The organism is Pseudomonas fluorescens (assembly GCF_018614655.1).
Classification (GTDB): Bacteria; Pseudomonadota; Gammaproteobacteria; order Pseudomonadales; family Pseudomonadaceae; genus Aquipseudomonas; species Aquipseudomonas fluorescens_BX.
Window position 1 is genome coordinate 1 of record NZ_JAGGOG010000026.1, and the last position, 115,343, is coordinate 115,343.

Sequence of the window (115,343 nt, forward strand, 5' to 3'; positions counted from 1 at the left end):
CCATTTGAAAGCGGCTATCCGCCAATTTATCGAGGCTCATAACGAGCATTCAGCCAAACCGTTCAAATGGAACAAAACAGCTGAGTCCATCATCAGTTCGGTGCATAAAGCAAAGCTGAGTGCGACCAAAAATAAATTAATGGATTAACCGCTCAGGACACTAGCACCAATTCGCGCTTGCCCTGCAGCCATTGGCGCTGAGCCTTGTCCAGTTGGCTCTCCAGTTGGACGGAACCTGCGCGGCTCAGTAGCGTGTAATGTTTTGGAGGGGTTTGAGCGGCAGGTACAGTAGTGCTTAAGCACAAACCGGCACTCAATATAATTAGATAGTCCTTTAAACGCCTGGGCATCCGATCTCTCACACTAGCGCATTGCGTTTTGCCAGCTCGATAAGCTCTACCAAGGACTTGGCTTTCAGTTTTTGCATAAGTCGTTTCTTGTAAGTGCTGACAGTCTTGTTGCTGAGGAACATACCTTTGGCAATTTCCTTGTTTGTTCGACCTTGTGCAAAAAGTTGCAAAACCATGAGTTCGCGATCATTCACAGCCTTGAAAAGTTCCAGCTCTTCATTGTTGCCGGCTTCTGCGCCGTTGCCATTCAGTGCCTGGCTTGGGAAGTAGTTGTAACCGGACAGGACGGCCCTGATGGCACTGAGCAGTTCACTTAAGTCGCCCTCCTTGCAAACATAGCCGTCTGCACCTGACCGCATGCAGCGTGTGGCGAAGAGTGCCGGGCATTGAGCTGTCAAGACTAGCGTCTTTATTGGGGTAGTCATCGAGTTGAATCGGCATAGAACTTCAAGGCCGTCCAGTTTTGGAATACTGATGTCGAGAATTATCAGGTCCGGCAGGCACTCCCTGACCATTTGAATTGCATCGCAACCATTATCTGTTTCTCCAACTACTTTATAACCTTCATGTTCTAACAACATTCGCAGTGCAAGTCGGATAACAGGGTGGTCGTCGATAATAAAAACTGAGTTCATGATCAAATCCCATACGAGCGTAAATAAAGCGGGCACATTAGCTCACATGGCGATGGAGGAGGATGAACTGAATGTGGAACAAGCATGAAACAGGAAAATTCCTACATAAAAACAAGCATGGGACTACCTGTTGTTGGGGCTTTGTTGGTTGGGGTGTAAGAAAACTGCGCTCACAAGTTTGAAATATGCGTGACAGTGTCTGGGTGGCTTGGCTCTACTGATTTTTCGTAATGTTTAGGTGTTTAATATCCTACGTAGTTAAGTAATGTGTCCGCTTCCAGTTGTAATGGTCTCAGACCCGCAGTGGGACGAATTCCCCTTGCAAGGTTTTGATTGGCCTATCAGCACTTGCAACGACTCATTATTGAGCGGTTTTGCCAGGTAGCCCAGTAACGGGAAATCACGTTGCAGAGCCTGGACTTTCAGGTTTTCCAGTTCGTTGGCAGGCAGGCCGCTTAATAATATGGCGGCCTTTATGAAGCCTCTACGGTGGCCTATTTCTATCAGCTCAATCCCTGGCAGATCCGGCAAACATTGGTCGCAGAGCAGAATGTCGAATGGCGTTTCGGCTTGAGCCATCAACCTGAGAGCCTGTTCGGCGTTTTCAGCGGGCGTCAATTGGTAATAGCCGGCGGTTTTCAGCAAACATTGGGTGGCCAAAAGTTGAAAGGGATGGTCCTCCACCAGCAGGATGCGTAGTTGTTTGAGCATAGGTTCGTCCATGTCAATGGCATAGGCCCTGAAGTTGCTCAACCAAGGGGGCCTTCACAGCTTATGAATCAGAAGTTGATTGGCCCGTCAGAGACTGGGCGTAGGAGTGGATCGATAGGGTGGATAAGAGCGCGCGTGATTATTCATCGGGCGTTTGCAGAAGTTCGATCAGGTTGCTCTGTTCTCTTCGTAGGGCGATTCTTTGAACGATTGAAAACCCTGGTTGGAAAGCAGCGAGCCAGGGTTTTCGTTTAGTGCAATGGGTTACTGAGGACTGGAGCGTCCAGTCATTTCTCGCGCCATCTCCGTGGCATAGCTATCGGTCATGCCGGCGATGAAGTCGATCATCCGCAGAAATGACGTGTGCAGCGGCCACGCTGGATCGGGTGCGTTGTTACCCAGCAAGTCCAGGATGCGCCGGTTCTTGAAGGAGGGGGTGCGACCACCGTGCTGTTCCAAGGCGGCGCCGCAGAAAGCATTCAAGAGAATTTCGAGGGTGGTGTAGGCACCGATCTCATGCAGGGTCTTGCGTTTGTCCTGAAAGATCTTCTTGCGAGCCATGTCCTTGGCGTTCAAGACGCAACGTTTGGCAGGGCCGTGCATATGTTCGACCAAGTCGCCCGGCAAGGTGCCGGCCAAGAGCGCGTCCTGTTGTTCAACGAACGCTCGCGCTGCTGCGTTGGTCAGGTGCTCGATGGCCTTGCCTCGCAGAATGGCCAGCTTGCGGCGTCGTGAGTCCAGCGGGCCCAGTTGCCGATAGGTTTCCGGCAAATCGTCGCCGACGAGATCCAGTAACAGTGATTCGACTTCAGCGTACTCCAGCAGGTCCATTTCCAGGCCGTCTTCGAGGTCAATCAACGCGTAGCAGATGTCGTCGGCGGCCTCCATCAGGTAAACCAGAGGATGCCGCGCCCAGCGTTGTTCTTCCAGTTGTGGCAGGCCGAGTTTATGGGCGATCTGCTCAAGGATCGGCAGCTCGCTCTGGTAACAGCCGAACTTGTGTTTTTTGTAGCCCAGGGAGTCGGCGTGGCGCGCGGTCCAGGGGTATTTCAGGTACGTGCCCAGGGTGGCGAAGGTAAGGCGTGTACCGCCGTCGAACTGGTGGTACTCGAGCTGCGTCAGGACCCGGAATCCTTGGGCGTTGCCTTCGAAATTGAGGAAGTCATTGCGCTCGGCGCTGCTCATGTCATCCAGCCAGCCACGACCTGCGGCCTGTTGGAACCAGTGGCGAATGGCATCTTCACCGGAGTGGCCGAATGGCGGGTTGCCGATGTCATGGGCCAGGCAGGCCGATTGCACCACCATGCCCAGATCGCTCGGATCGCACCAGTCAGGCAGGGCGCTGCGTAGGGTTTCGCCTACACGCATGCCCAGAGAGCGGCCGACACAGCTGACTTCCAGGGAGTGGGTCAGCCGCGTGTGGATATGGTCGTTGCTGGAGACCGGGTGTACCTGGGTCTTGCGGCCCAGTCGGCGAAACGCACCGGAGAAGATGATGCGGTCATGGTCTTTGTGAAAAGGGCTGCGGCCCAGTTCTTCCGGGCTGTGCAGGGGTTTTCCAAGGCGTTCGCGTGTAAGCAGGGTGGGCCAATCCAAGGCGGGTACTCTCCGTGCGGTGAATGACGTGCCCCAGCTTCCCGGTTCAGCCTTGTGGGTGCAAGAAAAACTACACACTCAAATGCGTGCGCAAGCTATTGAGCTTTAGCTGTTTGGTATCAGGCGGCCAGGCAGTCTTGGAGTAAAAAGGTCCGGCCCCTTGAGACATAAGCATCTACACAATTGCTTGGGGACCTGATTTTCTGTAGCCGCTGCCGAGGCACGAGGCTGCGATGCGGTCCGCAGGACCGCCTTGGGGCCGCTTCGCAGCCCATCGCAGCCTAGCGGCTACAGGGGTTTCGCAGGACTCAAAAGATGTGTAGATACCTATGCCCATCGCAGCCTTGTGCCTTAACCCTTGCGCGCAGCGCCTTGCATCGCCAGCTTGATCAGCGGTATCAGACCGGCACCGAGCCGCACGAGGCGAGTCAGGGTCCCGATGCTGCCACCCTTGGCGCCTTTACCGGTGAGAAAGCCCAGCAGTGTCACCACACCCACGCCCCACAGCGGCGCATGTTTGATGCCGAAGCCGTCTTGCCAGCTTTGGCCCATGTTGCGGACCTTTTGCAGAGGCGCCATCAGTTGCTGGGATTCGTGCCGAATTTCCTGGCGGTGCATCTCCATGCGCAGGCGGATCAGTGCCTTGCGCATTTCCCGCCGGGACGCGGTTTGCGGAATTTCAGTCAGGCTCATGGCAACAGGCGCTCCCGGTCGTTGGCCAGCTCTTCGAGGGTGGCGTGGAAAGGCGTGGACTCATCGAAGATGGCTGCCTTCAAGCGCAAGCCGCAGAACGCCGCTGCCAGCACATAGAAGACACACAGGCTGATGATCCCGGTCAGGCGATAGGTGTCCCAGACCAGAATCATCACCAGTGCCGACAAGCCCACCAGCAACAGCAAGGCAAACACCAGCGCCAGGCCTGCGAACAGCAGGAGACTGACCGTACGGGCTTTCTGTTCCTGCAACTCGATGCCGAACAGCTCGACATGACTGTGGAGCAAACCCAGAACAGCAGCGCCCAGGCGCCGCGAAGTAGAACTTGGGCCCGTGGACGAGCCGGATTCGCCGATAGACATGATTAGCGCCTTGTGGCCAGCAGGCCGATCAGAAAGCCCACGCCGGCAGCAATGCCGACGGACTGCCAAGGGTTGGCCTGCACATAGTCTTCGGTCGCCGTGACCGCCGCTTTGCCGCGTTCGCGCAGTGAGTCTTCGGTCAGTTGCAGGGTTTCACGGGCCTTGAGCAGGCTCTCATGGATTTTTGAGCGCAATTCATCAGCCTGGTCACCGGCCAGTACGGCCGTGTCGTCCAACAGTTTTTCGGTATCGCTGACCAGGGTTTGAAAGTCCTCCATCAGTATTTCTTGAGCAGTCTTTGCCGTTTTGCTGGCCATGGGTATCTCCGTGAGTGGCTGTCTGATGTTTTCGAGTCACCGGCATCGGTGAAGGTTCACTGCAATTGTCTGGTACAGCTTTTGCTTTGCCTTGGTGCGCAAGCCCTTGGGTTTGCGCTGAATTTGGGCGGTAAGGCCTTGAGTCTCCAAAAACCTTACCTTAAATAACTAAAACTCGCGGAAAAACCCTGCCGGGAATTGCCTTCTTCATTGAACGCTGCGCTAAAGCGGTTCACGCCCTCTACAGAAGGCCTGGAGTTTCAGTGCCAATTTAGTGCGCGAATGAAGAGCATGAACTGCTTTGGTGCTTTTTCCCGAATATGCAGGCCTGCCAACCTTCATGGAAAATTTGCAAAGTGCAGTGGACACGCTGGTCCACAGCTCCAACACCCTGTTTATTCTGATGGGTGCGGTCATGGTCCTGGCCATGCATGCCGGCTTCGCGTTTCTTGAAGTCGGCACCGTACGGCAGAAGAACCAAGTCAACGCCCTGTCGAAAATCCTCAGTGATTTCGCCATCTCGACCCTGGCCTATTTCTTTATAGGCTATTGGATCTCCTATGGGGTCAGCTTCATGCAACCGGCGGCGGTCATCAGCGCGGATCACGGTTACGGTCTGGTGAAGTTCTTTTTCCTGCTGACTTTCGCGGCCGCCATCCCGGCGATTATTTCCGGCGGCATTGCAGAGCGTGCACGTTTTGCGCCGCAACTGTGTGCCACCGCGTTGATCGTGGCGTTCATCTATCCGTTTTTCGAAGGCATGGTGTGGAACGGCAACTACGGCTTGCAAGCCTGGCTGCTCGCCACCTTCGGCGCCAGCTTCCATGACTTTGCAGGCTCTGTGGTGGTGCATGCCATGGGCGGCTGGCTGGCGTTGGCGGCGGTGTTGCTGCTGGGGCCGCGCCAGGGTCGTTATCGGGAAGGGCGCCTGGTAGCGTTTGCGCCGTCGAGCATTCCTTTCCTGGCGCTGGGCTCATGGATCCTGATTGTCGGCTGGTTCGGCTTTAACGTCATGAGTGCGCAAACCTTGTCTGGGGTGAGCGGCCTGGTGGCGGTCAACTCGCTGATGGCCATGGTTGGCGGCACGGTGGCGGCGCTGGTGATCGGGCGCAATGACCCGGGTTTTCTGCACAATGGCCCGTTGGCCGGGCTGGTGGCGATTTGCGCGGGCTCCGATCTGATGCACCCGGTCGGTGCGCTGGTCACCGGCGCAGTGGCGGGCGGCCTGTTTGTCTGGTGTTTCATCGCGGCTCAGGATCGCTGGAAAATCGATGACGTGCTGGGTGTCTGGCCACTTCATGGCCTGTGCGGTGTATGGGGCGGAATTGCCTGCGGGATATTCGGCCAGACGGCTTTGGGCGGGCTGGGTGGCGTCAGTTTGATCAGCCAATTGATCGGTACTGCATTGGGTGTGGTCGTGGCCCTGGCGGGCGGGTTTCTGGTGTATGGGGTGATCAAGCGCGTGTATGGCCTGCGCTTGAGTCAGGAGGAGGAGTATTACGGCGCGGACTTGTCGATCCACAAGATTGGGGCCGTCAGTCAGGATTGATTGGCGCCGCTGGCTCGACGATGTTTTGGCTGCGGCCTAGAATGGATGCCTATTCCTTTTAGGGTTCGTTTGCCATGCCTCCTGAATGCCAGTTGTTCGGCACCCTGGGCTGCCATCTCTGTGAACTTGCGGAAGCTGAAGTCATGCCGTTGGTCGAACATGGGTTGCTGGTGGAGCTGGTGGATATTGCCGATTCCGAGGCCCTGTTCGAAGCCTACGGCCTGCGTATTCCGGTGCTGCGCCGGGTGGATACGGGCGAAGAGCTGGACTGGCCTTTCGATACCGATCAGGTCGTAGCCTTCCTGCTCTAGTACTAATCCAATGGCAGGTTCCCGATTATTCAGTTACTGTATGTTTGTACAGCGATTGAATGAGAGGGAACGCCCATGGTGAATGTCGAACAACTGAAAAGCAGCGTCAATCGCATGTCCGCCGACGTCGTGCGCGATGCGGTGAACGAGCTGCGCCTCGATGGTCTGGTCACGGAAGGCAAGACGCCCTTTAACAAAGTGCATTTCAATACCTGCTTTGCCGAGATCGAAGCATTGTTCCAGCGCGCCGGTTATCACAAGCAACTGGATGTTGTGGGGTATCAGGGGTTGCTTTATGCCTTGTATGACCCGGGCCGCTGGGAGGCGGTGGACGTACTGCGTTGGCTCAAGGAATTTACCGATGCCGCCAGTGCGTCGCCGGTGTTGCGGGCGCAATTGGCCAAGGCTTGAGATCTCTTCTAGGCCTGATCCAACGACATGCGGGATAATGCCCGCTTGTATTTTCAGGCTTTGAGCATGCCCATGTCCGCATCCGGTTTTTCCGCTTCCCAGCATCAAGCCAGCACCTTGTATTTGCCCCCCGGCACTTGGGCGACGGTACTGGACTGCCTGTGCGAGCACTTTCGCGCCATCAGCCGTGAGCAATGGCTGGACCGCATTGCCCGGGGTCGCGTGCTTGATGTAAACGGTGCGCCCATCCGCCTGGGCCTGGCCTACAAGGAAGGCCTGTGCATCTACTATTTTCGCGAAGTGCCGAACGAGAAACCGATCCCGGTCCAGGAAACGATCCTGTATGCCGATGAGCATCTGGTGGTGGCGGACAAGCCGCATTTTCTGCCGGTGACCCCGGCCGGCGAGTATGTCGAGCAGACCTTGTTGCGACGGTTGATCCGTCGCCTGGACAACCCGTCGCTGGTACCGCTGCACCGTATCGATCGCCACACGGCGGGGCTGGTACTGTTTTCGGCGAATCCGCAAAGCCGCTCGGCGTATCAGCAGCTGTTTCCGACCCGCCAGATCGACAAGTTCTATGAAGCCATCGCGCCAGCGTTGCCGGGACTGACCTTTCCGTTAGTGCACAAAAGCCGGCTGGTCGATGGTGAGCCGTTTTTTCGCATGCAGGAAGGCCCTGGCGCGAGCAACACCGAAACGGCGGTCGAGGTGCGAGAGAAAAATGGCGATTTGTGGCGTTACGGGCTGTTCCCGGTCACCGGCAAGAAGCATCAGTTGCGGGTTCATATGACGGCGCTGGGGGCCAGTATCTGCAATGATCCTTTCTACCCTGATGTCATCAAGGATGCCGAGGATGACTATGCCAATCCCCTCAAGTTATTGGCCCAGGGCGTGCGTTTTATTGACCCGGTAAGCGGGCTGGAGCGCACCTTCAAGAGCGAGATTTCCCTCGATTGGTAACCCCCCGAAAACAACAAGGCCCGCACATGGCGGGCCTTGTTTGCAAGCGTAAGGCTTACAGGTCTTTAACGGTGCGAACCTGGTCCTTGTTGATGCGGGTCTGCTTGCCGTCAAGTTGTTCGAACTCGTAGAAGCCCGAAGTCTTGTCGAATGTAGGGGTGTCGACGGCCTGGATTTCGCGACCGTCATTCAGGGTGATCACTGTTGGCGAGGCGCAACCGGCAAGGGTAGCGAGGCCCAGTGCAAGCATGAGAGCGGCGATGGTCCGTTGAGTCATGAGTTTGTCTCCAGGAAAATACTTTTTTGAGTGCTGACCTTGTGACGTCTATAACGCCCGCAAAGTTCCTTGTTCAAGGTTCATTCTGACACGCTGGGCGGGCGGTGCAACAACTCTGGCGTATTGAGATTGGCCAGGCGCGGGTCGTTGGCGGGGCAGTCCAATGCCTTTGCCCCCAGCGCGAGCATGATCTGACGTGGGCTGCGTTCGCCAGCCTGCCAGGCACGCTCGATGTCGTCGCGCAAACCGGTGGGGATGACGCAGAGCAAGGGTTCCCAGAAATCACCCTGGCGCACCATCACTGGTTGTTGCGGATGACGCTGTGCCGCGGCCCGCAGATCGGCCAGCAGTTGCTCATCGATTTGCGGCACATCGCACGGCAAGACGAGCAGATGCGTATGACGAGCGACTGCCAATCCGGCCCGGATGCCGGCCAAGGGGCCCGGGAAGTCGGGGCTATCATCCCCCATCAATTGATCGGCGTAAGGCGCGTACTGTGGCTGATTGCGGTTGCACGAGATAATCAGGTCATCGGTCAGGGGGCGCACGAGGTGATGCAGATGGGCAATCAGCGGCTGTCCGTGCCAGTCGAGCAGACCCTTGTCCTGGCCTCCCATGCGCTGCCCACGACCGCCGGCCAGCAGCAGGATCGAACAGGGCAGGGGGGAAGAATTCAGTGGCATGACGGCTCCGCAGCGGCAGTGAAATAGGGGCCTGTGATATAACATCAGGCTGTTTCTACGACAACTGGACCGAGCCATGAAAGCCAAGGCTGATGCGCCTTTCGTACCCCTGAATATCGCTGTATTGACCGTCAGCGACACCCGCACCCTGGAAACCGATACCTCGGGCCAGGTCTTCGTTGACCGTCTGGTTGCCGCCGGCCACCTGCTGGCTGAGCGGATGCTGCTTAAAGATGATCTGTACAAAATTCGTGCGCAAGTGGCCCATTGGATTGCCGAAGACGTGGTGCAAGTGGTGTTGATCACCGGCGGCACCGGCTTCACCGGTCGAGACAGTACGCCGGAAGCCGTCAGTTGCTTGTTGGACAAGCAGGTCGACGGCTTTGGCGAGCTGTTCCGGCAAATATCCGTGGCCGATATTGGCACCTCCACCGTGCAATCCCGTGCCCTGGCCGGCTTGGCCAATGGCACCCTGGTGTGCTGCCTGCCAGGTTCCACCAACGCGGTGCGCACTGGCTGGGACGGGATCCTCGCCGAGCAACTGGATAGCCGCCATCGCCCCTGCAACTTTGTCCCGCACCTGAAGCAGGCTGCCCCTTGTGAATCCCGTGGATAAGCCGGGCAAGGCGGGCGTGTTGATGCCCGTGGAGCAAGCGCTCGAGCGCCTATTGACGATGGCCAATGGGGCGCCGATCCGCGAGCAGGAGAGCCTGCCGCTGGCCGAGTGCGACGGTCGGGTCCTGGCGCAGGCGCTGGTTTCGACCCTTGATTTACCGCCTTGGCCCAACAGCGCCATGGACGGTTACGCCCTGCGCGTGGCGGACTGGAGTGGCGAGCCTCTGGTGGTGAGCCAGCGCATTTTCGCCGGCCAGGCACCGCAGCCGTTGGCGCCCGGAACCTGTGCGCGGATCTTCACCGGCGCCCCGGTGCCCGAAGGTGCCGACTGCGTGGAAATGCAAGAAAACGCCGAGGTGCAGGCCGATCAGCGGGTGAGCTTTACCGAAACCCTGCAGATGGGGCAGAACATCCGTCCGCAGGGCCAGGAAACCACCGTCGGCGATCAGGTGCTGTCGACCGGAACGCGTCTGGGACCAATCGAGCTGGGGCTTGCGGCCTCTTTGGGGCGTGAGCGCCTGGAGGTCGTGCGACGCCCTCGGGTGGCCGTCCTGTCCACCGGTGATGAGTTGATCGAGCCGGGCTTGCCGCTGGGCCCAGGGCAGATTTACAACAGTAACCGCCGGGTGTTGTGCAGTTGGCTGGCGCGCCTGGGCTGTGAAGTGGTTGATGCCGGTATCTTGCCGGATGACCTGGAGCAAACCCGCGCACGCCTGGGCGCGTTGGGATCGGTAGACCTGATTCTCTCCACCGGCGGCGTGTCGGTCGGCGAGGCGGACTTTCTGGGTATCGCGTTGCGCGAAGAGGGTGAACTGGCGCTGTGGAAGCTGGCCATCAAGCCCGGCAAGCCGCTGACCTTTGGCCATTTTCGTGGTGTGCCGGTAATCGGTTTGCCAGGTAATCCGGCCTCCACGCTGGTGACGTTCGCCCTGCTGGCACGTCCCTACCTGTTGCGTCGTCTGGGAGTCGAAGACGTGCAGCCCTTGAGTGTCGAGGTGCCGGTGGGGTTCACCTGGGCCGTGGCGGGCAACCGTCGCGAATACTTGCGCGGACGCCTGGAGCGGGGTCGCGCTGTGATCTACCGCAATCAGAGTTCCGGGGTGTTGCGCAGTGCAGCCTGGGCCGAAGGCCTGGTGGAGGTGCTTGAAGGCACGACGTTGTCGGAAGGGGATCGTGTCAACTTCATTCCGTTGAGTGAGGTGTTGAACTAATTCTTCAACCCGATGGCTTTTTTCCGATCGTTCAGGGTCCACATCCCTCAGGACCCTTTGAATGATAGGAGCTTCATCCCATGAGCAAGCCCAAGGCGCTGCTGATCCTGCACGGCAAGCAAGCCCTCAACGAGCAGGTGCGCTCGGCGGTGCAAAGCAAACGCGAACAAGGTTGGAAGCTGGACGTGCGCGTCACGTGGGAGGGCGGCGATGCCCGGCGCCTGGTCGACGAGGCATTGGCGGCCGGCTACACCCGACTCATCGCCGGCGGCGGTGACGGTACGCTGCGGGATGTCGCCGAAGCGATGGCCCAGGCCAAGACCGATGCCAGCCTGGTGCTGATGCCTCTGGGCACCGCCAATGATTTTGCCCGGGCGGCGGGTGTGCCGCTGGAGCCCGATCATGCCCTGGATTTACTCGAGGTGCCGGCCCGTGCCATTGACCTGGGCGAGGTGGGTGGGCAGATATTCCTCAACATGGCCACCGGTGGTTTTGGCAGCCAGGTCACCGCCAATACCTCCGAAGACCTGAAGAAGATTCTTGGCGGCGCCGCCTACCTGTTTACCGGACTCTCGCGCTTCAGCGAATTGCATGCCGCCTACGGCGAATTGCAGGGGCCGGACTTTCATTGGCGCGGCGAGTTGCTGGCTTTGGGGATCGGCAACGGTCGTCAGGCTGGCGGCGGGCATGTGTTGTGTCCTGGTGCCCTGGCCGACGATGGTTTGCTGGATATCAGCATTCTGCCGGCGCCTCAGGAGGTGGTCGGCGCCCTGCGGGATTTGATGGCCGATGGCTGGGGCCTGGACAACCTGTTTGTCCGCGCGCGCTTGCCCTGGGTGGAAATCAAGGTCGCCGAAGGGCTGTACATCAACCTTGATGGCGAGCCGATCAAGGGTGACGACCTGCGGTTCTCGGCGCTGCCCCGGGCCCTGAAGGTCCACCTGCCGCTGGATTCACCGCTGTTGGTCAGTCGTCCAGGCTGATGATCTGCTCGCGCACGGCAAACAGCACCAGGCCGGCCACGTCGAAAATCTGCAGGCGTTTCATGATTTGCGAGCGGTGGGCTTCCACGGTCTTGATACTCAGGCCCAGGCCGTTGGCGATTTCCCGGGTGGACTTGCCGCGCACGATCAGGCGCAGTATTTCCAACTGACGCGCCGTCAGGTTATGGCTTTGGCGCGCAGGGGAGGTGAGGCCGTGGTTACGGATCAGTGCCTGGTTGATGACGGTGTGGGCGATGGCCGGGCTCAGGTAACGCTCGTTATTACGCAAGGCCAGCAGCGCATGCTCCAGCTCATTGGCGGTGGTGTCCTTGAGCAGGTAGCCATGGGCGCCAGACTCCAGGGCCCGCATGATCAAATCCGGATCCGTGTGCATCGATAGAATCAGCACTTTGCTTTTGGGGTAGGCGCGTTTGAGCTGCTGCAAGGCGTCGAGCCCACCGGTGTGCTTCATCGACAGGTCCAGCAGCACGATGTCGGGTTGCAGGGCATCGAATTGTGCCAGCACCTGATCGCCATCGTTGGCTTCACCGATCACCGCGTAGCCAGGAATATCCAGGATCAGCGCACGTACGCCAGCCCTGATCAATGCGTGGTCATCCACCAGGAGTAAGTTACAGGTCACTCTAGAACCTTATGGGAACTGGCCCGTTCGAGGGCGCGGGGCGCCCATGGGAAAAGAGCCTCGATCCGTGTCCCTTTGCCTGGCTGGCTGTTGATGGACAACGTGCCTCCCAGTTGATCGATTCGCTCGGACATGCCGGCCATTCCCCGTTGCCCTTCCAGGCCAGGGTTGATGGCGGGCGAGAACCCCAGGCCGTCATCGCAGATAGTGAGCGACAGGCCCTGCGGCAGGCGTTGCAGGCGTACCAGCAGGTTGCGCGCCTGGGCATGGCGCAGCATGTTGGTGACCGCCTCCTGAGTGATACGAAAGGCCGCCACGGCCATTTCTTCCGGAATGCCGGTCAGACGCTGCTGGCATTCCAGGCTCCAATTTACCTGGGTGTTTTCCAGGGTTTTGAGCAGGTGAGCCCTCAGACTGGCTTCCAGACCCAGGCTGGCCAGTTGCCGAGGATTGAGAATGGCTGACACATCCCGCACCTTGGCCAGGGTTTCGTTCAAGGTGCTGCACAGCACCGAACACTGGTCTTGCAGCTCTTCCGGCAGGCGGCGTTTGAGCCATTCACTTTGCAGCTTGGCGGCCGTCAACAGTTGGCCGATATCGTCATGCAGTTCGCGGCTCAAACGATGGCGCTCGTTTTCCTGGACCTGCAACAGGCGGTCCGCCAACTCCTGGGGCTGAAACTTGATGGACTTGCGGGCTCGCCAGTGTTGCAGGGCAGTCGCGACAAGGGTGGCCAGGTTCAGTATCAGCAGCGATAGGGGCAGTTGGGCCGAATGCACATAGACCCACAGGCTGGCCAGGGCTGTGCAAAGGCACAGGGCGTGGGTCAGCCAGCATCCGTTGCGACGGGACACGGACCTTGCGATGAGTGACTTGAAGTTGGCGTACATAGCGAATGGAGCCAATGAATGTTCGCTGCGGGTAGACCGGTCACGGCGACTGACTGGACTCTGTCTGGAAAGCGTGGCCGGGCAATGATCCGGGTTCAACCCAGGGTCAAGGTGCTTTTTCACGTTGTCGGGCATCATGAAGACGGGTCACTTCGAGCACGGCATGGTATCACCACAATGACCGTTGGTCGCCTGGCGTGGTTCTCGGTGAGGGGTGTCAATCAAGGTATATCCTGAACATTAGCCCCACTGTTCCAAGAATGGGAAGTTGTATTATTAGAATTGTTTTGTGTTGTTATTACCATTGCTGGCCTATTGATCTCGCCAACAAACCGGCATGCGGATTAGTTGCCCTTGTCGTTTTCAGGCAAGGTATTGATTGAATACGACACCCTCACAGATTGAGCGCGTAGAAGATCAAGACGCGTGCGGCAGTTGTTGTTGCGCCTTATAACTCGCGCCTTTTTGCGGGATCTGTTGGCTTGCCGTCGCGATCAAGGCTGCTTGCTCGCTGTCATCGAGGCCGAGTTGACCGGTTTTTGCGTCGATTAACTCCAGTTGCCAGGCCAGTAACGTCAGGCACTCCTGCAGTGCAGACAGTGCCTGATCATGCAGTTGCAAAGGACTGGCAGCATTGCTGATCAGGTCCTGGATACGTCTTGAAAACACGCTGATGGGCTGCAGGGCCATGGCCTCTGCCTTCTGGCTGAGCTTGGCCAGGTTGCTTTTCATGCAGTCGATGGCATCGTTGTCGTTACGAATCAAATGCAGGTGGCTCAAGCATTCTTCAGACTTGGCCAGCAGCATTTCAGCCTCGAGGAGAAACTCGGGAAGTGCAAGTTGCCACTCTTTACCGTCGTTCATCATGCAAGTCTCCACAACATGCGGTCAGGTGATGAGATAGCGCACTGGGTGAATAGCTTAAAGCTACCGCTGAAATGTGACTTGAATCTGTAGTTCGTTTCTGTTTTTTCGGTAGGACGTTTATTTTTAAGAGGGCGGCAGCGGTCCATATCCCCACTTTCCGGGGGCATATACACCACGTCGGTTGCCAAGGCATAAGTGCCTGGAAGGCTCGTGGCCCGTGGGCTTGCAGTAGCAAACAAAAGCCTGACTCCATTCATGCAATGAGAATGGCGTCACATTAATGGCTATTAGATATCGCGAATATCAGGTTAGGCCTGATTGCGGCTAGGGGAATCCCTTACGCAGGGGAACCTCACGGCGATTTCAAGGTCGCGCGGTGGGGGTGGAATGCAAAGTCAGCAGACGGGCTCAGTAAAGCATGATGTCAGTGTGACATCAATGGAATTACGTGGCATTTTACCAAGGGTCAAGGTCCGGCTTTTACCGCCGATAACCTGCTTCAAGTCACCCGCAAAATCCATCAGCGCATCCTCAGGAGTCTTTAATGGCCGGCATTCTCGACACGGTAGATCAACGCACACAATTGGTGGGTGAGAATCGCCTGGAGATCCTCATGTTTCGCCTGGCCGGGCGGCAATTGTTCGCGATTAACGTGTTCAAGGTGCAGGAAGTGCTGCAGATGCCCAAGCTGACCCTGATGCCCCAACGTCATCCGTTTGTCTGCGGAGTGGTCAACCTGCGTGGCCAGACCTTGCCGGTGATTGACCTGTCCCGGGCCATCGGTATGCGCGCACTGGTGCCGGGCCCCAACAGCACCATCATCGTCACCGAGTACAACCGCTCGGTGCAGGCGTTCCTGGTGGGTGGCGTGGACCGTATCGTCAACATGAACTGGGAGGCGATCCTGCCGCCGCCGGCCAGCGCTGGGCGCCAGCACTACCTCACGGCCATCAGCAAGGTCGATGAGCAACTGGTGGAAATCATCGACGTAGAAAAAGTGCTGGCCGAGATCGTGCCTTACAACGCCAAGGTTTCCCGTGAAAAACTCGACGACCCGGTGCTGGAGCGCGCCCGCGGCCGTGAGGTGCTGTTGGTGGATGACTCCAACGTGGCACTGTCGCAGTTGCGCGATACCTTGTCGCAATTGGGGGTGAAGATGCACATCGCCAGCGACGGTCTCAAGGCGTTGAACATGCTCAAGGGCTGGGCCGACAGCGGCCAGGTGATGACCGACAAATTGCTGATGATCTTCACCGATGCTGAAATGCCCGAGATGGACGGCTACCGCCTGACCACCGAGATTCGCAACGACCCGCGCCTGCGTGGTCTGTACGTAGTGCTGCACACGTCGCTGTCGGGCAGCTTCAACGATTCGATGGTGAAGAAGGTCGGTTGCGACAACTTCCTCTCCAAATTCCAGCCAGACAAATTGGTCGACGTGGTGCGCCAGCGTCTGATGCTGGATGAAGTGCCGGCCTGACTTTGATTCCTGGGCGGCCCTCGTATAGGGTGACGTTTTTGCCCATCAGGAAAGCAGGCTCATGCTGCGTCTCAGCGCGTTGTATCGGTACCCATTGAAGTCCGGCAAGGGTGAAGCCTTGCAGCAGATCGGCCTGGATAAACTCGGGCTCGATGGGGATCGACGCTGGATGCTGGTGGATGAGCCCAGCGGACGCTTCCTGACCCAGCGGGCGTTTGCGCAGATGAGCCAGTTATCAGCGACCTGGAACAACGCCGGTGGCCTGACCTTGAGCGCGGCCGGTCACCCGACCCTGGACGTGCCGCTGCCCGGCAGTGATGCCGAGTTGCGCGGTGTGACCATCTGGCGCGACACCCTGCGGGTTCCGGACGCTGGTGACGAGGCCGCTGCCTGGGTCAGCGAATTCATCGGCAAACCCACGCGCCTGGTACAGGTCCCTGTAGCGCGTGCGCGTACCACGGCGTCCGGCTACGGCAAGGATGATGACAAGGTGGCCTTTGCCGATGGATTCCCGCTGTTGCTGATCGGCCAGGCGTCCCTGGACGACTTGTCCCAGCGCATCGGCCGGCCGATGGAAATGCTGCGCTTTCGGCCCAACCTGGTGATTGAAGGCAGTGAAGCCTTTGCCGAAGACGGATGGAAGCGCGTGCGAATCGGCGATGTGGAGTTGCGCGTGGTCAAGTCCTGTTCGCGCTGCATCCTCACCACCATCGACCCACAAACTGGCGAGCGCAGCGCCGACCGTCAGCCGTTGACGGCCCTTGAGGCTTATCGCAAGGAGCCGGATGGCGTGATGTTCGGCCAGAACCTGGTCAACGATGGCGTGGGTCGCCTGGAAGTCGGCATGCCGGTGACGATTCTGGAATAACCGGCCCTGAACGAAAAATGCCCGTCTTGTGAGAGACGGGCATTTTTTTTGACGTTGAAAAGCTTAGCCGCGGTATTCGCACAGGTAAGCGGTGTCTACGGCGACCTTCAGCTGGAACTTGCTGTTGGCCGGCACATTGAACTGGCTGCCGGCGGCGAAGGTTTCCCAGTTGCTGCTGTCCGGCAGCTTGACGGTCAGCGCGCCGGACACCACGTGCATGATTTCTCGCTGGGCAGTGCCGAATTCGTATTCACCCGGGGCCATGACGCCGATGGTCGCCGGACCTTCTGCGGTGCCGAAAGCGATCGACTTGACGGTGCCGTCGAAGTACTCGTTGACTTTAAACATGGGCGAATCCTCGAAAAAGGGTCAAGAAAGGTCGGCCAGTATGCCTTCTACACGGGCAAAATCAACGGCAGCAGGCGTGCTGTATTGCGCGCATCTTCCAGTGCCCGGTGTTGTTGGCCGTTGAACTGCATACCGGCCAATTGCAGCGCACCATTGAGCCCCAATGGTTTGTCCAGGCGCCGGGCCTTGGCGAAGCGCTGCTTGAGGTTCACATGGGGTGTCTGGCCGAGGAGGCTGGTCAAGCCGTGGCGCTGCCATTCCAGCTCCAATTGCTGACGATCATAGTCGCCCCAACTGGCCCAGCCCTCCAGGCGTGCCTGATGTTGGCCCAGCCAACGCTCAAACAGCGGCCAGACCTCGGTCAGCGGCAAGGCGCTGTCGATACTGGCCTGGTTGATATGGGTCAGTTGGCGGCAGAAGGGCGTCAATAACGGCCGGCGCAACGGCCGCACGAAACGCTGGAAGTGATCCAGTTCGCGACCTTGACGGTTGACCAGGCTCACGCCGATTTCGATGATTTCCATCTCCATCACGGGCCAGCCGCCTTCATCCGTTGTGGCTTCAAGATCAATAATCAGCCAATGAGGCATCGCAGGTTCCCGTACTCTTCCCGTCCTGATGGGGATAGAGCGTAGCCAAGCCTGGTAGTTCCGCCTAGCGCTTACTCTATCTCCAGTAAAACCTGACGGTTGCGCACTTGGTCCCCGGCAATCACCTGAACCCGCTTGATCACGCCGTCGATGCCGGCCTTGAGTGGGTGCTCCATTTTCATCGCTTCCAACACCAGCAACAGTTGGCCCTTGCTCACCCTATCGCCTTCGCTGACCCGTACCTCGACGATGGCGCCATCCATCGGCGCCTTCACCGTGCCGTTGCTGGCTTCGGTCTGGCGGGTGGCAGCCGCCTGGGTGTGATTGGCGATACACAGCCCGCTACTGGTGGTGGACAGCCACAGCTGCGTACCCTCCAGGTGATAGGCGACGCGGCGGCGGATGCCGTTGACGACTACCGTGGCCCAGCGCCCGTCGGTGCCCAAGAGGTGTATCTCGACAGCCTGCTGGTCGACCTCCACTTGCAGGCAGTTGTCCGCCAGCAGGCTGACGCTGATTGCCTTGAGTTCATCCTGCACCGCCAGGCGATAGGTCCACGGCACGTTGGCGTTAGTGCGCCAGCCTGGAAGGCCGCTGCGATGAGCGTTGGCGCTGTGCTGATAAAACAGCGCGGCGGCCAGGCCCAGTTCTTCGGGTGTTGGCGCATGGCGGGTGATGTCGCTGAAGTGTTCACCGATAAACCCGGTGCTGAAGTTACCCGCGACAAATTCAGGATGTTTGAGCAGATCCGCCAGCAGCCCTTGATTGCTGCAAACTCCCAGCAGCACACAATCCTCCACGGCCCGTAGCAGTTTGCGTCGCGCCTCTTCGCGGGTGGCGCCGTGGGCGATGATCTTGCCCAGCATGGGGTCGTAGAACGGACTGATCCGTTGCCCTTCACACAAGCCATGGTCGATGCGCACACCGGCGGCCGGTTCCCAGCGCACGACGTCACCGGTTTGTGGCAGGAAGCCCTGGGCCGGGTCTTCGGCGTAGAGCCGTACTTCCATGGCGTGACCGCTGAGGGTCACGTCTTCCTGGCACAAGGGCAGGGGAAGGCCGGCGGCGATTTGCAGTTGCCAGTCCACCAGGTCCAGGCCGGTGATCAGTTCGGTCACCGGATGTTCGACTTGCAAGCGGGTGTTCATTTCCAGGAAGTAGAACTGGCCGTTGCGGTCCAGCAGGAACTCCACGGTACCGGCGCCGACGTAATTCACTGCGCGGCCCGCCTTCAGCGCGGCTTCGCCCATGGCCTGGCGCAGCTCGGCGGTCATGACCGGGCAGGGCGCTTCCTCGATGACTTTCTGGTGGCGACGCTGGATCGAGCAGTCGCGTTCTCCCAGGTAGATCAGGTTGCCGTGGGTATCGCCGAACAGTTGCACCTCGACGTGACGCGGTTCGATCAATGCCTGTTCCAGAATCAGCTCGGCGCTGCCAAAGGCATTCAAGGCTTCGGAGCGGGCGGTGCGCAGGTGTTCGAGCAAGGTATCGGGGCTGTGGACCAGACGCATGCCCCGGCCGCCGCCGCCCGCGCTGGCTTTGATCATCAGCGGGTAGCCGATGCGTTCGGCCTCCCGTTGCAGGGTCTGGTCGTCTTGGTCGGGGCCTTGGTAGCCGGCGATGCAAGGTACGCCGGCGTTGAGCATGGCGATTTTTGACAGGCGCTTGCTGCCCATCAGTTCGATGGCTTCGGGGCTTGGGCCGATGAAGGTCAGGCCCGCGGCTTGGCACGCCTCGGCGAATTCGGCGTTTTCCGAGAGGAAGCCGTAGCCGGGGTGGATCGCGTTGGCGCCTGTGCGCTTTGCGGCTTCGAGGATGGCCGGGATGTTGAGGTAGGACTGTTGGACCGGGGCGGGGCCGATGTGGATGGCTTCGTCGGACATTTGGACGTGCAGGGCATTGGCGTCGGCGTCGCTGTAGATGGCCACGGTGCGGTAGCCCAGGGTTTGGGCGGTGCGCTGGATACGGCAGGCGATTTCGCCACGGTTGGCGATCAGGATTTTGTTGAACATGAGTGGGTCCTTGGGCTGTCGGTCGAGTACATATCCGTTCCTGCGGTTACGGCCGCTATTGGTTCCGCTCTTACAGCGGGTCACTTTTGGCAAACGCCCCAAAAGTAACCAAAAGGTCTTGCCCCACCATTTGGCGCCTCGCTGTGGCTCGGCGTGCCCTCACTCCGGCATTGCTCCGTGGGCCGCCGCGACGGGCCATCCCTGGCCCAACGCGGCTATCCCGGCATCCATGCCGGGATGCCCACTGCGCAATGCCTGCGTTCGGCCATCATGGTTAACGGGGCCGGATAGATCAAAATCAAAAGCAGATCAAGAACACGGCGGCCTGAAAGCCGACCTGAGTGGTAGAAGCAAAGGCAAGGTCCAGCAAGGGCCAGAGCGAAAGCAGATCTGCTTTTCTGTGGGAGCTGGCTTGCCTGCGATGGCATCACCTCGATGTTCCTGAAAGGCCGAGTTGCCTGCATCGCAGGCAAACCAGCTCCCACAGTAGACCGTGCCCGCTTTTGATTTGCCTTTGCTTCTACCACTCAAGCCGGCCGGTAGGCCGCTGTGTTCTTGATCTGCTTTTGACTTTGATCTTAGGCGCCCCGTTAAACCACGCTGGCTGAACGTAGGCATTGGTCCGTGGGTAAACCGGCAGGACGCCGGTTTAGCCGCACTGGGCCAGGGATGGCCCATTGCGGCGACCCACGGAACAATGCCTACGTTCAGGCACACCGAGCCTAGGCGAGGTGCCGAGTGGTGGGGCAAGAGCGTTTTGCTTACTTTTGCGCTGTTCAAAAGTGAGCCGCTGTAAGAGCGGAACCAATAGCAGCCATCACCGCAGCACCGGATATGCCCCCAATCAAAAACCCCCATCACCCAACCCACCAAGGCTTCCGCTTCTGCACAAAAGCCTGCGTCCCCTCAATACCTTCCTCCCCGATAAGCGCCTCGGCAAACCACTGCGCCGCCTGATCCAGCAACGGCCCCAAGGGCTGCTCAACACTCCCCAACAGCAACGCCTTGGTCCGCGCATTAGCCCCCGGCGCACACCGCAACACCTGCCCCAACACCTCATCCAACCGCTCCGCCAACGCCTGGGCATCACCCTCAACAAAGTGCACCACCCCCAAGCGCCCAGCCTCAACCCCATCAAACCGCGCCGCCGTCAGCGCCAACCGCCGAGCCTGGGTCAACCCGATACGCTGGACCACAAACGGTGCAATCTGCGCCGGCAACAAACCCAGGCTGGTCTCCGGCAACCCGAACTGCGCCTTGTGATCGGCAATCGCAATATCACTGACGCAAGCTAACCCAAACCCACCCCCCAGCACCGCGCCTTGCAACACCACGATCACCACTTGCGGCAGGGCTTCAACCTCTTGCAACAACGTGCCGAATACACGATTGAGCGCCTGCATCTGCTCCTTGCCACGCGCATTGGCCATATCTTTCACATCGGCCCCTGCGCAGAAATGCCCACCCGCCCCGCTGATCACCACGGCGCGTACCTGGCTGTCGAGTTGCGCCAGTACCTCACGCAATTCGCCGACCATCTGCACGTTCATGGCATTGCGGTTTTCCGGCCGATTGAGGGTGATGTGCAACACCCCGTTATGGCGTTCCAGCAGCAGGGTACTCATGGTTTTTTCCCCGGAAGGGTGCCCATCAGTTTGCAGATGATCCCCAGCATGATTTCATCAGCGCCACCGCCAATCGACACCAGCCGTACATCGCGGTAAGCCCGGGCCACCGGGTTGTCCCACATGAAGCCCATGCCGCCCCAGTACTGCAAGCAACTGTCGCTGACTTCCCGGCCCAGCCGCCCGGCCTTGAGCTTGGCCATGGAGGCCAGTCGGGTCACGTCCTGGCCCTTGATGTATTGCTCGGTGGCCTGGTAGACCAGCGCCCGCAGGCATTCGATTTCGGTGGACAGTTCGGCCAGGCGGAAGTGGATCACCTGGTTGTCGATCAGCGCCTTGCCGAAGGTCTTGCGTTCCTTGCAGTACTCGATGGTGCTGTCGACGCAGTACTCCAGGCCCTTGATCATATTGGCGGCGCCGAACAGCCGTTCTTCCTGAAATTGCAGCATCTGCATCATGAACCCCGCGCCTTCCTGGCCGATGCGGTTGCGCTGGGGTATGCGCACGTTGTCGAAAAACACTTGGGCGGTTTCCGAGCTGAGCATGCCGAGCTTTTCCAGCGGTGGGCTGACGCTGACTCCCGGCGTGTTCATCGGCACCATAATCAGTGACTTGTTGATGTGCGGCTTGTCGTCCGAGGTGTTGGCCAACAGGCAGATAAAGTCGGCACTGGGGGAGTTGGTGATCCACATCTTGCTGCCGTTGATCACGTAGTCGTCGCCGTCCTTGCGCGCATGGGTTTTCAGCCCGGCCACGTCGGAGCCGGCGCCGGTTTCCGAGACGCCGATGCAACCGACTTGCTCACCACTGATGGCCGGGCGCAGGAACTCGTCGCGCAGTTCATCGGAGCCGAAACGGGTCAGGGCCGGGGTGCACATGTCGGTCTGCACGCCGATGGACATCGGGATACCGCCGCAGCGAATGGTGCCGAACTCTTCGGCCGCGACAATCGAGTAGCTGTAATCCAGGCCCATGCCGCCGAATTTTTCCGGTTTGGAAATACCCAGCAAGCCGAGGTCGCCGGCCTTGCGGAAGATGTCGTGGATCGGGAAGCGTCCGGCCTTTTCCCATTCATCCACATGCGGGTTGATCTCGCGCTCGACAAAGCCACGGACGGTGCGACGCAGTTCTTCGTGTTCCTGGGTGAAGATCATTTTTTATCGTTCTCCTGATTCAAGTCACAACGTCCCGTATCGACTGTAGCCGCTGTCGAGGTACAAGGCTGCGAGGCTGTAGCCGCTGCCGAAGCATGAGGCTGCGATGGGGAGCGAAGCGCCCCCAAAGGCGGTCCTGCGGAAACGCATCGCAGCCTCGTGCCTCGGCAGCGGCTACAGGGTTAAAACCGCGCCACACCAAAACTGTTGGGCTGCAATTGCCGCACCTCGGCTTCATGGCAGATATCCAGCAAGTAGCCGAGCAGGGTGCGGGTGTCCCGTGGATCAATCAGCCCGTCGTCCCACACATTGGCACTGCCATACAGCGCGGTGGACTGGCTGTCGAGTTTCTGTGCGGTGACCTGTTCCAACATGTCGAGCATTTTGGGATCGGGCACCAGCCCGTCCTTGAGCTGCTTGGCCTCAGTGACAATCCGCAGCACCTTGCCCGCCTGGGCGCCGCCCATCACGGCGGTACGGCTGTTGGGCCAGGCGAAGATAAAACGCGGGTCCAGGCCGCGGCCGCACATCGCGTAGTTGCCGGCGCCGTAGGAGCCACCAACGACGATAGTCAGTTTCGGTACCCGGGCATTGGCCACCGCCTGGATCATCTTCGCGCCGTGCTTGATGACGCCTTGTTGTTCCGACTCGGTGCCCACCATGAACCCGGTGGTGTTGTGGAAGAACAGCAGTGGCGTCTGGCTCTGGTCGCACAGTTGAATGAACTGTGCCGCCTTGCTCGCGCCCTGGGGTGTGATCGGGCCGTTATTGCCGATAAACCCGCAAGCCCGGCCCTGGATCTGCAAGTGCCCGCAGACGGTATGAGGATCGAACTCGCCCTTGAATTCGAGGAAGTTCGAAGCGTCCGCCAGGCGCGCAATGATTTCCCGAACGTCGTAGGGCTTTTTCGGGTCGTCGGGGATCAGGCCCAGCAGCTCTTCGATCGGGTACAGCGGTTCGGCGTAGGCGCGCTTGGGCGGGGCGGGCAAGCGCTCATCCCAGGGCAACAAGCTGACAATCTCACGCACGATACGCACACCGTCGGCATCGTTCTCGGCCAGGTATTCGGCGGTCCCGGCGGTCTGTGCGTGCATCTCGGCACCGCCCAGTGCTTCATCGGTGGCGACTTCACCGGTGGCGGCCTTGAGCAGCGGCGGGCCGGCGAGAAACAGTTTTGCCTTGCCACGCACCACGACCACGTAATCCGACAGCCCTGGCTGATAAGCCCCGCCTGCGGTGGCCGAACCATGCACCACAGTGATCTGCGGCAAGCCCATGGCTGACATCCGCGCCTGATTGGCAAAGCTGCGCGCGCCTTCGACGAAAATCTCCGCCGCGTAGTTGAGGTTGGCGCCACCGCTTTCCGCCAGGGTCACCACCGGCAATTTGTTCTCCATGGCGATCTGCTGCAGGCGCAGGGATTTTTTCAGGCCGCTGGGGGAAATGGTCCCGCCCTTGATCGCGCTGTTGTTGGCGACCACCAGCATGCGCACGCCGCTGACGTAACCGATACCGGCAATCAGTCCGCCACCGGCTGCGCTACCGTCCTTGTCGTCGTGCAGTTTGTAGCCGGCCAGGCTCGCCAACTCGAGGAACGGTGCGCCGGGATCCAGCAGCAGATTCAAGCGTTCCCGAGGCAGCAATTGCCCGCGTTTGTCGAACTTGGCCTTGGCTTCGGCAGCCTTGCTCAGCAGGTTTTGCTCCAACTGACGCAACTGATGGATGCCCGTGAGCATTGCCTCACGGTTCTGGGCAAACTGCAGGCTGTGGACGGCGAGTTGCGAGTCGATCACCGGCATGGCTTATTTCTCCTCCTTGAGCACGTCCGGCAGGTACGCCCGGTGGAAACCATTAAAGGGTTCGCTGGGCGGCTGCGCCTTGTGCAATGGCCAGGCGCGGCTGCCCAGGCTGGCGGCGCCGTCGATGCGCAGGGTACTGCCGCTGATGAACGCTGCTGCCGGGCTTAGCAGAAACACAATCGCCGCGCTGACTTCCGACTCGGTACCAATGCGCTTGAGGGGCACGTGTTCACGCAAGGTGGGGATCACCGCCTTGAACGCGCCTTCGTAGGTGTCCATGCCGCTTGAGGCAATCCATCCGGGTGCCACGGCGTTGACCCGCACACCGGCGTAACCCCATTCAAAGGCGGCGGTCTTGGTGAAGTTGTCCATCCCTGAACGTGCCGCTCCCGAGTGACCCATGCCCGGCATGCCACCCCACATATCGGCGAGCATGTTGACGATGGCGCCGCCGTGCTTGCTCATGGACTGGTTGAACACTTCCCGCGCCATCAGGAAACCACCCACCAGGTTAGTACGCAGTACGGTTTCAAAGCCTTTCTGATTGATCGACGCGAGCGGCGAGGGGTACTGGCCGCCGGCGTTATTCACCAGCCCGTGAATCGGGCCGTGTTCCTCGATGACCTGGCTGACCAAGGCTTTGACCGCTTCTTCATCACGGATATCGCAGGCCAGCCCGCTGGCGTGGCCACCGTCTTCGAGGATTTCTGCCGTGACGTTTTGCAGCTTTTCAGGCTTGCGGCCTACGAGGATGACCCGGGCCCCTAGGGCGGCCAGTTCATGGGCGGTGCAGCGGCCGATACCGCTGCCGCCACCGGTGACGATAACGGTCTGCCCTTGAAACAGGTCGGCTTTGAAGATCGAGTCGAAGGCCACGGCACGGATCCTTTAGTTAATTGAGTTGATCGGCGAGGTGTTGCGGCACGGCAATCGGGATTTCCAGTAATTGCTGAGCGAAGGCCTTGCCTTGCGGGTCGATGCGCAGGCTGGCGATCCCGCCACCACCCAGGGCGTTTTCCAGGAGGAAGTTCAGGCTGTGGCTGCCGGGCAGGTACCAGCGCTCGACGCGGCCATGAACCGGGTCGAGTACGTGGCTCATCCAGTCGACAATCACTTCGGGAGTCAAGGCTTCGGCAATCCACGGCAGGTACTCGGGCTCGCGGGCTATCACGCCGATATTGCTGTGATTGCCTTTGTCGCCGGAGCGGGCCACGGCGAGTTTTACCAGCGGTACGCTGGCGTCGGCGCGGCCCTGGGGTTTCGGTGGATCGAGTGGGACGGGCAGGGCACGGGTGTTCAGTGCCTGGTTTTTCGGCAGGTCGCAGGGATGACGCTCGCCGAGAAAATCGACGGCCAATGTGCAGGCGGTTTTATCGATCAGAAACGAAAACAACCGAATCAACGGATAGACTGTTGGCCGGCCACCGACGATGCCGGTCAACCCTGGCGCCATGCCGGTAGCCGCCTGGGCAATCTCTCGGGCGAACAGCACCAGCGCCTGTTTGTTTGGATGACGCACTGCCAGTTTCACCACCACTTCCCGGCAATCCCGGCGCTGTGCATGGGCACCGTAGGTGGCTTCGCTGCCCAGCAGTTCGATATTCACCTCGGTATAAGGCGCCCAGCCGCGTTGGCTGAACAGTTCCGAAGTCTTGTTGATGATCGCCTGGCTGACCCGCTCGGCCTTGGCCACGGCGTCGATACCGGCGATCAGGCAACTGGCGGTACAACGAAAACCGTCCGGCCAGGTGGCGCTGACTTTGTACTGATCGGTCGGTGGCAGGCCCTTGGCGCCGTGCAGGCGCACACAGTTTTTGCCTTGCTGCTGGAGCTTTACCTGGCTGAAATCGCAGATCACGTCGGGCAGCAAATAGGCCCGTGGGTCGCCGATTTCATACAGTAGTTGTTCTGCGACGCTCAACTCGCTGATCAGGCCGCCGGTGCCTTCGACTTTATTGACGGTGAACTGGCCATCGGCGCTGACCTCCACAATGGGAAAGCCGATGTGCTCGTAATCCGGCACTTCACGCCAATCGGTGAAGTTGCCGCCGGTGCATTGGGCACCGCATTCGATGATGTGCCCGGCCAGGGCAGCCTGGGCCAGGTGATCGTAGTCGTGCCACGACCAATTGAATTCATGCACCAACGCCGCGCTGACCACGGCGCTGTCCACCACACGCCCGGTGATAACGATGTCGGCACCTAGCTTCAGCGCATCGACGATGCCCGGTGCGCCGAGGTAGGCATTGGTGGACACGCACATGGAGGGCAGGGGCGCGCCGCTGAACATATCGGTGATGCCGGTGAGCTGTTTGAACTGTGGTTGTAAGTCATCCCCCAGCAGCACGGCAATTTTCAACGGGACCTGCGCGTGATCGCAGGCGGCTTGCAAGGCCGCAGCGCAGGCTTGGGGATTGATGCCGCCGGCGTTGCTGATCACGCGGATGCCCTGGCGCTGGATGTCGCCGAGCAGGGGCGTGAGGACTTCGACGAAGTCGGTGGCGTAGCCGGCCTGGGGATCTTTCAACCGTGCCCCGGCGAGGATCGACATGGTGACTTCCGCCAGATAGTCGAACACCAGGTAATCCAGCGCGCCGCCTTGCACCAACTGCGCAGCGGCGGTGCAGGTGTCGCCCCAGAAGGCGCTGGCACAGCCGATGCGAACCGTCTTGTTCATGAGAAGTCCTTCTCTGAAATGGCTGGGTCGAGACTACCAAGCAAGCGCTTGGTTTGTAAACTCTGGTCACAAGTTTTACCCAAGCGCTTGCTTGGGTGGCTATCACGGCCTAAATTGCCGGCCAAGACGTCACTAGAAGTTAAGGAGAGCGGCATGGATGAGCAAAAAGCCCTGCTGGTAATGCGCACCATGGTCGACGCCGGGCAATTGACCGACCCTGACAGCGCCCGCGGCAAGTTGCTGCAAACGGCGGCTCACCTGTTTCGCAACAAAGGCTTCGAGCGCACCACGGTGCGCGATTTGGCCGGTGCGGTGGGGATTCAGTCCGGCAGCATCTTTCATCACTTCAAGAGCAAGGACGAGATCCTGCGCGCGGTGATGGAGGAAACCATCCACTACAACACCGCGCTGATGCGCGCTTCCCTGGCTGAGGCGAGCAACGTGCGTGAACGGGTGCTGGCGCTGATTCGCTGTGAGTTGCAGTCGATTATGGGCGGTAGCGGCGAGGCGATGGCGGTGCTGGTGTACGAATGGCGTTCCCTGTCGGCCGAAGGGCAAGCTCAGGTATTGGCCTTGCGTGATGTGTATGAAGACATCTGGTTGCAGGTGCTGGGGGAGGCCAAGGACGCCGGTTATATCAGGGGTGATGTATTTATTACCCGGCGCTTCCTCACCGGTGCCTTGTCCTGGACCACTACCTGGTTCCGTGCCCAAGGCAGTATGACCCTGGAGCAACTGGCAGACGAAGCGCTGCTGATGGTGCTCAAAGCTGACTAGGCCAGTTACGCAAGCCATTAATTGTGTGGCAGAAAGTTGTTTCGCCAGATAAAAACGCCTAGCTTAGCGGCATTAAGTTTTTGAACGGTGTGTGCCTTGATGTTTTCGCCATGGCGGCTGGCTACGGGACTTACAATTTTGGCACTTGGCGCGCTGTGGCAGGCACCCGTTTGGGCGGCCCAATTGGTTCGGGTCGGCGCCGCGCATTTTCCGCCTTACACCGTGCGCCCGGAGCAGGGCGCCGACACCGGTTTGTTGCCGCAACTGCTGGAAGCCTTGAACAGTTTGCAAACCGACTACCAGTTTGTGCTGGTGCCCACCTCGATTCCCCGGCGCTTTCGCGACTTCCAGCAAGGCCGGGTCGACATGGCGATCTTCGAAAACCCGAAATGGGGTTGGCAGGATATTCCTCACACCGCTGTCGACATGGGACTGGAAGACGCGGAAATATTCGTTGCCCAACATGAGCCAGGTCGCGACCAAGGGTATTTCGCTGATCTTTCCGGCAAGCGCCTGGCTGTGTTCAGCGGCTATCACTACGCGTTTGCCGACTTCAATCCTGATCCCAAATACATGGTGGAGCATTTCAACGCCACGCTGACGTACTCCCACGACAGCAATCTGCTGATGGTCGCCCGTGGCCGGGCCGACATCGCTTTGGTGACCCGTTCCTACCTCAGCGATTTTCTGGTGCGTCATGTCGATATGGCCGCCCAGTTCCTGGTGTCCGAGCGGATTGACCAGGTGTATCACCACTACGCCTTGCTGCGGCCCAAGGCGCCCATCAGCGGCGAGGCCTTCGCCGAGTTGCTGGGGCGACTGCGCGACAATGGTGAGTTGTTGAAGATCTTCGAACCCTACCGCATCGATGTGATGCCGGTAGCCGCCACACCTCAGGGTTAAATTTTCCCGCCTGGCTCACGTCACTTCTTCAACTGTCGACGATTACCGTGAGCCTCACCCATGTCCAATCTGAATGACCTGTCTGTCCTGCCCCTGCCGGCGGGGCCTGCCTTGAATGCCGATGAAAGTGCAAGCCGCCTGAGCCTGACCCTGGAGGGCGAGGCACTGATTCGCCTGCGACTTGAGCGCGGCGATGAGTTGCAGGTGCATTTGCAAGAGGCCGGCAGCGTACCGGCGGCTCGTGCCTTGTGGGCGGCCTGTTATTGGCTGTTTGCCAAGGAACCGGCTCGCCAACACCTGACCTGGCACCTGGAACACGTCCCTGATGAGGCCTTGCGTAGCGGGTTGCTGGTGACCACGCCAACGCCGGGCCAGTTTCGCTGCGAACGCACGTTGTTCTGGCAACTGCCGCAACCCTGGCTCGGGCAGCCCTTCAGTGGTGCTTATCCGCAACAGATGATGATCAGCGGCGGCAAGCGTCATCCGGCCCGTGCGCCGAAGCCGCGTGGTGAGGTTTATCGGCGTTTCGACGCACGCCTTGGTGTGTGGGTGTCATTGCGCACCGTCGAGATTGACGTCGACCTGGCCCGTTTCAACCGCTGGCAGAACAGTGCGCGGGTGTCGCATTTCTGGCAGGAGGGCGGCAGCCTGGAGCAGCATCGCGAGTACCTGGACAAGCTGCACGCCGACCCGCACGCGCTGACCCTGATAGGGTGTTTTGATGACGAGCCCTTCGCCTACTTTGAAGCCTATTGGGCCAAGGAAGATCGTATCGCTCCGTTCTACGACGCCGGCGACTATGACCGCGGCATTCATATGCTGGTGGGGGAGGAGCACCACCGCGGTCCGCACAAGGTCGCCAGTTGGATGTCGGCGCTGGTGCACTATCTGTTTCTGGATGACCCACGCACCCAACGGGTAGTGGCTGAACCGCGTGCCGATAACGCGAAGATGATCGGCTATATGCAGAACCAGTGTTTCCACTGCGAGAAGGAATTCGATTTCCCTCACAAGCGCGCAGCCCTGATGATTCTGGGACGTGAGCGGTTTTTTGAGCGCTGTGGGTTGGTGTAGATGATGTGGCCGCTGACGATCACCTGTAGCCGCTGGCGCAGCCTGCGATCGGCTGCGCAGCAGTCGTCAGTCTCTTGAAACCGCTGAAGGTCCTTCGACCCTTATCGCAGCCTCGTACCTCGGCAGCGGCTACACGTTATGGCGGTTGTGCTCAGACCCGACGCGCAAACGTATCGCTGTGGGTCCCCGAGACCTTGCGGCAATGCACCAGCGCATCACGAATCATGAAGTTCACCAGGGTCGGTGAGACCCCCAGTTCCTTGGCGATGTCCTTCTGCGGCACGCCATGCAGGCGATACATCTCGAACGCGTAACGGGTGCGTTTGGGCAGCTCGGTCAGGGCGTCCGCGATGTTTTCCAGGGTGGAGAAATTGATGTGCGAGGTTTCCGGTGAAGCGCCGTGAATCACCACATTCAAGCCTTCCTCTTCGGTGCCTGAGTATTTCAGCTCCAGAGCCTGTTTGCGGTAGTGATCAATCGCCAGGTTGCGCACGATCTGAAACAGGTAGCTCAGTTGGGCCTTGAACGATGAGGTGATGGTCGGCGCCGATTGCAGCCGAAAGTAGGCGTCTTGCACCACGTCTTCGGCACGGGAGCGGCAACCGGTAATACGGGCTGCGATCTTGACCAGGATCAACCGGTTGTCGACAAAAGCCTGAAGTAACGGTGAGTCGCACCTGCTTGTGGATACTTGTTCCGTCATGGAAGTCACCTTGCTGCAAAAGAGGGTGGTGGGGGGCGTCCGTGCTGAGCCTCCCTACACATCGGGCAACAAATTATGCCTAATGATAATGATTGTCAAATGAGAAGACGAACTAATCTTATGTTGATTTGTGAGGTGTGAACCGCGTCTCGCCCGTGCCCCGGCGACTAATTATTTCCAGATGCCATCCGTTCTCATGGATGACAGGCCCGTTAGCAAACAGGCCAAGGATCAGCACTGGGAGGAGGACAAAATGGGTTTCTATCGTGAGTGCCGGGGTGCTTTGCAATGAGCTCACCGACACGACTGCGCCTGTTTTGCCTGCCGTATTCCGGCGCCAGTGCCATGGTTTACAGCCGTTGGCGCCGCGCATTACCTGAGTGGTTGCAGGTTTGCCCGCTGGAGCTGCCAGGCCGTGGCATGCGTATGGATGAGCCGTTGCAGCGCGACATCAAGGCCTTGGCGGCGCAACTGGCGGCTGAGATCAGCGTGCAACTCGACGGCCCCTGCGCTTTGTTCGGCCATAGCCTCGGCGGCCTGCTGGCATTCGAGCTGGCCCATGCCCTGCGCGAACGCGGCTTACCGGAGCCCCTGGCGTTATTTGCGTCTGGCACGGCGGGCCCGGCACGGCGTGATGTCAGCGAATACGCCATCGAAAAGACCGATGCGCAATTGATCACCCGCCTGCGCGAACTCAAGGGCACCGCCGAAGACGCCTTGGCCAATCACGAGCTGATGCAGTTGATGTTGCCGATCCTGCGGGCCGACTTTCTGCTTTGCGGCAGTTTTCACTACGGCGAGCGTGAGCCGCTGGCGGTGCCGATCCATGTGTTCGGCGGCAAGCAAGACAGCGTACGTGCCGAGCAACTGCTGGATTGGCAGGAAGACACCACGACCGGCTTTTCCCTGGACATGTTCGAGGGGCACCACTTTTTCCTGATGCAACAGGAAAGCTCGGTGCTGCGCTGCCTGCGCCGTTATGCCGACGAACACTTGGCCCGCTGGCGCAATGGCACGGCGCGCCAGAGCGCGATGAGCCACTAGGGCACAAGACCCTGCCACAGATTTGATTCCCCGATTTCCCCGTAAGCCGATTTCAGGCAGGAACCCCCATGATGGACGCCTTCGAACTTCCCCGCACCCTGGTCCAGTCTCTTCAGCGCCGTGCTGCGCAAACCCCGGACCAGGTGGCCCTGCGCTTCCTGGCCGAGAGCAGCGAGCACAGTGTTGTCCTCAGTTACCGTGACCTGGACCTGCGTGCCCGCACCATCGCCGGTGCCCTGCAGGCTTCGGCCGAGCTGGGTGATCGCGCTGTGTTGCTGTTTCCCAGCGGTCCGGATTATGTCGCGGCGTTCTTTGGTTGTCTGTACGCCGGGGTGATCGCGGTGCCGGCCTATCCGCCGGAGTCCACCCGTCGCCATCATCAGGAGCGGCTGCTGTCGATCATTACCGACGCCGAGCCACGGCTGCTGCTGACCAGCACCGGCCTGCGCGATTCCCTGGCGCAAATCAGTCAGGCGCCGCAGTTGCTGTGTGTCGATGAACTGAGTGCCCAGAGTGCCGAGGGGTGGATCGAACCCGACTTGCAGGACGATGACATCGCCTTCCTGCAATACACCTCCGGCTCCACCGCGTTGCCCAAAGGCGTGCAAGTCACCCACGGCAACCTGGTGGCCAACGAACTGCTGATCCGTCGCGGTTTTGGCATTGATCTGAACCCTGACGACGTGATCGTCAGCTGGTTGCCGCTGTACCACGACATGGGCCTGATCGGCGGCCTGCTGCAGCCGATCTTCAGTGGCGTGCCTTGCGTGCTGATGTCCCCGGCATACTTCCTGGGCCGCCCATTGCGCTGGCTTGAAGCAATCAGTGAATACGGCGGCACGATCAGCGGCGGGCCGGATTTTGCTTATCGGCTGTGCAGCGAGCGGGTCAGTGAATCGGCCCTGGAACGCCTGGACTTGAGCGGCTGGCGCGTGGCCTATTCCGGCTCCGAACCGATTCGCCTCGACACCTTGGAACGCTTCGCCGAAAAATTCGCGGTCTGCGGTTTTATCCCGAACAATTTCTTTGCCTCCTACGGTCTGGCCGAGGCGACCCTGTTTGTCGCCGGTGGTACCCGTGGCCAGGGCATCCCGGCCTTGCGCCTGGACGAACAGGCGCTGGCGGCCAACCGCGCCACGCCTGGGCAGGGCAGTGCGGTCATGAGTTGCGGCACCAGCCAGCCGGAACATGCGGTGCTGATTGCCGATCCTCATACCCTGGGTAAGTTGGATAACAACGTCGTGGGTGAAATCTGGGCCACCGGCCCAAGCATCGCCCACGGTTATTGGCGCAACCCTGAGGCCACCGCGAAGACCTTCGTCCAGCACCATGGCCGTACCTGGTTGCGCACCGGCGACCTGGGTTTTATCCGTGACGGCGAAGTGTTTATCACTGGTCGCCTGAAGGACCTGCTGATCGTTCGCGGGCATAACCTCTACCCGCAAGACATCGAGCAAACCATCGAGCGCGAAGTGGAAGCGGTGCGCAAGGGGCGGGTCGCGGCGTTTGCCGTCAATGACCAAGGTCTTGAAGGCATCGGCATTGCCGCCGAAATCAGCCGCAGCGTGCAGAAAATCCTGCCGCCCGCAGCGCTGATCAAGGCCATCCGCCAAGCCGTGGCCGAGGCCTATCAGCAAGCCCCGTGCGTGGTGGTGTTGCTCAACCCCGGCGCGCTGCCGAAGACCTCAAGCGGTAAGGTGCAACGTTCGGCCTGCCGCAATCGCTTGGCCGATGGCAGCCTCGACAGCTACGCACAGTTTCCGGACCTGCAGGCGCAGGCGAGTGATAACGCCGGCCTGGAATCCGAGCTGCAAAGCCAGATCGCAGCCATCTGGTGTGAGCAGTTGCAGGTTACTGAAGTGGCCGCCGACGATCACTTCTTCCTGTTGGGCGGCAACTCCATCACCGCTACTCAGGTGGTCGCCCGCCTGCGGGAAACCCTGGGCCTGGAGCTGAACCTGCGTCTGCTGTTCGAAGCGCCGACCCTTGCGGCCTTCGCCGCTAATGTCGCGCAATTGCAGCAGGACGGCGGCGTGGCCCAAGGTTCGATCAACGCCTTGTCGCGCCAGGAAGACCTGCCGCAATCCCTGGCGCAAAACCGCCTGTGGATCACCTGGCAACTGGACCCGCACAGCAGCGCCTACACCATTCCCGGCGCCTTGCGTTTGCGCGGTGAGCTGAATGAAGATGCTATCCGAAGCAGCTTCCAACAACTGATCCAACGCCATGAAGCCCTGCGCACGCGCTTCTTTGAGCGCGATGGTCAGGCCTTCCAGCGGGTCGACGCCCACGTCGAGTTCGACCTGCAAGTGATCGACCTCAGCGACCTGCCCGCCGCTGAACGTGAAGCTCGCGTCCAACAGATCCGCGAAGACGAGGCCCGCACCTCATTCGACCTGGAAAAAGGCCCGCTGCTGTGGGTAACCCTGGTACGTCTGGATGACGAAGACCACCAATTGCTGGTGACCCTGCACCACATCATCGCCGATGGCTGGTCGCTGAATGTCTTGATCGACGAATTTTCGCGCCTGTATGCCGCTGCGTCCCAGGGACAAACCCTGGCGTTGCCCCCATTGGCTTTGCAATACGCCGACTACGGCAGTTGGCAGCGCCAGTGGCTGGCCGAAGGTGAGGGCCAGCGACAACTGGCCTACTGGAAAGCGCAGTTGGGCGATGAGCATCCAACCCTGAACCTGGCCACCGATCACCCGCGCTCGGCGCAACACGTTCGCAGCGCTTCCCGCCACAGCGTACGGTTGAGCGCGAGCCTCGGCGAAGCCATTCGCCAGACCGCCCAGGCCCACGAATCCACGCCGTTCATGTTGTTGCTGGCGGCCTTTCAGAGCCTGCTGTATCGCTACAGCGGCCAGCGCGATATCCGTATCGGCGTACCTAACGCCAACCGCCCACGCCAGGAAACCCAGGGCCTGATCGGCTTCTTTATCAACACCCTGGTGCTGCGCGCCGAGCTGGATGCGCGCCTGCCGTTCAGCGACCTGCTGGCAGCCACGCGCACCTCGGCCTTGGGCGCCCAAGCTCATCAGGACCTGCCTTTCGAACAACTGCTGGAAGCCTTCCCTCAAGCCCGGGAGCAAGGCCTGTTCCAGGTGATGTTCAACCACCAGCAACGTGACCTCAGCGCCTTGCGACGCTTGCCCGGCCTGCTGGCCGACGAGTTGCCATGGCACAGCCGCGAAGCCAAGTTCGACCTGCAACTGCACAGCGAAGAAGACCACAATGGCCGGCTTAGCCTGTCCTTCGACTACGCTGACGAACTGTTCGACGCCGCGACCATTCACCGCCTGGCCGAGCACTTCATCAACCTGCTGCAGGCCGTGTGCGAACAACCGAAACAAGCCTTGGGTGATCTGAAACTGCTTCAGGCCGATGAGCACGCGCAGCAACGCCAATGGGGCGAAGCACCTTGCGCTGCGGCGCAGCAATGGTTGCCCCAACTGCTTGATCAGCACACCTCGGAATGCACCGCTGTGGTGTGGCAAGACGGCAAGCTGAGCTTTACCCAGCTGCACACCCAGGCCAATCGCCTGGCTCACTACCTGCGAGACAAAGGCGTTGGCCCGGACGTGTGCGTGGCCATCGCCGCCGAGCGTTCGCCGCAATTGCTGATCGGTCTGCTGGCGATCATCAAGGCCGGCGGCGCCTACGTGCCTCTGGACCCGGATTACCCGGCCGAACGCCTGGCCTACATGCTCAAGGACAGCGGCGTGCAGTTGCTGCTGACGCAAACCTCGTTGCTGGAGCAACTGCCGGTGGCCGAGGGCGTCTGCGTGATCGCCATGGACAGCCTCAAGCTCGACAGTTGGCCGAGCCACGCGCCAGGCCTGCACCTTAACGGTGACAACCTGGCCTATGTGATTTACACCTCCGGTTCCACCGGCCAACCCAAGGGTGTGGGTAACACTCACGCGGCCCTGGCCGAGCGTTTGCAGTGGATGCAGGCGACCTATCAACTGGATGAAACCGATGTGCTGATGCAAAAGGCGCCCATCAGTTTCGACGTCTCGGTGTGGGAATGCTTCTGGCCGCTGATCACCGGCTGCCAACTGGTGCTGGCGGGACCTGGCGAGCATCGCGACCCCCATCGCATCGCGCAGTTGGTGCAGGAGCATGGCGTGACCACGTTGCACTTTGTGCCGCCACTGTTGCAGCTGTTTGCCGATGAGCCGCTGGCGGGCGAATGCACCAGCCTGCGTCGCCTGTTTTCCGGTGGCGAAGCCTTGCCGGCCGAGTTGCGCAACCGCGTATTAGCCCAGTTGCCGGCCGTGCAGTTGCATAACCGCTACGGCCCGACCGAAACCGCGATCAACGTCACCCATTGGCACTGCCATAGCGATGACGGCGAGCGCTCACCCATTGGCCGTCCGCTGGGTAACGTGATCTGCCGCGTATTGGACGATCAGCTCAATCCACTGCCGAGCGGCGTGCCGGGCGAACTGTGTATCGGTGGGATTGGCCTGGCCCGGGGTTACCTTGGCCGTGCCGGTTTGACCGCCGAGCGTTTTGTGGCCGATCCATTGGATGAGGAGGGCGCACGCCTGTATCGCACCGGCGACCGTGTGCGCTGGAGCGCCGACGGCGTGCTGGAATACCTTGGCCGTTTGGATCAGCAAGTCAAATTGCGGGGCTTTCGCGTCGAGCCGGAAGAAATCGAAGCCCGTCTGCTGGCCCTGGACGGCATCGCCCAGGCCGTAGTGCTGGTGCGCGAAACGGCGGCCGGTGCGCAGTTGATCGGTTACTACACCGCCAGCACTGAACTGGACGAGCAAGAGGTGAAACACGCCCTGGCTGCCGAGCTGCCGGAATACATGGTACCGGCGCAGCTGATGCGTCTGGACGCCATGCCCCTGAGCCCCAGCGGTAAACTCGACCGCCATGCGTTGCCGCAACCGGTGTGGCAAGTGCGTGAACACGTCGAACCTGAAACAGAGTTGCAACAACAGATCGCCGCCATCTGGCGCGGGGTGCTGGGCTTGCCACGCATCGGCCTGCGGGATGACTTTTTCACCCTCGGCGGCCATTCGTTGCTGGCCACGCAAATCATCTCCCGCACCCGTCAGGCCTGCGACGTCGAGCTGCCCCTGCGCACTTTGTTTGAGGCCAGCGAGCTGGGCGACTTCATCGAACAAGTACGCCTGATCCAGGCTTCGGGGCAACGTAACCAACAGCTGGCGATTGCTAAAGTCGACCGCAGCCAGCCAGTGCCGCTGTCGTATTCCCAGCAGCGCATGTGGTTCCTCTGGCAGATGGAGCCCGACAGCCCGGCCTACAACGTCGGCGGCATGGCGCGTTTACGTGGGGTGCTGGATATCGGGCGTTTCGAGGCGGCACTGCAAGCCTTGATCCTGCGTCACGAAACCCTGCGCACCACCTTCCCGAGTATCGACGGCGTGGCGCAGCAGAAAGTCTCGGCGCAAACCGGCGTGCGCATGGATTGGCAGGATTTCTCGGCCCTGACGGAAGACGCGCGCCAGCAGCGCCTGCAGCAATTGGCCGACCGCGAAGCGCATACGCCGTTTGATCTGGAAACCGGCCCGTTGCTGCGGGCCTGCCTGGTCAAGGCCGGTGATCAGGAACACTACCTGGTGCTGACCCTGCACCACATCGTCACCGAAGGCTGGGCCATGGACATCTTTGCCCGTGAACTCAGCGCCTTGTACGAAGCGTTTGTCGACGAGCGCGAATCGCCTCTGGAGCCGTTGCCGGTACAGTACCTGGACTACAGCGTGTGGCAGCGCCAGTGGCTGGAAGGCGGCGAGCGCCAACGTCAACTGGATTACTGGACCGCACAACTGGGCACCGAGCATCCGCTGCTGGAGCTGCCTGCCGACCGTCCACGGCCGCCGGTGCAAAGTCACCAGGGCGAGTTGTACCGTTTTGATCTGAGCGACGACCTTGCCGCTCGTGTGCGGGCCTTCAACGCCGAACGTGGCCTGACCCTGTTCATGACCATGACTGCCACCCTTGCCGTGTTGCTCTACCGTTACAGCGGCCAGACCGACCTGCGCATCGGTGCGCCGGTGGCCAACCGGATTCGTCCAGAAAGTGAAGGGTTGATCGGTGCGTTCCTCAACACCCAGGTGCTGCGTTGCCAGCTCACCGGGCAAATGCGTGTGGGTGAGCTGTTTGACCAGGTCCGCCACACGGTGATCGAAGGCCAGTCCCATCAGGATCTGCCATTCGACCATCTGGTGGAAGCCCTGCAACCTACTCGCAGTGCAGCGTACAACCCGCTGTTCCAGGTGATGTGCAACGTGCAACGCTGGGAGTTCCAGCAACGCCGTCAACTGGCCGGAATGAGCGTCGAGTACCTGGCCAATGACGCCCGCGCCACCAAGTTTGACCTCAACCTGGAAGTCACCGACCTCGACCATCGCCTGGGTTGCTGCCTGACCTACAGCACCGACTTGTTCGACGAACCGCGCATCGCGCGCATGGCCGAACATTGGCGCAATCTGCTGGAAGCCTTGATCACCGATCCGCAGCAGCGCCTGAGTGAACTGCCGCTGCTGCAAGCCGATGAGCAACGCGCCTTGCAAGGCAGCCTTGGCATTGAAGCCGGCGAGCATCGCCTGGACCAATGTATCCACCCCCTGTTCAGCGAGCAAGCCCTGGCCCGTCCCGACGCCCCGGCTTTGACCTTCGCCGGACAAACCTTGAGCTACAGCGAACTGGACAGCCGCGCCAATCGCCTGGCCTGGATGCTCCGTGAGCGCGGCGTAGGCCCACAAGTGCGGGTTGGCCTGGCGCTGCCACGCTCCCTGGAGATGGTCATTGGCCTGCTGGCGATCCTCAAGGCCGGGGGGGCCTACGTGCCGCTGGACCCGGAATACCCGCTGGACCGCCTGCACTACATGATTGAAGACAGCGGCATCGGCCTGCTGCTCAGTGACGCCGCGATGTTCGATGCGCTGGGTGAGTTGCCGGCCAGCGTCAGCCGCTGGTGCCTGGAACAAGACTCGCCGGCGCTGGCCGACTACCCGGCCAGCGAGCTGCCCTTTATCAGCCTGGCGCAGCATCAGGCGTACCTGATCTACACCTCCGGCTCCACCGGAAAGCCCAAGGGCGTGGTGGTGTCCCACGGTGAAATCGCCATGCATTGCCAGGCGGTGATCGAGCGCTTCGGCATGCGCCCGGACGACTGCGAACTGCACTTCTACTCCATCAACTTTGACGCGGCCACCGAGCGTTTACTGGTGCCGTTGCTCAGCGGCGCGCAAGTGGTATTGCGGGCTCAGGGCCAATGGGATGCCGAGGAGATTTGCGGGCTGATTCGTCAGCATCGAATCAATATCCTGGGCTTCACCCCGAGCTACGGCAGCCAGTTGGCGCAATGGCTGGCGACGCAGAACCAGACCTTGCCAGTGCGCATGTGCATCACCGGTGGCGAGGCGTTGACCGGTGAGCACTTGCAGCGCATCCGCGCGGCATTCCAGCCGGCGCTGTTTTTCAACGCTTATGGCCCAACTGAAACCGTGGTCATGCCGCTCGCCAGCCTTGCTCCGGAGTCGCTGGAAGAGGGCGCCGGCAGCGTGCCGATCGGCAGCATCATTGGTGCGCGTGTGGCCTATATTTTCGACGCGGACCTGGCGTTGGTCCCGCAGGGGGCGACCGGCGAGTTGTACGTCGGTGGTGCTGGCCTGGCCCAGGGTTATCACCAGCGTGCGGGCATGACGGCGGAGCGTTTTATCGCTGACCCGTTCGCTGATAACGGGGGGCGCCTGTATCGCACCGGCGACCTGGTGCGTCAGCGTGCCGATGGCCTGGTGGAATACCTGGGGCGCATCGATCATCAAGTGAAGATTCGCGGTTTCCGTATCGAACTGGGGGAAATCGAGAGTCGTTTGCTGGAGCACCCGTTGGTGGCCGAAGCGGTGGTGTTGGCCCTCGACAGCCCGAGCGGCAAGCAGTTGGTGGCGTATCTGGTCAGTGACGACGCGAATCACGGTGTTTTACGCGAATCTCTCAAGGCACATCTGAAAGCGCAACTGCCGGACTATATGGTGCCCACGCACCTGGTGGTGCTGGACAGCATGCCGTTGACCGCCAACGGTAAACTCGACCGCCGCGCCTTGCCGCAGCCGGACCCCGAGGCCAATCGTCAACACTACGTGGCGCCCCGCAACGAGCTGGAGCAAACCCTGGCGGCTATCTGGTGTGCGGTGCTTAACGTGCAGCAGGTCGGGCTGGAGGACAACTTCTTCGAGCTGGGCGGTGATTCGATCCTGTCGATCCAGGTGGTGAGCCGGGCACGACAGGCGGGTATTCATTTCAGCCCACGGGATCTGTTCCAGCACCAGACCGTGCAGACCCTGGCGGCGGTGGCGACCCGCAGCGAGCAAGTGACCGCCGAGCAAGGGCTGCTGACTGGTGCGTCGGGGCTGACTCCGATCCAGCACTGGTTCTTCGACACCGATATTCCTGCGCGTCAGCACTGGAACCAGGCCTTGTTGCTGGAGCCGGTGCAGGTCCTCGAACCCCATCGCCTGGAGCAAGCGCTGTTGGCGGTGCTGGAGCATCACGATGCCCTGCGCCTGAGCTTCACCCGTCGCGACGCCCACTGGCACGCCGAACACCTGGCGGTGCCCGAAGGTGGTGTGCTGTTGCAGGCCCGAGTCGAGGATATGGCGCAGTGTGCCGCGCTGTTCACCGATACCCAGCGCAGTCTCGACCTGGAACACGGCCCCTTGCTGCGCGCCTTGCTGGTGGATGGCCCCGAAGGCCGGCAACGGTTGATGATCGCGATCCACCACCTGGTGGTGGACGGCGTGTCCTGGCGTGTATTGCTGGAAGACCTGCAAAACGTCTATCGCCAGTTGAGCGACGGCCAGTCCGTCAACCTGCCGGCCAAGACCAGCGCCTTGCGCGACTGGGCCGCACGCTTGCAGGCCTATGCCAGCAGCGAATCCCTGCGCGAGGAGTTGAGCCTTTGGCAAGACCAGTTGGCCGGGCCGGCTGTTGAGTTGCCGGTAGACCGTTCGCAAGGTTCGCTGCGCAATCGGGATGCTGAAACCGTCAGCGTGCGCCTGGACGCCGAGCGCACCCGCCAACTGCTGCAACAAGCCCCGAGCGCTTACCGCACCCAGGTCAACGACTTGCTGCTGACCGCGTTGGCCCGCGTGCTGTGCCGCTGGAGCGGTCATGAGTCGGCCTTGATCCAGCTGGAAGGACATGGCCGCGAAACCCTGTTCGATGACATCGACCTGACCCGCAGCGTCGGCTGGTTCACCAGTGCTTACCCACTGCGCCTGACCCCGCTGCACATTGAAGACGCCGCAGGGCAGGGTGCCTCGATCAAGGCGATCAAGGAACAACTGCGCGCTGTGCCGCACAAGGGCCTGGGGTATGGCGTACTGCGCTACCTGGCCGATGACCTGTGCCGCCAGACCATGGCCGCGTTGCCGACCGCCGGGATCACCTTCAACTACCTCGGTCAGTTCGACCAGAGCTTCGGCGATGACGCACTGTTCCACCCGCTGGATGAATCAGCAGGCTTGGCCCATGGCCTGGACGCACCACTGCCCAACGTGCTGAGCGTCGACAGTCAGGTGTACGGTGGCGAGCTGGTTCTGCGCTGGACTTTCAGCCGCGAACGTCACGACAGCCAAACCATCAGCGACCTGGCCCACGCCTATCTGACGGAGCTGCAAAGCCTGGTCGAGCATTGCCTCAAGGACGAGGCGGGCGGGCTTACACCGTCGGATTTCCCGCTGGCGCGCCTGACCCAACCACAGCTCGAGGCACTGCCGGTACCGGCCAGCGCCATCGAAGATGTCTACCCGCTGACGCCGATGCAGGAAGGTTTGCTGCTGCATACCTTGCTGGAGCCGGGTACGGGTCTCTATTACATGCAGGACCGCTACCGCATCAACAGCGCGTTGGATCCCGAGCGTTTCGCCCAGGCCTGGCAAGCGGTGATCGCCCGTCACGAAGCCTTGCGCGCGTCATTCTGCTGGAACGTTGGCGAAGACATGTTGCAGGTGATCCACAAGCCCGGCAGCACGCCGATCGAATACCTCGACTGGAGCGCTGACCCGGAAACGGAACAGGAACCGCGCCTGCAAGCGCTGCTCAAGCAGGAGCGCGAAGCCGGTTTCGATCTGCTCAACCAGGCGCCGTTCCACCTGCGCCTGATCCGCGTCGGTGAGGCTCGCTATTGGTTCATGATGAGCAACCACCACATCCTGATCGATGCCTGGTGCCGCTCACTGTTGATGAACGACTTCTTTGAGATCTACATGGCCCTGGGCGAAGGTCGTGAGGCGCAACTGGCCATACCGCCGCGCTATCGCGACTACATTGCCTGGCTGCAACGCCAGAACCTGGCCGAGGCGCGGCAGTGGTGGCAGCGGAACCTGCAAGGCTTCGAACGCACCACGCCGATCCCCAGCGACCGGCCGTTCCTGCGCGAACACGCAGGCCATAGCGGCGGCATGGTGGTGGGGGATTGCTACACCCGGCTCGATGTTCAGGACGGTGCGCAATTGCGTGAACTGGCCCAGGCTCATCAACTGACCGTCAACACCTTTGCCCAGGCGGCGTGGGCGTTGGTGCTGCGTCGCTTGAGCGGTGATCGTGATGTGCTGTTCGGCGTCACGGTTGCCGGACGTCCGGTGGACATGCCGCAGATGCAGCGCACCGTCGGCCTGTTCATCAACAGTATTGCACTGCGGGTCAAGCTGCCCGAGGACGACCAGAAGTGCAGCGTGCGCCAATGGCTTAGCGGTCTGCTCGACAGCAATATGCAACTGCGCGAGTACGAATACCTGCCGTTGGTGACCCTTCAGGAACACAGCGAGTTGCCCAAGGGCCAGCCGCTGTTCGACAGCCTGTTCGTGTTTGAAAACGCCCCGGTGGAAGTCTCGGTGCTGGACCGTGCGCAAAGCCTGAATGCCACCTCGGATTCCGGCCGTACCCACACTAATTTCCCGCTGACGGCTGTGTGCTACCCGGGCGACGATCTGGGCCTGCACCTGTCTTATGACCAGCGTTATTTCGATGAAACCACCGTGCAAGGCATGCTGGGTGAGTTCAAACGTCTGCTGCTGGCGCTGGTGCAGGGCTTCCATGGCGACATGGCTGACTTGCCGCTGCTCGGTGAGCAGGAGCGTGAGTTCCTGGTGGAGGGCTGCAACCAGAGTGAGCATGACTACCCGCTGGAACAGAGCTACGTCGAGCTGTTCGAGGCCCAGGTGGCACAGCATCCACAACGGATGGCCGCCAGTTGCCTGGATCAGCGTTGGACCTACACCGAACTGAACCGGCGCAGTAACCGCCTCGGCCATGCACTGATCGCTGCCGGTGTCGGGCTGGATCAGCCGGTGGCATTGTTGGCTGAACGTAACCTCGACCTGCTGGGCATGATCATCGGCAGCTTCAAGGCCGGTGCCGGTTACCTGCCGCTGGATCCGGGACTGCCAACGCAGCGCCTGAGCCGGATCATCGACTTGAGCCGCACACCGTTGCTGGTGTGCACCGAGGCGTGCCGTGAACAGGCCTTGGTACTGCTCGAAGAGTTTGCCTGCGTCGGTCGTCCGAAGTTGTTGGTGTGGGAGGAGGTTGTTGGGTCAGAGGAGAACCCAGGGATCTACAGCGCCCCGGATAACCTCGCTTACGTGATCTACACCTCGGGCTCCACTGGCCTGCCTAAAGGCGTGATGGTGGAGCAGCGCGGCATGCTCAATAACCAGTTGAGCAAGGTGCCGTATCTGCAACTGAGCGAAACCGATGTGGTCGCCCAAACTGCCTCGCAAAGCTTCGACATTTCCGTCTGGCAGTTCCTCGCCGCCCCGCTGTTTGGCGCGCGGGTGGACATTGTGCCGAACACCGTTGCCCATGATCCCCAGGGCCTGCTGGACCATGTCCAGGCCCAGGGCATCACCGTGCTGGAAAGCGTGCCGTCGCTGATCCAGGGCATGCTGGCCCAGGAGCGTATAAGTCTCGATGGCTTGCGCTGGATGTTGCCTACCGGTGAGGCGATGCCGCCGGAGTTGGCGCATCAGTGGTTGCTGCGTTATCCGCAGATTGGGCTGGTCAACGCCTACGGCCCGGCGGAATGCTCGGACGATGTGGCGTTCTTCCGCGTTGACCTGGCGTCGACCCGGGGCACTTATCTGCCGATTGGCACACCGACCGACAACAACCGTTTGTACCTGCTCGACGGTGCGCTGGAGTTGGTCCCGCAAGGGGCTGTCGGCGAGCTGTGCGTGGCGGGCACAGGTGTGGGGCGCGGTTATGTGAGTGATCCGTTGCGTACTGCTCAAGTGTTTGTGCCGAACCCGTTCGGCGGGGCGGGCGAACGCTTGTATCGCACGGGCGATCTGGCCCGCCGTCGCACTGATGGCGTGTTGGAGTACGTCGGTCGTATCGACCATCAAGTGAAGATTCGTGGCTACCGTATCGAGTTGGGGGAAATCGAAGCGCGTCTGCACGAACAACCGGAAGTTCGCGATGCCGCCGTCGGTGTGCAGGACGGCGTAAACGGCAAGCATCTGGTTGGCTACCTGGTAGCCGCCGATGAAACCCTTAATTCCGGCGAGCGACTGGACCGTATCAAACAACGCCTGCGGGCTGAACTACCGGAATACATGGTGCCGCTGCATTGGTTATGGCTCGACCGCTTGCCGCTGAATGCCAACGGTAAGCTCGACCGTAAGGCTTTACCTGCCCTGGAGATCGGCCAGTTGCACAGCCAGGCTTATCTGGCGCCGCGCAATGCGCTGGAGCAGACCCTGGTCGACATCTGGGCCGAGGTGCTGAAAGTCGAGCGGGTGGGCGTGCAGGACAACTTCTTCGAGTTGGGCGGGCATTCGTTGTTGGCCACGCAGATTGCCTCCCGGGTGCAGAAGACCTTGCAGCGGGATGTGCCGTTGCGGGCGATGTTCGAGTGCAGCACGGTGGCGGAGTTGGCCGAGTACATTGATGGGCTGGCGGCCAATGAGATCAGTGCCGAGAAGGTGGATCGGTTGAGTGATTTGATGGCGGAGTTGGAGGGGTTGTAAGCCTGTAGCTGCTGCCGAGTTACGAGGCTGCGATGCGGTCCGCAGGACCGCCCTGGGGGCCGCTAAACCCATCACAGCCTTGTGCCTCGGCAGCGGCTACAACGATGGCGTCAGCTCAGGTGACGATCATTTAGGCCCGAGAATCTTCGCCAACTTATCCGGCGACGGCGCGCCTTGCTGTTGTTGCAACTGACCTTTGTCGTCCCTATAGAAAATCGCCGGAGTCGCTGACAACTCCAGCTCTTCCATCAACTTCATATTGGCATCCAGCTTGGCCTGGATATCCGCAGGGATCTTCTCCAGTGGCTGCAACTTGCTGCCTTTGCCTGCGCCTTCGTGGGCTTCCAGAGCTTTTTGCGGGTCTTTGCTGGCCAGCAGCGCAGCCGACTTGCCCGGGCTGTCCTCACGAATAATCCCGACCATGATGTGCCGCAGTTGCACCTTGCCGGCTTTCACCCACGGCCGTGCCTGTTCCCAGAACATGTTGCAGTACGGGCAGTTGGGGTCGCTGAACAGGTAGACGGTACGCGGCGCGTCCTTGTTGCCGTCCTGGATCCAGTTGCTCTGTTCCATCTTGGCCCAGACTTCTTTGGACATCGGTGCGTACACCAGTTTTTCCAGGGGCGCGGCACTCAGGTCGTTGCCTTGAGCGTCGTACAGGTTGCCGGCGATGACATTTTTGCCGTCGGCGGTCAGGTACAGCGCCATCCCCCGGTTCTGGTATTGCGCGGCGTAACCCTTGAGGCCGCTGGGGGCGTCGAAGCTGCCGATGATCTTGGCACCCTTGGCTTCGATCTGTTTGATCGGCGCCGGCCAGTCTTCGGCCAAGGCCTGTGTGGCGGCGAGGGTCAGGGGCAGCAGGGTCAGCAGGTGGCGGAGGCGGGGCATAAGGGTTTCCTTGTTGGAGCCGGCTTGGCGGAGGTGGCGTCGGTCTCGAAATGTTCCATGGCACGGGCCAGGCTGGCCTGGGACAGTTCGCCCAGGTGGCTGTTGATCAGGCGTCCGTCAGGTTCGTAAAACAGTGTAGTCGGCAAGGCCATGGACCCCACGGCTTGACCGAGGCGGCCGCTGGCGTCGAACAGCACGTTGTCCAGGTTCAGGCCCTGGGTGGCCAGGTAAGTGCTGACGCTCTGCATGCTTTCGGCCTGGTTGACGAACAGGAACGTGACGTCGGGCCGTTGTTTCTGGGCGTTTTCCAGTACCGGCATTTCTCGTCGGCACGGTGGGCACCAGGTCGCCCAAAGGTTGATCACCAGAGGGCCGCCCTGGTAATCGGTCAGTTGCACGGTTTCGCCATTGGCGTTGCGCAGGGTGATCTCGGGCAGGCGGGTGCCTTTCTCATAGATCGTCAGGGATAAACTGGCCAGGACCCAGAAAGCCAGCCCCGTGATCACCCCGGCACTCAAGGGTTTACGCAGGAGCGGACGGCGCCAGCCATACAGCAGGGCACCGAGGATCAGGACGATGACACCGGGCCAGGCGAGGAAACCGCCATCGCGCAGGTCGATGATTTGCAGCGGGTCGTTACGGTAGTAGGCCCAGTACATCACCACGAAACTGATCCGGGCGCTGAGCATGCCCAGCAAAAACAGGGTGAACAGCACCGACTCCGGGTTCTCGCCGCCGCGCTTGGCCACGCGCCAGCCCACCAGGGTGGCGAGGATCAGCGCGCTGATCAGCAGCAAGTGGTTCAAGGCGATGGCGAAGGTGCCGATGGTGAAGGTCAGCATCAGAGGGCATCCCGGGTCTGGGTCCAGCGTTGCAGGAAAGCTTCGGCGTTGACTTCGCCGGTGATGCGCTGGGCGCGGCGTTCTTCACCGTTGGGGCCGATCCAGATGAAGCTGGGTGGCCCGGGTACTTTGTAGCGGCCCAGCAGTTCGCGGCTGGCGGCGTTGTCGGCAGTGACGTCCAGACGCAACAGGCGCACGTCCTTGAGGGCGTCCATCACTTCAGGTTTGCCGAACACTTGTTTTTCCATGATCTTGCACGACACGCACCAGTCGGCGTAGTAGTCCAGCAGCACCCATTGGCCCTGGGTCTTGGCGCTGTCGAGTTGGCTTTGCAGCACGGCCGGGTCGCTGATCGTCGTGAAAGCGTCGTGGGCGCTTGGCGCGCTGGCAACTTGCGAACCGCTGTAGACCTTGAGCGGCTGCCACAGGTCATCGCTGCCACCCGCCGCACCCACCACCAGCAGGCCACCCCACAGGCCCAGGACCAGAGAGCCGGCGCCCAGCACCTTGGCAGCGAGGCCATGGTTGACGGCCAGTCGCCAGCCGCAGTAGGCCATGACCAGCGCCAGTACGCCCCACAACCCAAGCCACAGGGTTTCACCGACCACCGGACGAATCATCAGCACGGCGGTCGCGAGGAACAGGAAGCCGAAGACGCCCTTGAGCACATTCATCCAGGTGCCTGGTTTGGGCAGGAAGCGATTACCCACGGTCACCAGCAGTAACAGCGGCACGCCGATGCCGATGCCCATGGCAAACAGGATCAAGCCGCCGTGCAGCGCGTTGCCGCTCTGGGCGATATACAGCAGGGCGCCGGCCAGGGGTGCGGTCATGCACGGCCCCACCAGCAAGCCGGACAGGGCACCGAGTACACCGGCACCGATCAGGCTGCCGCCGCTTTGCTGGCGGCTGACGTTGTCCAGGCGATCACGCAGGAAGGCCGGCAGTTGCAATTCAAAGAAGCCGAACATCGGCAAGGCGAGGATCACAAACAGCGCGGCAAAGCTGCCGAGGATCCAGGGGGTTTGCAGCAGGGCGGCGAGGTTGCCGCCCAGCAGGGCAGCCAATACGCCCAGGGCAGCATAGACCAGCGCCATGCACACCACGTAGCTGGTGGCCAGGGCGAAGCCGCGTCGCGGGCTGGCGCCGCTGCCTACTACCAATCCGGCAAGGATTGGCAGCATGGGCAAGGAACACGGAGCGAAGGCCAGCAACAGCCCCAGGCCGAAGAACACCAGCAGGCTCCAGCCCAGGCTGCGTTGTTGCAGGCCGCTGGCCAGGCTCTGGTCCTGGGCCTCGGCGGTGGCCGCTACGGCAGGGTTGCCCCCTAGGTCCACGGTGATCGATTGCGGCGGATAACACAGACCGGCATCCGCGCAGCCCTGCCAGCCCAGTTTGACTTGGCCGGTGGCACCGGCGGGAATCTTCACTTCCAGGCCCTGGCGGTACACTTGCTGTTCGCCGAAGAACTCGTCGCTATGGGCTTCGCCTTCCGGTAGCACGGGTTTTTCGGCGAGGCCATCGAACTTCATGCGTTGCTGGTACAGGTAATAACCGTCGGCAATCTGCCAATACAGTTGGGTTTCGCCAGAGGCCAGGCGTTCGGAGGTAAAGGTGAAGGCTTTGCCTACCGGGAGGAAGTCGGGTTTGGTCTCAAAAGGATTATTGCCCGGCGCGGCCTGGGCGAATCCCGCGAATAACACCATCAGAAAGAGAAACAGATGCCGCATGGTCAAGCCTTAGTTAGATGCAAGTGGGCACACAATGTGTGGTGTTGATTAACCGATGATTAACCGGGCTATTCTAACGCGTAAGACTTGTCTGAATATGAACGGCGGCACGGCATAATGCGCGCTTAATCCGTTCCCCTTTTAATCAGCATCATTTTTGCGAAGGGCTCACCATGCACGTACTGGTCTGTGAAGACGACGAGCTGATCGCCAGCGGCATTGTTGCCGGCCTTGGCGCCCAGGGCTTTACGGTCGAACGCGTGGCGACGGCCGCTGCCGCGCGGGCGATGCTCAAGGCGGCGGAGTTCGACATCATGGTGCTGGACCTCGGCTTGCCGGATGAAGACGGCCTGAAGCTACTGCAGCAACAGCGCAGCCAAGGCCTGGAAATCCCGGTGCTGATCCTCACCGCACGGGACTCGGTGACCAACCGGGTCGATGGCCTGCAAGCCGGTGCCGACGATTACCTGCTCAAACCCTTCGACTTGCGGGAACTGGCTGCACGCTTGCAGACCTTGTTGCGCCGGGTGGCCGGGCGCAGCGTCAACCTGATCGAACACGGGCGCCTGACCTATAACCCCAGCAGCCGCGAAACCTTGCTGGGCGGTCAATCGGTGGACCTGTCTCGCCGCGAGCAGGCGCTGTTGCAGGCCCTGCTGCATAACCGTGGCCGGGTTTTGTCCAGCGAGCAGCTCAAAGACAGTGTCTACGGCTTCAACGATGAGCTGGAAAGCAACGCCCTGAACGTCCATATCCACCACCTGCGGCGCAAACTGGGTAACGGTATCGTTGAAACCGTGCGCGGCCTGGGCTATCGCCTGGGCCCGGCTGACGGTGGAGAGGACGCTTCGTGATGAGCCTGCGCCTGCGCCTGACCTTCAAGCTGGGTGCCGCCTTTGTGCTGATCTGGGCGCTGGCGGCGGCCTGGATGCTCAGTGACTTGCGCAACCAGATGATGTTTTCGCTGGATCAGCGGCTGGTGGCGTCGGCGCGCATGGTCGCCGGCTTGATGGAGCAGTTGCCGGCCCTGCCTACCAAAGGCGAGGGCACTCATTTCAGCGCCGAACAGTTGAATATCCCTGGCGGCATGGCGTGTCAGGTCAGTTCTTTGCGCGGGGAGATTCTCGCCCGCAGCCACACCACCCCGGATCAGGGCCTGGAGTCCCTCCAGAGCGGCTTTCACGATCAGATGATCGACGGCATCAGTTGGCGCAGCTTCACCCTGGCCCGTGGCGACCTGTTCATCACCACCGCCGACCGTCAGGTGGAGCGTGAGGCCTTGAACCTGTCGATCCTGCTGGCGGCATCGGTACCGGTGGGCGTTGCCCTGCTGGGTTGCTTGTGCCTGCTGTGGCTGGGCATCGGCCAGAGTCTGGTACCGCTCAATCGTATGCGCGACGCCTTGATGCGCCGCAGCGCCGATTCCCTGGAGCCGTTGCAGATTCACCCACTGCCCAGCGAGCTCAAGCCGCTGCTCGACACCCAGAACCAACTGCTGCAGCGCATTGCCAAGACCATCGAACGCGAACGCCGCCTGACCGGCGACGCCGCCCACGAACTGCGCAGCCCGCTGACGGCAATCAAGACCCACCTGCAAGTGGCGCGCATGACCGAAGGCGCCGCCCGCGACCAGTCCCTGGCCCATGCCGAGGAGGGCGCCGACCGCCTGCACCGCACCCTCGAACAGTTGTTGCTGCTGGCCCGCGTCGAAGGCAGCCTGTCGTTCGATGACGGTTTGCAATCGAGCGCCGAACAAGTGGCACGCCTGGCAATCCAGGATGCCAATGCCGGGGATAATTCGCGCATCGACCTGATTCTGCCGGACGACTTGTCCGAGACACCGGTGGAAATGCCGGTGGGCCTGGCCATCGCCGCCTTGCGCAACTTGCTGGATAACGCCTTGCGTCATACGCCGGCGGATACCCGGGTGGAACTGAGTGTCTTCACCGCCGCCGATAACGTGATGTTCCGCGTGCGGGACCATGGCGCGCCGATCTCCAGCGAAGACCTGCAACACCTGACCCAACGCTTCTGGCGCAACGGTAACAGCGGCGGGTGTGGCCTGGGTCTGGCCATCGTGCAAGCGATTGTGCAGCGCTGCTCGTGCTCCTTGAAGTTCGACAGCCAGGCCGATGGCCTGCGGGTTGAACTGGGCATGCCGCTGCGCCGCTGACCTGTCCTTCAAAAAGCCAAATAGTTACCGCCATCTTAAAAGCCCAGCGCTTCAGGATGACGGTAAACGGCTTACAGGCTGAATGATTCAGCCTGTCTTGAAAAGGACAGCTCCCATGTTGGTCATTGACACTACATACCCCGCAAAAAACTTCAACCAACGCGATGGCGAAACCGTGCGCCAGGTCATCGTGCATTACACCGCCGCCGCCTTCGCCGGCTCTTTACGCACGCTGACTCAGGATGGGGTCAGCGCGCACTATTTACTGGCCGATCCCCATGACTGCAGTTACCGCGCTGCCGGCTATGACGAGTTGCGGGTGTTCCGCCTGGTAGAAGAGCAGCACCGCGCCTGGCATGCCGGCGTCAGCCAATGGGCCGGGCGCGACAACCTCAACAGCCGTTCCATCGGCATCGAAATCGTCAACCTGGCCCGTGATGACGCGGGCGTCTTTACCTTTCCCGCCTACAGTCCTGAGCAGATTGAGGTGTTGATTGTCCTTCTCCGCGACATTCAGGGGCGTTACCCGGATATCGGGCCTACCGATATTCTGGGGCACTCGGATGTGGCGTACTGGCGCAAAAGCGATCCCGGCCCGCGCTTGCCCTGGTGCCAGCTGTTCGAGGCGGGCGTGGGCGCCTGGTTTGATGGGGTTACCCAAGAGATCTACCAGCGCAGGTTTTCCATGGGCCTGCCGCCGGAAGTGGAGATCGAAAGGGCATTCCAGCGCTACGGCTACGCGGCGGCAAAAAATCGCCAGGCCTTCCAGCAGCGGGTGCGAGCGTTCCAGATGCATTTTCGGCCGAATAATTATGACGGACGGCTGGATGCTGAAACCTGCGGGATCCTTTATGCGTTGAATGACAAATACACCGGTGTCGCCGGCTGAACGGGTGATTTTTTGATGCCCAAGGTGTAAATCCTCGAGCCCCTGACGCGTTTCCAGAACAGGAAATCCGTGCGCTGCCTTTGGGCCAGACGCCAACGGATGGGCAGTTTGGTCACCATCATCAGCGTATTGAGGGATCGAGAGATGTCAGTCGCTACCAGCCGTATCGAAGATTTGCAGGATCGGGTCAGCCCGGTCCCGGCGGAAACGCTGTACCAGTTCGACGAAACACCGCTGCTGGCCCGCCAGCGCCAGCAGGAATCCAACGCCCGCAGCTATCCGCGGCGCATTCCCCTGGCCCTCAAGCGGGCGCGGGGGATATATGTCGAAGACGTCGAAGGCCGTAGTTTTATTGACTGCCTGGCCGGGGCTGGCACCTTGGCGTTGGGGCATAACCATCCGGTGGTGATTGACGCGATCCGTCAAGTGCTGAGCGATGAACTGCCGCTGCACACGCTGGACCTGACGACACCGGTCAAGGACCAATTCGTCCAGGACTTGTTCGGCTTGCTACCGGTGGAACTGGCCCGTGAAGCGAAGATTCAGTTCTGCGGCCCAACCGGCACCGATGCGGTGGAAGCCGCGCTTAAACTGGTGCGGACCGCCACTGGGCGCAGCACGGTGTTGTCATTCCAGGGTGGTTATCACGGCATGAGCCAGGGCGCGTTGAGCCTGATGGGCAGCCTGGGGCCGAAAAAGCCGTTGGGTGCGTTGTTGGGCAATGGCGTGCAGTTCCTGCCGTTCCCTTATGACTATCGCTGCCCGTTCGGCCTGGGTGGGGCAGAGGGGATCAAGGTCAACCTGCACTACCTGGAAAACCTGCTGAACGATCCCGAGGCAGGCGTGTTGCTGCCGGCGGCGGTGATCGTTGAAGTGGTCCAGGGCGAGGGCGGCGTGATTCCGGCGGACCTCGACTGGCTACGCGGCCTGCGGCGAATTACCGAGCAGGCCGGCGTGGCGTTGATTGTCGATGAAATCCAGAGTGGTTTCGGTCGCACCGGCAAGATGTTTGCCTTTGAGCACGCGGGCATCGTCCCGGACGTGGTGGTGCTGTCCAAGGCCATCGGCGGCAGCCTGCCGCTGGCGGTGGTGGTGTATCGCGACTGGCTCGACACGTGGCTGCCGGGGGCCCATGCCGGGACCTTCCGTGGTAATCAGATGGCCATGGCGGCGGGATCGGCCGTGATGCGTTACCTCAAGGACCATGACATTCCTGCCCATGCGGCGGCCATGGGCGAGCGCCTGGGTGAGCACCTGCGCATCCTGCAGCGGGACTTCCCGCAATTGGGAGACATTCGTGGGCGTGGCCTGATGCTGGGCGTGGAGTTGGTGGACCCAAGTGGTGCGCCGGATGTCCAGGGGCATCCGCCGGTGCATCGTCAGCTGGCGCCGTTGGTGCAGCGTGAGTGCCTCAAGCGTGGGTTGATTCTTGAGCTGGGTGGGCGGCATGGCAGCGTGGTGCGCTTCTTGCCGCCGCTGGTGATCACAGCGGCGGAGGTTGACCGAGTGGCGCAGATATTTGGTCGTGCCTTGGCGGCAGCGGTGGCCAGCCTTTAATTTTTGCCGGGCGCGGTACGTTCTTATCTACATCAGCGCTGTGCGTGGAGCGCGGCGAGCCTTATAGCGACGGAGAACAGCAATGACCTCAGTATTTGACCGCGAAGATATTCTCTTTCAGGTGGTGGTCAACCATGAAGAGCAGTATTCCATCTGGCCGGATTACAAGGCTGTGCCGCAGGGTTGGAAGACTGTGGGCAAGAGTGGGATGAAGAAGGAGTGTCTGGCTTATATCGAAGAGGTCTGGACGGATATGCGGCCTTTGAGTTTGCGGCAGAAGATGGAGGCGGTGGCTGGTTGAGCATCGGTGACCACTACGGAGTACATATCCGTTTTTTTTGGTAACGGCTGCTATTGGTTTCGCTTNNAGTAAGCAAAACGCTCTTGCCCCACCACTCGGTGCCTCGCCTAGGCTCGGCATGCCCTCACTCCGGCATTGCTCCGTGGGCCGCCGCAATGGGCCATCCCTGGCCCAGTGCGGCTAAACCGGCGTCCTGCCGGTTTACCCACGGATCAATGCCTACGTTCAGCCATCGTGGTTTAACGGGGCGCCTAAGATCAACGTCAAAAGCAGATCAAGAACACAGCGGCCTACCGGCCGGCTTGAGTGGTGTGAAGCGAAGGCAAAATCAAAAGCGGGCACGGTCTACTGTAGGAGCTGGCTTGCCTGCGATGCAGGTAACTCGGTCTTTCAGGAACACCGAGGTGATCCCATCGCAGGCAAGCCAGCTCCCACAGAAAAGCAGATCTGCTTTCGCTCTGGCCCTTGCCTTTGCTTCTACCACTCAGGTCGGCTTTCAGGCCGCCGTGCTTTTGATTTTGATCTTAGGCGCCCCGTTAAACCACGATGGCCGAACGCAGGTATTACGCAGTGGGTAAACCGGCAGGACGCCGGTTTAGCCGCGTTGGGCCATGGATGGCCCGTCGCGGCGGCCCACGGAGTAATGCCGGAGTGAGGGCATGCCGAGCCACAGCGAGGCACCAAGTGGTGGGGCAAGAGCGTTTTGCTTACTTTTGCGCTGTTCAAAAGTGAGCCGCCGTAAGGGCGGAACCCTAAGCAGCCGTTACCCAAAAAACGGATATGCACTCCGTCAACCACCCCAAAAGAACAACAGAACACTTGCGACCCCCTCATTTCTTTGCTAGCTTCCCACAAAATGTTATCGATAACATTTGCTCTAAAAATAAAAACAAAACAGAGATCCTCGCCATGAAAACGCTTCCGAAAACCCTGTGTTTGCTGGCCCTGAGCATCACCCTAGGCACCGCCACCCTGGCGCAGGCCGACACCAAACCCGCGCCCATCCGCATCGGCGCATCCTTCCAGGAAATCAACAATCCTTACTTCGTCACCATGAAAGACGCCCTGCAGGAAGCCGGGGCGACGATCGGTGCGCAGTTGATCATCACCGACGCCCGCCACGACGTCTCCAAGCAGGTCAGCGACGTCGAAGACATGCTGCAAAAAGGCATCGATATCCTCCTGATCAACCCCACCGACTCGGTGGGCGTGCAATCCGCCGTCAAGTCCGCCCACGCCGCCGGTGTGGTGGTGGTTGCGGTGGACGCCCAAGCCGAAGGCCCGCTCGACTCCTTTGTCGGGTCGAAGAACTTCGACGCCGGATTCCAGGCCTGTGAATACCTGGCCAAGAACATCGGCGACAAAGGCAATATCGCCATCCTCGACGGCATCGCCGTGGTGCCGATCCTGGAGCGGGTGCGCGGTTGCAAGGAGGCGGTGGCCAAGCACCCTGATATCAAGATCGTGAGCATTCAGAACGGCAAGCAGGAGCGTGACCAGGCGCTGACCGTCACCGAAAACATGCTCCAGGCCCAACCCACCCTCAAGGGTATTTTCAGCGTCAATGACAACGGCTCCCTCGGCGCGCTTTCGGCCATTGAAGCCAGTGGCATGGACGTCAAGTTAGTGAGCGTCGACGGGGCGCCGGAAGCGATCAAGGCGATCCTGAAACCCGGCAGCAAGTTCATTGCTACCTCGGCGCAGTTCCCTCGGGATCAGATCCGCCTGGCACTGGGTATTGCCCTGGCCAAGAAGTGGGGCTCGCAAGTGCCCGCCAGTATCCCGGTAGACATCGCCCTGATCGACCAGGCCAAGGCCAAGGATTTCAGCTGGTAAACCGTCCAGGCCCCACACACACCGTGGGGCGCAGGACACTCTTCTGAACGAGAGGTCGGCGGTATGAGCAGTCTTCTGCAGTTGGAAAATATCTGTAAGCGCTACCCGGGGGTGCAAGCCCTCAAGTCCATCAACCTGCAAGTGGAGCGGGGCGAGATTCATGCCTTGCTCGGGGAAAATGGCGCGGGTAAATCGACCTTGATGAAGATTCTCGGCGGCGTTGAGCATCAGGATGAAGGGCGGATTCTGATCGACGGCCAGGCGCAGCAGTTCGCGACGTATCGCGATGCGATTGCGGCCGGGATCGGCATCGTTTTCCAGGAGTTCAGCCTGATTCCCTACCTCACGGCGGTGGAAAATATCTTCCTTGGCCATGAGTTGAGCAACCGCTTCGGCCTGTTGCGCAAGCGCGAGATGGTTGAGGCGTCCGAAGCCTTGTTCAAGCGCCTTGGGGTGACCATCGACCTGCAATGCGCGGTCAAGCACTTGAGTGTGGCTGAGCAGCAGTTTGTCGAAATCGCCAAGGCCCTGGCCCTGGAGGCGCGGTTGCTGGTGCTCGATGAGCCCACTGCCACCCTTACACCGAGCGAAGCCGAGCTGTTGTTCGAGATCATGCGTGAGCTCAAGCGTCAGGGTGTGGCGGTGATTTTTATCTCCCATCACCTGGAAGAGATTTTCCAGGTCTGTGATCGCATCAGTGTATTGCGCGACGGCGGCAATGTCGGTGTCACCGATGTGGCCGACAGTGATATCGACCGGCTGGTGGAAATGATGGTGGGCCGGCGCCTGGCGTGCAATTTCCCGCCCAAACCGACCACCGAACGCGGGCCGTTGTTGCTGGAGGTCAAGGACATCCAGCTGGTACGCAACGGGCCACATAACCAGTTCCAGTTGCACAAGGGCGAGATCCTCGGTTTTGCCGGCCTGGTGGGCTCCGGCCGCACCGAACTGGCGCTGGGCATGATGGGTGCGCTGCCGTCGGTGAGCAAAGACGTTTGGCTGCGGGGTGAACACATCACATTGGACGACCCGGCCCAGGCCCTGGCCCACGGCATCGGCCTGCTCCCGGAAAGCCGCAAGAGTGAAGGGCTGATCACCGATTTCAGCATTCGCGAAAACATCTCTTTGAATAACCTGAGCAAGTACCAGGGTGCCAGCGGCCTGATCGACAAGGGCAAGGAGAGCGCCAGTGTCGAAGACCTGATGCGGCAACTGTCGATCAAGGCTCCCAGCGGTGAGAGCAGGGTGTTCAACCTCAGCGGCGGCAACCAGCAGAAAGTGGTGATCGCACGCTGGATCAACCATCACTGCGACGTGCTGGTGTTCGACGAACCCACCCGTGGCATCGACGTGGGTGCCAAGGCGCAGATCTACGCGCTGATGCGCAATCTCACCGAACAGGGCTACGCGATCATCATGATCTCCTCGGAGCTGCCGGAAATCATCGGCATGTGCGACCGCGTCGCGGTGTTCCACAAAGGCGCCATCGTCAAGGTACTGGAAGCGTCCTCCGTCAACCCACAAGAGGTCATGCGCCATGCAACAGGGGGCTCAAGTGAATACGTCCATTAATGCCGTCGACACGAACCGACTGCGCCTGAACCTGGCGCGGCTGATCCGCTCGCCGGCGTTTTATCCCTTTGTCGGGTTGCTGGTGGTGACGTTGGTGATGATCTTTGCCAGTGACAACTTCCTCACCGCCAGCAACCTGTCGAACATCGCCCGACAGGTGTCGATCAACGCGATTATCGCGGTTGGCATGACCTGCGTGATCCTAACCGGCGGCATCGATTTGTCGGTGGGACCGGTGATGGCCTTGTCCGGCACCTTGACCGCCGGGTTGATGGTTGCGGGCTTGCCGCCGGGGCTGGCGATTGGTGCCGGGATGCTGATCGGCGTGGCATTCGGTATCGGCAACGGCTTGTTTGTGGCGTACCTGCACATGCCGCCGATCATCGTCACCCTGGCGACCATGGGCATCGCCCGTGGCTTCGGCTTGATGTACACCGACGGCTATCCGATTTCCGGCTTGCCGGAGTGGTTCGGTTTCTTCGGCCGCGAAAGCCTGTTCGGCATTGAGGTGCCGATCCTGATCATGTTGGTGACCTACCTGGCGGCTTATGTGCTGCTGCAACACACACGCATCGGCCGTTATATCTACGCCATCGGCGGCAACGAGGAGGCGGTGCGTTTGTCCGGGGTGCGGGCGGCGCGCTTCAAGTTGCTGGTGTATGGCATCAGCGGCTTGACCGCAGCGATTGCCGGGTTGGTGCTGACCTCGCGCTTGATGAGCGGCCAACCGAATGCCGGAGTCTCGTTTGAACTGGACGCGATTGCCGCCGTGGTCCTCGGCGGCGCCTCGATTGCCGGTGGTCGCGGGGTAATTGTCGGCACCTTGCTCGGGGCGATGCTGCTGGGGGTGTTGAACAACGGTTTGAACATGCTTGGGGTGTCGCCGTACGTCCAGAGCGTGATCAAGGGCGGGATCATTTTGCTGGCGATCTTTATCAGCCGTCAGCGCCACAAGTAAGCGAATAACGTTTTCTCGACGCGGCCCGCTGGCCGCGACGGGTTCCTTCATGCTCAAGAAAGGTCAGAACACCATGGATAAGCACAGCGAAATGCAAGCCGTCGTCTGCCACGGCCCGAAAGACTACCGCCTGGAGCGCATCAGCAAACCCCAGGCTCGCCCCAATGAACTGGTGATCCGCATCGCCGCCTGCGGGATTTGCGCCAGCGACTGCAAATGCCATTCGGGCGCGGCGATGTTCTGGGGCGGCGATAACCCGTGGGTCAAGGCGCCGGTAGTGCCGGGGCATGAGTTTTTCGGCTACGTGGTGGAGGCGGGCGAGGGCGCCGAGGAGCACTTCGAGGTCAAGGTCGGCGACAAGGTGATCGCCGAGCAGATTGTGCCGTGTGGCAAGTGCCGCTTCTGCAAGTCGGGCAAGTATTGGATGTGCGAAGTACACAACATCTTCGGCTTTCAGAAGGAGGTGGCCGAAGGTGGCATGGCCCAGTACATGCGCATCCCCAAGACCGCCATCGTGCACAAGATTCCGGAGTCGGTGTCCCTGGAGGATTCGGCGTTGATCGAGCCGATGTCCTGCGCGATCCACACCGTCAACCGTGGCGAAATCCAGCTCGACGACGTGCTAGTGATTGCCGGCGCCGGCACCCTGGGCCTGTGCATGGTCCAGGTGGCTGCGCTTAAGACGCCGAAGAAACTGGTGGTGATCGACATGGTCGACGAGCGTCTGGAACTGGCGAAAAAATTTGGTGCCGACGTGGTGATCAACCCGTCCCGGGACAACGCCCGCGAGATCATCAACGGCCTGACCGATAACTACGGTTGCGACGTGTACATCGAAACCACCGGCGTGCCGGTGGGCGTGACTCAGGGCCTGGAGCTGATTCGCAAGCTGGGGCGTTTTGTCGAGTTCAGCGTGTTTGGCGCCGAGACCAGCGCCGATTGGTCGATCATCGGTGACCGCAAGGAACTGGACGTACGCGGCGCGCACCTGGGGCCTTACTGCTACCCGGTGGCCATCGACCTGTTCGAGCGCGGCCTGGTGACCTCCAAGGGCATCGTTACCCATGACTTCCCGCTGGATAACTGGGCCGAAGCGTTCGACCTGGCCAACTCGGTGAAGTCGATCAAAGTGTTGTTGAAGCCGGCGCAGTGATCATGGAATACGTCATCGGTGTGGACATCGGTACCCAGAGTACCAAGGCACTCTTGGTGGATGGCCAGGGCAATATCATCGCCCAGCACAGTCAGGGTTATCGTGTGGATACCCCGAAAGTGCGCTGGGCCGAGCAGTGGCCGCAGGTCTGGCTGGAGGCGGTGGAAGCATGCGTCACTCAGTGCATGGCCACGGCCGGCGTTGAAAAGGCGCAGGTCAAGGCGTTGTGCATCAGCAGCCTTTACGGTGGTTCGGGCATTGCCGTGGATGCGCAGATCGAGCCGCTGCACCCGTGCCTGATCTGGATGGACCGGCGTGCCGGTGAGCAGGTCGACTGGGTGCGTGAACATGTGGATCTGGAGCGCCTGTTTCAGGTCACCGGTAATTCGGTGGACAGCTACTACGGGTTCACCAAGATGCTCTGGCTCAAGCGGCACCAGCCCGACGTCTGGGCCAATACCCGCTACCTGCTGCCGCCCAACAGCTACATCAACTATTGCCTGACTGGTGAGGTGGCGGTGGATCACAGCAGTGCCGGCAATATCGGCGGGATTTACGACGTGGTGCGACGTGGCTGGTCTGCCGAGATGCTGGCGGCGCTGGAGATTCCCCTGGCGATGATGCCTGAGCGGTTGCTGTATTCCGGCGAAGTGGTGGGCGGTTTGCTGCCGGAGTGGGCGCAGCGCCTGGGCTTGCAGGCGGGGATGCCGATCCTGGCCGGTGGCGTCGACGCGGCCATGGCCACCCTGGCGGCCGGGGTGACGCGACCGGGCAATCATGTGGCGATGATCGGCACCAGCATGTGCTGGGGGTATCTCAACCAGCAGGTGGATGCGCGGCATGGTCTGGTGAGCATGCCCCATGTCTATAACGGGCATCAGGACCTGTACATCTTCGGTGGGGCGATTACCGCCGGGGCGTCGGTCAGTTGGTTTCGTGAGCAGTTTTGCCAGGCAGAGGAACAACAGGCGCAACAGACCGGGCAAGACAGTTTGTGGCTGCTGGAACAGAGCGCAGCGAAGATCCCGGCGGGCAGTGAAGGGCTGTTGTTCCTGCCGTACCTGATGGGGGAACGCAGCCCGGTGTGGGATGACCGCGCCAGTGGCAGTTTTGTTGGATTGAACCTCTATCACAGCCGTATTCACCTGTATCGCGCAGTGCTGGAGGGGGTGAGCTTTGCCTTGCGCCACAACATCGAGGCGGGCACGCGTGGAGCGCATTCCCTCGACCCGCGGCTGATCGTAGTGGGTGGGGCGAGCCATTCGGATTTGTGGATGCAGATTATTGCGGATGTCACCCACTACCCGGTTTACACCATTGTTCAGGAGGTGGAAGCGGCATTGGGTGCGGCGTTGTTGGCGGCGCATTCGGTGGGGTTGGTGGGTGAGGCCGAGATGGATAAGGGGTGGGTGCAGTTGGAGTTGAGGGCGCAGCCCAAGGCGGAAAATGTTCAGGCGTATGACCGAGCATTTGCTGATTATTTAGCCTTATATCCAGCGTTGAAACCGGTAATGCATAGCTTGCAAAGCAGCTAAGTGAACATTGATCCAACTGTGGGAGCGGGCNNCCCGCTCCCACAGTTGGATCTCCATGGTATTGGAGAACATCAGTAATGAACGCCACTTTTGATTTCACCCACCACCGCATCCTCGTCACCGGCGCCAGCAGCGGCATCGGTCGGGAAATCGCCCTGCAACTGATCGCCAGCGGTGCTCAGGTATTCGCCCTCGGCCGTGACGCCCTGGCGCTGTCCCAACTGGGCTGCGAAACCCTGTGCCTGGACATCGCCAACAGCGCCGCGCTCGACCAGGCCCTGCAAGGCCTGCCGCCCATGCACGGCCTGGTCAATTGCGCCGGCATCTCGCGCCTGGAACCCGCCGCCGCTATCAGCAGCGAGGCGTTCGATCAGGTAATGAACGTCAATGCCCGCGCCGCCGCTCAAGTCGCCAGCCGGGTGGCCGCCGCGATGATCGAGGCGAAAATTTCCGGCAGCATCGTCAACGTGTCCAGCCAGGCCTCACTGGTAGCGCTGGAGGATCACCTCGGTTATTGCGCCTCCAAGGCGGCGCTGGATGCGATCACGCGCGTGCAATGTGCTGAATGGGGACGTTTCGGGATTCGGGTCAATAGCGTCAACCCCACCGTAACCTTGACGCCCATGGCGCAGATGGCCTGGTCCGATCCGGCCAAGCGCGATCCGGCGTTGGCGGCGATTCCCCTGGGGCGTTTTGCCGAAACGATAGAGGTGGCATTACCGGTGCTGTTTCTGCTGAGCGATGCGGCTAGCATGATCAGCGGTATCAGCCTGCCGATCGACGGTGGCTACACCAGCTTGTAACCCTGCAACCTCGCACCCGCAACCCGCAACCCGCAACCCGCAACCCGCAACCTCGCAATCTCGCAATCCTGCGATCCTATAGCCGCTGCCGAGGCACGAGGCTGCGATGGGTTTGGTGCGGCATTCCGACGTAGCGGCCCCGAGGGCGGTCCTGCGGACACGCATCGCAGCCTCGTGCCTCGGCAGCGGCTACAAGGCGGAGGGCTACAGGCGGTGTTCAGCCGTTCTCCAGCTTGCCGGCAATCACTACCTTGTCCCGAGGCTTGTGCGGGTCTTCAAGACGGTCCAGCAACAGCCGTACCGCGCTGCTGCCGGCCAGCGAGGCATCGTGGGCCACGCAGGCAATCGGCACGCCGAAGATGTCGGCGAAGGGCAGGCGGTCGATGCCGCAGATGGTCAGGCTTTCGTGGGGGATGTTGTGCATGCGCAACGCGCGAAGGGCACCAAGGGTGATCAGCTGGTTGAAGCCCATGATCGCGTCCGGTGCCGAGTGTTCGGCCAGGTAGTCAAGGGTGTGCAGGTAAGAGGGCATTAACGTGTAGTCGCCGGCACGTACTTCGACGTGCACGTGAGGATGCTCGGCCAGTACTTCTTGCAGGCCTTTGAGGCGCTCCACGGTGATGCGCGAATGTACTGGCCCGGTCAGCACCAACAGGCGCTTGAGATCTGGCGTCTGGCGCAGCAGGTACTGCGCGGCCTCGATACCGCTGTGGTAGTTGTCCAGCACCACGCGGCTGAATGGACTGTCGTGGATCGTGCGGTCAAGCAACACCACCGGGGTCTTGCCGTTGCCCAGACGCTCCAGGTAGTCGGGCTGGTAGCTGGGCTCATCGGAGACCGGCGAGAGGATAATTCCCGCCACGCGGTACCCGAGCAGGGTATCGACGGCTTTGCTTTCCAGCTCCTCCAGCTCGTCGGTGTCCACCAGCATGATGGTGTAGCCGTGCTTTTTCGCTTCCCGGGAAATGGCCTTGATCATCTCGCTGTAGAACGGGTTGTCCACCGAGGCGGTGATCACCCCGATGATCAGGCTTTCGCTGCGCTTGAGCCCGCGGGCGAAGGCGTTGGGCACGTAGTCCAGCTCCCGAGCCACCTCAAGGATCCGCGCCAGGGTGGCGGGCTTGACCAGATCAGGTTTACTCAACGCCCGGGACACCGTGATGGTGGTCATGTTGACCCGTTTGGCGATGTCGCTGATGGTGACGGATTTTTTCTTGTTCATCGCAAGGAGGGGACCGGAAGAAAACAGTAGGAGGCTAGCATGTGCGCTGGTTCAAATCACCGGATCCCAGCGTTGTGACCAGTCACCTTCTGCCTTGACGACGCCTCGTAGTAATTCCAGTGCCTGTTGCAGCACCGCGCAATCCCGTTCCCGGGAATACACCAGGTAGGTGGGGAAGCTGAATTCCGGGGCTTTGGGCACCCGCTCCATCACGCCGTTGTCGAGGTAGTGTTGCACCACCCGCGTGCGGAAATACCCGGCGCCACCGTTCTCCAGGATGTACTGCAACGCCAGTGGCCCGAGGTTGAAACTCAGGGCCGCACGGGCCTTGTCCGGCAGGGCGGCGTCGTGTTGCTGGCGAAAGCCCTGGCCCCAGTCGATGTATACATAAGGTTCCGGTTTGGCCACCAGGCGCACCATGATCAGCTTTTCTTCCAGCACCTGCTCCACCTGCAATCCCGGCCAGTACTGCGGTTGGAACACCAGTGCGGCGTCCAGCACCCCGAGTTCCAGTTGGCGCAGCAGGTATTCGCCTTCGCGGATTTCGGTGCGCAGGGCGTGCCCGGGAATATGTTCGCGCAGGGCCTGGGCCCAGCCGAGCATCAGCGGGTTGCACAGGCTGACTTCACCGCCGATGTGCAGCACATTGCGATAGCCGTCGGGCAGTGGCAGGTCGCGACGGGCGGCTTCCCAGGTCTGTACCAACTGGTTGGCGTAGACCACGAAAGCCTCGCCGTCGGGCGTCAGGCGGGCGCCGGCACGGTTGCGTACGAACAGGGTACTGCCCAGTTGGTTTTCCAGGTTTTTGACCCGGGCGGTGATGGCGGTCTGGGTGACGTGCAGTTTCTCGGCGGCTGCGGCCAGGCTACCGCAACGGGTGATTTCGAGGAAGGTGCGTGCCAGTTCGATGTCCATGAGAGCCCCTTGGATAATAGCGGGCATTGTAGAGGCTGATGATTGGAATGCGGACAAAAATGTGGGAGCGGCGGTGCGACGATTCGACTTGCTCGCGAAAGCGGTGTGTCAGTCAATACACCAATGACTGATACACCGCTTTCGCGAGCAAGCTCTTATCAAACTTAAAATAACTTACTGATTTTAAAGGGTTAAAATTTCACCCTAAAGTCTTGAGTCCTGCATAAACAATTTCAGGCGACCGCATTCTTGTGGCGAGCGGGCTTGCCGGATCGCCGTATCGCCCCCGTTGGGCTGCGCAGCAGCCCCAAAACCAGGCGCAGAGGAGTGCCTGATACACCGCATTCGTCTTCATCAGGGGCGCTTCGCACCCCAACGCGGGACAAGCCCGCTCGCCACAGAGGTCCCAGTTTGCTGCGCGACAGCGCTACGTCGAAGAGGTAGTGGGACCTCCCACATTTGATTGCATTTCAGGTTGGGGTTTTCGGGGCTTGCAGATGGTCGGTCGGGAAGGCCCTGGCATACGCCTGGCACACCCGCAGTACTTGTTCATCAGCAAACCGTGCGCCCACCACATGCAACCCCACCGGCAACCCGTTTGCCGCCAGCCCGCACGGCACCGAGGCGGCCGGTTGCTGGGTCAGGTTGAAGGGGTAGCTGAATGGCGTCCATTCCATCCATTCCCCCAGCCCTGAACCGGGCGGCACATTGTGCCCAGCCTCAAACGCTGTGATCGGCATCATCGGTGACACCAGCACATCGTAATGTTCATGGAACGCCGCCATGCGCGCGACGAGGGCGGCCCGTGCTTCCAGTGCGGCGGTGTAGTCGCCGAGACTGATCTGTTCGCCCAGTTGGGCGATGCGCAGCAGGCCGGGGTCAAGCAGCTCGCGTTGGGCGTCGGTCAATTGCCCGGCCAGCCGTGCCGCGCCGGCAAACCACAGGGTATTGAACACCTCCAGCGGGTCACTGAATCCTGGATCAATCTGTTCAACCTGCGCACCCAATTGCACCAGACCTTCGACCGCCTGAGCGACCACCCTGGCCACTTGCGGGTCCACCTTTACATAACCAAAGTTTGGGCTATAGGCGACGCGCAGTCCCTTCAAGTCAGCCCCGGCGAGCAACCATGGCGTGGTCCGTGGTGCGCCGATCAAGCCGTCACGGGAGTCCGGCTGCGCGATGGTCTGCAACATCAGTACTGCGTCTTCCACTGTCCGTGTCATCGGCCCCAGGTGCGACAAAATAGTCATGGAACTGGCCGGCCACTGCGGCACATACCCGAAGGTCGGCTTGATGCCGAACGTGCCGGTAAATGCGCAAGGAATCCGGATCGAACCACCCGCATCGCTACCCTGGTGCAGCACACCAAGATTCAATGCCGACGCCGCACCTGCGCCACCGGACGAACCGCCCGCCGTCATGCGTGTGTCCCAAGGGTTGCGAGTGATACCGTACAGCGGGTTGTCGGTGACGCCTTTCCAGCCGAATTCCGGGGTGGTGGTTTTGCCCAGCAACACCGCCCCCGCCTTGCGCATAAAGGCCGAGAAGGGCGCATCCACCTCCCACGGGCCGTCGGCCGAGGTGGTACGCGAGCCCTTGCGGGTGGGCATGCCAATGGTCGGTGTCAGGTCTTTGATGGATGACGGCACACCGTCCAGCGCGCCGCAAGGCTCACCTTTGAGCCAGCGTTGTTCCGAAGCCCGTGCGGCGTGTAATGCACCTTCGGGGTCGACATGGCAGTAAGCGTTGACCGCCGGGTTATAACGCTCGATCCGCAGCAGCGTATCTTCGGTCACTTCCACCGGTGACAGCGTCTTGTCGCGATAGTGCGCCAGCAGTTCAACCGCCGTCAGCTTGGCGATATCTGTCACAGGGCACCTCCTTGCGCCGCGTTGACCATGGCCCGCAGCAATACCGCACAGCCTGCCGCCAGATCATCCGGCGCGGCGTTTTCGATTTCGTTATGGCTGATGCCCCCTTCGCACGGCACGAAGATCATCCCCGCCGGCCCCAGCTCTGCGACAAAGATCGCGTCGTGCCCGGCGCCGCTGACGATGTCCATATGACTCAGGCCCAGGCTGCTTGCGCCATCGCGCACAGCGTTGACGCACACGGGGTTGAAGTCCAGCGGCGGGAAGTCGGCGGTCGGCGTGAGTTCAAAGGTCAAGCCGTGTTGCCTGGCCGTGGCTTCGATCACCTGGCGGACTTCATCGACCATGGCTTGCAGCTTGTCGGCATGCAGGTGCCGCAGGTCAATGGTCATGTGCACTTGACCTGGAATCACGTTGCGCGAGCCCGGATGCAAGCTCAGGCAACCGACGGTGCCGCAGGCGTGGGGTTGCTGTTCATGGGCAATACGATTCACTGCACTGACCACCTGTGCGGCACCCACCAACGCGTCCTTGCGCAGGTGCATGGGCGTGGGGCCGGCGTGGGCTTCGACGCCGGTGAGGGTCAGGTCGAACCACTTCTGGCCCAGGCAACCCATGACCACGCCGATGGTGGTGGCCCGGTCTTCCAGCACCGGACCTTGTTCGATATGTGCCTCAAAATACGCGCCCACCGGATGGCCAAGTACGGCGCGGGAGCCGGCGTAGCCGATGCGCTGCAGTTCGGCGCCCACGGACAGGCCTTGCTCGTCCTGTTTGTCGAGGGTTTCCTGCAAGTCGAACTTACCGGCGAACACCCCGGAACCCATCATGCACGGCGGGAAGCGCGAGCCTTCTTCGTTGGTCCACACCACCACTTCAATCGGCGCCTGGGTCTGGATGTTCAAGTCGTTAAGGGTGCGGATCACTTCCAGGCCGGCCATTACTCCGTAACAGCCATCGAACTTGCCGCCCGTGGGTTGGGTGTCGATATGGCTGCCGGTCATCACCGGTGGCAGGTCCGAATCAAGTCCTGGGCGGCGGGCAAAGATATTGCCAATGGCGTCGACGCTGACGCTGCACCCTGCGGCCTCGCACCACTGTACAAACAGGTCACGGGCCTGGCGGTCCAGGTCGGTGAGGGCCAGGCGGCATACACCACCCTTGGGCGTGGCGCCCAGGCGGGCCAAATCCATCAACGATTGCCACAGGCGTTCGCGGTTGATCAGCGGGGCATTACTGGTGAGCGGTTGCGACAAACTATTCATCAACAGTCTCCGGTCAGGCACTCAGGGCCAAATAACGGTTCTTGATCGTCGGGTCGGCGCGAAAGGCTGCGGCGCTGCCTTCGTACACCACGCGGCCCTGTTCGAGGACGTAATGGCGGTCGGCGAGCTTGTCGCAGACCATCAGGTTCTGTTCCACCAGCAGCACGGGAAGGCCGTCCTCCTTGACCTTGCGCAGGATCTTCACCAGCTCGTCGACGATCACCGGGGCCAGGCCTTCGGTGGGTTCATCGAGAATCAGCAGCTTGGGATCGTTGAGCAGGGCGCGGGCAATGGCGAGCATCTGCTGCTCGCCGCCAGACAGCGCGTGGCCGGCGTTTTTGCGGCGCTCCTTGAGGCGCGGGAACATCGCGTAGACGTCTTCCATCTGCCAGCGGCTGGTTTTGCGCACGGCGATGCGCAGGTTTTCCTCGACGGTCAGCAGGCGGAAAATCCCGCGATTTTCCGGCACCAGTGCCAGGCCCTGGCGAGCGATTTCGAAGATTTTCTGGCCCACCAGCGGCTGGCCGTTGAAGTGGATCTGGCCTTGGCGTGGGCAGATGATCCCGAGGATGCTGCGCAGTGTAGTGGTCTTGCCTGCACCGTTGCGCCCCAGCAGGGTCACCAGTTCACCGGGGTTCACGGTCAGGGACACGCCTTCGAGGACGTGGCTCTTGTCGTAGTAGGAATGGATGTTGTCGACGGTCAGCATCAGGCGGCTTCTCCCAAATAAGCAGTGCGCACGCGTTCATCGGCCCGGACGAATTCCGGTGTGCCTTCCACCAGAATCTGGCCGTGGCTCATCACGGTGATGCGTTGGCTGATGGACATGACGATGCTCATGTTGTGTTCGATCAACAGCACGGTGTGATCGCGACCGAGGTCGCTGATCAGTTGGGTCATGATCGGGATGTCATCGATACCCATGCCTGAGGTGGGCTCGTCGAGCATCAGTAATTTGGGTTTGGAGCAGATCGACATGCCTACTTCCAGCACCCGTTGCTGGCCATGGGATAACTCGCCGGCCAGGGTGTCGGCGCGGGCGGTCAGTTGCAGGCGTTCGAGTACCTGGTCGGCCATTTCCAGGTGCTCGCGCTTGCTATCGACCCGGCGCCAGAAGTTCAGGGCTTTGGCGCCGTCGCGGCCTTGGGCGGCCAGGCGCAGGTTTTCCCGCACGCTGAGGTTCTGGAACAGGCTGGTGAGCTGGAATGAACGGGCCATGCCCAGGCCGACGCGGCCGTGGGCCGGCTTGCGCATCAGGTTCTTGCCGTTGAAATGGATCGCCCCGGCGGTGGCCTGGCGTTCGCCGGTCAGGCAATGAAACAGGCTGGTTTTACCGGCGCCGTTGGGGCCGATGATGGTGTGGATGGTGCCGGCCTCGACCTTGAGGTTGACGCCGTTTACCGCGTGGAACGCGCCGTAGGCCAGCTCCAGGTTCTGGGTTTCCAACAGGATGCTCATAGCAGCGTCTCCTTGGTCACAACACTGGACTTGCGGCGGCCGCGAAGGCGTTCGAACAGCGCCGACAAACCGCCCCACAATCCACCGCGCATAAAGATCACCACCATGATCAGAATCACCCCCAGCAACATCAACCAGCGAGGCCACAGGTCGGAGAGAAAATCCCCCAGCAGCACAATGGAGCCGGCTCCCAGCAATGAGCCGAACAACGAGCCGGTGCCGCCGACGATGGTCATGATCAGGATGTTCTCGGACATCGCCAGGTCAATATTCGACAGCGGCACAAAGTGCAGGAGCATGGCGTACAACGCGCCGGCAATTCCGGTGACGGCGCCGGACAGCACGAACACCAGGATCTTGAAATGGCGGGTGTCGTAGCCGATGGCGCAGGCGCGGGTTTCGTTTTCGCGGATCGCCATCAGCGTGCTGCCAAATGGCGAGGCAATCACCCGGCGAGCGCCAATGAAGATCAGCAGGAACAGTACCGCGACAAAGCCATAGAAGGCTCGGGCATCGGTGAGCGACAGCAGCACGGTGTCACCGATGCGGATCTCTGGGCGTGGCACGCTGAGCAGGCCATTGTCGCCGCCGGTCCAGTCGCTCAGGGTGTAGGCGACGAAGTAGGCCATTTGGCTGAACGCCAGGGTCAGCATCACGAAGTAGATACCGGTGCGCCGGATGGCCAGGGCGCCGACAAGCAAGGCCAGGAAACCGCCGACCACCGCAGCGCCCAACAGCGCACTGAACAGGCCCAGTTGCAGGTGGATCATCAGCAGCGCCGCGCAATACGCACCGGCGCCGAAGAAGATGCCTTGGCCAAAGGACAAGAGCCCGGTGTAGCCCAGCAACAGGTTGCAGGCCAGGGCCGCCATGGCGAAGATCAGAATCTCGGTGGCCAGGGTTGCCGACGGCAAAATCAACGGCAATCCAATCAATACCACGAGCACCAACAGCAGCATGTAGCGCGACTGGGTCCTGGCGAACGGCAGGGGATTTTTCTCGCTCATGTCAGGCTCTCCCGAACAGGCCGTAAGGGCGTACCAGAATCACCACGGCCATCGCACCGTAGATCATCAAGCTCGCACCCTGGGGCCAGAGTGTGGTCATCAGGCTTTGCACCACGCCCACCAACAGGCCACCGACGAGGGCGCCGCTGAACGAACCCATGCCGCCGATCACCACCACCACGAAGGCGACGCCGAGAATTTCCGGGCCGACAAAGGGCTGGGCCCCGCGTAATGGCGCGAACAGCACGCCGGCGACACCGGCCAGGGCGACACCGAGGGCGAAGGTCATGGAAAACAGGCGGAAAATATTAGTGCCCAGCAGCGACACGGTTTCGGTGCTTTCACTGCCGGCCCGCACCAGGGCGCCGAAACGCGTGCATTCCAGCAGCAGCCACAGCCCCAGGCCCACCAGCCCGGAGAAGACGATGAGGAACAGGCGGTAGTAGGGGTAGACGAAATCGCCGATCACCAATACCCCGCGCAACAGCTCCGGCACGGCGACGCTTTTGCCCACCGGGCCCCAGATCATCACGCTGGCTTCCTGGATGATCAGCGCGATCCCCAGGGTCACCAGAATCTGGAACATATGCGGCAGGTGGTAGATCCGCTGGATCAATAATCGCTCGATGGCCCAAGCCAGTGCGGCCACCACCAGCGGCGCAATCAGCAGCGCCAGCCAGAAGCTGCCGGTGAGGCTGACGGCGGTGTAGCAGATGTAAGCGCCCAGCAGGAAAAACGCACCGTGGGCGAAGTTGACGAAGTTCAGCAGGCCGAAAATGATCGTCAGCCCGACCGCGATCAGGAAGTAGATCATCCCAAGGCCCAGGCCGTTGAGAATCTGGAACAGGTAAAGATTGAGCATGCAGGAGCCCTCGAGCAGGAGGCCACGGATGCGGCCCTGCCGTGTGTTACCAGTAGATGTTCAGCGGATCAGCCGAGCACGCAGCCCGTGGCTTCCACCGGCGGGAATGACTGGCCGGAGCTGAGCACTTTGGCCAGGTCGTCCTTGTCAGCCATGTCTCCGGCTGCCTTGCCCACCAGCAGGTAGTAATCCTTGATCACCTGGTGATCGCCGGCGCGGATCGATTCCTTACCGGTTGGGCCCTCATAACTCAAACCCTGCATGGCTTTGGCCACGGTGGGGCCATCGAAGCTGGCGGTGCTGATGATGGTGTCGAGCATGACCTTGGTGCTGATGTAGTCGGCGGCCAGCGGGTAGGTGGGGTTGATGCCGTATTTGGCCTGGGTCAGCTTCACCAGCTCGCGGTTGAGCGGCGTGTCGACCTGATGCCAGTACTGCGCGCCGAGGTACACGCCTTCCAGCACATCGCTGCCCAGTTCCTGGAATTGATCGAGACCGGCAGACCACACCAGCAGCACCTTCATGCGTTCCTTGATGCCGAAGTTCACCGCCTGGCGCAGGGTGTTGGACGACTGGCTGCCGAAGTTCAGCAGCACCAGCACGTCGGGTTTGGCAGCGATGGCATTGGTCAGGTAACCGGAGAATTCCTGTTCCTGCAATGAGTGGTAGCTGTTGCCGATATGTTCCAGACCGTTCTCTTTGAGCACGGTCTTGGCGCCTTCCAGCAGTGCTTCGCCAAAGACGTATTGCGGGGTGATGGTGTACCAGCGCTTGGCATCCGGCAGCAGTTTGATCAGCGGGATGAGGGTTTCGCGGATCGCGCCGTAGGTCGGTACCGACCAGCGGAAGGTCGCACTGTTGCAGTCCTTGCCGGTGACTTCATCGGCGCCCACCGGGGTCATGAATACACCGCCGACCTTGGCCACTTCCTTGGCCACGGCCAGCGCCGAGGAGGACAGGGTGCAGCCCTGGAAGAAGCGCGCGCCGTCCTGTTGAATCGCCTCCTGGACTTTGCGTACCGCCTTGCCGGCGTTGCCTTCGGTGTCGATCACCTTGTAATTCAGCGGTCGACCCAATAGCTCGGGGTGCTGTTCCACCGCCAGGCGCGAACCCATATCGGCAAATTTGCCATAGCTGGCAAAGGCGCCAGACATGGACTTGAGGCCGTAAAAGGTAAAGGGCTCGGCGGCGAATGCGCTGCGCACGCTCAGTGGAAGGCTGAGGGCGGCGGCTGCGGTGAGACTGGCTTTCAACAACGTACGACGCTGCATGGGGTGACTCCCTGGTTTAATTATTGGCAGGAGTGGCAATGGCAAAACGGCGCATCACGGCCTGTGGGCAGGCCTTTTATTGGGTGAAACGGTCTTTTTTTCGCCGCCGTCGTAGCAGCTGTCGGTGTCAGTGGCTGTGATCGAACTCCAGTAGAAAATGCGGGCTGACCTGGCCTTCCAGCGCGGTCATATGGTGCTCGGCGTCGCACATGTGCTCATGCATCAAGCTGCGAACGGTCGCTTCATCCTCGGCACGAAAGGCGATCAGCAACTGCTTGTGGTAATCGAGATTGGCTGCGTCGAACTGCTTGCGCTTGGGCTTGTAGGCCTTCTTCAACACCACCAGGTCGCGCAGCAGGTCGTTGAGAAACTGCGCCATGAAACTCAGCAGCGGGTTGGAGCAGGCCCTGGCTAGCAGGTTATGGAACTCAAGCTCTGCCAGACGCTGCTCACGCTGGCCGGCCTCGCTGTCTTCCGGGGTGCTGCAAAAGTCCACGTTTTCTTGCAGGGCGCGGTAGTCGTCTTCGCTCAAGCGGCCCAGTACCGACACGGCCAGTTCTACCTCAATGACCTTGCGCAGTTGGTACACCTGCTCGCCGTCCAGGTGCTGGAAGTGCAGGTAGTTACGCAAGGCGCGGCTGGCCGGTTCGGTCCCGGCCTGGTTCAGGTAGGCGCCGCCACTGGGGCCGGTACGGGTGTTGACCAGTCCTTCAACCTCCAGGGCCTTGAGTGCTTCGCGGGCCGAGCCCTTGGAGCACTGGAAGCTTTCCATCAGTTCACGTTCGGTAGGCAGACGGTCGCCGGGCTTCAACGCATCAGTGACGATCGAACGCTTGACTGACTCGACAATCACGTCGGAAAGCTTCTGGCGTTTACGGCGAACGGGACGGCTGAGCATGTTTTTCATTTATCATATTAATGCGGATAAATAGTACTTAATAGAGCTTGAGGCGGGGCGTCAACGGAGGGTGTCGTTTTCAGTAAAGAAGGGTCGTAATCGGGGCTGGCGCAATCGTGACCGTCCTTTACTGGCGTCACTGCGCGGCGGTTGCGTCATTGCACAGGGTTGACCGTGGCGGCACTGTCCCATGGACCAGGTATTCGCCCACCCACTGGTTCACGCACGCACTCACCCCGCTGAACGATACGCCATGCAGGTAGGCGCCCTTGAGCAGTATCCGGCTGGCCGGGAGTGTGCGCTCAAAGGCCCAGGCGGCACCCATTGCCGGGGCCTGGTCATCGAAATCGGCTTGCACCATCAACAGGTTTTCGGCTTCGGCCAAGCGCTTATGGGGCAGGGGATTGAATGTGCGTTGTGGCCATGCCGTGCACTGGCGGCCGTCCAGGAAGCTCCCGGCGATGGGGTACTTCACTGCATATTCAGCTTCCGTCTGCGCCCAGAAGGCTTCGTTCGAGTAGCCCGGGTTATTGCACAAAATGGCATTTCTCACCGAGTCGGCAGCGGACATGCGCAAGGGCCCCGGCGCCGGCAGGTTGGCCTGGAACGGCTCGCGAATGCGTTGCAACAGCAGCCCAAACAGCGACTTTGCCCGGTGTTCGATGACGGCTTCGGGGCTGAAGACATAAGCCCGGGCTCGTGCCAGGAGCGTCAGATCGTCGATGTCCGGTGTTTCCTGCAACCAGCGGCTGAGCAGGTGCGCGCTCATCAAACCTGCGGGATCGCTGTAGTAACGGCTATTGGAACGTAACGCCGCGCGAACAGCGGGCTGCAAGTTCAGGAACACTTGTCGTATCGCCTCCCGGGTCTCACCCAGTGGGTAGACCTGCGGGTTATTGGCGGCGGGAATGGCCACGAAGTGATCGAAGATTCGCTCTTTCTCCCGTGCAACGATCAAGCTTGCGTGTTCGGGAGGCGAGGTCCAGTCGAGATTTGAGTCCAGCACCATGCGCCCGAGCTGCTCCGGGAACAGTCCGCCGTACCAGGCGCCGAGCCATGTGCCGTAGCCGATCCCCAGGTAGTTGAAGCGCAGTTCGCCCAGTTGCCGGCGCACAAAATCCAGGTCTCTGGCGGTTTGCTCGCTGGTGATGTAGGGCGTCAACGGGTGTTTGGCGCAGGCCTCGGCGATGACCCGGGCGTTATGGCGCATCGCTGCCAGGTTGCCCGCGCTGCGGTCCTCGGTGACATCCCCTTGAGGCATGATCGAGGCGTCGGAGCGGCACTCCAGGCGTGATCCCGGCAGGCTGCCCAACCCCCGAGGGGTGATTTCGATTACGTCATAGGCCTCAGCCAGTGTGCGATAGGTCTCCCCCCAAGCGGGTTGCGTTGCGTAATGCTTCCAGACGGTTGCCAGATGCACGGCGAACGCGCCGCCGGTATCGACCCCGGGCCCGCCGGTATGGGTGAACAGCGCGCCTTGGCGAGAGAGGGGTTGTTTTGCACCAACGCGTGTGATGTCGAAACTGATGGTGCCCAGATCGGGCGTGGCGTGGTCCAGTGGTGCGGTGACAATGCCGCATTGGGTCCTTCCAAGGACCTCGGGGTCCACCCGGTCGAGGGACGGCCGGGTACATTCCAACAACCACTCAATGCCGGTTTTCGGCGGTTCAGTGTTGGCATGGACAATGGCGGGCACCAGCACCGTGAGCAACAGCCCGTAGCCAATCGTGATGCCTCTTGCAACGTCATGGGGTTTCATCAGCGGTCCTGGAATGCCATTTTTCGAGGCGACGTTTTACCAAGGATTGTTGGGGAGGAATGTAGGCGAAGATGACGCTGGATGTACGAAAGAGGATTTTGGTTAACGGAGCGAGCGGTTGATCCAGGTTCACGTGATGAACACGGGAGCCTGGAGACTCAAAACAGGTCGCCTCAAAGGCCGAAAAGTCACTCCAATCTCACCCTGACCTCGGCGCACAACCCACCCTCTTGCCGATTGCTGAGCGTCAACGTCCCTCCAATCGCCACCACCAACTGCTGAGCAATTGCCAGGCCCAATCCCGTCCCCCCGGTGCCCCGATTACGCGAGCTCTCCACCCGATAAAACGGCTGCATCACCTGCACCAACTCATCCTCGGCAATCCCCGGCCCGCGATCCAATACCTTGATCGACAACTCTCCAGCCGCGACCCTCACCTCCAACTGCGCCGCCCCGGAAAATTTCAGGGCGTTGTCCACCAGGTTCACCAACACCCGGCGCAGGGCATGGGGCCGAGTCTTCATGACCACTGCGCTTTTCCCGCTCAAGCTGACCTGCTTGTTCATGTCCTGATAGTCAAACATCACGCTGTCTAGAAACGCATCCAGGTCGATCCGGCAACTGGCTTCGGTGGAGCCGTGGACACTGCGGGCATACGCCACGCCTTCGCGCACCAGATGCTCCATTTCCCCCAGGTCACTCCACAGTTTTTCCTTCTCGCTGGAGTCATCCATGAACTCGGCTCGCAGCTTCATGCGAGTGATGGGCGTCTGCAAATCATGGGAGATCGCGGCGAGGATTTGCATGCGCTCCTTGAGGTATTCGGCAATACGCGCCTGCATGGCATTGAACGCAGTGGCTGCATGGGCGACTTCGGTGGGGCCGGTTTCGTCCAGCGGTATCGGGTGGGTGTTGGGGTCCAGGGTTTCCACGGCCCGGGCCAGGCGGGTCAGCGGGCGGATGGCGATGCGCACGGCCATCCAGGTACACCCCAGCAACAAGGCCAACTGCAGGATCAGCACGATCGGCAGCCACAACGCCAGGGGAACGCCGGCGGGGCGCACGTCGATGGTGATCGGGCTGCCATCAGCGAGGGTCAGGTCGGCCTGGAAATGTCTTTGCAGGCCGGGGATCTCACGAAAGGTCAGGGCGTACTGTTTACCCAGTGCGTCACCAATGGAGGTCGCTGCCATGGGCACGTTCTCAGTGCTCATGGGCACGCCGGGTTCTCCGGCACCTAACAGATAGCGGTAGTTCTCTCGGTCGAGGCGCGATAGCCAACTGGCCCGTTCGGCGGCGGGCAGGCGGTCGAGGATGGCAATCGAGGTGGAGACGTCGTTCTCCAGGTTGCCCAGCATGGTGGTCCTGGCGCTGATATAGCGCTCATAGAACTGCACACTGAACGACAGGCCATGGGCACAGATCAGGCTCACCAGGAAAATCAGCGACAACTGCGACGCCAGGGTGCGCGGCCAGCGAAACCCCGGTTTCATTCCTGGGCCCCGAGGATTTCCACCGGCAGTGAGAACACATAGCCTTCGCTGCGAACGGTCTTGATGTAGGCCGGCTCGCGCGCATCGTCCAGTAGACGCTGGCGCAGGCGGCTGACCAGCAGGTCGATGGAGCGGTCGAACAGATCGGCGTCCCGGCCCTGCGTCAGGTTGAGCAACTGGTCACGGTTGAGTACCCGCTGGGGATGGTCGAGGAACACCCGCAGCAGGCGGTATTCCGCGCCGCTCAAGGCCACCAGGGTGTCGTCTTCGTCCAGCAAGTGGCGGGCGGTGGTGTCCAGGCGCCAGCGACCGAAGCGGATCAAACGGCCGCTCTCACTGACGATCAGGTTGGGTGGCAGCATCCGGGTGCGGCGTAATACGGCGTTGATCCGTGCCAGCAGTTCCCGGGCAGCGAAGGGCTTGACCAGGTAGTCGTCAGCGCCCATTTCCAGGCCGATGATACGGTCGGTCTCGTCACTGCGTGCGGTAAGCATCAGGATCGGCGTGGACTTGTGCTTGCCGACCCGCAGTTCGCGGCACAGCTGCAAGCCGTTGTCGCCCGGCATCATGATGTCGAGCACGATCAGGTCCACGGGCGTGGACTCCAGAAAGCTGCGCATCTGCCGACCATCGGCCACGACCGTGGTACGCAGGCCGTTCTTTTTCAGGTAGTTGCCCACCAGTTCCCGGATCTCTCGATCGTCGTCGACAATCAGAATGTGATCGACATGATCCATCCGCTGCTTCCTCGTTAATGGCCGTAGGTACGCAGTCTAGCCATTGGTAACGGGCTTGCCTTGTGCCCTTTGTATTGCAGTGTATCTGGCAGGTGCGAGATACATGACAAAGCAAAAGTCCTGCCGGGTTGATCTCCGGCTGCTGAAAAAACGGGGCACTTCAGTGTGGCTGTGGAATGAACGCCACACTCCCACCCGAGCGCTTGTGAAAATACCGCTCGCCATTGTCCGGCTGCGTCGTGATCACCTGGTGGTCGTTGCCCAGAAAGGCCAGTGGTGTCGGATCTTCCCTGGAGTACTGGGCGACGATGATCGTGCGTCGCGGGTCCCAGCGTTTGCCGCTGGTTTTTTCCAGCCAGGCCATGAAGGCGGCGCTGTCGCCTTGGCGCGGGAAGTCCTGGCTTTCGGCGACGTAGTAGAACGGTGCGCCGTTATTTTGCAGGTACATCGGCAGCTTGTTGTCGACTTCCACCATGACGAATTTCCATTCGTCCCAAGGGGCGCTTTTAACGGCTTGGGTTTGCACATCTTCGGCGAAGCGGGTCACGCCGCCGTTGCCGTTGGTCCATGGGTAAATCACCCCGAGCACCAGCAGCATGACGCCGGCGGCAATGCCCAAACCCCACTGCCAACCCGGCCCGCTGATCTTTCCGGCCGCGCGTTTTTGGGCAATGCGCTCGCTGACCCACCACGCCGCCAATAATTGGGCGAATGGCACCAGCGGCAATACGTAGTAGCTGCGACGGCTGCCACTGGCGGTGAAAAACACAAACAACAGGCCCAGGCCCCAGACCAGCCAGCGGGTGTTGGGTTCAGTCTTGCGCCAGTGCCGCACAGCCAGCCACACACCGAGTATCCAGAACGGTGCCCACGGCAAGGTGTAGGCCGGGAGGTAAATCAGGTAGGTGTAGATCGGCCCCATATGGTCGAACGGGTCGAAGAAGCGCACCACGTTCTCGCGGAACACCAGTTCCAGGCCGCTTTCACCGTAAGTTGGCGCGCCGTAGAGACGAGACAGCACAAATGGAATCGCATAAAACGCCCCGGCGATTACCACCGCCAGCAGCAGGCGTGGGTTGAGGTGACGCTTGTAGCGCTGTTCGCTGAGCAGGTGCGGCAGCAGCACCAGGCCCGGTAGCACAAAACCGATCAGCCCCTTGAACAGTGAAGTGGCCGCCAGCAGCAGGAAAAACACGGTGTAGCGGCCCAGCCGCGTATCGTCCGGCCCGCGCCAATACCACCAGACCGCTGCGAGCACACCGCACACGGTCAGCACATCCGCCGTGGCCACCCGGGCCCAGAAGATAAAGTAGAAGGTGGTCGCCAGCATCCAGCCGGCAATCAGCCCGGTGCCCTTGCGGTACAGGCGTTCGCCAATCAGATAGACCAGCCAGATGCTCAGCCAGGCCGCGATCACCGAAGACAGGCGCAGTGACCAGGGACCGAGGCCGCCCATCAGGTTGGCGAAGGCGCTAATCAGCCAATAAGAGGGCAGGGGTTTGTCGTAATAGGGCGCGCCCTTGAGGTAGGGATCGAAGTAATCACCACTTTGCAGCATCTGCAAGGCGATGTTCGCCCAGCGGGTTTCCGGCCCCCACAGGTCACGACTGCCCAGGCCCAGCAGCAGGATCACGGCTGACACGCCAAGGAGCAGGAGCAGCGCCCCTCGTTCGGTTTTCCAGAAGCTCATGGGGCGATTCCAATGCAGGTAAGGGTGGCGGCGGATCAAGTGTGGGAGTGCACCCACATTAGTGCGGCTGTGTTACAGGGATTGCGGGTAAATGATGATCTCCAGATTGCCCTTGTAATAACGCTTGCCTCCCGGTGGCAGTTGCCCGGCTTCACGCATTTCGCTGGTGCTCTTGACCCGCATGATGACCCCCACCGAGCCTTGTCGGCGGGCTTCGACGAGCCAGGACTGGACGCTGTCCAGGCCGACCTTGCGGTGGGCCGAGTCGGGGTAGTTGAGGCCATAGCGCAACTCGCCGACGCTGTTGTAGAACGCCACCTCGGGCCGTCGCAGGCGCCAGGACAAAGCCGATGCGGAGTCCAGTTCATTGCTCAGCAGTGCGCGGGTCTGCTGCAGCTCGTCCAGGTGTTCAAGGATGAACTGGTCGGGCATTTCGTTATCCGTCACCACGGCCGGCATACCCACGGGCAGCAGCGCGACCAGCAGGCCGATGCCCAGGGCGGGCATTGCCCACAGGGTCAGCGGGCGCAGCACTTGCAACAGACTTGTCAGCATCCAGCCCATCAATACGATGTAGGCCAGGGACAGGCTGAACATCTCACCATGACTGTTGCCGTACAGCGGTCGCTCGATTTGCAGGTAAATCAGCACGACCATCGCCGTCAGGCCGATCAGGAAGTTAAGCAGGCCGTTGATGAACAGGGACCGGGGTTTGGCGCGGGTCAGCAGATCGATCAGGGTATGCCCCATCAGCAACGCCAGGGGTAGCAGGCACGGCATGATGTAGGTCGGCAACTTGCCTTTGCTCAGGCTGAAAAAGGCCAGGGGCAGCAGGAACCACAGGGCCAGGAAAACCATGGCCGGCTGGCGTTTTTCCTGCCAGATCTTGATCAGCGTCGACGGCAGCAATGCGGCCCACGGCAAGCAGGACACCACGATGATCGGCAGGAAGAACCACCACGGCCGGGCGTGTTGTGCATTGTCGGCGGCAAACCGGCGGATGTGTTCATGCCAGAAAAAGAAGCGCCAGTAGTCGGGCTCCTGGGCGTGCACCGCCAATGCCCATGGCAGGCATATCACTGCAGCCACCAGCATCGCCGGTGGGCCGTAACGCAGGAGTTCCCCCAGCCGACGTTGCCAGATCATGTAGGGCAGGGCGATCAATACCGGCAACAGCCAGGCGAGAAACCCCTTGGTCAGGAAGCCCATGCCGCAGGCGACGCCCAGCAGCGCCCAGAATGCGAGGCGGCTGCGTGGGGTGCGGCTGTCGAGGGCGAACCACAGCGCTACCAGGCTCAGGTTGACCCAGAATGTGAATTGCGGGTCGAGGTTGGAGTACCCCGCTTGCCCGGCCACTAGGCCAAAGCTCATGTAAAGCAGGGCACACGCAAAGCTTTTGCGTGGGTCGTTCCACAGGCGTCGGGCGATCAGGTAGGCCAGCAATACGCTCAAGCCCGTCGTCAAGGCCGAGGCGATACGTACCCCGAACAGGTTTTCGCCAAACACGGCCTGGCCGAGCGCGATCAGCCAGTAGCCTGCGGCAGGTTTTTCAAAATAACGTACGCCCATGAAGTGTGGAGACACCCAGTTGCCACTCATGAGCATTTCCTGGCTGATCTGGGCGTAGCGACTTTCGTCTGGCGTCCATAGGCCATGCAGGCCCAGAGGCAACAGGTAGAACAGGGAAAATGCCAGTAACAGTAAGGGCAGCGGTTTGATTCGGGTCATCAATAGGGCTCCCCCAGGCAGCGTTGGCGGCGAGTCGACGTGAGTGTCGAATCCGCGAAAGAGCAGGTGCCGGGGTTTCTCGGGTGGGCCGGGGGTGGAAACTCAATATAAAAAACACGCACAGAGCGTCATCCCTTAAACAGTCTGTTAGTCGTCAGGAAGAACAAAGAGCCGCGCATTGCAGTCAAACCGGTGTCGGGTGCGATATCCAACAACGCACTGAAATTTTCATCATGTATAAACACTATTTGTTAGCTGGCTACTAAAGCGCGCAGGGTGAGCCTGTATTCGAACAGTAAAAGATGCCATGTCATGGCTGTCTTTTTGCTGAACAAACTGGGTGTGATTAGATGTAATAAAGTGTTTAAAGTTGTTTGAGTGCGGTCGGCCAGTCCTTTGTATTCATGATACCCAGTGCCTTGAGTTTTCCATTGGCACCGACCCTCACGAACAGCGCGCTGCCGTATTCGGCGTGAACGGCATGTGGGTAGCCGAGTTCCTTCTCCAGGTCGCTGATGCAGGCACTGTGGGTCACCAGCAGCAGGTTGCGCCCGTCGGCTTTATGCGCAATCAACTCCTCGGCGATGGCGTTGCCGCAGATGGCCAGAGGGCCGGGGGACAACTCGGTCTTGCCGAACATGAAGAGCGAGGTCTGTGCGGTACGCGTGGCTGGGCTGCTCAGTACATCACTGTTGGCCATGCCCAGGGTTTGAAAGGCTTTGCCCACGGCAGTGGCGATGACAGTGCCGGTAACGGTCAGGCCGTCTGCTGGGCCCAGGCAAGGGTTGCTGGAGCGGTCGCAGCGCTCCTCGTGGCGTATCAGAACGATCAGGTCGCCGTCACGCCAACTGGACACGACGCCCGAGCTGAGCATGCGATGGCCCGCACTCAAGTCCGGGGGCGTAGTTGGCCATAACATCACGCCAGTCACCAACACGCCAGTCACGGCAATACCCACCAGGCTCAGCCAGAGCTTCTTGAGTCGTTTTACCGAAGCCCAGCGCGAGCGGGATTTGGGCAGGGTCAGGTCAACCACACTATTCACCATGGGCAGCTATTGATAGCGTTAAATTAAACAGGCACAACTAACAGGTGGCGGTTTGCAATGGAGCAAGAGCCTGTCACAGCGCTGCTGTCTTTTTGCTGAACATCTCGATGTAAAAACATTTAGGTACGGCAACTAGTAAGTTGCAGGTAACGGATGTGTTATCTGCACATGAGGGGGCAATTTAAAGTGCGGGAGGTTGACGGCCAGTGAAATGAATGTGAAAAAAATGCGGTGGTTCATGAGGGCTCTCCTTTGGCCCTGTGTTGTGACATAAAAATGTGACAACCGTTATTCTCTGCTTTCAGTCCGATGGCAGGTGGGTGTTCAAATGTTGCAGGTGCGAGGTGTCTTCAAGAACTACGGAACACCCTCGGGGCCATTGGTGGTTTTGACAGGTGTCGACCTCGACCTCGGTGAGCGTAGCAGTCTGGCGTTGATGGGCGAGTCTGGAAGTGGGAAAAGTACCTTACTGCACCTGGTAGCCGGGCTCGACCACGTGGATCGAGGCACTATTGAGGTGGGTGAGCAGCGCCTGGACCGCATGACCGAATCGCAACTGGCCCACTGGCGCCGCACCGAAATTGGCTTGGTGTTCCAGCAGTTCAACCTGATCGGTAGCCTGCGGGTGGAGGACAACCTGGCGTTTCAGGCGCGCCTGGCAGGGCGTTTTGATCCGTTGTGGCAGGCGCAACTGGTGGAGCGCCTGGGACTGGGGGATTTGCTCCAGCGTTACCCGGAACAGTTATCCGGTGGCCAGCAACAGCGGGTGGCGGTAGGACGCGCGCTGGCGTCCCGGCCAGGGTTACTGCTGGCGGACGAGCCCACCGGCAACCTCGACGAAGCCACCAGCGACGAGGTGCTGCAACTGCTGCTCGACCTTTTGCACGACAGCGCCACCAGCTTGCTGATGGTCACCCACAGCCCTCGAATCGCGGCGCGCCTGGACCGGCAGATGGTATTGCATCGCGGCCATGTGGTTGCGGCGCAGGCCCGCTGAGATGCGGGTTATTTATTGGACGTTGCGGGCGCTGCTCAGCCATTGGCGTCGGCACCCGGTGCAGTTTTTCAGTGTGCTGACCGGGTTGTGGCTGGCCACTGCGCTGTTGACCGGCGTGCAAGCGCTCAACAGCCAGGCGCGTGACAGCTATGCCCGGGCCAGTCAGTTGATCGGTGGTGAACCCCAGGCCAGCCTTGTCGCGCCGGACGGTTCGAGTTTTTCGCAGGCGTTGTTTGTCACGCTGCGCCGTGCCGGGTGGCCGGTGTCTCCAGTGGTCCAGGGCCGTGTGGTGCTCCAAGGGCACGAAGACCAGCGTGTGCAATTGATGGGCATTGACCCGGTGTCGCTGCCGGGAGGCGGATCACTTGCCGGGCAGACCCTGGACCGTGGGCAGAGGGTCGCCTTCTTCACTCCGCCGGGCCGTACCTGGGTCGCTCCAAAGACGCTGCAAGCGTTGGGCCTGCAAGAGGGCGAGCAACCCCTGACAGCCAGTGGCCAGCCTTTGCCACCGCTGCAGGCACAGCCCGATATGGCCCCCGGTCTCTTGCTGACCGACATCGGCTTTGCTCAACCACTGCTGGACATGCCCCAACGCTTGTCGCGGCTATTGCTGGACAAGGCCTTTGCCGCGACGCATCCCGCCTTGCCGGCAGAGATAAGCGGTCAGCTGCAACTCAAGGCCGGCGAGGAAAACAACCTCGCGCGCCTGACTGAAAGCTTCCACTTGAACCTTGATGCCCTGGGCTTTCTGTCCTTTGTAGTAGGGCTGTTCATTGTCCACGCCGCCATCGGCCTGGCCCTGGAACAACGACGCGGCCTATTGCGCACCTTGCGTGCCTGCGGGGTCAGCGCTCGGGCGCTGATCTTCAGTTTGAGTATCGAACTGGGTGGCCTGGCCTTGTTGGGCGGGCTGGCCGGGGTGGCCAGCGGATACGTGTTGGCCAGCCTGTTGCTGCCGGATGTGGCGGCCAGCTTGCGGGGCCTGTACGGCGCCGAAGTGGCCGGGCAACTGAGCCTCAGCCCGTTATGGTGGGCCAGCGGGCTGGGCTTGAGCCTGCTCGGTGCCTTGCTCGCCGGGGCCAGCAGCTTGTGGCGTGCGGCCCGGCTTCCGTTGTTGGCGCTGGCCAATGCCCAGGCCTGGCACCAGGCTCACGGGCGCTGGTTACGCCGTCAGGGTTGGGTGGCGGCTGCGGCCTTGTTGGTTGCATTGTTGGCATTGTGGTGGGGCGACAGCCTGATCAGTGGTTTCGTGCTGATGGCGGCCTTGTTGCTGGGGGCCGCCCTGGGTTTGCCGGTGTTGCTCAACGTCCTGCTCAAGGCGGTGCTGGGCCGTAGTCGTTCGGTGCTGGGCCAATGGTTTCTCGCTGACTGTCGGCAACAGTTGCCGGCGTTGAGCCTGGCGTTGATGGCTTTGCTGTTGGCGCTAGCGGCCAATATCGGCGCAGGCTCCATGACCTCGGGCTTTCGCCAGACCTTCAACAATTGGCTGGAGCAGCGGCTGACCGCCGAGCTGTACGTCAATCCGCAAAACCCGGCCCAGGCCGAGCAGTTGCAGCAGTGGCTGGCGCAGCAACCCTTGGTGCAAACGGTGCTGCCCACCTGGCAAGTGCCGGTGCAATTGCAGGGCTGGCCGGCGGATGTTTTTGGTGTGGTGGATGACCCCACCTATCGCCAGCACTGGCCGTTGCTGCAAGCCGTGGCAGGTGATCCGTGGGATCAGTTGGTGCAGGGCGATACGCTGATGCTCAGCGAGCAACTGGCACGCCGGTTGAAAGTACAATTGGGCGATACGGTGACGATCCCGACGCCACAGGGGGCATGGTCGCCCACGGTGGTGGGGATCTACGCCGACTATGGCAATCCCAAGGGCCACATTCTGGTTAACGCCCGGCACCTGTTGCAGCACTGGCCGGGATCATCCCCGGCGCGTTTCAACCTGCGGGTAGTACCGGCAAATGTGCCGGCGCTGGTGCGCGAGGTGCAAGCCCGGTTTGCCCTGGAAGACAGCCGTATCGTCGACCAACAGCAACTCAAGGGTTGGTCGAACCAAGTCTTCGAGCGCACGTTTGCGGCCACCGCCGCCCTCAACAGTTTGACCCTGGGCGTGGCTGGCGTGGCGCTGTTCATCAGCCTGCTGACCCAGAGCCAAAGCCGACTCGGCCAATTGGCGCCGTTGTGGGCGTTAGGGGTGACGCGACGACAATTGATGCTGCTCAACCTGGGGCAAACCTGGCTGCTGGCGGTGCTGACCCTGGTGCTGGCGCTGCCCTTGGGTTTGCTCCTGGCGTGGTGCCTGGACGCGGTGATCAACGTACAGGCCTTTGGCTGGCGCCTGCCGTTGCAGGTGTTCCCCTGGCAGTTGGCCCAGTTGCTGGGGCTGGCGATGCTCGCCACGTTGTTGGCCTCAGCCTGGCCGCTCTGGCAGTTGTACCGCAGTCGTCCGGCCGATTTGCTGAGGACCTTTGCCCATGAAGATTAAGTGCCTGTTGTGGGCTTCACTGCTGTTGCTGAGCGCCTGCGATAAGCCGGCGCCGCCTGAGGAAAGCTTCGCGGGCCTTGGCAGCGATGCCGCGGACTTTGCCCAGGTGGTGCCTGGCAAAGTCTTCAGTTTTCCTGAGGATCACGGCCCCCATGATGGCTTTCGCATCGAGTGGTGGTACGTCACCGCCAATCTGAAGGATGCCGAGGGCAACCCCTTCGGCGTGCAATGGACGCTCTTTCGCAACGCCCTCAAGGCCGGGCCGGTGCAACCGGGCTGGCATGATTCGACGATCTGGCTCGGCCATGCCGCCGTTACCTCCGCCGCCAGCCACTACGCCGCCGAGCGCTACGCCCGAGGTGGCGTGGGGCAGGCCGGCGCTCAAGTGGTGCCCTTCAATGCCTGGATCGACAACTGGAGTTTCGCCACCCGCCCAGACGCCGCGAACACGCTGACCGACATGCAACTCAAGGCGGGCGATGGGCATTTCAATTACGACCTGCACCTGACATCCAGCCGACCACTGATCCTTCAGGGCGACAATGGCTACAGCCGCAAATCCGACCAGGGCCAGGCCTCGTACTACTACAGCCAGCCGTTTTTCCAGGCCAGCGGCAGCCTCACCCTCGATGGCAAAACCTACCAGGTCAGCGGCCCAGCATGGCTCGACCGCGAATGGAGCAGCCAGCCACTGACGGCCAACCAGACCGGCTGGGATTGGTTTTCGCTGCACCTGGACAGTGGTGAACAATTGATGTTGTTTCGGGTGCGGCAGAAAGAAGGTGAGTCCTACCTGACCGGCACCTGGATCGACCAGAAAGGGCAAACCCAAACCTTGCACAATCAAGACATTCAACTCACGCCGCTGGACAGTACCCAGATCGATGGACGCCGTGTTCCAACACGTTGGTCGCTGAAGGTGCCTGGCAAACAGCTCGACATCACCCCCGAAGCGGTAAACCCGAGGGCGTGGATGAAGGTGAGCATTCCGTATTGGGAAGGGCCGGTGCGATTTGAGGGCGGGGTGGGGTATTTGGAGATGACGGGGTATTAGAGTAATTGCCGGTCAGTTAAGCCGAACAATGTCGGGCACCTGTGCAAGCAAACCCTGATCAGCAGCACCAAGAGCTGATTTGTTGTAGCGGTATCCGGGGATACAGGCCTTGCGGTCGGTGTCCCTTTTTTGTCCCCGGGGTTTCAGTGCAACCTGCAGCGGCAGCCGCGCCCGGCGGGTGTTCTTCAACGAACCCGGGTACAGGCGGTGGTGATAGGCGAGTAGTTGCTCGCGTGGACCTTGGTGGGCATCAGCAGCAGGAAGGCAATAACGGCGATCAGGATGATCAGGAGCAGGTGCCGAGCTTTCCTTGGGCGGGTGTTCATGACCGTTCCTGGGTGTCGTTGGGCTCGTGGGTGGCGGGCTCCCAGTGCAGGGTACCGAACAGGTAGTCCATCAGTGGCAGGACGATGTTGAAGTTGCGTCCTTGCATCAGTTCGCGACGGTGATGCAGGGCGTGCAGTTGACGCATCTGGCGAATCCAGGGGAGACGCGCCAAGGGGTGGTGGTCGTGCAGGTGTTCGCAGGCGTGGAAGATTTCGTAGAGCAGGTAGCCGAGGATCATGCAGCCGGCAAACAGGCCGGCGACGTTGGGGTTCAGTTGCTTGAGCAGCCACCAGGCGGGGAGGGTGATGGCCAGGCTGTGGAGGATGATCAGCCAGGCGGGGAACAGGATGACGCGCCAGTCTTTTGCACTTTGGTAGGTCATGTGGCCGGGGGTGAAGAAGCTGTGGTGGTCGCCGGTGTGGCGGGCGTAGAACAGTGTGGCGAGGGCGTGTTTGTGGTGGCCCAGGTGGCGATGGACGAGGTAGATGCACAGGTTGAAGAACACCAGGGACAGCGGGATGGTCAGCCATTCCAGGGGTTGGACCTGGTGGGCGGTGGACCAGAACAACGTGATGCAAAGCAGGCCGTAACCCAGTACGAAACCGGCGTGTAGCCAAGGGTTGTAGCGGGGGTGGACGCTGGCGCGGTAGCGGGTACGGAAGGCCTCGGTGGGGTGGGGCATGGGCGCGGCTCGTTGTTATTTTTTTGGGTGGGGTGAGCTTAGTCGGTTGTGGGGATTATGCGAGTTCGTAGCTTGCACACCCCAGGCCCGGGCTCTAAGCTCCACCACTCCTGCCCCTGGCGACGCGTAAACCATGCCCACCCCGAGACCCTCGTTGACCCTCACCCTGCTGCAAGCCCGCGAAGCGACCATGGCCTTTTTCCGCCCGCTGCTCAACGAACACGACCTGACCGAGCAGCAATGGCGAGTCATCCGCATCCTGCGCCGCCAAGGCGAGCTGGAAAGTCATCAACTGGCCCACCTGGCCTGTATCCTCAAACCCAGCATGACCGGGGTGTTGGCGCGGCTGGAACGTGACGGTATCGTGCGGCGCAGAAAGTCTGCTGAAGACCAGCGTCGGGTGTTCGTCGCCCTTACTGAGCTTGGGCAACAGCGTTTTGTCGACATGAGCGAGGGGATGGAAAGTAACTACCTGAAGATCCAGGAACAGTTCGGCGAGGAGCAACTCGAGCAACTGATGACGTTGCTCGAAAAGCTCAAAGGCATCAAACCCTGAACCTTACTGCTCAGCGGCTGCCAGGCTCGGCCACTGCGTCCACGCGCCACCCAGCGCCGTATACAGGTTCACCTCCGCCACCAGTTGCGCCAACCGGTCGGCAATCAACATCTGCTGCGAGCTGAACAGCGAGCGTTGTGCGTCCAGGAACGTCAAGTTGCTGTCCACGCCGCTGCGGTAGCGGTGTTGCGCCAGGTCGTAGTAGGCCTGGTTGGCCTGCACGAAGTCCCGTTGCGCCTCCAGTTGATCGTTGTAGGTCTGCCGAGCGGCGAGGCCGTTGGAGACTTCCTGGAAGGCGGTCTGGATGGACTTCTCGTATTGGGCGACGAGGATGTTTTTCTGGATCTTCGCGTAATCGAGGCTGGCCCGCAGGCTGCCGGCATTGAAGATCGGCAGGTTGATCTGTGGCTGGAACGTCCAACTTCCCGAGCCACCCTTGAACAGTCCTGACAGGTCTTTACTGGCGCCGCCGGCATTGGCGGTCAGGGTGAGGGAAGGGAAAAACGCGGCGCGGGCGGCGCCGATGTTGGCGTTGGCGGCCTTGAGTTTGTATTCGGCCTGGAGAATGTCCGGGCGCCGTTGCAGCAGGTCTGACGGCAGCCCGGCCGGGACCCGGGCAATCAGGTCGTCAGCCAGTGGGCGCGCGGGCAATGTTTCGCTGATGGGTCCACCCACCAGCAAACTCAGGCTGTTCACGTCCTGGGCGACCTGGCGCTGATAACGGGCAACGCTTGCCCGCGTGCTTTCCACGCTGGTGCGGGCCTGGATCACGTCCAGCGAGGAAGCCTTGCCGGCGGTCTTGCTGCGGGAGGTCAGGCGCAGGCTGCGTTCGTCGACTGCCAGGGTTTTCTCGGCCAGGGCCAGCAGCTCCTGGTCGGCGCGCCAGGTCAGGTAGCCGTTGGCGACGTTGGCCACCAGGCTCAGTTGGGCGCTGCGCCGGGCTTCTTCGGTGGACAGGTAGGTTTGCATTGCCTGCTCACTGAGGCTGCGCACGCGTCCGAAGAAATCCAGTTCATAGGCGCTGATTCCCAGCGTCACCGAATAGGAGGAGGTGATGGCGGACTTGCCGGTACCGGTGAGGTCGCCCGGTAGCTTCTGGCGTTTGCCGGCGCCGCTGGCGGACACGGCCGGGAACAGGTCGGCCCGTTGAATGCGGTACTGCGCCTGGAACGCTTCCACGTTCAAGGCCGCCACTCGCAGGTCACGGTTGTTGGCCAGGGCGTCGCGGATCAACTGCTGCATTGCCGGGTCATGAAACAGGTGCTGCCAGTCCGGTCCCGAGGTTGTATCGACTCCCGTCAGTGCGGCGTCGTAGGCCGGGCCCTGGGGGTACTGTGCAGGCGTGGGCGCTTCGGGTTGTTGGTAGTCCGGGATCAGCGAGCAACCGCCGAGGATCCACGCAACCGTCACCAACGAGAGGGGGAGCTTGCTCATTGACCAGCCTCAAGAAAAAGAGAGAGGCGGGCCGGGTTGCAGGGCTCGCCAGTGTGAAGATGTTTTAGGCGCCAACCATCCATTTGGCCAGGCCATGGCGGCCACTGACCCCCAGCTTGGCGGCGGCGCGTTTGAGATAGGTTTCGATAGAGCTGTTTTTCACGCTGAGCTTCTCGGCCATCTGCGGTACGGTGCCGCCGGTCAACAACCCCAGGCAGACTTCCTGTTCTCGCGCCGACAGGGTGATGTCACTGAGGGACAGGCGCTTGTAGAACTCACGCTGCAACTGTGACTGTTCCAGCAAGGTTTGCGATTCCACCGTCCCGTTTACCGGCTCGGCCCGCAGGACTTGGCGGCTGACCTGGGCGTGCCGCTCGATCAGTGGCAGCAAGGTGTCGGACAGGCACTTGAGGAATGACAACTGCGCCAGGGAAAACACCGGTTGCGTATGGGGGCGGTAAAGCGAAATCACGTAGCGACGATTGGCCCTGCGTGACACCAGATTGCACTGATGGGAGGTGCCTCGCACATGGGAGCTATTGGCTTTGGCGTTCATTTGAATCAGCAGCGAATCATCCATGCCCAGCATTTTCTTGAGCAGTGGGTGATCGTTGCGATGGTGCAGGGTGCGCGGTGCGGGTAAGTCTTCCTTCAAACCGGCGCTGCCCAGCAACGTAATGTCCAGTACGCTGGCCTGCTGCTCGTCCAGGGTCCATTCACTGAGGTCCACCAGGTGCGCCGGCACCAGTTTGTCCACCAAGTGCAGCATCCGCGTTGCAAAGTGATCATTGCCGGTACTTGAAATCAACTCTCCCAATTCGAAATAGAAATCTGGGCTTTCCATCTGTCGAATACTGCTGATCAGGCTCATATACATCCATCCTTGATGTCGAAAACCGTCAACGGTTGCCGGGTGCATCAGCAGACCGTCCGTACTCCTTAAACGTAATGCGGCGCTCGAGATTTCATTTAGCCATACAGATTTGTCCTACGTATGTAGGGGAAACGGGGGACACAACCTGCCATAGAATCCAGGAAGTGAATTCGTTTTTTCTGACAGGTGGAGGTTTTTTGTCGGATAAATAATGACTCTTATCGTTATTTAACCCCTTGATAAAAAACAGATTTTTGTGATGTCTCAAGCTAATGAGTTAGCTAGGCATCGGAAAAAAATGGTCAATCTCCTACATTCATTTAATCGTTTCAGCAGTGAACGTTTAGCCCACCCGCTTTTCAGGCTCCCACACCTGCCTCGAACTGTCCGGGTTTCGGGTGACAGACAAGCCTTGGGGGCAGTGCTTAAATTCGTTGATTTCGCCTGAACGGGTAGCCTTGCGCGCCTTCTGGACACCCCTCCCATGAGATGGACCTTATGACGCTTTTTTCTACCACCGCCGTGGGCGACGTTGCTGTGAAAGAGGCGCCTTGTGGCACGTTGCCGGTGTTCCCGCTGACCGCCGCCCAGCGGGATATCTGGCTGGATCAACTGCGCCTCGGCGACTCGCCGCTGTACAACATTGGGGGTTATGTCGACCTTGCGGGCCCAGTCATTCCCGAGCTGATCCAACGGGCGGTGGAGCTGTTGGTGTTCAAGCACGATGCATTGCGCACAGTACTGTTGCTCGATGGCGACGGCCTGCCCCGGCAAACCTTCACCAGGGCATTGGCGGTGCAGGTGCCGCTGCACGATTTTTCCACCATGGCTGAACCACAGGCTGCGTCCCAAGCCCTGATGCAGCAGCAGATGGCGCAGGTCTACTCCATGGGGCACGGGCCCTTGTTCCGCTTCTTCCTGGTCAAGCTCGATGACGATCATTACCGCCTCGGCACCCAGGCCCACCACCTGATTCTCGACGGCTGGGGATTTGGCCAGATGCTGCAATCCCTGGCCGGGATCTACTGTGCCCTGGAGCAGGGCCGCCAGCCGGACTTGGTGGCGCCGTCCTATATCGACTTCATCGACAACGATGAACACTATCGCGAGTCGGCCCGTTACGCCCGCGACCGAAAGTACTGGCTGGATAAATACCAGGCATTGCCCGAGCCGCTGCTGGTACCTCGTTATCGCACGCAGCGCGACAACGATCAGGCGCCCAGCAACACGCTGGTGCAGCCGTTCTCCGTGGCCTTGCTGGACCGCATGGAGCAGGTTGCCAGCCGCTACCAGGCGTCGGCGTTCCACGTCTTGCTGGCGGCGATGTACGTGTATTTCACCCGTACCCTGCAGCGCCAGGAGTGGGTCGTCGGGCTGCCGATTCTGAACCGCTCCAACGCGCGCTTTCGTTCGACCCTGGGGCTGTTCGCCCAAGTCAGCGCCGTGCGTTTTCAGTTCAACGAGCAACTGCCGTTCAGCGCGCTGGTGCGCGGCGTGCGTGATCAGCTCAAGCAGGATTTTCGCCACCAGCGTTTCCCCTTGAGCGAGATGAATCGCGAGTTGGGGCTATTGCAGGCAGACCGCGGCCAGTTGTTCGACCTGTCGGTGTCCTATGAACAGGACGACCATGATTACCGCTACGGCCAGGCCATGGCCCACGCGATCAAGGTCTCCAACCATCATGAGCAACTGCCGATTGCCATCCACCTGCGCAGCAATCGCTACAACCACACCGCTTGCCTGCACTGTGTCTACAACCAGGCGTATTTCCAACACGATGAGGTGCAGGCCCTGGCGGAGCGCTTTACCTATCTGCTGGAGCAGGGGTTGGCAGACACAACCTTACCGGTGGCTGGGTTCTCGCTGCTGACGCCCCGGGAAGCCGAGCAGTTGCAGTACTGGAATGCGACGTCTCAGGCTTACCCGACCGGGCAAACCCTTCACCAGCGCATTGAAAACCAGGCCACGCTGACACCGGACGCCGTGGCCGCGCTGTATCAGGGCCGGCCACTGACCTATGGCGAGTTGAATCGCCAGGCCAACGGGTTGGCTCATTACCTGCTGGAATTGGGGGTTCAACCCGACGACCGCGTGGCCATCGTCGCCCGGCGCGGGCTGGAGACGTTGGTGGGTTTGCTGGCAATCCTCAAGTCCGGTGCCTGTTATGTGCCGGTGGATCCGTCCCATCCGGTTGAACGTCTGAACTACCTGCTCAGTGACAGCATGCCGGTAGCGGTGCTCACGCAGCAGGAGTTGCTGGCACGCTTGCCTGCCCTTGATGTACCGGTGATCAACCTGGATCAACCTGCCTGGCAGCAGTATTCGACGGCCAACCCGCAAACAGCCGTAACGCCCACGAACCTCGCCTACCTCATCTACACCTCAGGCTCCACCGGACAGCCCAAAGGGGTGATGGTGGAGCATCACACCGTGGCCAACCTGGTGGACTGGCATTGCCAGGCCTTCGACCTGCATCCGGGCAGCCACACTGCCAGCGTCGCCGGTTTCGGCTTCGACGCCATGGCCTGGGAAATCTGGCCCGCCTTGTGCGTGGGTGCGACCCTGCACTTGCCACCAACCCACGACGGCGCGGAAGACATCGACGCGCTGCTGGACTGGTGGCGCGCACAACCCCTGGACGTGTGTTTCCTGCCCACGCCAGTGGCTGAATACGCTTTCAGCCAGAACCTCGAACACCCGACCCTGCGCACCTTGCTGATCGGCGGTGACCGTCTGCGCCAGTTCGCCCGCGCCCAGCGCTTCGAGGTGATCAACAACTACGGCCCTACGGAAGCCACCGTCGTGGCCACTTCAGGTCGGGTCGAGGTGGGCCGGGCATTGCACATCGGCAAGCCTATCGCCAATGCCACGGTGTACGTGCTGGATGAGCAACTTCGCCCGGTGCCCGTGGGCGTTGCCGGCGAGCTGTACGTTGGCGGCAAAGGTGTGGCGCGGGGCTATTTCAACCGTCCGGAAATGACCGCAGAACGCTTTCTCGACGACCCGTTCAACCCTGGCCGCCTGTACCGCACCGGCGACCTGGTGCGCTGGCTGGAGGACGGTAACCTTGAATACCTGGGGCGCAACGACGACCAGGTGAAAATCCGTGGCGTACGTATCGAACTGGGGGAAATCGAAGCCGCGCTGGCCAGCCATCACGGGATCGCCGAAGCTGTGGCCCAAGTCCGTGAGGGGCAATTGCTGGCCTGGTTCATAGCACTTGAACCGGTGGCAATTGACGCGCTTCGTGCCCATGTGCAATCCCGCGTGCCGGATGCGATGGTCCCCGTGGCCTATATGAAACTGGACGCGCTCCCGTTGACCGCCAACGGCAAACTTGACCGCAAGGCCTTGCCAGCGCCAGGGCCGGAGGCTTTTATCACCCGTCGCTACGAAGCCCCGCAAGGGGCTGTGGAAATCGCCCTGGCACAGATCTGGGCCGAGGTGTTGCAGGTCGAGCGGGTAGGACGCCAGGACCATTTTTTCGAACTGGGCGGGCATTCCCTGTTGGCGGTCAATCTGGTGCAGCGCATGCGCCAGGCCGGGTTACAGGCCGATGTTCAGGTGTTGTTTGGTCAACCCACCCTGGCGGCGTTGGCCGCAGCGGTGGGGGGTGGGACGGAGCTTGAGGTTGCGGCCAATCGCATCCCGGCCGATTGCACGCGCATCACCCCGGACATGCTGGCCCTGGCCGAGCTGGATCAGGCGACGATCGATCGGATTGTCGACGCGATTCCCGGCAGTGCTGCCAATGTGCAGGAGATCTATCCGCTGGCGCCGTTGCAGGAAGGTCTGCTCTACCACCATATGACCGACGAGCGTGATCCCTACCAGCAACACGCGATGTTCACCTTTGCCGGTCGCGAGCAACTGGATGCTTTTGCCGAGGCCTTGCAACAGGTGATCGCCCGGCATGACATCCTGCGCACCAGCCTGGTCTGGGACGCTATCGAGCAACCGATGCAGGTGGTCTGGCGCGAGGCACGGCTGACGCTGGAGCAGATGACACTGCCGGGCAATGCTGTCGTCGACTCGTTGCGCGAACACTTCGATCCACGCCGGCGACCGCTGGACCTGCGCCAGGCGCCGATGATGGCCCTGGCCTATGCCGAGGACCCGCAGAACAACCGCTGGGTCGGCATGTTGCGCTTCCACCATCTGGTCAATGACGCAACGTCAACCACGGTACTGATGAATGAAATCCAGGCCCACATGCTGGGTCAGCAACAGTCGTTGCCGGCGCCGATTGCCTACCGCAACTTCGTTGCCCAGACCCGTGCGCCCGATCGTCAGGCCCGGCATGAGGCGTTCTTCCGTGAGCGTCTGGGAGACATGGACGAGCCGACCCTGGCCTTCGGTTTGCAGGAGCGCCAGGCGGACCGTGGCGAGACGCAAGAAGTCGACTGCTTGCTGCCCGAAGCCCTCGGTCAGCGCCTGCGGCTACAGGCGCGTACCCTGGGCGTCAGCGTGGCGAGCCTGTATCACCTGGCCTGGGCTCAGGTGCTCGGCAAGGTTTCGGGGCGCGACGATGTGGTATTTGGCACGGTGTTGCTGGGTCGTTTGCAGGCGGGCGAGGGTGCGGACCGTGCCCTGGGCATGTTCATCAATACCTTGCCACTGCGTCTGCGCCTGGCCGGGCAACCGGTGCGCGAGGCGGTCCTGGACACCCATCGTCAACTGAGCGCCTTGCTTACCCAGGAGCAGGCGTCCCTGGCCCTGGCCCAGCGTTGCAGCAGCCTGCCGGCCTCCACCCCTCTGTTCAACAGCCTGCTGAACTACCGGCACGCCCTGGCCGACGATGATCAAGGGTTGCTGCGTGATGTGCCTGGAGTCGAGTTGCTGAGCAGCGAAGACATCCTCAGTTATCCGTTCGTGTTTGAAGTGGAGGATCGGCCCAGTGGTTTTCGGCTCCAGGCCAAGGCTCCGCGCAAGATTGGCGCCCGGCGCCTGCTGGATTACCTGGAAACGGTACTGGTGGGTCTGGTGCAAGCGCTTGAGCAAGCGCCGGGCACGCTGCTTCGCACGGTGCAGATGCTCCCGGCGGCCGAGCTTGAACAGTTGTTGATCGACTACAACGCTACCCAGACCGATGCTCCGGTGGACCTGACCCTCCATGCTCTTTTCGAGGCACACGCCAGGCAGACTCCCCACGCCGTGGCGGTGCAAGCGGGTGAGCAGCCATTGACGTATCAGCAGCTCAACGAGCGTGCCAACCAGTTGGCCCATCACCTGCTCCAACGCGGCGTGCAGCCGGATACCCGGGTAGCACTCTGCGTCGAGCGCGGGCCAGACCTGATAGTAGGCCTGCTGGCGATTCTCAAGGCTGGTGGTGCTTACGTGCCGCTGGATCCGGGGTACCCGCCCGAGCGTATTGCCTACATGCTGCAAGACAGCGCACCTGTGGTGGTGCTTGTCCACGGGGCTACACGCACGTTATCGGGGAGCGCCCTGATGCCGGTGATTGATCTTGATCAGTCTGCGTGGCAGCACAACCCGGTCACCAATCCTCAAATCCCCACCTTGAGCGCCGCCAACCTGGCTTACGTGATGTACACCTCCGGCTCCACCGGCACGCCCAAAGGTGTGATGGTCGAGCACCGTGGGCTGAGCAACCTCGTGCAGTGGGGGGCTCGGCTGTGTCCGACGACCTCGGGTGGTGCCTCGTTGCAGCGGGCGCCCTTCAGCTTCGATGGCTCGGTCTGGGAGCTGTTCTGGCCGCTGGCTAATGGCATGCGCCTGGTGTTGGCGCGGGTTGACGGGCACCGCGACCCGGTTTATCTGGCCCAGTTGATTCGTGAGCAGCAGATCAGCGTGGTCCAGTTCGTGCCGGCCATGCTGCAACAGTTTCTCGAGCTGGAAGAGTCCAGCCTCTGCACCAGCCTGACCGATGTGTTGTGTGGCGGCGGCGAACTCACCGAAGCCTTGGCCCGCGGCGTTCAGGCTCGCTTGCCCAAGGTTCGCCTGCACAACGTCTACGGTCCCACCGAAGCCACCGTCGACAGCAGCGCCTGGACCCTGGAACCGGGTGCTCCGGTGCCGTCGGTGCAATTGCCCATCGGCCGGGCCATCAGCAATACCCGGCTGTATGTGCTGGACGAACAGGATCAACCGGTGGCCACCGGCGTCAGCGGCCAGTTGCATATCGGCGGCGTGGGCGTCGCCCGGGGTTACCTGGGGCTGGCGCAGATGACCGCCGAGCGTTTTATCGACAGCCCGTTTGTAGCGGGTGATCGCCTGTACCGCACCGGGGACCTGGTGCGTTACCTGCCAGACGGCAACCTGGAGTTTCTCGGTCGCAACGACTTCCAGGTCAAGCTGCGGGGCGTGCGCCTGGAACTGGGGGAGATCGAATCGCGCCTGGCGGCACATCCGGCGGTGCGTGAAGTGGCGGTACTGATTCGCGATGAGCGACTGGTGGCCTACTTTACCGTTCGCGGCGAGGCGCCTGGCCTTGAGCGTTTACGCACCCATGTACTGGAACTGCTACCGGAATACATGGTGCCGGCGGCATTTGTGCAGCTTGAAGCACTGCCCCTGAACCCGGCGGGCAAACTCGACCGCAAGGCCCTGCCGGAGCCGGGGTTGGAGGCCGTGGTGAGCCGTACCTATGAGGCGCCGCAAGGCGCAGTGGAAACGCTGATAGCCGGCATTTGGGCCGAAATGTTGAAGTTGGAAAGGGTGGGGCGCCATGATCACTTTTTTGAACTGGGCGGGCATTCATTACTGGCGGTAGGCCTGGTGGCGCGCTTGCGCAAGGCAGGGCTGGAGGTGGATGCGCGGAGCTTGTTCAGCCAGCCGACGTTGGCGGGGTTGGCGGGTATGGTAGGGACGCTGGTGCAGCGGGTTGAGGTGCCGCAGACGTTGATTCCGCAATTGGATCGGCGGCGTAGGCTCTGAAGTCCCCTGGCTCGAAAGTCGCCCCCACAAGCCGCAACAAAGTGGTACGCCTTTTCCGCCCCGGCAGTTAGCATTGCGCCCATCCGCCCGATATCCAACGGGCCGATCAACGCCAACCAGCCGGTCAAACAATAATGGAACGACGCCAATTCAGCGGAGGCATGCAGGGGAAAAACCTTCGTTACCTGAACGAAGCCCCTGGCCAAACACAGCAAAAGGTTCGAACAGGCTTCCTGCTGCTCGAACACTTCTCGCTGCCGGCATTTACCCAGGCCCTGGATACGCTCATCACGGCAAACCTGCTGCGTCCCGGGCTCTTTTCCACCTGCACCTTCGGCTTGGGCGAGGGTGAGATTGTCAGCGATCTGGGCCTGGTCATTCGACCGCAGGCCCGGCTTGAGGCGTCGGTGCTTCCCGACCTGGACCTGTTGGTGATTTGTGGTGGCTACCGTACGGCGCTTACTGCCAGTGATGAGTTCCTGCACCTGCTGAAGGCCGCGTCGCAGCAGGGTATCAGCCTGGCCGGGTTGTGGAATGGTGCCTGGTTCCTGGGCAAGGCGGGGGTGCTGGACGGTTATCGTTGCGCCATTCATCCCGAGCATCGTCCTGCGCTGGCAGAGATCGCCAAGGCGACCCAGGTCAGCAGCGAACCCTATGTGATTGATCGCGACCGACTCACGGCGTCCAGCCCCTCCGGTGCCTTCCATATGGCGCTGGACTGGATCAAAAGCGTGCATGGCAAGGCGCTGGTGGAAGGGATCGAGGACATTCTGGCGTTCGAAGAATCGCGTTACCGGCGTGTCAAACCGGTGACCCATATTTCAGTGAGCGCGCCACTGCGCGAAGTCGTGAAGTTGATGGAGGCCAACCTCGAAGATCCGTTGGCGCTGGACCAGTTGGCGGTTTATGCCGGTCGTTCACGGCGACAACTGGAGCGCTTGTTCGGGGAGCAACTGGGGACCACCCCGCAACGTTATTACCTGGAACTGCGCATCACCGAGGCGCGGCGTTTGCTCCAGCACACTGAAATGTCCCAGGTCGAGGTGCTGGTGGCCTGTGGTTTCGTGTCACCCAGTCATTTCAGCAAATGCTACAGCGCGTTTTTCGGCTATCGACCATCGAAGGAAACGCGACGGGTCAAGTAACCGACCGCTCTACGGTGCACGCGCAAGGTGTGTACCGTCCCTCTTGTCCCTGCTTCCCATGTCACCCCTGTCGACCTGAATGCTCTAGTTTTCCAACCCTGCGGGGAGTCCCTGCGGCTGAACGCCGCACGCTGTTTTTTTTGCACGGGCCTCCCGGCACACCCGCTCGTCTTCGGGCACTGATGTGACAGCTGAAAACGGACTTTCTCCTCAACTGTATCCGACTCAAAAAAGCAGGTTACTCCCATGCAGTTCAGCGAATTATTGGCAGTTCTTTCCACCTACCCGATCCGTCTGCAAATGGAAGAAGGCGACTTGATCATTCTGGGTGACGACGATGCGCTGGATGACGCGCTGTGGGACCAACTGATTGCATACAAACCCCAATTGCTGGAGCTGGTGGCCCAACACGGCGGTGACTGGCTGAGCCCGGCCTATCGCATCACCCCGGACATGCTGGCGCTGGTCACGCTCGACCAACTCGCCATCGATCGCATCGTCGCGACCGTCCCGGGTGGCGCGGCCAACGTGCAGGATATCTACCCGCTGGCGCCGCTGCAGGAAGGTATGCTCTACCACCACTTGTCCTCTCGTGAGGGCGATCCCTATGTGCTGCACGCGCAGTTTGTATTCGACAACCGCACCCGCCTCGAAGCCTTTGCCGAGGCGCTGCAATGGGTGATTGACCGCCATGACATCCTGCGCACCGGGGTGGTCTGGGAGCGCCTGGACGAGCCGTTGCAAGTGGTCTGGCGCCAGGCCCGTCTGGTGTGCGAAGAAGCGCTGTTCAGCGCCGCCGACGGTGATGCACTGACGCAGTTGCGTGCCCGCTACGATGCCCGCGATTACCGCATGGACCTGGGGCAGGCGCCGTTACTGCGCCTGGTATTTGCCGAAGACAGCGTCCATCAGCGCATGGTCGCCATGCTGCTGTTCCACCACACCATTCTTGACCACACCGCCCTCGACGTGGTGCGCCGGGAAATTCAGTTGCACCTGGCCGGGCAGACAGAACTGGCGGGCACGCCTGTACCGTTTCGCGGCTATATCGCTCAGGTGCGTCAGGGCGTCAGCGAGCAGGCCCATGAAGCGTTCTTCCGCGAGATGCTGGCGGACATTGACGAGCCGACGCTGCCCTTCGGCCTGAGCGAAGTACAGGGCGATGGCCACGGTATCGATGAGGCCCGTCTTATTGTCGACCATGACTTGAGCCAGCGCCTGCGGGCTCAGGCACGTCCACTGGGGGTCAGCCCGGCCAGCGTGATGCACTTGGCCCTGGCGCAGGTGCTGGGCAAGGTGTCCGGCCGTGAAGCGGTGGTATTTGGTTCGGTGATGCTTGGCCGGATGGGCGCGGGCGAGGGCTCCGACCAGGCGCTGGGCATGTTCATCAACACCTTGCCATTGCGCGTGGATGTCGGCGAGCAAAGCGTGCGCGCCGGGGTCAAGGTCACGCACGAGCGCCTGACCTCGCTGTTGAACCACGAACATGCCTCCCTGGCCCTGGCCCAACGTTGCAGCGGGGTAGCAGCACCGACGCCACTGTTCAGTGCGATCCTCAACTACCGGCACAGCGATGCCGCGGACACTGCCGACGTCATCGAGATCGCCGAAGGCATTCAGGTACTGGGCGCCGAAGAACGTACCAACTACCCGGTGACGGTCAACGTCGACGACTTGGGCGAAGACTTTGCCCTGACCGTCCTGGTGGACGCTTCCATGGGTGCCACGCGTCTGGCCGGCTACCTGCACACGGCTCTGGAAAGCCTGGTGCTGGCCCTGGAAAATACCCCGCAAGCACCGCTGTGCAGCCTGACCATCCTGCCTGCTGCCGAGCGCCACCACCTGCTGCACACCTTGAATGCCAGCACGCAGCACTATGCCGATTCGGCACTGATCCACCAGCAGTTCGAGGCCTGTGCCAACGCTCAACCCGACGCCACGGCAGTGATCTGCGAAAACCAGCGCCTGACCTATCGCGAGTTGAATGAGCAGGCCAATCAGGTCGCCCATCGCCTGTTGGCCCTGGGGATTCGCCCGGATGACCGAGTGGCGATCTGCGTCGAGCGCGGCGTGTCAATGATCGTCGGGCTGTTGGGGATCCTCAAGGCCGGCGCGGGCTATGTGCCGATTGATCCGGCCTATCCGCTGGAGCGCATCGCCTACACCCTGCGTGACAGTGAGCCGGTGGCCGTGCTGGTGCAGGCTGACACGCGTCACCTGGTGGGCGATGTGGCATCGATTGACCTCGATACCTTGCAACACGAGTCCCTCGAAAACCCGCAGGTACCAGGGCTGACATCGGTCAACCTGGCCTATGTCATCTACACCTCCGGTTCTACCGGCCTGCCCAAGGGCGTGATGATCGAACACCGCAACGTCGCGCGCCTGTTCAGTGCCACCGAGCACTGGTTCCACTTCAACCACCGCGACGTCTGGGCTTTGTTCCATTCGTTTGCCTTCGATTTCTCCGTCTGGGAAATCTGGGGCGCGCTGATGCACGGTGGGCAATTGCTGGTGGTACCGCAACTGGTCAGCCGCTCGCCGGACGAATGCTACGCGCTGTTGTGCGAGGCCGGTGTGAGTGTCCTGAACCAGACGCCGAGTGCCTTCCGCCAGTTGATCGCCGCCCAGGGCCGCAGCCCGCAGGCCCACTCCTTGCGCCAGGTGATCTTTGGTGGTGAAGCCTTGGAGCCGGGGATCCTCAAACCCTGGTATGCCCGCGTGACCAACGCCGGCACGCAGTTGGTGAACATGTACGGCATCACCGAAACCACCGTACACGTGACCTATCGCGCCCTGCAGGCGGCGGACGCGCAGTTGGTGGGCGTCAGCCCGATTGGCGTGCGGATTCCCGACCTGCAGTTGTATGTGCTGGACCCCCATGGCGAGCCGCTACCGACCGGTGTTGTCGGTGAGTTGTACGTCGGCGGAGCAGGGGTGGCCCGGGGTTATCTCAATCGTGATGAGCTGACTGCCGAGCGTTTCCTCGCCGACCCGTTTACCGGCCAGCGCATGTACAAGACCGGCGACCTTGGCCGTCTGTTGGCCGACGGCAGTGTCGAGTACCTGGGGCGTAACGACGACCAAGTGAAAATTCGCGGCTTCCGTATCGAGTTGGGTGAAATCGAAGCCCGCCTGGCAACCTGTGACGGTGTACGGGAAACCGTGGTGATCGCCCGTGAAGACGAACCGGGCGATAAACGCCTGGTGGCCTACGTGATCGCCCACCCCGGCGTTGCCCCCAGCGCTGCGCAGTTGCGTGACCATTTGCTGCTGTCCCTTGCCGAATATATGGTGCCCAGTGCCTTCGTGCTGCTCGACAGCTTCCCGCTGACCCCCCATGGCAAGCTCGACCGCAAGGCACTGCCGGCCCCTGATTCTGAGGCCCTGGCCCGTCGTGGCTTTGAAGCACCCGAAGGTGCGGTGGAAAGCACTATCGCGGCGATCTGGCAGGACCTGCTGAAGGTCGACCGCGTAGGGCGTCAAGACAACTTTTTCGAACTGGGCGGCCACTCGCTGCTGGCGGTCAAGCTGATCGAGCGCATGCGCCAGGTTGAACTGAGCGCCGACGTGCGCGTGCTGTTTGGCCAGCCAACCCTGGCCGCACTGGCCGCGGCCGTCGGCGGGCAGCATGAAGTACAAGTGCCGGCCAACCGCATTGCCGCTGACAGCCCGTGCATCACCCCGGACATGCTGCCCCTGGTGGAGCTGGATCAGGCGGCCATCGACCACGTCGTCGCCAGCGTGCCGGGCGGGGTCAGCAACGTGCAGGACATCTACGCGCTGGCGCCGTTGCAAGCCGGCATTCTCTACCACCACCTGGCGACCACCGAGGGCGATCCCTATGTGTTGCAGGTGCAATTCAGCTTTACCGGCCAGCCGTCGGTCGAGGCCTTTATCCGTGCCCTGCAAAGTGTGATCGAACGCAATGATATCCTGCGCACCAGCGTGGTCTGGGAAGGCCTGGACGAACCGGTGCAGGTGGTCTGGCGCCAGGCGCCACTGGCGGTCGAGCGTCTGGTGCTCAACCCCCAGGGCGCGGTCTTGCCGCAGTTGCAACAACGCTTCGACCCACGGCACTACCGCCTGGATTTGTCCCGTGCCTCGCTGATGCAGTTCGCCTACGCCGAAGACACGGCCGAGGGTCGCTGGTTGGGTATCTTGCTGCTGCACCACATTCTGCTGGACCACACCGCACTGCACGTGTTGGTGAAGGAGATGAGTGCCAGCCTGGCAGGTGATACCGAGCATTTGCCCGATGCCGTGCAGTACCGCAACTACGTGGCCCAGGCGCGATTGGGCGTGAGTCAGGCGCAACATGAAGCGTTCTTCAGTGACATGTTGGGGGACATCGACGAACCGACCCTGGCCTTCGGGCTGCAGGACGTCAACCGCGACGGCAGTGGCATCGAAGAGGCGAACGTGCCGCTGGACCTGGCGTTGAGCCTGGGTCTGCGCGAGCAAGCGCGCCAACTGGGTGTGAGTGCCGCGAGCCTGGTGCATCTGGCTTGGGCTCAGGTTCTGAGCCAGGTGTCGGGCCGCGAGGACGTGGTGTTCGGCACTGTTCTGCTGGGGCGGATGCAGGGTGGCGAGGGTGCGGATCGGGCCCTGGGAATGTTCATCAATACTTTGCCGTTGCGGGTCAGCGTCAGCAACGTGGGGGTGCAAGCCGGCGTGCGCGCCACCCACGCCCGCCTGGCGCAGTTGCTGGGGCATGAACATGCCTCGCTGTCCCTGGCCCAGCGTTGCAGTGGCGTCCCGGGTTCGTTGCCGCTGTTCAGTACATTGCTCAATTACCGTCACAGTGCACCGCAAGAGGCGCCGGGTGACAGCCCGTTCGCCGGCGCCGGGATCGAGGTGCTCAGTTCCGAGGAGCGCACCAACTACCCGCTGGTGGTCAGTGTCGATGATCTCGGGCAAGGTTTCTCCCTCACCGTGCAAGGGGTGGCCGAGGTGGATGTAAACCGCGTCGCCGAGTACCTGCACACGGCGCTGCGCAACCTGGTGAGCACGTTGCAACAGGCGCCGGCGACACCGTTGCAGGCTATTTCTATCCTGCCGCAGGCCGAGCGTGAACTGCTGCTGAAGTCGTTCAATGACACCACGCGCGACTATCCGGCCGAGCAGACCGTGCAGGCTTTGTTCGAAGCCCAGGCCGATCTTCGTCCGGAAGCGGTTGCGGCGGTGCATGGCGAGCAGTCCGTGAGCTACATCGGGCTTAACCGCCAGGCCAACCGCCTGGCTCATTATCTGATGGGCCAAGGTGTGAAGCCGGGTGACAGCGTGGCGATCCTGCTACCGCGCTCTATCGACCTGCTGATCAGCCAATTGGCCATTCTCAAGTGTGCGGCAGTCTATGTGCCGCTGGACATCAATGCCCCGGCCGAACGCAAGGGTTTCATGGCGCAGGACAGCGGTGCGGCGGTGCTGCTGACGCATAGCGGTGAAGGGGTTGAATACGCCATCTCGCGGATTGACCTGGACACCCTGGCCCTGAACGGTCGGCTGGAACACAACCCTGATATTGCCCAGTCCAGTGAAGACGTGGCGTACATCATGTACACCTCCGGTTCCACCGGCACCCCGAAAGGTGTGCTGGTACCGCACCGGGCAATCACTCGTCTGGTGATCAACAACGGCTACGCTGATTTTAACCGCAATGACCGTGTGGCCTTCGCTTCCAACCCGGCGTTCGACGCCAGCACCATGGACGTCTGGGGTCCGTTGCTCAACGGCGGTCAGGTGCTGCTGATCGACCATGTCACGTTGTTGGCGCCGGCGCTGCTGGGGCAGGCGTTGCAGGAAGGTGAAGCGACCGTGCTGTTTGTGACCACCGCCTTGTTCAACCAGTATGTGCAGTTGATTCCCCAAGCGTTGGCGGGGTTACGGATCCTTTTGTGCGGTGGTGAGCGCGGCGACCCGGCTGCGTTCCGACGGTTGCTGGCCCTGGCGCCAAACCTGCGCCTGGTGCATTGCTACGGCCCGACCGAAACCACCACCTACGCCACTACTTATCACGTGCAGACCGTTGCCGATAATGCCGAGAGCGTGGCGATCGGCCGGCCGATTTCCAATACCCAGGTCTATCTGCTGGATGCCCTGTTGCAGCCAGTACCGTTGGGGGCGGTGGGGGAGATCTGCATCGGCGGCCAGGGTGTCGCCAAGGGCTACCTGAACCGTCCTGGGCTGAGCGCCGAGAAATTTGTCCGCGACCCATTCTCCGGGCAGCCGGACGCACTGATGTATCGCACTGGCGACCTGGGCTGTTGGTCCGCCGAGGGTCTGCTGGAGTGCCTGGGGCGCAATGACGACCAGGTGAAGATTCGCGGTTTCCGCATTGAGCTGGGTGAAGTCCAGGCCCGTCTGACGACCTGTCCTGGCGTGCGGGATGTGGTAGTCCTGGCCCGTGAGGATGAGCCGGGCAACAAGCGCCTGGTGGCTTACTACACTGCACCGGCCGCACTGGACATTGAAACCCTGCGCACCCATTTGCAGGGCCAGTTGCCTGACTATATGGTGCCGTCGGCCTATGTCTGGCTGGAATCCCTGCCACTGACCGGCAACGGCAAGGTCGACCGCAAGGCCTTGCCGGCACCGGATTCGGCGTCGTTGTCCAGCCGTGGTTTCGAAGCGCCTCAAGGTGAGGTAGAAATCCTCCTGGCGCAGATCTGGGAGCAGGTGCTGAAGGTTGAGCGGGTCGGGCGTCATGACCACTTCTTTGAACTCGGTGGGCACTCGTTATTGGCGGTGAGCCTGATCGAGCGTATGCGCCAGGTCGGCCTGAGCGCCGATGTACGGGTGCTGTTCAGCCAGCCGAGCCTGGCGGCGTTGGCGGCGGCGATTGGTAGTGGGCGCGAGGTTGTGGTGCCGGCGAATGGCATACCGCTGAATTGCCAACACATCACGCCCTCGATGTTGTCGCTGGTGAGGCTGGATCAGGCAGGCATCGAGCGCATCGTCGCCAGCGTCCCCGGTGGTGCGGCGAACGTGCAGGATATCTACCCCCTGGCACCATTGCAGGAAGGCATCCTCTATCACCACCTCACGGCCGAGCAGGGCGACCCCTACCTGCTGCAATCGCGCATGGCCTTTGACAGTGTCGAGCGCTTGCAATCCTTTATGGGGGCGCTGCAAAAGGTCGTGGCCCGTCACGACATCCTGCGTACCGGCGTGGTCTGGGAGGGCCTGGACAATCCGGTGCAAGTGGTCTGGCGCCAGGCTGAACTGGTGGTGCAACACGTACCGCTGGACCCGGCCGAGGGTGACGTGCTCGAGCAACTGCACGAGCGCTTCGACGCCCGCCACTACCGTCTGGACATCACCCAGGGCCCGCTGCTGCGCATGGTCTACGCCGAGGATGCGAGCAATCAGCGAGTGGCGGCGATTCTGCTGTTTCACCACTTGGCACTGGACCACACCGCGATGGAAGTGGTTGGCCAGGAAATGCGTGCGTTCTTGTTCAACCCGTCGCACGACTTGCCACCGGCCGCGCCGTTTCGCAACTACGTGGCCCAGGCCCGCCTGGGCGTCAGCGTCGAGGAGCATGAACAGTTCTTCCGCGAAATGCTGGGCGACGTCGATGAGCCGACGCTGCCGTTCGGTATCCAGGATGTACAGGGCGATGGCCGTGACATCGAAGAAGCCGAGCAAGCAGTGGACGCTGCGCTGGCGCGGCGGGTTCGCGAGCTGGCGCGTCAGTTGGGTGTCAGTGCCGCGAGCCTGATGCACCTGGCCTGGGCCCAGGTGCTGGGGCTGGTGTCCAGCCGTCAGGATGTGGTGTTCGGCACCGTATTGATGGGCCGTATGCAGGCCGGCGAGGGCGCCGACCGGGCGTTGGGGATGTTCATCAACACCTTGCCGCTGCGGGTGAATATCGCGGCGGGTGCCGTGGACGGGGTCAAGGCCACCCACGCTCGCCTGACCGCGCTGTTGGGCCATGAACACGCGTCCCTGGCGCTGGCCCAGCGTTGCAGTGGCGTGGCTGCATCGGTGCCGCTGTTCAGTGCGCTGCTCAACTATCGCCACAGCGCCCCGGGCGAGATGGCCCGCGATGGCGAAGGCATTTGGGAAGGTGTGCAGCTGTTGGGCGGTGAAGAACGCAGCAACTACCCGCTGACCTTGAGTGTCGATGACCTCGGCGAAGGTTTCAGCCTGGCGGTGCTGGCGCTGGAGTCCATCGGTGCGCAGCGGATTTGCGACCACATGCACAGCGCCCTTGAACAACTGGTGCTTGCCCTGGAGCAAACGCCGCAGCGGGCGCTGAATCAATTGCCGGTTATGCCGACAACTGAGCGCGACACGCTGTTGCGCACGTTCAACGCTACGGCCCGTGATTATCCTCGAGGCCAGACGGTTCATGGCGCCTTCGAGAGCCAGGCCGCGCGCCTGCCGGACGCCATCGCCGTGCTCCAGGATGGCGAGCGCCTGACCTATCAGGCGCTTAACCAGCGGGCCAACCAATTGGCCCATTACCTGTTGGAAAAAGGTGTACAACCCGACGACCGAATCGCCATCTGCTGCCGTCGTGGCCCGCAGATGCTGGTGGGTTTGCTGGCGACTCTGAAGGCCGGAGCCGGCTACGTACCGATTGACCCGGCCTATCCGGCCGAGCGCATTGCCTATCTGTTGCAAGACAGCGCACCGGTCGCGGTGTTGGCCGAAGCCAGCACCCAAGGCGTGTTGGGTGATGTAGCAACGGTCGACTTGCACGGCGCCGATTGGCAGCGCTACGAGATGACCAACCCTGAGGTCAAGGGCCTTACACCGGCTCATCTGGCCTACGTGATCTACACCTCCGGCTCTACCGGCCAACCCAAAGGGGTAATGGTGGAACACTGCACCGTGGAGAACCTGGTGCACTGGCATTGCGAGGCGTTCGATCTACACGCCCAGGCCCACACCAGCAGCGTCGCTGGTTTCGGCTTCGATGCCATGGCCTGGGAAGTCTGGCCGGCCCTGTGTGCCGGTGCCACCCTGCATTTGCCGCCGGCTGATGTGGGCAATGAAAACATCGACGAACTGTTGGCCTGGTGGCTGGCGCAGCCGCTGGACGTCAGCTTCCTGCCGACGCCGGTGGCCGAGTACGCCTTCAGCCAGGACCTGGAACACCCGACCTTGCGCAGCCTGTTGATCGGCGGTGATCGTCTGCGTCAGTTCACGCACGAGCGACGCTTCGAGGTGATCAACAACTATGGCCCGACCGAAGCCACAGTCGTCGCCACCTCCGGTCGGGTGTACGCCGGGCAGCCGTTGCATATCGGCCAGCCGATGGCCAATGCCACGGTGTACCTGCTGGATGAGCAACACCGACCGGTGCCGGTCGGTGTGACGGGTGAGTTGTACGTGGGCGGCAGTGGCGTGGCCCGGGGTTACCTGAACCGCCCGGAAATGACCGCCGAACGCTTCCTGCAAGACCCGTTCAACCCCGGCCGCATGTACCGCACCGGCGACTTGGCGCGCTGGATGCCGGACGGCAACATCGAATACCTGGGCCGCAACGACGACCAGGTAAAAGTCCGTGGCATGCGCATCGAACTGGGTGAGATCGACACCCGCCTGGCGGCACTCGAGGGCGTGAACGAAGCCGTGGTGCTGGTGCGCGACGGTCGGCTGGTCGCCTGGTTCACTGCACCCTCGACGCTGGATATCGAAACGCTGCAGGCCGAGTTGCACAGCCAGTTGCCGGACTACATGGTGCCGGTGGCCTACGTGCAGTTGGACGCGTTGCCACTGACTGCCAATGGCAAGCTGGATCGCAAGGCCCTGCCTGCGCCGGATCAGGCAGCCATGCTCAGTCGTGAGTACGAGGCGCCACAAGGCGAGGTGGAAACCACCCTGGCGCGGATCTGGGCCGAGGTGCTGCAGGTCGAGCAGGTGGGACGGCATGATCACTTCTTCGAGCTGGGCGGCCATTCGTTGTTGGCCGTGAGCTTGATCGAACGCATGCGCCAGGCTGGCCTGAGTGCCGATGTGCGGGTGCTGTTCAGTCAACCCACCCTGGCGGCGCTGGCAGCCGCCGTGGGCAGCGGGCGGGAAGTGGTAGTGCCAGCCAATGGCATTCCGGCGGATTGCCAACGGATTATCCCGGCGATGCTGTCGCTGGTGGAGCTTGATCAGTCGGCCATCGACCGGATCGTCGACAGCGTGCCGGGTGGCGCGGCCAATGTGCAGGATATCTACCCGCTGGCGCCGTTGCAGGAAGGCATCCTTTACCACTACATCACGGCAGAGCAGGGCGATCCGTACCTGCTGCAAACCCACCTGGCCTTCGACAACATCGAGCGCCTGAACACCTTTGCCCGGGCCCTGCAACAGGTGATCGACCGCCACGACATCCTGCGTACCGGGGTGGTCTGGGAAGGTTTGGCGCAGCCGGTGCAAGTGGTTTGGCGCAAGGCCGAGCTGAGGGTTCAGGCGCTGCAACTGGAGGGCGATGTGCTGGCCGCGCTGCATGAGCGTTTCGACCCTCGACGCTACCGCCTGGAGATTGCCCAGGCACCGCTGATCCGCCTGATGTACGCCGAAGATCCGACGAATCAGCGCGTGGTGGTGGTGTTGCTGTATCACCATATCGTGCTGGACCACACCGCATTCGATGTGGTGCTGCGGGAAATGCAGGGCCACCTGCTTGGCGATACCGCGCCATTGGCCGCGCCGATGCCTTATCGCAACTACGTGGCCCAGGCGCGCCTGGGTGTCAGCGAGCAGGAGCATGAACAGTTCTTCCGCGAGATGCTCGGTGATATCAGCGAGCCGACGCTGCCCTTCGGCTTGCAGGATGTGCAGGGCGACGGGCGACATATCGAGGAACACACCCACCACCTGGACACCGCGCTCAGCGGGCGCCTGAAAGCTCAGGCACGGCTGCTTGGCGTGAGTGCCGCCAGCCTGTTCCATTTGGCCTGGGCGCAAGTGCTGGCGGTGACCTGCGGTAAACAAAACGTGGTGTTTGGCACGGTCCTGGTGGGTCGCTTGCAAGGCGGTGAAGGTGCCGACCGGGCGCTTGGGGTGTTCATCAATACCTTGCCGTTGCGCCTGGACATCGGTGAGCACGGGGTGCGCGCCAGTGTGCGGGCCACCCATGCACGGTTGACGGCGCTGCTGGGGCATGAACATGCATCTCTGGCCCTGGCCCAGCGTTGCAGCGGGGTTGCCGCGCCGTTGCCATTGTTCAGTTCGATGCTCAACTATCGCCACCGAGGCAGTGCGACCCGCTCTCAAGCGTCGCAGCAAGCCTGGGAAGGTATGCAGACCCTGACCAATGATGGGCGTACCAACTACCCTCTGTCCCTGAACGTCGATGACCTGGGTGACGGTTATGACCTGACCGCCTTGACGCTGCCGCAGGTTGGCGCGCAACGGGTCTGCGGCTACGTGCAGATGGCCCTGGCCAATCTGGTGCAAGCCCTGGAGCAGGCACCGCATCAGGCATTGAATCGTCTGCCGATCCTGGGGCGCGAGGAGCGCGACCAACTGCTGTACGCGTTCAACGCGACGCAGGTGGATTACGACCTGGAGCAGACCCTGCACGGGATGTTCGAAAGCCAGGTGCTGCGCACGCCGAATGCCTTGGCCGTGCAGGCCGATGAGCAACGACTGACCTATGCCGAGTTGAACACGCGTGCCAACCAGTTGGCGCATCACCTGCGCGAGCACGGCGTAGGGCCGGATTCACGCGTGGCGATCTGCGTTGAACGTGGCCTGGACATGGTCATCGGCCTGTTCGCCATCCTCAAGGCCGGCGGCGGTTATGTGCCGCTGGACCCGGCGTATCCGCTGGACCGCCTGGCCTACATGCTGCAAGACAGCGCGCCGTCAGCGGTGCTGGTGCAAGGGGCTACGCGCGGGCTGCTGGGCGAGGTGAACGTGCCGGTGGTGAACCTGGACCACGTCACCTGGCAGCACCAGCCCGTCGACAATCCGCAGATTCCGGGGCTGACGGCGCAACATCAGGCCTACGTGATCTACACCTCCGGTTCCACCGGCCAGCCCAAGGGCGTGATCAACGAACACGGCGGGGTGGTCAACCGTCTGCTGTGGATGCAGGACGCCTATGGTTTGACGGCCAGCGATACGGTCTTGCAGAAAACCCCGTTCAGTTTCGACGTGTCGGTGTGGGAGTTCTTCTGGCCACTGTTCACCGGTGCGCGCCTGGTCATGGCGCGTCCTGGCGGCCACAGGGATCCGGCTTATCTGTGCGAAGTAATCGCGGCTGAACAGATCACCACGCTGCACTTTGTGCCGTCGATGCTCGATGTGTTCCTGGCCCAGGGCGATGTCAGTCAGGCGGCCTGCCTGGTGCGGGTGATGTGCAGCGGCGAGGCGTTGCCGGGCAGCCTGGTGCGGCGCTTCAAGCAGCAATTGCCGACCAGCGAGTTGCATAACCTGTACGGCCCGACCGAAGCGGCGGTGGACGTGACGGCGTGGAACTGCGCCGGGCCCGTGACACCGGACAACACGCCGATCGGCAAGCCGATTGCCAACACGCGGATGTACGTGCTGGATGCACAGTTCCAGCCGGTGCCGTTGGGTGTGGCCGGTGAGTTGTTTATCGGCGGTGTGCAGGTGGCCCGCGGTTACCTGCACCGCCCTGAGCTGACCGCCGAACGCTTCCTCAAGGACCCGTTTGCTGACGGTCGGATGTACCGCACCGGCGACGTCGGCCGCTACTTGCCCGACGGCACACTCGAGTACCTGGGGCGCAACGACGACCAGGTGAAGATCCGTGGCCTACGCATTGAACTGGGGGAAATCCAGGCCTGTTTGACGGCCTACCCGCAGGTCAACGAAGCCGTGGTACTGGCCCGTGAAGACGTGCCAGGGGACAAGCGCCTGGTGGCTTATTACACCGGCGTCAAGGCGCAGATCGAACACCTGCGCGCCCACCTGCTGGAGCAGTTGCCCGACTACATGGTGCCGGCGGTGTTCGTTCACCTCGACGCGTTGCCGCTGAGCCCCAACGGCAAACTGGACCGCAAGGCGCTTCCGGCGCCGGGCCTGGAATCGTTGATCGTGCGGGAATACGAAGCGCCCGTCGGCGATACCGAGATCACCCTGGCCAGGCTTTGGGCGCAATTGCTGAAAGTGGAACGGGTAGGGCGTCATGACAACTTCTTTGAACTGGGCGGGCACTCGCTGCTGGCGGTCAGTCTGATCGGGCTCTTGCGCCAGGAAGGCATGGAGGCGGATGTCAGGGCGTTGTTCGAGCAACCGACCCTGGCCGGCTACGCCGCAATGACTGAACGAATGGAGATCGTCCTGTGAGCATCCTCGAACTGTTGGCGACACTGAAAGCCAAAGATATCCAACTGGCGCTCAAGGGCGAGCAGTTGTCGGTGCAGGGCAACAAGCAGGCCTTGAGCGATCCGGCTGTACTGGCCGCACTGCGTGAGCATAAGGCGGGGCTGATCGAGCTGATCAAGGCCGGTGAGTATTCGGCGCTCAAGGCTGGCGAGGTGGACGTTCCGGCCAACGGTATCCCGGCAGGCGCCAGCCGCATCACTCCGCAGATGTTGACCCTCTCGAGCTTGAGCCAGGACGCCATTGACCGCATCGTCGAAACCGTCGATGGGGGAGTGGCCAATGTCCAGGATATCTACCCCTTGGCGCCCTTGCAGGAAGGCATTCTTTATCATCATGTGAGCGCCGGGCAGGGCGATCCGTACATCATGCAGTCGCAGTTCGCCTTCGACAGCCTTGAACGCCTGAATGGATTTGCCCAGGCCTTGCAAAAGGTCATGGATCGTCACGACATCCTGCGCACGGGGATTGTCTGGGAGGGCCTGGAAGAGCCGTCGCAGGTGGTCTGGCGTACGGCGCGGTTGCCGGTGCAGGCCGTCGAACTGGACCCTGCCGAAGGTGAGATTGCCGCCCAGTTGCATGCCAGGTTTGATGGCCGTCACTACCGCCTGGATGTGACCCAGGCGCCGCTGCTGCGCCTGGTTTACGCCAATGACCCGGCCAATCAGCGGATTGTCGCGATCTTGCTGTTTCACCACATGGCGCTGGATCACAGCGCACTGGAGGTGGTGTGCCACGAAATGCAGGCTTGCCTGCTGGGACACGCTGATACCTTGGGCCACGCGGTGCCTTTTCGAAATTATGTGGCCCATGCGCGCCTGGGCATCAGCGAGCAGGAACACGAGGTGTTTTTCCGCCAGATGCTGGGGGATGTCAACGAGCCGACCTTGCCCTTCGGCTTGCAGGATGTTCAAGGTGACGGGCGTGGGATCGAGGAGGTCAGCCTGGCGCTTGCGCCCGACCTGAGCCTGCGGCTGCGTACCCAGGCCCGGCAATTGGGCGTGAGTGCAGCGAGCCTTTTTCATTTGGCCTGGGCCCAGGTGTTGGGCGCGCTGGCCGGCAAGGAACAGGTGGTGTTCGGCACGGTGTTGATGGGGCGCATGCAGGGCAGCCACGACACGGACCGGGCGCTGGGTATTTTCATCAACACCTTGCCGTTTCGCGTGGATGTGGGAACGCAAGACGTGCGCGCCGGGGTCAAGGAGACCCATGCGCGGCTGACCACCCTGATGCGGCATGAACACGCACCCCTGGCGCTCGCCCAACGCTGCAGCGGTGTACTGGCGCCGATGCCGCTGTTCAGCGCCTTGCTCAACTACCGGCACAGTGCCGGAAGCGCCAGTGCCGAGGCCGTGTCGGCGTGGCAAGGCATTGTTGCCCTCAGTTCCGAAGAACGTACCAACTATCCGCTTACCTTGAGTGTCGATGACCTGGGCGAAGACTTCAGCCTGAGCCTTCTGGCCAGCACTCAGGTCGATCCGCAACGGGTGTGTGGGTATCTGCAAACCGCCCTGGAAAACCTGGCACGAACCCTGGAGCAGGCACCGCACACGGCAGTCAATCAGGTGTCGGTCCTGCCCGAGGCCGAGCGCCAACAACTGATGCAGTTCAGCGCCACCCAGGTCGATTATCCGCAAGGCAGCACCCTTCACGGTCGTGTGGAGGCCCAGGCCGCGCAGAACCCGGATGCGCTGGCGGCGGTGTATCAGGACCGGCACCTGACGTACAGCGAATTGAATCAACAGGCCAACCTGCTGGCCCATCACCTGCTGGCCCTAGGCGTCAAACCCGACGACCGTGTGGCCATCGTCGCCCGTCGCGGCCTGGATACCCTGGCCGGCTTGCTGGCGATTCTCAAGGCGGGTGCCTGTTATGTGCCGGTGGATCCGTCTCACCCGGCTGAGCGCCTGAACTACCTGCTCAGTGACAGCGCACCGGTGGCGGTGCTGACCCAGCAGGACTTGCTGGCGCGTTTGCCGGCCCTCGACGTGCCGGTGATCAACCTCGATCAACACACCTGGCGGCACCATTCGGTAGCCAATCCACAGGTGGCCGTCACACCGTCCAACCTGGCCTACGTGATCTACACCTCCGGCTCCACCGGCCTGCCCAAGGGCGTGATGGTCGAGCACCACACCGTGGCCAATCTGGTGGACTGGCATTGCACTACGTTCGACCTGTGCCAGGGGCGTCATACCGCCAGCGTCGCCGGTTTCGGCTTTGACGCCATGGCCTGGGAAGTCTGGCCGGCGCTGTGTGCCGGTGCAACGCTGCACCTGCCGCCGGCCCACGACGGCGCTGAAGACATCGACGGGCTGCTGGACTGGTGGCGCGCGCAGCCGCTGGACGTGTGCTTCCTGCCCACACCGGTGGCCGAATACGCTTTCAGCCAGAACCTCGAACACCCGACCCTGCGCACACTGCTGATCGGTGGCGATCGCCTGCGTCAGTTCACCCGCACCCCGACGTTTGCCGTGATCAACAACTATGGCCCCACCGAAGCCACGGTGGTCGCCACGTCCGGCCGCGTCGAGGTGGGGCAGCCGCTGCACATCGGCAAGCCGATGGCCAATGCCACGGTGTACCTGCTGGACGCGCAGCAACGGCTGGTACCGATGGGTGTCGCGGGTGAGTTGTACGTGGGCGGTAAAGGCGTGGCGCGGGGTTACTTGAACCGCCCGGAACTGACCGCCGAACGCTTTCTCGATGACCCTTTCAATGCCGGGCGCATGTACCGCACCGGCGACCTGGCGCGCTGGCTGCCCGACGGTCATCTCGAATACCTGGGCCGCAACGACGACCAGGTGAAGATCCGTGGTGTGCGCATCGAACTGGGCGAGATCGAAACCCGCCTCAGCCAGCTTCCCGGTATTCAGGAAGCCGTGGTGTTGGCCCGTGAAGACCAACCTGGCCAGACCCGCCTGGTGGCGTACTTCACCGAAAGGCCGCAGATTGACCCTCTGGAGGTCGGCGAAATTCGTGCGCATCTGGTGGCGCATCTGCCGGACTACATGGTGCCGGTGGCCTACATGAAGCTGGACGCGCTGCCACTGACCGCCAACGGCAAGCTGGACCGCAAGGCCCTGCCCAAGCCGGACCTGGCCGCCGTATTTACCCGTGAGTACGAAGCGCCGATTGGCGAAATCGAAAGTGTGTTGGCGCAGGTCTGGGCCGATGTACTGCACGTGGAGCGTGTCGGGCGTCAGGATCACTTCTTTGAATTGGGCGGCCATTCGCTGCTGGCGATGCGCATGGTGTCCCAGGTGCGTCAGCGTCTCGGTGTCGATCTGCAACTAGGCGATTTGTTCGCCAATGCCGAACTTGCGGCGGTCGCCCAGGTGCTAGCCCAGGCCGGTCGCAGCACGCTGCCGGATATTCTGCCGGCTTCCCGTGACCAGGCCCTGCCGCTATCGTTTGCCCAGCAGCGCCTGTGGTTCCTGGCATTGATGGAAGGGGCCAACACCGCCTACAACATCCCCATCGGCCTGCGTCTGCGTGGCCAACTGCATGTCGACGCATTGCAGCGGGCGCTGGCGCGGATTGTCGCGCGGCATGAAACCTTGCGCAGCCGTTTTGCCCAGCAGGGTGAAGATGCCCAGGTGCTGATCTTGCCTGCCGAGGATGTGTTGCCCCTGCATGTGCAGGACCTGCGCGGCCATGCCGAGGCCCCCATGCTGCTGGACGCGTTGATCCACGGCGAAGCGTCGGCGCCGTTCGACCTGCAACGTGACCCGCTGTTGCGTGGGCGCCTGGTGATCCTGGCCGACGATCACCATGTGCTGTTGTTGACCCTGCACCACATCGTGTCTGACGGCTGGTCGATGGACGTGCTGACCCGCGAGCTGATGGCGCTGTACCAGGCCTTCAGCCAGGGCCAGGCCGATCCATTGCCGCCCTTGCCGATCCAGTACGGCGACTTCGCCGTCTGGCAGCGCCTGTGGCTGAGCGGCGAGGTACTGCAACGCCAGAGCAGTTACTGGCAGCAGACGCTGGCCGGCGCACCCGCATTGTTGATGCTGCCCACTGACCGCCCGCGCCCGGCGCAGCAGGACTACGCCGGTAGCAGCGTCGCGGTGCATCTGGATGCGCGACTGACCGCGTGCCTCAAGGCCCTCAGCCAACGCCATGGCACCAGCCTCTACATGACCATGATGGCGGCTTGGGCGATGTTGTTGTCGCGCTTGTCCGGGCAACAGGATGTGGTGATCGGCTCGCCGGTGGCCAATCGTCAACGCGCCGAAGTCGAAGGGCTGATCGGCCTGTTCGTCAACACGCTGGCGGTGCGCATCGACACCCGCGGTGAGTTGAGCGTCGAGGCGCTGCTGACCCGGGTCAAGGCCCTGACGCTGGCGGCCCAGGCGCATCAAGACTTGCCGTTCGAGCAGGTGGTGGAAGTCACCCGGCCGGTGCGCAGTCTGGCCCATAGCCCGCTGTTCCAGACCCTGCTGGCCTGGCAGAGCAGCGACGGCCCGTCCCTGGCGCTTGGCGAGCTTGCCCTGGAAGGCATCGTCCCGGACAGCCACTTTGCCAAGTTCGACCTGTCGTTGAACCTGGGCGAGAGCCAGGACGGTATTCGCGGGACCCTGGAATACGCCATCGCGCTGTTCGACGAGGCGACGATGCTGCGTTATGTCGGTTACTTCAAACGAGTGTTGCAGGCCATGGTCGACAACGACCAGGCGGTGCTGGAGCACGCCGCGCTGGTGGATGAGGCAGAGCGTCAGCACTTGCTGTTCGATTTCAATGCCACCGAGGTGGATTACAACCTCGACCAGACCCTGCACGGGATGTTCGAGGCGCAGGTGTTGCGCACACCCGATGCGGTGGCCGTGCAAGCGGATGAACAACGCCTGACTTACGCGCAACTCAACGAGCGCGCCAACCGGTTGGCCCATCACCTGCGTGAGCTGGGTGTACAGCCGGATTCGCGGGTGGCGATCTGTCTCGAGCGCGGCCTGGACATGGTCGTCGGCCTGTTCGCGATCCTCAAGGCCGGTGGCGCTTACGTGCCGCTGGATCCGGCCTATCCGCTGGACCGCCTGGCCTACATGCTGCAAGACAGCGCGCCGGCGGCGGTGCTGGTGCAAGGGGCCACACGCGCGCTGCTGGGCGAGGTGATGGTGCCGGTGGTGGACCTTGATCAGAACAACTGGGAGCACCAGCCGGCGAGCAACCCTCAGGCGTTCGGGCTGACGGCTCAACACCTGGCTTATGTGATCTACACCTCCGGCTCCACCGGCCAGCCCAAAGGCGTGATGAATGAACACGGCGGGGTGGTCAACCGTCTGCTGTGGATGCAAGACGAGTACGGTCTTGATGCTCAGGATACGGTCCTGCAGAAGACCCCGTTCAGCTTCGATGTGTCAGTGTGGGAGTTCTTCTGGCCGCTGTTTACCGGCGCGCGACTGGTGATGGCCCGCCCTGGCGGACATAAGGATCCGGCCTACCTGTGCGAGATCATTGAGTCGCAGCGCATCACGACACTGCACTTTGTACCGTCGATGCTCGACGTGTTTCTCGCCCAGGGCGATGTCAGCCAGGCCGCCGGCCTGGTGCGGGTGATGTGCAGCGGCGAAGCCTTGCCGGGCAGCCTGGTGCGGCGCTTCAAACAACAGTTGCCGGGCAGCGAGCTGTACAACCTGTATGGCCCGACCGAAGCCGCGGTGGACGTGACGGCCTGGAACTGCGCGGGCCCCGTGACGCCCGACAACACGCCCATCGGCAAACCGATTGCCAACACGCGCCTGTACGTATTGGACGCACAGTTCCAGCCGGTACCTCTGGGCGTGGTCGGTGAGCTGTTCATCGGTGGTGTGCAGGTTGCGCGGGGCTACTTGCACCGTGCCGAATTGAGCGCCGAACGCTTTCTCAAGGACCCGTTCACCGACGGCCGGATGTACCGCGCCGGTGACGTCGGCCGCTACTTGCCTGACGGCACTCTCGAATACCTGGGGCGTAATGACGACCAGGTGAA

General features: G+C 61.5%; 76 protein-coding genes and 2 pseudogenes (1 of these 78 running past the window's edge). 34 read left to right on the forward strand and 44 right to left on the reverse strand.

Annotation, left to right across the window (positions count from 1 at the left end; translation table 11 throughout):
- Positions 1-148 (forward strand): annotated as a pseudogene (locus tag J7E41_RS24330) (IS630 family transposase); the annotation flags it as partial.
- Between the two features lie 13 nt (positions 149-161).
- Here J7E41_RS24330 and J7E41_RS28180 read toward each other — a convergent pair.
- From J7E41_RS28180 to J7E41_RS24360, 7 genes and pseudogenes are all read right to left on the reverse strand, one after another.
- Positions 162-350 (reverse strand): annotated as a pseudogene (locus J7E41_RS28180) (hypothetical protein); the annotation flags it as partial.
- A gap of 8 nt (positions 351-358) precedes the next feature.
- Positions 359-985 (reverse strand): response regulator transcription factor, encoded by a 627-nt coding sequence (locus J7E41_RS24335; RefSeq protein WP_214996845.1) that lies wholly within the window; start codon positions 983-985, stop codon positions 359-361.
- Between the two features lie 258 nt (positions 986-1,243).
- Positions 1,244-1,696, reverse strand: a complete 453-nt coding sequence (locus J7E41_RS24340; RefSeq protein WP_214996846.1) for a response regulator — start codon at positions 1,694-1,696, stop codon at positions 1,244-1,246.
- Between the two features lie 264 nt (positions 1,697-1,960).
- Positions 1,961-3,292 (reverse strand): deoxyguanosinetriphosphate triphosphohydrolase, encoded by a 1,332-nt coding sequence (locus tag J7E41_RS24345; protein WP_214996847.1) that lies wholly within the window; start codon positions 3,290-3,292, stop codon positions 1,961-1,963.
- 351 nt (positions 3,293-3,643) lie between these two features.
- Positions 3,644-3,985, reverse strand: a complete 342-nt coding sequence (locus tag J7E41_RS24350; RefSeq protein ID WP_214996848.1) for a hypothetical protein — start codon at positions 3,983-3,985, stop codon at positions 3,644-3,646.
- Complete coding sequence (locus tag J7E41_RS24355; protein WP_214996849.1) at positions 3,982-4,368, reverse strand: phage holin family protein; 387 nt, start codon at positions 4,366-4,368, stop codon at positions 3,982-3,984. The genes J7E41_RS24350 and J7E41_RS24355 overlap by 4 nt, the downstream gene beginning before the upstream one ends.
- A gap of 2 nt (positions 4,369-4,370) precedes the next feature.
- Positions 4,371-4,685: a DUF883 family protein gene (locus J7E41_RS24360; protein ID WP_154745646.1), complete on the reverse strand. Its 315-nt coding sequence runs from the start codon at positions 4,683-4,685 to the stop codon at positions 4,371-4,373.
- Positions 4,686-5,025: 340 nt separating this feature from the next.
- Here J7E41_RS24360 and J7E41_RS24365 point away from each other — a divergent pair, with 340 nt between their 5' ends.
- From J7E41_RS24365 to J7E41_RS24380, 4 genes are all read left to right on the forward strand, one after another.
- Complete coding sequence (locus J7E41_RS24365; RefSeq protein ID WP_214996850.1) at positions 5,026-6,234, forward strand: ammonium transporter; 1,209 nt, start codon at positions 5,026-5,028, stop codon at positions 6,232-6,234.
- A gap of 74 nt (positions 6,235-6,308) precedes the next feature.
- On the forward strand, positions 6,309-6,545 hold the full coding sequence (locus tag J7E41_RS24370; RefSeq protein ID WP_214996851.1) for a glutaredoxin family protein: 237 nt from the start codon (positions 6,309-6,311) through the stop codon (positions 6,543-6,545).
- 75 nt (positions 6,546-6,620) lie between these two features.
- Entirely contained in the window at positions 6,621-6,956 is a 336-nt protein-coding gene (locus J7E41_RS24375; protein ID WP_083359413.1) for a transcriptional regulator, read from the forward strand.
- 72 nt (positions 6,957-7,028) lie between these two features.
- Positions 7,029-7,919 (forward strand): pseudouridine synthase, encoded by an 891-nt coding sequence (locus tag J7E41_RS24380; RefSeq protein ID WP_214996963.1) that lies wholly within the window; start codon positions 7,029-7,031, stop codon positions 7,917-7,919.
- 55 nt (positions 7,920-7,974) lie between these two features.
- Here the strand turns inward: J7E41_RS24380 and J7E41_RS24385 are convergent, their stop codons facing one another.
- A complete protein-coding gene (locus tag J7E41_RS24385) occupies positions 7,975-8,196 on the reverse strand; it encodes a YgdI/YgdR family lipoprotein (protein ID WP_214996852.1) in 222 nt (73 codons plus the stop codon).
- An 80-nt stretch (positions 8,197-8,276) separates the two neighbouring features.
- On the reverse strand, positions 8,277-8,879 hold the full coding sequence (gene mobA / locus J7E41_RS24390; RefSeq protein ID WP_214996853.1) for a molybdenum cofactor guanylyltransferase MobA: 603 nt from the start codon (positions 8,877-8,879) through the stop codon (positions 8,277-8,279).
- A 76-nt stretch (positions 8,880-8,955) separates the two neighbouring features.
- Here mobA and moaB point away from each other — a divergent pair, with 76 nt between their 5' ends.
- The 3 genes from moaB (at position 8,956) to yegS (ending at position 11,688) form a co-directional block, all read left to right on the forward strand.
- Entirely contained in the window at positions 8,956-9,495 is a 540-nt protein-coding gene (gene moaB, locus J7E41_RS24395) for a molybdenum cofactor biosynthesis protein B (RefSeq protein WP_214996854.1), read from the forward strand.
- Positions 9,479-10,705 carry a molybdopterin molybdotransferase MoeA gene (locus J7E41_RS24400; protein ID WP_214996855.1) on the forward strand — a complete coding sequence of 409 codons (1,227 nt, stop codon included), beginning with the start codon at positions 9,479-9,481 and terminating at the stop codon, positions 10,703-10,705. The genes moaB and J7E41_RS24400 overlap by 17 nt, the downstream gene beginning before the upstream one ends.
- A gap of 80 nt (positions 10,706-10,785) precedes the next feature.
- Positions 10,786-11,688, forward strand: coding sequence for a lipid kinase YegS (yegS, locus tag J7E41_RS24405; RefSeq protein ID WP_214996856.1), 903 nt, complete (start codon positions 10,786-10,788; stop codon positions 11,686-11,688).
- Here the strand turns inward: yegS and J7E41_RS24410 are convergent.
- The 3 genes from J7E41_RS24410 to J7E41_RS24420 form a co-directional block, all read right to left on the reverse strand.
- Positions 11,672-12,331, reverse strand: coding sequence for a response regulator transcription factor (locus J7E41_RS24410; RefSeq protein ID WP_214996857.1), 660 nt, complete (start codon positions 12,329-12,331; stop codon positions 11,672-11,674). The two genes, yegS and J7E41_RS24410, sit on opposite strands and share 17 nt — an antisense overlap.
- Positions 12,328-13,221 (reverse strand): sensor histidine kinase, encoded by an 894-nt coding sequence (locus J7E41_RS24415; RefSeq protein ID WP_214996964.1) that lies wholly within the window; start codon positions 13,219-13,221, stop codon positions 12,328-12,330. The genes J7E41_RS24410 and J7E41_RS24415 overlap by 4 nt, the downstream gene beginning before the upstream one ends.
- 417 nt (positions 13,222-13,638) lie before the next feature.
- The gene (locus tag J7E41_RS24420; RefSeq protein WP_214996965.1) at positions 13,639-14,085 is read right to left on the reverse strand and encodes a hypothetical protein; all 447 of its coding nucleotides are present in this window, start codon (positions 14,083-14,085) and stop codon (positions 13,639-13,641) included.
- 547 nt (positions 14,086-14,632) lie between these two features.
- Between J7E41_RS24420 and J7E41_RS24425 the strand changes: the two genes are divergently transcribed.
- Positions 14,633-15,568: a chemotaxis protein CheV gene (locus J7E41_RS24425; protein WP_214996858.1), complete on the forward strand. Its 936-nt coding sequence runs from the start codon at positions 14,633-14,635 to the stop codon at positions 15,566-15,568.
- A gap of 61 nt (positions 15,569-15,629) precedes the next feature.
- Entirely contained in the window at positions 15,630-16,436 is an 807-nt protein-coding gene (locus tag J7E41_RS24430; RefSeq protein WP_214996859.1) for an MOSC domain-containing protein, read from the forward strand.
- A 63-nt stretch (positions 16,437-16,499) separates the two neighbouring features.
- Here the strand turns inward: J7E41_RS24430 and J7E41_RS24435 are convergent, their stop codons facing one another.
- The 8 genes from J7E41_RS24435 to J7E41_RS24470 form a co-directional block, all read right to left on the reverse strand.
- Positions 16,500-16,784, reverse strand: a complete 285-nt coding sequence (locus J7E41_RS24435; protein ID WP_155584380.1) for a pyrimidine/purine nucleoside phosphorylase — start codon at positions 16,782-16,784, stop codon at positions 16,500-16,502.
- Between the two features lie 47 nt (positions 16,785-16,831).
- Positions 16,832-17,374: an exonuclease domain-containing protein gene (locus J7E41_RS24440; RefSeq protein ID WP_214996860.1), complete on the reverse strand. Its 543-nt coding sequence runs from the start codon at positions 17,372-17,374 to the stop codon at positions 16,832-16,834.
- Positions 17,375-17,445: 71 nt separating this feature from the next.
- A complete protein-coding gene (locus tag J7E41_RS24445; RefSeq protein ID WP_214996861.1) occupies positions 17,446-19,386 on the reverse strand; it encodes an acetyl/propionyl/methylcrotonyl-CoA carboxylase subunit alpha in 1,941 nt (646 codons plus the stop codon).
- 857 nt (positions 19,387-20,243) lie between these two features.
- Positions 20,244-21,011 (reverse strand): enoyl-CoA hydratase/isomerase family protein, encoded by a 768-nt coding sequence (locus tag J7E41_RS24450; protein WP_214996862.1) that lies wholly within the window; start codon positions 21,009-21,011, stop codon positions 20,244-20,246.
- Positions 21,008-22,165, reverse strand: a complete 1,158-nt coding sequence (gene atuD, locus J7E41_RS24455; RefSeq protein WP_214996863.1) for a citronellyl-CoA dehydrogenase — start codon at positions 22,163-22,165, stop codon at positions 21,008-21,010. The genes J7E41_RS24450 and atuD overlap by 4 nt, the downstream gene beginning before the upstream one ends.
- 182 nt (positions 22,166-22,347) lie before the next feature.
- On the reverse strand, positions 22,348-23,964 hold the full coding sequence (atuC, locus tag J7E41_RS24460) for a geranyl-CoA carboxylase subunit beta (protein ID WP_214996864.1): 1,617 nt from the start codon (positions 23,962-23,964) through the stop codon (positions 22,348-22,350).
- Positions 23,965-23,967: 3 nt separating this feature from the next.
- Positions 23,968-24,840, reverse strand: coding sequence for an SDR family oxidoreductase (locus J7E41_RS24465; protein WP_214996865.1), 873 nt, complete (start codon positions 24,838-24,840; stop codon positions 23,968-23,970).
- Between the two features lie 16 nt (positions 24,841-24,856).
- Positions 24,857-26,641, reverse strand: a complete 1,785-nt coding sequence (locus tag J7E41_RS24470) for an acyclic terpene utilization AtuA family protein (RefSeq protein ID WP_214996866.1) — start codon at positions 26,639-26,641, stop codon at positions 24,857-24,859.
- Between the two features lie 153 nt (positions 26,642-26,794).
- On the opposite strand from J7E41_RS24470, the gene J7E41_RS24475 reads away from it, so the two are divergent.
- The 3 genes from J7E41_RS24475 (at position 26,795) to J7E41_RS24485 (ending at position 29,395) form a co-directional block, all read left to right on the forward strand.
- On the forward strand, positions 26,795-27,418 hold the full coding sequence (locus J7E41_RS24475) for a TetR/AcrR family transcriptional regulator (RefSeq protein WP_214996867.1): 624 nt from the start codon (positions 26,795-26,797) through the stop codon (positions 27,416-27,418).
- Positions 27,419-27,517: 99 nt separating this feature from the next.
- Positions 27,518-28,321 carry a substrate-binding periplasmic protein gene (locus J7E41_RS24480; protein ID WP_214996868.1) on the forward strand — a complete coding sequence of 268 codons (804 nt, stop codon included), beginning with the start codon at positions 27,518-27,520 and terminating at the stop codon, positions 28,319-28,321.
- A 60-nt stretch (positions 28,322-28,381) separates the two neighbouring features.
- A complete protein-coding gene (locus J7E41_RS24485; RefSeq protein WP_214996869.1) occupies positions 28,382-29,395 on the forward strand; it encodes a GNAT family N-acetyltransferase in 1,014 nt (337 codons plus the stop codon).
- Positions 29,396-29,546: 151 nt separating this feature from the next.
- On the opposite strand, the gene J7E41_RS24490 is transcribed toward J7E41_RS24485, so the two are convergent.
- Positions 29,547-30,098, reverse strand: a complete 552-nt coding sequence (locus tag J7E41_RS24490) for an RNA polymerase factor sigma-70 (RefSeq protein WP_155584393.1) — start codon at positions 30,096-30,098, stop codon at positions 29,547-29,549.
- A gap of 288 nt (positions 30,099-30,386) precedes the next feature.
- Between J7E41_RS24490 and J7E41_RS24495 the strand changes: the two genes are divergently transcribed.
- Both J7E41_RS24495 and J7E41_RS24500 read left to right on the forward strand, forming a co-directional pair.
- Positions 30,387-31,142 carry a thioesterase II family protein gene (locus J7E41_RS24495; protein WP_214996870.1) on the forward strand — a complete coding sequence of 252 codons (756 nt, stop codon included), beginning with the start codon at positions 30,387-30,389 and terminating at the stop codon, positions 31,140-31,142.
- Positions 31,143-31,210: 68 nt separating this feature from the next.
- Positions 31,211-44,161, forward strand: coding sequence for a non-ribosomal peptide synthetase (locus tag J7E41_RS24500; RefSeq protein WP_214996871.1), 12,951 nt, complete (start codon positions 31,211-31,213; stop codon positions 44,159-44,161).
- Positions 44,162-44,287: 126 nt separating this feature from the next.
- Here the strand turns inward: J7E41_RS24500 and dsbG are convergent, their stop codons facing one another.
- The 3 genes from dsbG to dsbD are packed head-to-tail and all read right to left on the reverse strand — an operon-like array spanning position 44,288 to position 47,621.
- On the reverse strand, positions 44,288-45,049 hold the full coding sequence (dsbG, locus tag J7E41_RS24505; RefSeq protein ID WP_214996872.1) for a thiol:disulfide interchange protein DsbG: 762 nt from the start codon (positions 45,047-45,049) through the stop codon (positions 44,288-44,290).
- The gene (locus J7E41_RS24510; RefSeq protein WP_214996873.1) at positions 45,025-45,891 is read right to left on the reverse strand and encodes a TlpA disulfide reductase family protein; all 867 of its coding nucleotides are present in this window, start codon (positions 45,889-45,891) and stop codon (positions 45,025-45,027) included. Before J7E41_RS24510 ends, dsbG begins: the two co-directional genes overlap by 25 nt.
- Complete coding sequence (gene dsbD, locus J7E41_RS24515; RefSeq protein ID WP_214996874.1) at positions 45,891-47,621, reverse strand: protein-disulfide reductase DsbD; 1,731 nt, start codon at positions 47,619-47,621, stop codon at positions 45,891-45,893. The genes J7E41_RS24510 and dsbD overlap by 1 nt, the downstream gene beginning before the upstream one ends.
- A gap of 173 nt (positions 47,622-47,794) precedes the next feature.
- On the opposite strand from dsbD, the gene J7E41_RS24520 reads away from it, so the two are divergent.
- From J7E41_RS24520 to J7E41_RS24570, 11 genes are all read left to right on the forward strand, one after another.
- Positions 47,795-48,475, forward strand: coding sequence for a response regulator (locus J7E41_RS24520; RefSeq protein ID WP_169353813.1), 681 nt, complete (start codon positions 47,795-47,797; stop codon positions 48,473-48,475).
- Positions 48,475-49,794: an ATP-binding protein gene (locus J7E41_RS24525; RefSeq protein ID WP_214996875.1), complete on the forward strand. Its 1,320-nt coding sequence runs from the start codon at positions 48,475-48,477 to the stop codon at positions 49,792-49,794. The genes J7E41_RS24520 and J7E41_RS24525 overlap by 1 nt, the downstream gene beginning before the upstream one ends.
- A gap of 115 nt (positions 49,795-49,909) precedes the next feature.
- Positions 49,910-50,683, forward strand: a complete 774-nt coding sequence (locus J7E41_RS24530; RefSeq protein WP_214996876.1) for an N-acetylmuramoyl-L-alanine amidase — start codon at positions 49,910-49,912, stop codon at positions 50,681-50,683.
- A gap of 144 nt (positions 50,684-50,827) precedes the next feature.
- Positions 50,828-52,240, forward strand: coding sequence for an aspartate aminotransferase family protein (locus J7E41_RS24535; RefSeq protein WP_214996877.1), 1,413 nt, complete (start codon positions 50,828-50,830; stop codon positions 52,238-52,240).
- A gap of 82 nt (positions 52,241-52,322) precedes the next feature.
- Positions 52,323-52,541: an MbtH family protein gene (locus J7E41_RS24540; protein ID WP_169353817.1), complete on the forward strand. Its 219-nt coding sequence runs from the start codon at positions 52,323-52,325 to the stop codon at positions 52,539-52,541.
- Positions 52,542-53,450: 909 nt separating this feature from the next.
- Positions 53,451-54,377, forward strand: coding sequence for a substrate-binding domain-containing protein (locus J7E41_RS24545; RefSeq protein WP_214996878.1), 927 nt, complete (start codon positions 53,451-53,453; stop codon positions 54,375-54,377).
- A 63-nt stretch (positions 54,378-54,440) separates the two neighbouring features.
- Positions 54,441-55,949, forward strand: a complete 1,509-nt coding sequence (locus J7E41_RS24550) for a sugar ABC transporter ATP-binding protein (protein ID WP_214996879.1) — start codon at positions 54,441-54,443, stop codon at positions 55,947-55,949.
- Positions 55,915-56,907, forward strand: a complete 993-nt coding sequence (locus J7E41_RS24555; protein ID WP_214996880.1) for an ABC transporter permease — start codon at positions 55,915-55,917, stop codon at positions 56,905-56,907. The genes J7E41_RS24550 and J7E41_RS24555 overlap by 35 nt, the downstream gene beginning before the upstream one ends.
- A gap of 73 nt (positions 56,908-56,980) precedes the next feature.
- The gene (locus tag J7E41_RS24560; RefSeq protein WP_169357792.1) at positions 56,981-58,060 is read left to right on the forward strand and encodes an alcohol dehydrogenase catalytic domain-containing protein; all 1,080 of its coding nucleotides are present in this window, start codon (positions 56,981-56,983) and stop codon (positions 58,058-58,060) included.
- 2 nt (positions 58,061-58,062) lie between these two features.
- Positions 58,063-59,595 (forward strand): FGGY-family carbohydrate kinase, encoded by a 1,533-nt coding sequence (locus J7E41_RS24565; protein ID WP_214996881.1) that lies wholly within the window; start codon positions 58,063-58,065, stop codon positions 59,593-59,595.
- Positions 59,596-59,672: 77 nt separating this feature from the next.
- Complete coding sequence (locus tag J7E41_RS24570) at positions 59,673-60,398, forward strand: SDR family oxidoreductase (protein WP_214996882.1); 726 nt, start codon at positions 59,673-59,675, stop codon at positions 60,396-60,398.
- Positions 60,399-60,615: 217 nt separating this feature from the next.
- Here the strand turns inward: J7E41_RS24570 and J7E41_RS24575 are convergent, their stop codons facing one another.
- From J7E41_RS24575 to J7E41_RS24650, 16 genes are all read right to left on the reverse strand, one after another.
- A complete protein-coding gene (locus J7E41_RS24575; protein ID WP_214996883.1) occupies positions 60,616-61,620 on the reverse strand; it encodes a LacI family DNA-binding transcriptional regulator in 1,005 nt (334 codons plus the stop codon).
- A gap of 51 nt (positions 61,621-61,671) precedes the next feature.
- On the reverse strand, positions 61,672-62,535 hold the full coding sequence (locus J7E41_RS24580; RefSeq protein ID WP_214996884.1) for a LysR family transcriptional regulator: 864 nt from the start codon (positions 62,533-62,535) through the stop codon (positions 61,672-61,674).
- 470 nt (positions 62,536-63,005) lie between these two features.
- Entirely contained in the window at positions 63,006-64,409 is a 1,404-nt protein-coding gene (locus J7E41_RS24585) for an amidase (RefSeq protein WP_214996885.1), read from the reverse strand.
- Positions 64,406-65,674 carry a Zn-dependent hydrolase gene (locus J7E41_RS24590; RefSeq protein WP_214996886.1) on the reverse strand — a complete coding sequence of 423 codons (1,269 nt, stop codon included), beginning with the start codon at positions 65,672-65,674 and terminating at the stop codon, positions 64,406-64,408. Before J7E41_RS24590 ends, J7E41_RS24585 begins: the two co-directional genes overlap by 4 nt.
- A 13-nt stretch (positions 65,675-65,687) precedes the next feature.
- Positions 65,688-66,383 (reverse strand): ABC transporter ATP-binding protein, encoded by a 696-nt coding sequence (locus J7E41_RS24595; RefSeq protein WP_169353827.1) that lies wholly within the window; start codon positions 66,381-66,383, stop codon positions 65,688-65,690.
- Positions 66,383-67,132, reverse strand: a complete 750-nt coding sequence (locus J7E41_RS24600; protein WP_214996887.1) for an ABC transporter ATP-binding protein — start codon at positions 67,130-67,132, stop codon at positions 66,383-66,385. Before J7E41_RS24600 ends, J7E41_RS24595 begins: the two co-directional genes overlap by 1 nt.
- Complete coding sequence (locus J7E41_RS24605; protein WP_214996888.1) at positions 67,129-68,139, reverse strand: branched-chain amino acid ABC transporter permease; 1,011 nt, start codon at positions 68,137-68,139, stop codon at positions 67,129-67,131. Before J7E41_RS24605 ends, J7E41_RS24600 begins: the two co-directional genes overlap by 4 nt.
- Position 68,140: 1 nt before the next feature.
- Positions 68,141-69,001: a branched-chain amino acid ABC transporter permease gene (locus J7E41_RS24610; RefSeq protein WP_214996889.1), complete on the reverse strand. Its 861-nt coding sequence runs from the start codon at positions 68,999-69,001 to the stop codon at positions 68,141-68,143.
- A 68-nt stretch (positions 69,002-69,069) separates the two neighbouring features.
- Positions 69,070-70,272: an ABC transporter substrate-binding protein gene (locus tag J7E41_RS24615; protein WP_214996890.1), complete on the reverse strand. Its 1,203-nt coding sequence runs from the start codon at positions 70,270-70,272 to the stop codon at positions 69,070-69,072.
- Between the two features lie 127 nt (positions 70,273-70,399).
- On the reverse strand, positions 70,400-71,170 hold the full coding sequence (locus tag J7E41_RS24620; RefSeq protein WP_214996891.1) for a FadR/GntR family transcriptional regulator: 771 nt from the start codon (positions 71,168-71,170) through the stop codon (positions 70,400-70,402).
- 136 nt (positions 71,171-71,306) lie between these two features.
- Positions 71,307-72,929: an alpha/beta hydrolase gene (locus tag J7E41_RS24625; protein WP_214996892.1), complete on the reverse strand. Its 1,623-nt coding sequence runs from the start codon at positions 72,927-72,929 to the stop codon at positions 71,307-71,309.
- A gap of 188 nt (positions 72,930-73,117) precedes the next feature.
- Positions 73,118-74,422, reverse strand: a complete 1,305-nt coding sequence (locus J7E41_RS24630; protein ID WP_214996893.1) for an ATP-binding protein — start codon at positions 74,420-74,422, stop codon at positions 73,118-73,120.
- Positions 74,419-75,159 carry a response regulator gene (locus J7E41_RS24635; RefSeq protein WP_214996894.1) on the reverse strand — a complete coding sequence of 247 codons (741 nt, stop codon included), beginning with the start codon at positions 75,157-75,159 and terminating at the stop codon, positions 74,419-74,421. Before J7E41_RS24635 ends, J7E41_RS24630 begins: the two co-directional genes overlap by 4 nt.
- 160 nt (positions 75,160-75,319) lie before the next feature.
- Positions 75,320-76,849: an ArnT family glycosyltransferase gene (locus J7E41_RS24640; RefSeq protein WP_214996895.1), complete on the reverse strand. Its 1,530-nt coding sequence runs from the start codon at positions 76,847-76,849 to the stop codon at positions 75,320-75,322.
- A gap of 72 nt (positions 76,850-76,921) precedes the next feature.
- A complete protein-coding gene (gene arnT / locus J7E41_RS24645) occupies positions 76,922-78,577 on the reverse strand; it encodes a lipid IV(A) 4-amino-4-deoxy-L-arabinosyltransferase (RefSeq protein ID WP_214996896.1) in 1,656 nt (551 codons plus the stop codon).
- A 364-nt stretch (positions 78,578-78,941) separates the two neighbouring features.
- Positions 78,942-79,625 (reverse strand): histidine phosphatase family protein, encoded by a 684-nt coding sequence (locus tag J7E41_RS24650; protein ID WP_214996897.1) that lies wholly within the window; start codon positions 79,623-79,625, stop codon positions 78,942-78,944.
- A 328-nt stretch (positions 79,626-79,953) separates the two neighbouring features.
- Between J7E41_RS24650 and J7E41_RS24655 the strand changes: the two genes are divergently transcribed.
- The 3 genes from J7E41_RS24655 to J7E41_RS24665 are packed head-to-tail and all read left to right on the forward strand — an operon-like array spanning position 79,954 to position 84,155.
- Positions 79,954-80,622 (forward strand): ABC transporter ATP-binding protein, encoded by a 669-nt coding sequence (locus J7E41_RS24655; RefSeq protein WP_214996898.1) that lies wholly within the window; start codon positions 79,954-79,956, stop codon positions 80,620-80,622.
- 1 nt (position 80,623) lies between these two features.
- Positions 80,624-83,101: an ABC transporter permease gene (locus tag J7E41_RS24660; protein WP_214996899.1), complete on the forward strand. Its 2,478-nt coding sequence runs from the start codon at positions 80,624-80,626 to the stop codon at positions 83,099-83,101.
- Complete coding sequence (locus J7E41_RS24665) at positions 83,091-84,155, forward strand: lipocalin-like domain-containing protein (RefSeq protein WP_214996900.1); 1,065 nt, start codon at positions 83,091-83,093, stop codon at positions 84,153-84,155. Before J7E41_RS24660 ends, J7E41_RS24665 begins: the two co-directional genes overlap by 11 nt.
- 185 nt (positions 84,156-84,340) lie before the next feature.
- Here J7E41_RS24665 and J7E41_RS24670 read toward each other — a convergent pair whose 3' ends face one another.
- Together J7E41_RS24670 and J7E41_RS24675 are read right to left on the reverse strand one after the other, a co-directional pair.
- Entirely contained in the window at positions 84,341-84,481 is a 141-nt protein-coding gene (locus tag J7E41_RS24670) for a hypothetical protein (RefSeq protein ID WP_214996901.1), read from the reverse strand.
- On the reverse strand, positions 84,478-85,164 hold the full coding sequence (locus tag J7E41_RS24675) for a sterol desaturase family protein (RefSeq protein ID WP_214996902.1): 687 nt from the start codon (positions 85,162-85,164) through the stop codon (positions 84,478-84,480). Before J7E41_RS24675 ends, J7E41_RS24670 begins: the two co-directional genes overlap by 4 nt.
- Positions 85,165-85,297: 133 nt before the next feature.
- Between J7E41_RS24675 and hpaR the strand changes: the two genes are divergently transcribed.
- Positions 85,298-85,720, forward strand: coding sequence for a homoprotocatechuate degradation operon regulator HpaR (gene hpaR, locus J7E41_RS24680; RefSeq protein WP_214996903.1), 423 nt, complete (start codon positions 85,298-85,300; stop codon positions 85,718-85,720).
- Between the two features lie 3 nt (positions 85,721-85,723).
- Here hpaR and J7E41_RS24685 read toward each other — a convergent pair whose 3' ends face one another.
- Together J7E41_RS24685 and J7E41_RS24690 are read right to left on the reverse strand one after the other, a co-directional pair.
- Entirely contained in the window at positions 85,724-87,154 is a 1,431-nt protein-coding gene (locus J7E41_RS24685; protein ID WP_214996904.1) for an efflux transporter outer membrane subunit, read from the reverse strand.
- Positions 87,155-87,218: 64 nt separating this feature from the next.
- On the reverse strand, positions 87,219-88,025 hold the full coding sequence (locus J7E41_RS24690; RefSeq protein WP_214996905.1) for a helix-turn-helix transcriptional regulator: 807 nt from the start codon (positions 88,023-88,025) through the stop codon (positions 87,219-87,221).
- Between the two features lie 564 nt (positions 88,026-88,589).
- Here J7E41_RS24690 and J7E41_RS24695 point away from each other — a divergent pair.
- The 4 genes from J7E41_RS24695 to J7E41_RS24710 all read left to right on the forward strand — a co-directional run.
- The gene (locus J7E41_RS24695; protein ID WP_251029667.1) at positions 88,590-94,925 is read left to right on the forward strand and encodes a non-ribosomal peptide synthetase; all 6,336 of its coding nucleotides are present in this window, start codon (positions 88,590-88,592) and stop codon (positions 94,923-94,925) included.
- Positions 94,926-95,056: 131 nt separating this feature from the next.
- Complete coding sequence (locus tag J7E41_RS24700) at positions 95,057-96,070, forward strand: GlxA family transcriptional regulator (protein ID WP_353049425.1); 1,014 nt, start codon at positions 95,057-95,059, stop codon at positions 96,068-96,070.
- Between the two features lie 246 nt (positions 96,071-96,316).
- Positions 96,317-109,333, forward strand: a complete 13,017-nt coding sequence (locus J7E41_RS24705; RefSeq protein WP_214996908.1) for a non-ribosomal peptide synthetase — start codon at positions 96,317-96,319, stop codon at positions 109,331-109,333.
- A protein-coding gene (locus tag J7E41_RS24710) for a non-ribosomal peptide synthetase (RefSeq protein WP_214996909.1) crosses the window boundary here: on the forward strand, positions 109,330-115,343 show its 5' portion. Its footprint extends 5,491 nt past the window's final position; only the first 6,014 of its 11,505 coding nucleotides appear in the window; the start codon lies at positions 109,330-109,332; its stop codon lies beyond the right edge, outside the window. Before J7E41_RS24705 ends, J7E41_RS24710 begins: the two co-directional genes overlap by 4 nt.

What these genes read in the sequence shown, in the direction of transcription:
- J7E41_RS24500 (WP_214996871.1), top strand. Translation starts at nt 31,211, where the DNA reads ATGATGGACGCCTTCGAACTTCCCCGCACCCTGGTCCAGTCTCTTCAG.
- J7E41_RS24580 (WP_214996884.1), bottom strand. Translation starts at nt 62,535, where the DNA reads ATGGACATCGAACTGGCACGCACCTTCCTCGAAATCACCCGTTGCGGT.
- atuD (WP_214996863.1), bottom strand. Translation starts at nt 22,165, where the DNA reads ATGATCTTCACCCAGGAACACGAAGAACTGCGTCGCACCGTCCGTGGC.
- J7E41_RS24660 (WP_214996899.1), top strand. Translation starts at nt 80,624, where the DNA reads ATGCGGGTTATTTATTGGACGTTGCGGGCGCTGCTCAGCCATTGGCGT.
- J7E41_RS24490 (WP_155584393.1), bottom strand. Translation starts at nt 30,098, where the DNA reads ATGACGGAACAAGTATCCACAAGCAGGTGCGACTCACCGTTACTTCAG.
- J7E41_RS24375 (WP_083359413.1), top strand. Translation starts at nt 6,621, where the DNA reads ATGGTGAATGTCGAACAACTGAAAAGCAGCGTCAATCGCATGTCCGCC.
- J7E41_RS24425 (WP_214996858.1), top strand. Translation starts at nt 14,633, where the DNA reads ATGGCCGGCATTCTCGACACGGTAGATCAACGCACACAATTGGTGGGT.
- J7E41_RS24530 (WP_214996876.1), top strand. Translation starts at nt 49,910, where the DNA reads ATGTTGGTCATTGACACTACATACCCCGCAAAAAACTTCAACCAACGC.
- arnT (WP_214996896.1), bottom strand. Translation starts at nt 78,577, where the DNA reads ATGACCCGAATCAAACCGCTGCCCTTACTGTTACTGGCATTTTCCCTG.
- moaB (WP_214996854.1), top strand. Translation starts at nt 8,956, where the DNA reads ATGAAAGCCAAGGCTGATGCGCCTTTCGTACCCCTGAATATCGCTGTA.
- J7E41_RS24610 (WP_214996889.1), bottom strand. Translation starts at nt 69,001, where the DNA reads ATGCTCAATCTTTACCTGTTCCAGATTCTCAACGGCCTGGGCCTTGGG.
- J7E41_RS24485 (WP_214996869.1), top strand. Translation starts at nt 28,382, where the DNA reads ATGTCCAATCTGAATGACCTGTCTGTCCTGCCCCTGCCGGCGGGGCCT.
- J7E41_RS24385 (WP_214996852.1), bottom strand. Translation starts at nt 8,196, where the DNA reads ATGACTCAACGGACCATCGCCGCTCTCATGCTTGCACTGGGCCTCGCT.
- J7E41_RS24600 (WP_214996887.1), bottom strand. Translation starts at nt 67,132, where the DNA reads ATGAGCATCCTGTTGGAAACCCAGAACCTGGAGCTGGCCTACGGCGCG.
- J7E41_RS24615 (WP_214996890.1), bottom strand. Translation starts at nt 70,272, where the DNA reads ATGCAGCGTCGTACGTTGTTGAAAGCCAGTCTCACCGCAGCCGCCGCC.
- J7E41_RS24370 (WP_214996851.1), top strand. Translation starts at nt 6,309, where the DNA reads ATGCCTCCTGAATGCCAGTTGTTCGGCACCCTGGGCTGCCATCTCTGT.
- J7E41_RS24665 (WP_214996900.1), top strand. Translation starts at nt 83,091, where the DNA reads ATGAAGATTAAGTGCCTGTTGTGGGCTTCACTGCTGTTGCTGAGCGCC.
- J7E41_RS24705 (WP_214996908.1), top strand. Translation starts at nt 96,317, where the DNA reads ATGCAGTTCAGCGAATTATTGGCAGTTCTTTCCACCTACCCGATCCGT.
- J7E41_RS24495 (WP_214996870.1), top strand. Translation starts at nt 30,387, where the DNA reads ATGAGCTCACCGACACGACTGCGCCTGTTTTGCCTGCCGTATTCCGGC.
- J7E41_RS24365 (WP_214996850.1), top strand. Translation starts at nt 5,026, where the DNA reads ATGGAAAATTTGCAAAGTGCAGTGGACACGCTGGTCCACAGCTCCAAC.
- J7E41_RS24630 (WP_214996893.1), bottom strand. Translation starts at nt 74,422, where the DNA reads ATGAAACCGGGGTTTCGCTGGCCGCGCACCCTGGCGTCGCAGTTGTCG.
- J7E41_RS24510 (WP_214996873.1), bottom strand. Translation starts at nt 45,891, where the DNA reads ATGCTGACCTTCACCATCGGCACCTTCGCCATCGCCTTGAACCACTTG.
- J7E41_RS24675 (WP_214996902.1), bottom strand. Translation starts at nt 85,164, where the DNA reads ATGCCCCACCCCACCGAGGCCTTCCGTACCCGCTACCGCGCCAGCGTC.
- J7E41_RS24595 (WP_169353827.1), bottom strand. Translation starts at nt 66,383, where the DNA reads ATGCTGACCGTCGACAACATCCATTCCTACTACGACAAGAGCCACGTC.
- J7E41_RS24355 (WP_214996849.1), bottom strand. Translation starts at nt 4,368, where the DNA reads ATGTCTATCGGCGAATCCGGCTCGTCCACGGGCCCAAGTTCTACTTCG.
- J7E41_RS24650 (WP_214996897.1), bottom strand. Translation starts at nt 79,625, where the DNA reads ATGGTGAATAGTGTGGTTGACCTGACCCTGCCCAAATCCCGCTCGCGC.
- mobA (WP_214996853.1), bottom strand. Translation starts at nt 8,879, where the DNA reads ATGCCACTGAATTCTTCCCCCCTGCCCTGTTCGATCCTGCTGCTGGCC.
- J7E41_RS24570 (WP_214996882.1), top strand. Translation starts at nt 59,673, where the DNA reads ATGAACGCCACTTTTGATTTCACCCACCACCGCATCCTCGTCACCGGC.
- J7E41_RS24670 (WP_214996901.1), bottom strand. Translation starts at nt 84,481, where the DNA reads ATGAACACCCGCCCAAGGAAAGCTCGGCACCTGCTCCTGATCATCCTG.
- J7E41_RS24445 (WP_214996861.1), bottom strand. Translation starts at nt 19,386, where the DNA reads ATGTTCAACAAAATCCTGATCGCCAACCGTGGCGAAATCGCCTGCCGT.
- J7E41_RS24435 (WP_155584380.1), bottom strand. Translation starts at nt 16,784, where the DNA reads ATGTTTAAAGTCAACGAGTACTTCGACGGCACCGTCAAGTCGATCGCT.
- J7E41_RS24560 (WP_169357792.1), top strand. Translation starts at nt 56,981, where the DNA reads ATGGATAAGCACAGCGAAATGCAAGCCGTCGTCTGCCACGGCCCGAAA.
- J7E41_RS24420 (WP_214996965.1), bottom strand. Translation starts at nt 14,085, where the DNA reads ATGAACGACGGTAAAGAGTGGCAACTTGCACTTCCCGAGTTTCTCCTC.
- J7E41_RS24450 (WP_214996862.1), bottom strand. Translation starts at nt 21,011, where the DNA reads ATGAGTACCCTGCTGCTGGAACGCCATAACGGGGTGTTGCACATCACC.
- dsbD (WP_214996874.1), bottom strand. Translation starts at nt 47,621, where the DNA reads ATGCGGCATCTGTTTCTCTTTCTGATGGTGTTATTCGCGGGATTCGCC.
- J7E41_RS24640 (WP_214996895.1), bottom strand. Translation starts at nt 76,849, where the DNA reads ATGAGCTTCTGGAAAACCGAACGAGGGGCGCTGCTCCTGCTCCTTGGC.
- J7E41_RS24555 (WP_214996880.1), top strand. Translation starts at nt 55,915, where the DNA reads ATGCAACAGGGGGCTCAAGTGAATACGTCCATTAATGCCGTCGACACG.
- J7E41_RS24470 (WP_214996866.1), bottom strand. Translation starts at nt 26,641, where the DNA reads ATGAACAAGACGGTTCGCATCGGCTGTGCCAGCGCCTTCTGGGGCGAC.
- J7E41_RS24350 (WP_214996848.1), bottom strand. Translation starts at nt 3,985, where the DNA reads ATGAGCCTGACTGAAATTCCGCAAACCGCGTCCCGGCGGGAAATGCGC.
- J7E41_RS24605 (WP_214996888.1), bottom strand. Translation starts at nt 68,139, where the DNA reads ATGAGCGAGAAAAATCCCCTGCCGTTCGCCAGGACCCAGTCGCGCTAC.
- J7E41_RS24625 (WP_214996892.1), bottom strand. Translation starts at nt 72,929, where the DNA reads ATGAAACCCCATGACGTTGCAAGAGGCATCACGATTGGCTACGGGCTG.
- hpaR (WP_214996903.1), top strand. Translation starts at nt 85,298, where the DNA reads ATGCCCACCCCGAGACCCTCGTTGACCCTCACCCTGCTGCAAGCCCGC.
- dsbG (WP_214996872.1), bottom strand. Translation starts at nt 45,049, where the DNA reads ATGCCCCGCCTCCGCCACCTGCTGACCCTGCTGCCCCTGACCCTCGCC.
- J7E41_RS24475 (WP_214996867.1), top strand. Translation starts at nt 26,795, where the DNA reads ATGGATGAGCAAAAAGCCCTGCTGGTAATGCGCACCATGGTCGACGCC.
- atuC (WP_214996864.1), bottom strand. Translation starts at nt 23,964, where the DNA reads ATGCCGGTGATCGACTCGCAACTCGCCGTCCACAGCCTGCAGTTTGCC.
- J7E41_RS24360 (WP_154745646.1), bottom strand. Translation starts at nt 4,685, where the DNA reads ATGGCCAGCAAAACGGCAAAGACTGCTCAAGAAATACTGATGGAGGAC.
- J7E41_RS24335 (WP_214996845.1), bottom strand. Translation starts at nt 985, where the DNA reads ATGAACTCAGTTTTTATTATCGACGACCACCCTGTTATCCGACTTGCA.
- J7E41_RS24550 (WP_214996879.1), top strand. Translation starts at nt 54,441, where the DNA reads ATGAGCAGTCTTCTGCAGTTGGAAAATATCTGTAAGCGCTACCCGGGG.
- J7E41_RS24690 (WP_214996905.1), bottom strand. Translation starts at nt 88,025, where the DNA reads ATGAGCCTGATCAGCAGTATTCGACAGATGGAAAGCCCAGATTTCTAT.
- J7E41_RS24540 (WP_169353817.1), top strand. Translation starts at nt 52,323, where the DNA reads ATGACCTCAGTATTTGACCGCGAAGATATTCTCTTTCAGGTGGTGGTC.
- J7E41_RS24535 (WP_214996877.1), top strand. Translation starts at nt 50,828, where the DNA reads ATGTCAGTCGCTACCAGCCGTATCGAAGATTTGCAGGATCGGGTCAGC.
- J7E41_RS24340 (WP_214996846.1), bottom strand. Translation starts at nt 1,696, where the DNA reads ATGCTCAAACAACTACGCATCCTGCTGGTGGAGGACCATCCCTTTCAA.
- J7E41_RS24415 (WP_214996964.1), bottom strand. Translation starts at nt 13,221, where the DNA reads ATGTACGCCAACTTCAAGTCACTCATCGCAAGGTCCGTGTCCCGTCGC.
- J7E41_RS24565 (WP_214996881.1), top strand. Translation starts at nt 58,063, where the DNA reads ATGGAATACGTCATCGGTGTGGACATCGGTACCCAGAGTACCAAGGCA.
- J7E41_RS24620 (WP_214996891.1), bottom strand. Translation starts at nt 71,170, where the DNA reads ATGCTCAGCCGTCCCGTTCGCCGTAAACGCCAGAAGCTTTCCGACGTG.
- J7E41_RS24685 (WP_214996904.1), bottom strand. Translation starts at nt 87,154, where the DNA reads ATGAGCAAGCTCCCCCTCTCGTTGGTGACGGTTGCGTGGATCCTCGGC.
- J7E41_RS24430 (WP_214996859.1), top strand. Translation starts at nt 15,630, where the DNA reads ATGCTGCGTCTCAGCGCGTTGTATCGGTACCCATTGAAGTCCGGCAAG.
- J7E41_RS24380 (WP_214996963.1), top strand. Translation starts at nt 7,029, where the DNA reads ATGTCCGCATCCGGTTTTTCCGCTTCCCAGCATCAAGCCAGCACCTTG.
- J7E41_RS24655 (WP_214996898.1), top strand. Translation starts at nt 79,954, where the DNA reads ATGTTGCAGGTGCGAGGTGTCTTCAAGAACTACGGAACACCCTCGGGG.
- J7E41_RS24520 (WP_169353813.1), top strand. Translation starts at nt 47,795, where the DNA reads ATGCACGTACTGGTCTGTGAAGACGACGAGCTGATCGCCAGCGGCATT.
- yegS (WP_214996856.1), top strand. Translation starts at nt 10,786, where the DNA reads ATGAGCAAGCCCAAGGCGCTGCTGATCCTGCACGGCAAGCAAGCCCTC.
- J7E41_RS24480 (WP_214996868.1), top strand. Translation starts at nt 27,518, where the DNA reads ATGTTTTCGCCATGGCGGCTGGCTACGGGACTTACAATTTTGGCACTT.
- J7E41_RS24440 (WP_214996860.1), bottom strand. Translation starts at nt 17,374, where the DNA reads ATGCCTCATTGGCTGATTATTGATCTTGAAGCCACAACGGATGAAGGC.
- J7E41_RS24575 (WP_214996883.1), bottom strand. Translation starts at nt 61,620, where the DNA reads ATGAACAAGAAAAAATCCGTCACCATCAGCGACATCGCCAAACGGGTC.
- J7E41_RS24525 (WP_214996875.1), top strand. Translation starts at nt 48,475, where the DNA reads ATGAGCCTGCGCCTGCGCCTGACCTTCAAGCTGGGTGCCGCCTTTGTG.
- J7E41_RS24545 (WP_214996878.1), top strand. Translation starts at nt 53,451, where the DNA reads ATGAAAACGCTTCCGAAAACCCTGTGTTTGCTGGCCCTGAGCATCACC.
- J7E41_RS24590 (WP_214996886.1), bottom strand. Translation starts at nt 65,674, where the DNA reads ATGAATAGTTTGTCGCAACCGCTCACCAGTAATGCCCCGCTGATCAAC.
- J7E41_RS24635 (WP_214996894.1), bottom strand. Translation starts at nt 75,159, where the DNA reads ATGGATCATGTCGATCACATTCTGATTGTCGACGACGATCGAGAGATC.